Annotated in this window: 101 protein-coding genes (2 of these 101 cut by a window edge); 62 read left to right on the forward strand and 39 right to left on the reverse strand. The window is 68.0% G+C overall.

What is annotated here, in order from left to right; genetic code table 11:
- The 5 genes from ABE85_RS23670 to ABE85_RS23690 all read left to right on the forward strand — a co-directional run.
- On the forward strand, positions 1 to 274 hold the end of the coding sequence (locus ABE85_RS23670) for a TetR/AcrR family transcriptional regulator (protein ID WP_067280613.1). Its footprint begins 347 nt before the window's first position; only the last 274 of its 621 coding nucleotides appear in the window; its start codon lies off the left edge, out of view; the stop codon is at positions 272 to 274.
- Between the two features lie 381 nt (positions 275 to 655).
- A complete protein-coding gene (locus ABE85_RS23675) occupies positions 656 to 1,942 on the forward strand; it encodes a solute carrier family 23 protein (protein WP_067280617.1) in 1,287 nt (428 codons plus the stop codon).
- A 12-nt stretch (positions 1,943 to 1,954) separates the two neighbouring features.
- Positions 1,955 to 4,036 (forward strand): GGDEF domain-containing protein, encoded by a 2,082-nt coding sequence (locus ABE85_RS23680; RefSeq protein ID WP_157522832.1) that lies wholly within the window; start codon positions 1,955 to 1,957, stop codon positions 4,034 to 4,036.
- A complete protein-coding gene (locus tag ABE85_RS23685) occupies positions 4,033 to 6,084 on the forward strand; it encodes a GGDEF domain-containing protein (protein WP_067280625.1) in 2,052 nt (683 codons plus the stop codon). Before ABE85_RS23680 ends, ABE85_RS23685 begins: the two co-directional genes overlap by 4 nt.
- Before the next feature lie 45 nt (positions 6,085 to 6,129).
- On the forward strand, positions 6,130 to 7,122 hold the full coding sequence (locus tag ABE85_RS23690; RefSeq protein ID WP_082938897.1) for a tripartite tricarboxylate transporter substrate binding protein: 993 nt from the start codon (positions 6,130 to 6,132) through the stop codon (positions 7,120 to 7,122).
- Between the two features lie 123 nt (positions 7,123 to 7,245).
- Here the strand turns inward: ABE85_RS23690 and ABE85_RS23695 are convergent, their stop codons facing one another.
- A complete protein-coding gene (locus tag ABE85_RS23695) occupies positions 7,246 to 8,031 on the reverse strand; it encodes an exodeoxyribonuclease III (protein WP_067280627.1) in 786 nt (261 codons plus the stop codon).
- 350 nt (positions 8,032 to 8,381) lie between these two features.
- On the opposite strand from ABE85_RS23695, the gene ABE85_RS23700 reads away from it, so the two are divergent.
- Entirely contained in the window at positions 8,382 to 10,643 is a 2,262-nt protein-coding gene (locus ABE85_RS23700) for a TonB-dependent receptor (protein WP_067280630.1), read from the forward strand.
- A 98-nt stretch (positions 10,644 to 10,741) separates the two neighbouring features.
- On the opposite strand, the gene ABE85_RS23705 is transcribed toward ABE85_RS23700, so the two are convergent.
- Entirely contained in the window at positions 10,742 to 11,716 is a 975-nt protein-coding gene (locus ABE85_RS23705; RefSeq protein ID WP_067280633.1) for a hypothetical protein, read from the reverse strand.
- A 174-nt stretch (positions 11,717 to 11,890) separates the two neighbouring features.
- On the opposite strand from ABE85_RS23705, the gene pyrE reads away from it, so the two are divergent.
- Both pyrE and ABE85_RS23715 read left to right on the forward strand, forming a co-directional pair.
- Positions 11,891 to 12,592, forward strand: a complete 702-nt coding sequence (gene pyrE / locus ABE85_RS23710; protein ID WP_067280635.1) for an orotate phosphoribosyltransferase — start codon at positions 11,891 to 11,893, stop codon at positions 12,590 to 12,592.
- Positions 12,592 to 13,356, forward strand: coding sequence for a hypothetical protein (locus ABE85_RS23715; protein ID WP_157522835.1), 765 nt, complete (start codon positions 12,592 to 12,594; stop codon positions 13,354 to 13,356). Before pyrE ends, ABE85_RS23715 begins: the two co-directional genes overlap by 1 nt.
- A gap of 43 nt (positions 13,357 to 13,399) precedes the next feature.
- Here ABE85_RS23715 and gatB read toward each other — a convergent pair whose 3' ends face one another.
- The 3 genes from gatB to gatC are packed head-to-tail and all read right to left on the reverse strand — an operon-like array spanning position 13,400 to position 16,649.
- Positions 13,400 to 14,857, reverse strand: coding sequence for an Asp-tRNA(Asn)/Glu-tRNA(Gln) amidotransferase subunit GatB (gene gatB, locus ABE85_RS23720; RefSeq protein ID WP_067280637.1), 1,458 nt, complete (start codon positions 14,855 to 14,857; stop codon positions 13,400 to 13,402).
- 5 nt (positions 14,858 to 14,862) lie between these two features.
- Positions 14,863 to 16,353: an Asp-tRNA(Asn)/Glu-tRNA(Gln) amidotransferase subunit GatA gene (gatA, locus tag ABE85_RS23725; RefSeq protein WP_067280640.1), complete on the reverse strand. Its 1,491-nt coding sequence runs from the start codon at positions 16,351 to 16,353 to the stop codon at positions 14,863 to 14,865.
- Positions 16,350 to 16,649, reverse strand: coding sequence for an Asp-tRNA(Asn)/Glu-tRNA(Gln) amidotransferase subunit GatC (gatC, locus tag ABE85_RS23730; RefSeq protein WP_067280644.1), 300 nt, complete (start codon positions 16,647 to 16,649; stop codon positions 16,350 to 16,352). Before gatC ends, gatA begins: the two co-directional genes overlap by 4 nt.
- A 308-nt stretch (positions 16,650 to 16,957) precedes the next feature.
- Between gatC and ABE85_RS23735 the strand changes: the two genes are divergently transcribed.
- The 5 genes from ABE85_RS23735 to rodA are packed head-to-tail and all read left to right on the forward strand — an operon-like array spanning position 16,958 to position 22,825.
- A complete protein-coding gene (locus ABE85_RS23735; protein WP_067280645.1) occupies positions 16,958 to 18,001 on the forward strand; it encodes a rod shape-determining protein in 1,044 nt (347 codons plus the stop codon).
- Between the two features lie 55 nt (positions 18,002 to 18,056).
- Positions 18,057 to 19,034, forward strand: a complete 978-nt coding sequence (gene mreC, locus ABE85_RS23740) for a rod shape-determining protein MreC (RefSeq protein ID WP_067280651.1) — start codon at positions 18,057 to 18,059, stop codon at positions 19,032 to 19,034.
- Positions 19,031 to 19,552, forward strand: coding sequence for a rod shape-determining protein MreD (gene mreD / locus ABE85_RS23745; RefSeq protein ID WP_067280653.1), 522 nt, complete (start codon positions 19,031 to 19,033; stop codon positions 19,550 to 19,552). Before mreC ends, mreD begins: the two co-directional genes overlap by 4 nt.
- 22 nt (positions 19,553 to 19,574) lie before the next feature.
- Positions 19,575 to 21,674: a penicillin-binding protein 2 gene (gene mrdA, locus ABE85_RS23750; RefSeq protein WP_067283447.1), complete on the forward strand. Its 2,100-nt coding sequence runs from the start codon at positions 19,575 to 19,577 to the stop codon at positions 21,672 to 21,674.
- Positions 21,671 to 22,825, forward strand: a complete 1,155-nt coding sequence (gene rodA, locus ABE85_RS23755; RefSeq protein ID WP_067280655.1) for a rod shape-determining protein RodA — start codon at positions 21,671 to 21,673, stop codon at positions 22,823 to 22,825. Before mrdA ends, rodA begins: the two co-directional genes overlap by 4 nt.
- 28 nt (positions 22,826 to 22,853) lie before the next feature.
- On the opposite strand, the gene ABE85_RS23760 is transcribed toward rodA, so the two are convergent.
- Positions 22,854 to 24,359 (reverse strand): sensor histidine kinase, encoded by a 1,506-nt coding sequence (locus ABE85_RS23760; protein WP_067280658.1) that lies wholly within the window; start codon positions 24,357 to 24,359, stop codon positions 22,854 to 22,856.
- Between the two features lie 8 nt (positions 24,360 to 24,367).
- A complete protein-coding gene (locus ABE85_RS23765; RefSeq protein WP_067280662.1) occupies positions 24,368 to 25,039 on the reverse strand; it encodes a response regulator transcription factor in 672 nt (223 codons plus the stop codon).
- A 318-nt stretch (positions 25,040 to 25,357) separates the two neighbouring features.
- Here ABE85_RS23765 and recA point away from each other — a divergent pair, with 318 nt between their 5' ends.
- The 12 genes from recA to ABE85_RS23825 all read left to right on the forward strand — a co-directional run bounded on the left by recA (position 25,358) and on the right by ABE85_RS23825 (position 37,466).
- A complete protein-coding gene (gene recA / locus ABE85_RS23770) occupies positions 25,358 to 26,404 on the forward strand; it encodes a recombinase RecA (protein ID WP_067280666.1) in 1,047 nt (348 codons plus the stop codon).
- 15 nt (positions 26,405 to 26,419) lie between these two features.
- Positions 26,420 to 26,983, forward strand: coding sequence for a regulatory protein RecX (locus ABE85_RS23775; RefSeq protein ID WP_067280669.1), 564 nt, complete (start codon positions 26,420 to 26,422; stop codon positions 26,981 to 26,983).
- Positions 26,984 to 27,421: 438 nt separating this feature from the next.
- Positions 27,422 to 28,582 (forward strand): ADP-forming succinate--CoA ligase subunit beta, encoded by a 1,161-nt coding sequence (gene sucC / locus ABE85_RS23780; protein ID WP_067280673.1) that lies wholly within the window; start codon positions 27,422 to 27,424, stop codon positions 28,580 to 28,582.
- 27 nt (positions 28,583 to 28,609) lie between these two features.
- Positions 28,610 to 29,503, forward strand: coding sequence for a succinate--CoA ligase subunit alpha (gene sucD / locus ABE85_RS23785; RefSeq protein ID WP_067280677.1), 894 nt, complete (start codon positions 28,610 to 28,612; stop codon positions 29,501 to 29,503).
- A gap of 193 nt (positions 29,504 to 29,696) precedes the next feature.
- Positions 29,697 to 30,431, forward strand: coding sequence for a TerC family protein (locus ABE85_RS23790; RefSeq protein ID WP_067280680.1), 735 nt, complete (start codon positions 29,697 to 29,699; stop codon positions 30,429 to 30,431).
- A gap of 18 nt (positions 30,432 to 30,449) precedes the next feature.
- A complete protein-coding gene (locus ABE85_RS23795) occupies positions 30,450 to 31,520 on the forward strand; it encodes a serine/threonine-protein kinase (protein ID WP_067280682.1) in 1,071 nt (356 codons plus the stop codon).
- Positions 31,517 to 32,311, forward strand: a complete 795-nt coding sequence (locus ABE85_RS23800) for a Stp1/IreP family PP2C-type Ser/Thr phosphatase (protein ID WP_067280684.1) — start codon at positions 31,517 to 31,519, stop codon at positions 32,309 to 32,311. Before ABE85_RS23795 ends, ABE85_RS23800 begins: the two co-directional genes overlap by 4 nt.
- A gap of 40 nt (positions 32,312 to 32,351) precedes the next feature.
- Positions 32,352 to 33,008, forward strand: coding sequence for an FHA domain-containing protein (locus tag ABE85_RS23805; RefSeq protein WP_067280686.1), 657 nt, complete (start codon positions 32,352 to 32,354; stop codon positions 33,006 to 33,008).
- Between the two features lie 239 nt (positions 33,009 to 33,247).
- Positions 33,248 to 34,030: an MBL fold metallo-hydrolase gene (locus ABE85_RS23810; protein ID WP_067280688.1), complete on the forward strand. Its 783-nt coding sequence runs from the start codon at positions 33,248 to 33,250 to the stop codon at positions 34,028 to 34,030.
- Between the two features lie 286 nt (positions 34,031 to 34,316).
- Entirely contained in the window at positions 34,317 to 34,742 is a 426-nt protein-coding gene (locus ABE85_RS23815; RefSeq protein WP_067280689.1) for a pilin, read from the forward strand.
- 97 nt (positions 34,743 to 34,839) lie between these two features.
- Complete coding sequence (gene tfpZ / locus ABE85_RS23820) at positions 34,840 to 35,601, forward strand: TfpX/TfpZ family type IV pilin accessory protein (RefSeq protein ID WP_067280694.1); 762 nt, start codon at positions 34,840 to 34,842, stop codon at positions 35,599 to 35,601.
- A gap of 80 nt (positions 35,602 to 35,681) precedes the next feature.
- Complete coding sequence (locus tag ABE85_RS23825) at positions 35,682 to 37,466, forward strand: PglL family O-oligosaccharyltransferase (protein WP_082938898.1); 1,785 nt, start codon at positions 35,682 to 35,684, stop codon at positions 37,464 to 37,466.
- A 42-nt stretch (positions 37,467 to 37,508) separates the two neighbouring features.
- Here the strand turns inward: ABE85_RS23825 and moaC are convergent, their stop codons facing one another.
- Entirely contained in the window at positions 37,509 to 37,991 is a 483-nt protein-coding gene (moaC, locus tag ABE85_RS23830; RefSeq protein ID WP_067280696.1) for a cyclic pyranopterin monophosphate synthase MoaC, read from the reverse strand.
- 61 nt (positions 37,992 to 38,052) lie between these two features.
- Here moaC and ABE85_RS23835 point away from each other — a divergent pair, with 61 nt between their 5' ends.
- The gene (locus ABE85_RS23835) at positions 38,053 to 39,624 is read left to right on the forward strand and encodes a M48 family metalloprotease (protein WP_197507138.1); all 1,572 of its coding nucleotides are present in this window, start codon (positions 38,053 to 38,055) and stop codon (positions 39,622 to 39,624) included.
- A gap of 7 nt (positions 39,625 to 39,631) precedes the next feature.
- On the opposite strand, the gene ABE85_RS23840 is transcribed toward ABE85_RS23835, so the two are convergent.
- Complete coding sequence (locus ABE85_RS23840) at positions 39,632 to 39,988, reverse strand: phage holin family protein (RefSeq protein WP_067280698.1); 357 nt, start codon at positions 39,986 to 39,988, stop codon at positions 39,632 to 39,634.
- Positions 39,989 to 40,293: 305 nt separating this feature from the next.
- Between ABE85_RS23840 and ABE85_RS23845 the strand changes: the two genes are divergently transcribed.
- The 9 genes from ABE85_RS23845 (at position 40,294) to ABE85_RS23885 (ending at position 50,181) form a co-directional block, all read left to right on the forward strand.
- Complete coding sequence (locus tag ABE85_RS23845) at positions 40,294 to 41,283, forward strand: TerC family protein (protein WP_067280701.1); 990 nt, start codon at positions 40,294 to 40,296, stop codon at positions 41,281 to 41,283.
- Positions 41,284 to 41,638: 355 nt separating this feature from the next.
- Positions 41,639 to 44,023, forward strand: a complete 2,385-nt coding sequence (locus ABE85_RS23850; RefSeq protein WP_067280704.1) for a catecholate siderophore receptor Fiu — start codon at positions 41,639 to 41,641, stop codon at positions 44,021 to 44,023.
- 101 nt (positions 44,024 to 44,124) lie between these two features.
- Positions 44,125 to 44,805 carry a Fe2+-dependent dioxygenase gene (locus ABE85_RS23855; RefSeq protein WP_067280705.1) on the forward strand — a complete coding sequence of 227 codons (681 nt, stop codon included), beginning with the start codon at positions 44,125 to 44,127 and terminating at the stop codon, positions 44,803 to 44,805.
- Positions 44,802 to 45,452, forward strand: coding sequence for a PepSY-associated TM helix domain-containing protein (locus ABE85_RS23860; protein ID WP_067280708.1), 651 nt, complete (start codon positions 44,802 to 44,804; stop codon positions 45,450 to 45,452). Before ABE85_RS23855 ends, ABE85_RS23860 begins: the two co-directional genes overlap by 4 nt.
- Before the next feature lie 59 nt (positions 45,453 to 45,511).
- The gene (locus ABE85_RS23865; RefSeq protein ID WP_082938900.1) at positions 45,512 to 46,057 is read left to right on the forward strand and encodes a DUF2271 domain-containing protein; all 546 of its coding nucleotides are present in this window, start codon (positions 45,512 to 45,514) and stop codon (positions 46,055 to 46,057) included.
- A 44-nt stretch (positions 46,058 to 46,101) separates the two neighbouring features.
- Complete coding sequence (locus ABE85_RS23870) at positions 46,102 to 46,962, forward strand: DUF4198 domain-containing protein (protein WP_231993172.1); 861 nt, start codon at positions 46,102 to 46,104, stop codon at positions 46,960 to 46,962.
- Positions 46,959 to 48,044: an FAD:protein FMN transferase gene (locus ABE85_RS23875; RefSeq protein ID WP_231993173.1), complete on the forward strand. Its 1,086-nt coding sequence runs from the start codon at positions 46,959 to 46,961 to the stop codon at positions 48,042 to 48,044. Before ABE85_RS23870 ends, ABE85_RS23875 begins: the two co-directional genes overlap by 4 nt.
- Positions 48,045 to 48,051: 7 nt before the next feature.
- Positions 48,052 to 49,470 carry a sulfite reductase subunit alpha gene (locus ABE85_RS23880; RefSeq protein WP_067280710.1) on the forward strand — a complete coding sequence of 473 codons (1,419 nt, stop codon included), beginning with the start codon at positions 48,052 to 48,054 and terminating at the stop codon, positions 49,468 to 49,470.
- Between the two features lie 285 nt (positions 49,471 to 49,755).
- Positions 49,756 to 50,181: an SWIB/MDM2 domain-containing protein gene (locus ABE85_RS23885; protein WP_067280713.1), complete on the forward strand. Its 426-nt coding sequence runs from the start codon at positions 49,756 to 49,758 to the stop codon at positions 50,179 to 50,181.
- A 103-nt stretch (positions 50,182 to 50,284) separates the two neighbouring features.
- On the opposite strand, the gene ABE85_RS28160 is transcribed toward ABE85_RS23885, so the two are convergent.
- Positions 50,285 to 50,662, reverse strand: a complete 378-nt coding sequence (locus ABE85_RS28160; protein WP_067280716.1) for a response regulator — start codon at positions 50,660 to 50,662, stop codon at positions 50,285 to 50,287.
- 309 nt (positions 50,663 to 50,971) lie between these two features.
- Here ABE85_RS28160 and ABE85_RS23895 point away from each other — a divergent pair, with 309 nt between their 5' ends.
- Positions 50,972 to 51,760 carry an MHFG family PEP-CTERM protein gene (locus tag ABE85_RS23895; protein WP_067280719.1) on the forward strand — a complete coding sequence of 263 codons (789 nt, stop codon included), beginning with the start codon at positions 50,972 to 50,974 and terminating at the stop codon, positions 51,758 to 51,760.
- A gap of 10 nt (positions 51,761 to 51,770) precedes the next feature.
- Here the strand turns inward: ABE85_RS23895 and uvrA are convergent, their stop codons facing one another.
- On the reverse strand, positions 51,771 to 54,779 hold the full coding sequence (gene uvrA, locus ABE85_RS23900; protein WP_157522842.1) for an excinuclease ABC subunit UvrA: 3,009 nt from the start codon (positions 54,777 to 54,779) through the stop codon (positions 51,771 to 51,773).
- A 193-nt stretch (positions 54,780 to 54,972) separates the two neighbouring features.
- Here uvrA and ABE85_RS23905 point away from each other — a divergent pair, with 193 nt between their 5' ends.
- The 3 genes from ABE85_RS23905 (at position 54,973) to ABE85_RS23915 (ending at position 57,949) form a co-directional block, all read left to right on the forward strand.
- Positions 54,973 to 56,982, forward strand: a complete 2,010-nt coding sequence (locus ABE85_RS23905; protein ID WP_067280722.1) for a bifunctional diguanylate cyclase/phosphodiesterase — start codon at positions 54,973 to 54,975, stop codon at positions 56,980 to 56,982.
- Between the two features lie 155 nt (positions 56,983 to 57,137).
- The gene (locus ABE85_RS23910; RefSeq protein ID WP_067280725.1) at positions 57,138 to 57,320 is read left to right on the forward strand and encodes a hypothetical protein; all 183 of its coding nucleotides are present in this window, start codon (positions 57,138 to 57,140) and stop codon (positions 57,318 to 57,320) included.
- 326 nt (positions 57,321 to 57,646) lie between these two features.
- Entirely contained in the window at positions 57,647 to 57,949 is a 303-nt protein-coding gene (locus ABE85_RS23915) for a hypothetical protein (protein ID WP_067280727.1), read from the forward strand.
- 151 nt (positions 57,950 to 58,100) lie between these two features.
- Here ABE85_RS23915 and recQ read toward each other — a convergent pair whose 3' ends face one another.
- Positions 58,101 to 59,969 carry a DNA helicase RecQ gene (gene recQ, locus ABE85_RS23920; protein ID WP_067280729.1) on the reverse strand — a complete coding sequence of 623 codons (1,869 nt, stop codon included), beginning with the start codon at positions 59,967 to 59,969 and terminating at the stop codon, positions 58,101 to 58,103.
- A 114-nt stretch (positions 59,970 to 60,083) separates the two neighbouring features.
- On the opposite strand from recQ, the gene ABE85_RS23925 reads away from it, so the two are divergent.
- Entirely contained in the window at positions 60,084 to 61,052 is a 969-nt protein-coding gene (locus tag ABE85_RS23925) for a diguanylate cyclase (protein WP_067280730.1), read from the forward strand.
- 240 nt (positions 61,053 to 61,292) lie between these two features.
- On the forward strand, positions 61,293 to 61,844 hold the full coding sequence (locus tag ABE85_RS23930) for a single-stranded DNA-binding protein (protein ID WP_067280732.1): 552 nt from the start codon (positions 61,293 to 61,295) through the stop codon (positions 61,842 to 61,844).
- A gap of 106 nt (positions 61,845 to 61,950) precedes the next feature.
- Here the strand turns inward: ABE85_RS23930 and ABE85_RS23935 are convergent, their stop codons facing one another.
- From ABE85_RS23935 to ABE85_RS23975, 9 genes are all read right to left on the reverse strand, one after another.
- Positions 61,951 to 62,904, reverse strand: a complete 954-nt coding sequence (locus tag ABE85_RS23935) for a hypothetical protein (protein ID WP_157522845.1) — start codon at positions 62,902 to 62,904, stop codon at positions 61,951 to 61,953.
- Positions 62,905 to 63,492: 588 nt separating this feature from the next.
- Complete coding sequence (locus ABE85_RS23940; protein ID WP_067283463.1) at positions 63,493 to 63,966, reverse strand: RidA family protein; 474 nt, start codon at positions 63,964 to 63,966, stop codon at positions 63,493 to 63,495.
- Positions 63,967 to 64,006: 40 nt separating this feature from the next.
- Complete coding sequence (locus tag ABE85_RS23945) at positions 64,007 to 64,693, reverse strand: YoaK family protein (RefSeq protein ID WP_067280737.1); 687 nt, start codon at positions 64,691 to 64,693, stop codon at positions 64,007 to 64,009.
- A complete protein-coding gene (locus tag ABE85_RS23950; RefSeq protein ID WP_067280739.1) occupies positions 64,690 to 65,124 on the reverse strand; it encodes a DoxX family protein in 435 nt (144 codons plus the stop codon). Before ABE85_RS23950 ends, ABE85_RS23945 begins: the two co-directional genes overlap by 4 nt.
- 31 nt (positions 65,125 to 65,155) lie before the next feature.
- The gene (locus tag ABE85_RS23955) at positions 65,156 to 67,033 is read right to left on the reverse strand and encodes an amidohydrolase (protein WP_067280741.1); all 1,878 of its coding nucleotides are present in this window, start codon (positions 67,031 to 67,033) and stop codon (positions 65,156 to 65,158) included.
- Positions 67,026 to 67,313 (reverse strand): XapX domain-containing protein, encoded by a 288-nt coding sequence (locus ABE85_RS23960; RefSeq protein WP_067280743.1) that lies wholly within the window; start codon positions 67,311 to 67,313, stop codon positions 67,026 to 67,028. The genes ABE85_RS23955 and ABE85_RS23960 overlap by 8 nt, the downstream gene beginning before the upstream one ends.
- A 39-nt stretch (positions 67,314 to 67,352) precedes the next feature.
- Positions 67,353 to 68,006 (reverse strand): hydrolase, encoded by a 654-nt coding sequence (locus ABE85_RS23965; protein ID WP_197507140.1) that lies wholly within the window; start codon positions 68,004 to 68,006, stop codon positions 67,353 to 67,355.
- A 30-nt stretch (positions 68,007 to 68,036) separates the two neighbouring features.
- Positions 68,037 to 68,858 (reverse strand): alpha/beta fold hydrolase, encoded by an 822-nt coding sequence (locus ABE85_RS23970; protein WP_067280749.1) that lies wholly within the window; start codon positions 68,856 to 68,858, stop codon positions 68,037 to 68,039.
- Positions 68,859 to 69,030: 172 nt separating this feature from the next.
- Entirely contained in the window at positions 69,031 to 69,663 is a 633-nt protein-coding gene (locus ABE85_RS23975; protein WP_197507142.1) for a response regulator transcription factor, read from the reverse strand.
- A 219-nt stretch (positions 69,664 to 69,882) separates the two neighbouring features.
- On the opposite strand from ABE85_RS23975, the gene ABE85_RS23980 reads away from it, so the two are divergent.
- The 3 genes from ABE85_RS23980 (at position 69,883) to ABE85_RS23990 (ending at position 74,538) form a co-directional block, all read left to right on the forward strand.
- Positions 69,883 to 70,749, forward strand: a complete 867-nt coding sequence (locus ABE85_RS23980) for a response regulator transcription factor (RefSeq protein WP_067280754.1) — start codon at positions 69,883 to 69,885, stop codon at positions 70,747 to 70,749.
- Positions 70,750 to 70,756: 7 nt separating this feature from the next.
- On the forward strand, positions 70,757 to 73,999 hold the full coding sequence (locus ABE85_RS23985) for a sensor histidine kinase (RefSeq protein WP_157522848.1): 3,243 nt from the start codon (positions 70,757 to 70,759) through the stop codon (positions 73,997 to 73,999).
- A gap of 77 nt (positions 74,000 to 74,076) precedes the next feature.
- Positions 74,077 to 74,538, forward strand: coding sequence for a hypothetical protein (locus ABE85_RS23990; protein WP_067280759.1), 462 nt, complete (start codon positions 74,077 to 74,079; stop codon positions 74,536 to 74,538).
- Between the two features lie 237 nt (positions 74,539 to 74,775).
- Here the strand turns inward: ABE85_RS23990 and ABE85_RS23995 are convergent, their stop codons facing one another.
- The 3 genes from ABE85_RS23995 to mnmA form a co-directional block, all read right to left on the reverse strand.
- Positions 74,776 to 75,423 (reverse strand): response regulator transcription factor, encoded by a 648-nt coding sequence (locus tag ABE85_RS23995; RefSeq protein WP_067280760.1) that lies wholly within the window; start codon positions 75,421 to 75,423, stop codon positions 74,776 to 74,778.
- Between the two features lie 33 nt (positions 75,424 to 75,456).
- Positions 75,457 to 76,704 carry a sensor histidine kinase gene (locus ABE85_RS24000; RefSeq protein WP_067280762.1) on the reverse strand — a complete coding sequence of 416 codons (1,248 nt, stop codon included), beginning with the start codon at positions 76,702 to 76,704 and terminating at the stop codon, positions 75,457 to 75,459.
- 205 nt (positions 76,705 to 76,909) lie between these two features.
- Positions 76,910 to 78,025 carry a tRNA 2-thiouridine(34) synthase MnmA gene (mnmA, locus tag ABE85_RS24005; RefSeq protein WP_067280765.1) on the reverse strand — a complete coding sequence of 372 codons (1,116 nt, stop codon included), beginning with the start codon at positions 78,023 to 78,025 and terminating at the stop codon, positions 76,910 to 76,912.
- 210 nt (positions 78,026 to 78,235) lie between these two features.
- Between mnmA and ABE85_RS24010 the strand changes: the two genes are divergently transcribed.
- A complete protein-coding gene (locus ABE85_RS24010) occupies positions 78,236 to 79,114 on the forward strand; it encodes a response regulator (RefSeq protein ID WP_082938902.1) in 879 nt (292 codons plus the stop codon).
- A gap of 68 nt (positions 79,115 to 79,182) precedes the next feature.
- On the opposite strand, the gene ABE85_RS24015 is transcribed toward ABE85_RS24010, so the two are convergent.
- Both ABE85_RS24015 and ABE85_RS24020 read right to left on the reverse strand, forming a co-directional pair.
- Positions 79,183 to 79,677 carry an NUDIX hydrolase gene (locus ABE85_RS24015; RefSeq protein WP_067280770.1) on the reverse strand — a complete coding sequence of 165 codons (495 nt, stop codon included), beginning with the start codon at positions 79,675 to 79,677 and terminating at the stop codon, positions 79,183 to 79,185.
- A 135-nt stretch (positions 79,678 to 79,812) separates the two neighbouring features.
- Positions 79,813 to 80,334, reverse strand: coding sequence for a hypothetical protein (locus tag ABE85_RS24020; RefSeq protein ID WP_067280774.1), 522 nt, complete (start codon positions 80,332 to 80,334; stop codon positions 79,813 to 79,815).
- A 231-nt stretch (positions 80,335 to 80,565) separates the two neighbouring features.
- Here ABE85_RS24020 and ABE85_RS24025 point away from each other — a divergent pair, with 231 nt between their 5' ends.
- The 9 genes from ABE85_RS24025 to ABE85_RS24065 all read left to right on the forward strand — a co-directional run bounded on the left by ABE85_RS24025 (position 80,566) and on the right by ABE85_RS24065 (position 91,519).
- The gene (locus ABE85_RS24025) at positions 80,566 to 81,684 is read left to right on the forward strand and encodes a Re/Si-specific NAD(P)(+) transhydrogenase subunit alpha (protein ID WP_067280777.1); all 1,119 of its coding nucleotides are present in this window, start codon (positions 80,566 to 80,568) and stop codon (positions 81,682 to 81,684) included.
- A gap of 69 nt (positions 81,685 to 81,753) precedes the next feature.
- Positions 81,754 to 82,113, forward strand: a complete 360-nt coding sequence (locus ABE85_RS24030; RefSeq protein ID WP_067280782.1) for an NAD(P) transhydrogenase subunit alpha — start codon at positions 81,754 to 81,756, stop codon at positions 82,111 to 82,113.
- Positions 82,114 to 82,117: 4 nt separating this feature from the next.
- Positions 82,118 to 83,539 carry an NAD(P)(+) transhydrogenase (Re/Si-specific) subunit beta gene (locus ABE85_RS24035; RefSeq protein ID WP_067280785.1) on the forward strand — a complete coding sequence of 474 codons (1,422 nt, stop codon included), beginning with the start codon at positions 82,118 to 82,120 and terminating at the stop codon, positions 83,537 to 83,539.
- Positions 83,540 to 83,778: 239 nt separating this feature from the next.
- Entirely contained in the window at positions 83,779 to 85,488 is a 1,710-nt protein-coding gene (locus ABE85_RS24040) for an Ig-like domain-containing protein (protein WP_157522851.1), read from the forward strand.
- Positions 85,489 to 85,614: 126 nt separating this feature from the next.
- A complete protein-coding gene (locus ABE85_RS24045) occupies positions 85,615 to 87,714 on the forward strand; it encodes a sensor histidine kinase (protein ID WP_157522854.1) in 2,100 nt (699 codons plus the stop codon).
- Positions 87,715 to 87,851: 137 nt separating this feature from the next.
- Positions 87,852 to 89,525, forward strand: coding sequence for a long-chain-fatty-acid--CoA ligase (locus ABE85_RS24050; RefSeq protein WP_067280796.1), 1,674 nt, complete (start codon positions 87,852 to 87,854; stop codon positions 89,523 to 89,525).
- 87 nt (positions 89,526 to 89,612) lie between these two features.
- On the forward strand, positions 89,613 to 90,161 hold the full coding sequence (locus ABE85_RS24055; RefSeq protein ID WP_067280800.1) for a hypothetical protein: 549 nt from the start codon (positions 89,613 to 89,615) through the stop codon (positions 90,159 to 90,161).
- 53 nt (positions 90,162 to 90,214) lie between these two features.
- Positions 90,215 to 90,772: an NADPH-dependent FMN reductase gene (locus tag ABE85_RS24060; RefSeq protein ID WP_067280803.1), complete on the forward strand. Its 558-nt coding sequence runs from the start codon at positions 90,215 to 90,217 to the stop codon at positions 90,770 to 90,772.
- Positions 90,773 to 90,787: 15 nt separating this feature from the next.
- A complete protein-coding gene (locus tag ABE85_RS24065; RefSeq protein WP_067280806.1) occupies positions 90,788 to 91,519 on the forward strand; it encodes a 16S rRNA (uracil(1498)-N(3))-methyltransferase in 732 nt (243 codons plus the stop codon).
- A gap of 252 nt (positions 91,520 to 91,771) precedes the next feature.
- Here ABE85_RS24065 and ABE85_RS24070 read toward each other — a convergent pair whose 3' ends face one another.
- The 9 genes from ABE85_RS24070 to ABE85_RS24110 all read right to left on the reverse strand — a co-directional run bounded on the left by ABE85_RS24070 (position 91,772) and on the right by ABE85_RS24110 (position 100,687).
- A complete protein-coding gene (locus tag ABE85_RS24070; RefSeq protein ID WP_067280808.1) occupies positions 91,772 to 92,077 on the reverse strand; it encodes a type II toxin-antitoxin system RelE/ParE family toxin in 306 nt (101 codons plus the stop codon).
- Positions 92,074 to 92,358: a type II toxin-antitoxin system ParD family antitoxin gene (locus tag ABE85_RS24075; RefSeq protein ID WP_157522857.1), complete on the reverse strand. Its 285-nt coding sequence runs from the start codon at positions 92,356 to 92,358 to the stop codon at positions 92,074 to 92,076. The genes ABE85_RS24070 and ABE85_RS24075 overlap by 4 nt, the downstream gene beginning before the upstream one ends.
- Before the next feature lie 47 nt (positions 92,359 to 92,405).
- Complete coding sequence (locus tag ABE85_RS24080) at positions 92,406 to 93,692, reverse strand: class I SAM-dependent RNA methyltransferase (RefSeq protein ID WP_067280809.1); 1,287 nt, start codon at positions 93,690 to 93,692, stop codon at positions 92,406 to 92,408.
- A 234-nt stretch (positions 93,693 to 93,926) separates the two neighbouring features.
- Positions 93,927 to 95,450: an RNA polymerase factor sigma-54 gene (locus ABE85_RS24085; protein ID WP_067280812.1), complete on the reverse strand. Its 1,524-nt coding sequence runs from the start codon at positions 95,448 to 95,450 to the stop codon at positions 93,927 to 93,929.
- A 15-nt stretch (positions 95,451 to 95,465) separates the two neighbouring features.
- Complete coding sequence (gene lptB / locus ABE85_RS24090; protein WP_067280815.1) at positions 95,466 to 96,233, reverse strand: LPS export ABC transporter ATP-binding protein; 768 nt, start codon at positions 96,231 to 96,233, stop codon at positions 95,466 to 95,468.
- Positions 96,230 to 96,853 carry a lipopolysaccharide transport periplasmic protein LptA gene (gene lptA, locus ABE85_RS24095; RefSeq protein WP_067280818.1) on the reverse strand — a complete coding sequence of 208 codons (624 nt, stop codon included), beginning with the start codon at positions 96,851 to 96,853 and terminating at the stop codon, positions 96,230 to 96,232. Before lptA ends, lptB begins: the two co-directional genes overlap by 4 nt.
- A gap of 147 nt (positions 96,854 to 97,000) precedes the next feature.
- Complete coding sequence (locus tag ABE85_RS24100) at positions 97,001 to 98,695, reverse strand: ABC transporter ATP-binding protein (RefSeq protein WP_067280821.1); 1,695 nt, start codon at positions 98,693 to 98,695, stop codon at positions 97,001 to 97,003.
- A gap of 4 nt (positions 98,696 to 98,699) precedes the next feature.
- Positions 98,700 to 99,752: an ABC transporter permease gene (locus tag ABE85_RS24105; RefSeq protein WP_067280824.1), complete on the reverse strand. Its 1,053-nt coding sequence runs from the start codon at positions 99,750 to 99,752 to the stop codon at positions 98,700 to 98,702.
- The gene (locus ABE85_RS24110) at positions 99,749 to 100,687 is read right to left on the reverse strand and encodes an ABC transporter permease (RefSeq protein ID WP_067280828.1); all 939 of its coding nucleotides are present in this window, start codon (positions 100,685 to 100,687) and stop codon (positions 99,749 to 99,751) included. Before ABE85_RS24110 ends, ABE85_RS24105 begins: the two co-directional genes overlap by 4 nt.
- Positions 100,688 to 101,010: 323 nt before the next feature.
- Here ABE85_RS24110 and ABE85_RS24115 point away from each other — a divergent pair, with 323 nt between their 5' ends.
- From ABE85_RS24115 to ABE85_RS24130, 4 genes are all read left to right on the forward strand, one after another.
- A complete protein-coding gene (locus ABE85_RS24115) occupies positions 101,011 to 102,855 on the forward strand; it encodes an ABC transporter substrate-binding protein (RefSeq protein WP_067280831.1) in 1,845 nt (614 codons plus the stop codon).
- 24 nt (positions 102,856 to 102,879) lie between these two features.
- On the forward strand, positions 102,880 to 104,748 hold the full coding sequence (locus ABE85_RS24120; protein WP_067280834.1) for an ABC transporter substrate-binding protein: 1,869 nt from the start codon (positions 102,880 to 102,882) through the stop codon (positions 104,746 to 104,748).
- An 11-nt stretch (positions 104,749 to 104,759) separates the two neighbouring features.
- Positions 104,760 to 106,595 (forward strand): ABC transporter substrate-binding protein, encoded by a 1,836-nt coding sequence (locus ABE85_RS24125; protein ID WP_067280837.1) that lies wholly within the window; start codon positions 104,760 to 104,762, stop codon positions 106,593 to 106,595.
- Positions 106,596 to 106,741: 146 nt separating this feature from the next.
- The gene (locus tag ABE85_RS24130; RefSeq protein ID WP_067280839.1) at positions 106,742 to 108,775 is read left to right on the forward strand and encodes an acetoacetate--CoA ligase; all 2,034 of its coding nucleotides are present in this window, start codon (positions 106,742 to 106,744) and stop codon (positions 108,773 to 108,775) included.
- Between the two features lie 33 nt (positions 108,776 to 108,808).
- Here ABE85_RS24130 and ABE85_RS24135 read toward each other — a convergent pair whose 3' ends face one another.
- Together ABE85_RS24135 and ABE85_RS24140 are read right to left on the reverse strand one after the other, a co-directional pair.
- Positions 108,809 to 109,240: a hypothetical protein gene (locus ABE85_RS24135; protein WP_067280843.1), complete on the reverse strand. Its 432-nt coding sequence runs from the start codon at positions 109,238 to 109,240 to the stop codon at positions 108,809 to 108,811.
- 33 nt (positions 109,241 to 109,273) lie between these two features.
- Positions 109,274 to 109,738, reverse strand: a complete 465-nt coding sequence (locus tag ABE85_RS24140) for a hypothetical protein (RefSeq protein WP_157522860.1) — start codon at positions 109,736 to 109,738, stop codon at positions 109,274 to 109,276.
- Between the two features lie 234 nt (positions 109,739 to 109,972).
- Here ABE85_RS24140 and ABE85_RS24145 point away from each other — a divergent pair, with 234 nt between their 5' ends.
- Positions 109,973 to 110,326, forward strand: coding sequence for a hypothetical protein (locus ABE85_RS24145; protein ID WP_067280849.1), 354 nt, complete (start codon positions 109,973 to 109,975; stop codon positions 110,324 to 110,326).
- Positions 110,327 to 110,432: 106 nt separating this feature from the next.
- Positions 110,433 to 110,882, forward strand: coding sequence for a nuclear transport factor 2 family protein (locus tag ABE85_RS24150; RefSeq protein ID WP_067280853.1), 450 nt, complete (start codon positions 110,433 to 110,435; stop codon positions 110,880 to 110,882).
- A gap of 20 nt (positions 110,883 to 110,902) precedes the next feature.
- Here the strand turns inward: ABE85_RS24150 and ABE85_RS24155 are convergent, their stop codons facing one another.
- Positions 110,903 to 111,343, reverse strand: coding sequence for a hypothetical protein (locus ABE85_RS24155; protein ID WP_067280856.1), 441 nt, complete (start codon positions 111,341 to 111,343; stop codon positions 110,903 to 110,905).
- A 23-nt stretch (positions 111,344 to 111,366) separates the two neighbouring features.
- Positions 111,367 to 111,819 carry a hypothetical protein gene (locus tag ABE85_RS24160; RefSeq protein ID WP_067280860.1) on the reverse strand — a complete coding sequence of 151 codons (453 nt, stop codon included), beginning with the start codon at positions 111,817 to 111,819 and terminating at the stop codon, positions 111,367 to 111,369.
- A gap of 390 nt (positions 111,820 to 112,209) precedes the next feature.
- On the opposite strand from ABE85_RS24160, the gene ABE85_RS24165 reads away from it, so the two are divergent.
- Both ABE85_RS24165 and ABE85_RS24170 read left to right on the forward strand, forming a co-directional pair.
- Positions 112,210 to 112,842, forward strand: a complete 633-nt coding sequence (locus ABE85_RS24165; RefSeq protein WP_067280863.1) for a PEP-CTERM sorting domain-containing protein — start codon at positions 112,210 to 112,212, stop codon at positions 112,840 to 112,842.
- A gap of 10 nt (positions 112,843 to 112,852) precedes the next feature.
- Positions 112,853 to 112,930, forward strand: the 5' end (the start) of a protein-coding gene (locus ABE85_RS24170; protein WP_067280867.1) for a phosphocholine-specific phospholipase C. 2,115 nt of this gene lie beyond the right edge of the window; the window shows 78 of its 2,193 coding nt (coding positions 1-78); it begins with the start codon at positions 112,853 to 112,855; the stop codon falls past the right edge of the window.

A 112,930-nucleotide genomic window follows, 5' to 3' on the forward strand; every position in this document is an offset into this window, starting at 1 on the left:
CCGCGATGAAGCCATGCGCGACCATCTGCTGGACGGCGTCCGCCGCTGGCGCTCGACGCTGCGGCGCACGCTGGTCCAGGCGCAGGACGCGGGTCAGTTGCGCGCCGACGCCGACCTCGATCAGCTGATCTTCGAGCTCGACGGCCTGTTCACCGCGCTGGTCCGTGAGGTGCGCTTCCTGCGCACGCCGGACGCCGTCGATCGGGCCTGGACCAGCTATCGCCGCCTGATGGCGCCGGCGCTGGTCACGAGCGCCCCCGCTTCCCCCGCCTGAGGCCGTCGCCCATGAACCGCGCCGGCCTCATTGCTTCCACCAATTTCGCACGCTCGTGCGAAGTCGCTCGCGCTTCATGTCGCGGCATCTTTCCCTGACCTTCGAGGAGTCGACCATGACCATCCTGCTGATCCTCAGCCTTCTGTTCGGCGGCGCACTCTGGCGTGCCTGGGTCTCGTGGCGCCGGCTGCTGAAGCAGCTGCCGCGACGCAACCACGACATGGTGCTGTTCTGAGCCTGGGGCTGAGGCCGCCCCTCGCCCGCCTCACCGGTCCAGCCGTCTATCCGCTGCCGTGGCCCCACCCGGTCACGGGATAAGCCGGAGTGGCGATGCCATGAGCGCTCCTTACACTCGACGGCTTGTCCCATTGAGGTAAGTCCATGGCGTGGTTGATGCGCTGGCGGCCCGTGACCGTCGGCCCCGAGAAGGCGATTGCTCCCGATGAACGCCTGTCCTGGCCGCAGACCGCGGCGCTCGGCCTGCAACATGTGATCGCCATGTTCGGCGCCACCGTGCTGGCGCCGCTGCTGATGGGCTTCGATCCCAACGTCGCCGTGCTGATGAGCGGCGTGGGCACGCTGCTGTTCTTCTTCCTCACCGGCGGCCGCGTGCCGAGCTACCTGGGCTCGAGCTTCGCGTTCATCGGCGTGGTCATCGCCGCGACCGGCTATGCCGGCAGCGGTCCCAATCCCAACCTGCCGCTGGCGCTGGGCGGCATCATCGCCTGCGGCGTGCTGTACACCGTCATCGGCCTGCTGGTGTCGGCCACCGGCAGCGGCTGGGTCGAGAAGCTGATGCCCCCGGTCGTGACCGGCGCGGTGGTGGCGGTGATCGGGCTCAACCTCGCGTCGGTGCCGATCAAGAACATGGCGCCGACGCCCTTCGACGCCTGGATGCAGGCGGCGACCTTCGTCAGCGTCGCCGTGGTCGCGGTCTTCGCGCGCGGCATGCTGCAGCGCCTGCTGATCCTCGCCGGCCTGATCCAGGCCAGCCTGATCTATGCGCTGCTGACCAACGGATTCGGTCTGGGCGCGCCGATCGACCTGTCGAAGGTCGCGGCGGCGGCGTGGATCGGTCTGCCGCAGTTCCACGCGCCGGTGTTCGACGGCGCGGCGATGCTGATGATCGCGCCGGTCGCGCTCATCCTGGTCGCGGAGAACCTCGGCCACCTGAAGGCGGTCGGTGCGATGACAGGGCGCGACATGACGCCTTTCCTCGGTCGCGCCTTCATCGGCGACGGCCTCGCGACGATCGCCAGCGGCGCGGTCGGCGGAACCGGCGTCACGACCTACGCCGAGAACATCGGCGTCATGGCCGCGACCCGCATCTATTCGACGGCGGTCTTCGTGTTCGCGGCGCTGATGGCGCTGGCGCTGGGCTTCTCGCCGAAGTTCGGCGCGCTGATCCAGGCCATCCCGCTGGCGGTGATGGGCGGCGTCAGCATCGTCGTGTTCGGCCTGATCGCGATCGCGGGCGCCCGCATCTGGGTGGACCATCAGGTCGACTTCCGCGACCCGCGCAACCTGATGGTCGCCGCGATCACGCTGGTGATCGGCACGGGCGACTTCACGTTGAAGCTGGGTGCGTTTACCCTGGGTGGCATCGGAACTGCCACGTTCGGCGCGATCCTGCTGCATGCGCTGCTCCGGCGCGGCCGCACGGACTGACCCACGGCCTTCATGCCCTCCACGCCCTCGGAACCCCGCGCCGCGGCCCTGGCGCTCGCATTGAGCCTCGTGCTGCCGTTGCTGTCGGGTTGCGGTCCGGGTGACGGCGCCGGGTCGCGCGCGTCCGCAGCGTCAGCCGGCGCGGCGGTGCAGGACCGCGCGCTGCAGGCGGAACTCGAACAGCAGGAGCGCGTCGGCCAGGCCCATCCCCGAGAGCATGTGCGGGAACTGCAGGCCATCGAGGCGCGCGCCGCGGTGGGCAGCGCGGAGCGGCTGGAAGCGCTGAGCCAGCGCGCGGCCCTGCTCGCGCAGCTGCGCGACCGCAGCGGCCATGAGGCGGCGCTCGAGCAGCTCAAGGCCTGGCCCGAGGCCTCGCCCACGCGGAGTCAGATCCCGCTGGCGCTGATGCTGGCGCGCGCGCAGTGGCTGAAGGCGAACGGCGAGCTGGGCGCCGGCGTGCGACTGCTGGCCGGCCTGTCCGACATGGACGCCGCCACGGCCGACCGGCGCCTGATGTGGCGTGCCACCGAGCTGCGCGCCTACATCCAGGGCGACTACGGCGAGGTCGATGCGGCGGTCGAGAGCGGGCTGAAGGCGCTGGACCAGGCGCGCGCGATGGAGTCGCGATGGCGCGCGGCGGCCACCGAGGCGACCCTCGCCTTCAACTACTACCGCAGCCAGCAGATCGACCATGCCAAGCGCACCGCGCGCGAGGCCTTGCAGGCCGCGCAGCAGGATCCCGACCCGGTGCTGCTGTACCTGGTCCACACGATCCTGGGCATCGTGTACTCGCAGGACGAGGATCCGAAGTTCAGCCAGCAGGCCCGCGAGCAGGCGCTGCAGTACGCCCGCGAGGCCCAGGCCCAGGGCCTGCAGGCGCTGGCCCTGGGCAACCTGGCGGACTACGAGCTGCGCACCGGCAACTACGCGCGCGCGCTGGACCTCTCGACGCAAAGCCTGGCCCTCGCGCACGAGAGCGGCGACATCTCGACCGAGATCCTGGCCCGGCACAACACGGGCATCGCCAAGATCGGCCTGCGCAAGCTGGAAGAGGGCAAGCGCGACGTGCTGCAGGCCATCACGATGGACGCGCAGCGCGAGGCCGGCAGCTACACGGCGGAGTCCTGGCTGGAGCTGGGCATCTACCTGGAGAAGTTCGACGACCTGCCCGGCGCGGTCGCGGCCTTCCATCAATCGCGCAAGGAATTCGACGAGGTGCTGCGCGACGAGACCCGCAAGGCGGTGCTGGAAGCGCAGGCGCGCTTCGAGGACCAGCAGCGCCAGCGCGAGATCCGGCTGCTCAACCAGGACAACAGCCTCAAGGCCGAGCAGATCCGCACCCGCGACCTGCAGCTCAAGCTGTGGGCGGAGGTCGGCGGCTGCGTGCTGCTGTCCGGCGCGCTGCTGGCGCTGGCCTACCGGCGCATCCGCCGCACGAACGCGGCGCTGGCGCAGACCAACGAATCGCTGCGCGTGCAGAGCGAGCGCGACCCGCTGACGGGGCTCGCCAACCGGCGCCACTTCCAGCAGGCCATCGCCTTGCGCACCCGCGAGGGCGGACTGCGCGGCAGCCTGTTCCTGATCGACATCGACCACTTCAAGCGCATCAACGACCAATGGGGCCATGCGGCCGGCGACACCGTGCTGGTCGAGGTCGCCCGCCGCCTGAGCGGCGTGTTGCGCGAGCAGGACCTGGTCGTCCGCTGGGGCGGCGAGGAATTCCTCATCCTGGTGAACTCCGAGGCGACCGAGGACGCGCGCCAGCTCGGCCAGCGGCTGCTGGACCAGATGGGCGGGCAGCCGGTCGACCACGGGTCGCTGCGCATCCCGATCAGCGCGTCCATCGGCTTTGCCAGCTTCCCGATGGCGCCGCAAGACCTGACCCTGGAGTGGGAGCGCGCCATCGACCTCGTCGACACCGTGATGTACATGGCCAAGGCGCACGGTCGCAACAAGGCCTACGGCGTGGCGGCGATGCAGGCGCGCGACCGCGATCAGCTGCTCGCGCTGGCCGGGCGCATCGAGTCCGCCTGGCACCAGGGCCAGGTGCAGCTGGTGAGCCTGCTCGGGCCGACGCAGGAGCCGCGCGCATGAGGACCCGCGTGCGCGACTGCCTGCGGTCTGTCTGGACGGCCGCCCTGCTGGGCCTGGGCGCGACCCTGGCGCTCGCGGAGATCCCCGATCGCGCGCTGGATGCCCAGCTCGCGCAGCTGGACCGCTTCGGCTACAACGAGCCGGAGAAGGCGGCGCAGCAGTTGCGCGCGCTGCTCGCGGAGCCGTCGCATGCGCCGCATCGTCTCCACATCGAGTACACGCTGGGCCGCAACGCGGTCCAGGCCGGGCGTCCCGACGACGTGCGGCGCATCGCCCGCGAGCTGGAGGCGCGGCCGGGCGGGCGGCCGCTGTCGCGCATGCTGCTGGCCGAATTGCAGGATCGGCAGGGGCAGACCGGCCGCTCGGGCGAGATGGCGCAACTGGCGCTGGATGAGCTGGCGCCGGCCTGTCCGGCCGCAGGGACGCCGTCGACGCCGGCGATTCCGCCCGGCTGCGATGCGCGCGTGATGATCCAGGCCTTGAGGCTGATCGCCCGGGCGCAGGGGGCGCGCGGCGAGTACGCCTTCGCCGAGACCTCGTTGCGGCGGGCGCTGTCGCTGGCGCAGGCGATCCAGGACCACAGCGTGACCGGCACGATGATGGGATCGCTGGCCGTCAACAGCCAGGTGCGGGACGAGTCCCCGGCGGCCCAGCAGTGGCTGGCGCAGGCCTGGCAGCTCGCGCAAGGCGATGTCTCGGCGATGAGCCGCGCGAAGATGGTCGAGTCGATGGTCGCGTCCCGGCGCGGGGACCGGCCGGCCCAGCTGTCCGCGCTGGAAGATGCGCTGCGACTTGCCGAGCAGGCGGGCGGTCGGCGCGACGTGGCGCTGCTGCAGAACAACCTGCTCGACGCCTACATCCACACCGACCAGTCCGCCAAGGCGGTGCAGCTCGCGCGGCTGGCGCTGCCGGTCGTGCAGTTCTACAACGACCAGACGGTCGAGCGCACGCTGCGGCACAACCTGTCGGTGGCGCTGGTGCAGCAGCGCCAGTTCGAGCCGGCGCGGCGCGAGATCGCGCGCGTCCTCGAGATGGCGCAGGGCGACTTCGATCCCGTGCGCCGTGCGCTGCAGCTGCGGGAACTGGGCGAGGCCTACGCCAAGGTCGGCCAGGCCAAGGAAGCGCTGCGGCTCTATCACGAGGAGCGCGCGCTCAGCGCGGACACGGCGCGCCGCAACCGCGAGTCCTCGTTGCAGCAGCTGCGCCTGAAGTACGACAGCGAGGCCAAGCAGCGCGACCTGGAGCTGCTGCGCCGGGAGCAGACGCTCAAGGGCCGCGAGCTCGGCAACCGCCGGCTGGCGCAGTACGTCGGCGTCGGGCTGGCGGCGCTGCTGGGGCTGTCGCTGATCCTCATGGGCGTGATGCTGGCGCGGGTGCGCGAGGCCAACCGCAGGCTCAAGGTCAACCAGAGCCTGCTGCGCGCGGCGAGCGAGCGCGATCCGCTGACGGACCTGGCCAACCGCCGCCACTTCCTCGCGGTCATGGACCGCCATGCGAAGGACGTGTTCACCGGCGCGCTGCTGATGATCGACATCGATCACTTCAAGCACGTCAACGATCGCCACGGTCACGCCGCCGGCGACGCCGTGATCATCGAGGTCTCGCGGCGCATCGCGCAGGCGGTGCGGGCGGAGGACCTGGTGGTGCGCTGGGGCGGCGAGGAGTTCCTGGTCTTCGCGCGCAACGTCGCGCCGGACCAGCTGCAGCTGCTGGCCGAGCGCGTCCTGTTCATCGTCGGCGGGGAGCCGGTGCAGACGGCGGCGGGGCCGCTGCGGGTGACCTGCTCCATCGGCTTCGCGCATTTCCCGCTGCCGCCGGCGCAGCTCGCGCTGCACTGGGAGCAGGCCGTCAACTGGGCCGACATGGCGCTCTACACGGCCAAGTCGCAAGGCCGCAATCGCGCGCGCGGCATCGTCACGGTCGCGGCCGGCGACGCCCAGGCGCTGATCCAGATCGAGGCCGACTTCGACGCCGCCTGCAGCTCGGAGCGCGTGCAGCTCCAGACCATCCTGGGTCCGGAGTCACCCGAGGTGCCCGGGGCGGACTAGTCGCCCATACTGGGGCGGCCAAGATCACAACACCGGAGACGCCCCATGAGCCTGAACCGTCGCGCGCTGCTCGCGCTGTCGTCCACTGTCTGGCTGCCGGAACTCGTCCGCGCGCAATCGGCCTGGCCGTCGCGCCCGCTGCGCATCGTCGTGCCCTTCCCGCCGGCCGGCACCACCGACCTGATGGCGCGCGCCATGGCGCCGGAGCTGCAGAAGGCGCTCGGCCAGCCGGTCATCGTCGAGAACAAGCCCGGCGCGGGCGGCAACACCGGCTCGGCCGACGTCGCCCATGCGACCGACGGGCACTCGCTGCTGATGGGCACCGTGGGCACGCACGCGATCAACCAGTCGCTGTATCCGAAGATGCCCTTCGATCCGGTCAAGGACTTCGCGCCGATCACGCTGGTCGCGGCCGTGCCCAACGTGCTGGTGATGAATCCGGCGAACGCGCAGAAGTACGGCATCAACAGCGTGGCCGACCTGGCGCGAGTCGCCAAGGCCAATCCGGGCAAGCTCAACATGTGCTCCAGCGGCAACGGCACGTCGATCCACCTGGCGGGGGAGCTGTTCAAGAGCCTGACGGGCACCTACATGATCCATTTCCCCTACCGCGGTTCGGGCCCGGCGCTGCTGGACCTGATGGGCGGGAACATGGACCTGATGTTCGACAACCTGCCCTCGGCGCTGCCGCACATCAAGTCCGGCAAGCTCAAGGCGATCGCGGTGACCAGCGCGAAGCGCAGCGAAGCCTTGCCCGACCTGCCGACGATCGCCGAAAGCGGCGTGCCGGAGCTGAAAGGCTTCGAGGCCTCGTCGTGGTTCGGGCTGCTGGCGCCGATCACGCAGCCGGCGGATCAGGTCGCGCGCGTGCAGCGGGAAGTGGCGAAGGCCCTGGCCACGCCGACGCTCAAGGAGCGTCTGGCCGCGCAAGGCGCGGTCGCCGGCGGCGGCACGAGCGCCGAATTCGCAGCGCTCATCGCCCGCGAGACGACCAAGTGGGCCAAGGTCGTGAAGGTCTCCGGCGCAAAGGTCGACTGAGTCCATGCTCCGAAGCCGGCGCTGCCGGTGCCCCTCAGAGCGAATGCCGAGCGTGAGGAGGCGATTGAGCGGCGAGGGGCACCGGCAGCGCCGGCTGGCGCAGTCAGAGAACGAGTTCCGGACTCAGAACTTGAAGTCGTAGTCGATGGTGAGCGGCGCGTGGTCGCTGAAGCGCTGGTCCAGATAGATCGCTTCGCGCGTGGCCAGGTGGGCCATGCCGGGCGTGGCCAGGTGGTAGTCCAGGCGCCAGCCCACGTTCTTCGCCCAGGCCTGGCCGCGGTTGCTCCACCACGTGTATTGGTCGGGCTTGTCGTTGAGGACGCGGAAGACGTCGACGAGGCCGATGTCCTTCTCGAGCAGGCGCGTCATCCAGTCGCGCTCCTCGGGCAGGAAGCCGCTGTTCTTCTTGTTGCCCTTCCAGTTCTTCAGGTCGATCTCCTTGTGGGCGATGTTGACGTCGGCCACGAGGATGAACTCGCGCTCCGCGCGCAGGGCCATCAGGTAGGGGTACATCTCCGCCAGGAAGCGGAACTTCGCGGCCTGGCGCTCCTCGCCGCTGGAGCCGCTGGGGAAGTAGCAGCTGATCAGGCTGAGCTTGCGTCCCGGCTTGTCGAAGCGCTTCTCGATCCAGCGGCCTTCGTTGTCGAACTCGCTGCTGCCGAAGCCGACGATCACGTCGCTGGGGGTCTCCTTCGTGTAGAGACCGACGCCGGAGTAGCCCTTCTTCTGCGCGTAGTGGAAGTGGCCGGTGAGGGTGTCGTAGCCCGCGAACTGGGACTCGACCACGTCGGCCTGCGCCTTGAGTTCCTGGACGCCGACCACGTCGGCCTGCTGAGCCGGCAGCCAGTCGAAGACGCCCTTGGTGGCGGCCGAGCGGATGCCGTTGAGGTTGAGGGTGATGAAGCGCATGGGCGGTGGACGGGTGACCCTGGAAGAGGGCGGCAGTATCGCAAAGCCTCGTTCCGAAGTTGGCAGCAATGGGGGAGGGACCTCCCACCGTCGAGGGGGCCATGCACCACGTAGCGGCCGCTCCCTGCGCCGTCCACGCTCATTCGGGCGACACGCGAGCAGGTGCAGTATTTGGGCAACAGAAAACGCACCTCCGTGGTGCCTGGGGTGACGTCTTTATGACGAACTTGCTAGATTCGCGTCCACCGCGCCGACCCGCGCCCACATTTTTGCTGCCTGTGACCCCGGTTTACCCATCGGTGTCGCAGCCGGTACCCCCGGTTTCCCATCCTTCCCCGGAGTACTCCCCCATGAATCGATTCGCCACCCAGCGCGCTGCCGCCCCGGCCCTGCGCGAGGCCGCCGCGGCCGTGTCGCTGGCCTTGCTCGCCTGGCCCGCGCTGGCGCAGGACGCCCAGACCGATGCCGCCACCAAGGAAAAGGGCCAGCTGGAGACGGTGACCATCACCGCCGAGCGCCGGGTCGAGAACATCAAGGAAGTGCCGAACGCGGTCACCAAGATCTCCGGCGAGAAGCTGGACGTGCTGAACTCCGCCGGCCAGGACGTGCGCTTCCTGTCGGGCCGCGTGCCCAGCCTGAACATCGAATCGTCCTTCGGTCGCGCCTTCCCGCGTTTCTACATCCGCGGCTACGGCAACACCGACTTCCGCCTGAACGCCTCGCAGCCGGTCTCGCTGGTGTATGACGACGTGGTCCAGGAGAACCCGATCCTGAAGGGCTTCCCGGCCTTCGACCTGGCCGCCGTCGAAGTGGTGGCGGGCCCGCAGGGCACGCTCTACGGCCGCAACACGCCGGCCGGCGTCGTGAAGTTCGATTCGGTGAAGCCCTCGCAGCGCCAGGAAGGCTACCTGAACGTCTCCTACGGCACCTACGGCACGATGAACCTGGAAGGCGCCGCCAACGTGCCGCTGACCGGCGACTGGGCGGCCCGCATCTCCGCGCAGATCCAGCATCGCGACGACTGGGTCAAGAACCAGGTGCCCACCGGCAAGACCGGCGAGCTCGAGGGCTACGACGACCGCGCTCTGCGCCTGCAGGCGCTGTACCAGCCGCACAAGGATTTCAGCGCGCTGTTCAACTTCCACGGCCGCGATCTGAAGGGCAGCGCGCGCGTGTTCCGCTCGTCGATCATCAAGACCGGCACCAACGACCTGGTCGACGGCTTCGATCCCGAGAAGGCCTACACCGACGGCGTCAACGAGCAGACCCTGCACGCCACCGGCGGCAGCGCGCGTCTGCGCTGGGGCCTGGGCGCGATCAACCTGTACTCGATCACCGGCTACGAGTCGGTGCGCCCCTTCAGCCGCGGCGACGTGGACGGCGGCTTCCAGTACTTCGGTCCCAAGCCCTACACGCAGGAAGGCCAGGCGACCTTCCCGGCTGAATCGTCGAGCTCGATGGACGGCCATCGCCAGATCACGCAGGAGTTCCGCGTGGAATCCGCCGGCGCCGGCCCGCTGCGCTGGCAAGGCGGCCTGTACTTCTTCGACGAGCGCTACACCGCGCGCAGCACCGACTACACGACGGCGACCGGCGCCGCTGCCGGCTATGTGGACACCTATCAGAAGAACACCGCGTGGGCGGCCTTCGGCTCGGTGAACTACGCGGTCACGCAGGACTTCCAGCTGCGTGGCGGCCTGCGCTTCACGCACGACAAGAAGGACGTGAAGGTCTCCAGCGACTACACCGACCTGAACACCTCCACTGGTGTCACCGCCAACACCGGCGACTCGAAGTGGAACTGGGACGTGTCCGGCACCTACAAGGTCACCAAGGACACCAACCTGTATGCGCGCGTGGCCACCGGCTTCCGTGCCTCGTCGGTGCAGGGGGCATCGCGCTTCGCCGGCCAGTCGCAGGCCGCGCCGGAGAACGTCACGTCCTATGAAGTGGGCGTGAAGTCGGACTTCTGGGATCGTCGCGCGCGCCTGTCGGCCAGCGCCTTCACCTACACCGTGAAGGACCTGCAGCTGACCGCCGTCGGCGGCCAGAACAACGCCAACCGTCTGCTGAACGCCAAGAAGGCGGAAGGCAACGGCGTCGAGCTGAACCTGGAAGTCCTGCCGGTCGATCAGCTGCTGATCACCCTGGGCGGCAGCCTGAACAACACCAAGATCCGTGACAACACCCTGTCGCTGCCGGCTTGCGGCGGCGGTTGCACGATGACGGATCCGCTGGTGGCGGGCTCGACGACCAACTACAGCATCGACGGCAATCCGCTGCCGAACGCGCCCAAGTGGGTCGCCAACCTGACCGCGCGTTATTCGATCCCGACCGCGGCCGGCAACGAGTTCTACATCTACACCGACTGGGCCTACCGCTCGAAGGTCAACTTCTTCCTGTACGAGGCCAAGGAGTTCACCGGCAAGTCGCTGACCGAAGGCGGTCTGCGCGTGGGCTACATCTGGAGCAACGGCAAGTATGAAGTCGCCGGCTTCGCCCGCAACATCACGAACCAGATCCGTGTGACCGGCGCGATCGACTTCAACAACAACACCGGCTTCATCAACGACCCGCGCACCTACGGCGTCCAGTTCAAGGCGATCTTCTGATCGCGGACGGATCCTGAGGACCGACGAGGCCCGCTTTCGAGCGGGCCTTTTTCATGGTCGCGGCGCAGGCCCGGTGGGTGACTCCGGCCTGCCGTGGTTCAGGCGACGGGCAAGGCGCTCAACGCGCGGCTCAGCTCGTCGTGCAGCGCCCGCACCGGCGTGACCTCGGGGTGTTCCGCCGCCGAGCCGGACTCCGTGATGAAGCGACAGGCGGCGAAGTCCCGCGAGCGGAGGTCATACGCGTCGGACCACGCGCGGCGGTCCGCCAGTCGGGCCGGATTGATCGGCCAGGTGCCCGGGCGGGGCGTCATGTGACGGTCGATGCCCATGCGCCAGGGCTTGCCGGTCAGGCGCGCGCGGAAGCATCGCTGAGCAAGCGACATGCGCTGGTACAGCGGGTCCGCGCCCGCCGCGGTCATGGCCGCCTGGGCCAGCGGATCCGCCGGATCGAAGGGCTGGTGCGTGATCAGCAGCCGGAACCCCGCAGGCGTCTCGTACAGCCGGATGCGCCAGTCGGCGTGCGCGGCGATGAAGGCGTCGACGCGCTGCCGTGTCAGCAGCGCCGGCGTACGGTCGTAGCGCCGGTTCAACCGGTCGATCGAGGACCGGACGAATGCCGCCAGGACCAGCGACACCAGCAGCGCGCCCATGTGCCATCCGACGCCGCGGCCCCAGACAGCCAGTTGCAGGCCGACCACCACCGCCAGGAAGATGCCGCCCGACACCTTGGGCGGCAGCGCCGAGTCCGGCACGTCGACATCGATGAACAGCGTCGAGGGCGTGTTCAGGCAATGCGCGCCGTAGGCGTTGCGCGTGATGACGCTGTCGCCGTGGCGGGCGAGGATCTCCTCGCGGATCGGCAGGCCCGCTTCGCCATACGGCGTCTTGCGGTCGCGCGGCTCGACCTGCTCGCCGGCCTGTGCGCGGGCCATCGCCTCGGCGGCACGTTCGTCGGCGTGGCGTTGTGCATCGTCCTGGCTCAGGTCGGACCAGCCGAAACGCCGGATCGTCCGCTGCCTGTCGCCAGCCCGATGCCGCGCACGGCCCTCGGCCCAGAAGGTGGGCACCAGCATGTCGATTCCTCTCTCTTGATGACGGGTGTCGCGAAGGTGTGTCCAGGGGTGTTGCCGAGGGCGGACCATACCGGATTGCGGCGACACTCCGCAGACGGATCGCCGCTTGCCGCGTCACCCCGCGCCCTACAATTCCGGCCCAGTTTCACTGTCACGTTCCGACGTCGCGCCGCCATGACCACCGCCGCCTCCAGCAAGGTTTCAAGCCAGGATTCCCACGACGCCCTGGCCCAGGAATTCGTCGCCTTCGCCGTCGACACCGGCGTGCTGCGCTTCGGTGAGTTCAAGACCAAGGCGGGGCGTCTCAGCCCGTATTTCTTCAACGCCGGCCTGTTCGACGACGGCCTCAAGATCGGTCGGCTGGCGCAGTTCTACGCGCAGCGGTTGCTGGCTTCGGGCGTCGAGTTCGACATGATCTTCGGCCCCGCCTACAAGGGCATCACCCTGGCGGCGGCGGTCGCGATCGAGCTGGCGCGGCTGGGCCACAACAAGCCGTTCGCCTACAACCGCAAGGAGGCGAAGGACCATGGCGAGGGCGGCACGCTGGTCGGCGCCAAGGTGCAGGGTCGCGTGCTGATCATCGACGACGTCATCTCGGCCGGTACCTCGGTGCGCGAATCGATTGCGATGATCCAGGCCGCAGGCGCCACGCCCTGCGGCGTCACCATCGCGCTGGATCGCCAGGAGAAGGCGGCCGAGAACGGCCAGGATCTTCCCTGGTCGGCGGTACAGTACGTGCGTGACCAGTTGAAGCTGCCGGTCGTTGCCATCGCGGGGTTGTCCGATCTGCTCCGGTATCTGCAGACCACCAGCAGCACCGCCGTGTCCGCCCATGCGACGGCGGTCCATGCCTACAGAGATCGCTACGGAGTCTGATGAGCGCTTCCCTCTCACGCCGTCTGCTGTCCCGACCGATCGCGGGGTCGACGCTGTCCGGTCTGCTGTTGCTGACCGGCGGGCTGGGGGGCGCTGCCTGGGCGCAGACGAAGGCGCCGCCCCCGCCCAACATCTACACCTGCACGACGCCTGACGGTCGCCGGTTGACGTCGGATCGCCCGATCGCGGAATGCCAGTCACGTGAACAGCGCGTGCTGAACTCCGACGGCTCGGTCCGCAGGATGCAGCCCCCGGCGATGTCGCCCGAGGAGCAGGCGGTCGCCGAACAGCGCAAGCGCATGGAGGAAGTCCAGCGCGCCGCCCAGCAGGATGCGATCCGACGCGACCGCAACCTGCTGCAGCGTTATGCCGATCAGGCCGCCCATCAGCGCGCGCGCGAGGCGGCGCTCGACGATATCCGCGAAGCGATGCAGCAGTCCGAGAAGCGCCTGCAGGTGCTGGCGAACGAGCGCAAGCCGATGCTCGATGACGCCGAGTTCTACAAGGGCAAGCGGATGCCGATGAAGCTGCAGCACCAGCTCGACATGAACGACGCCTCCGCCGCCGCGCAGCGCGAGTCGATCGACAACCAGAAGGCCGAGATCGTGCGTGTCAACAAGCTCTACGACGAAGAGCTGGGACGGTTGAAGCGGCTGTGGGCCGGCGCTGCCCCGGGCTCGCTGGAAAAGGCGGCGACGCCCTCCGCGTCACAGCCCGCGCCGGCGAAGCCGCCGGTGCAAGCCTCGCCAGCCAGCGGGCGCTGACGCGCACCGCGGAGGCCGGTCCGGCCTCCGCCCCCTCGCCCGGTCAGGCGCCGAGCTTCTTCTTCAGCAACTCGTTGACGGTGGTCGGATTGGCCTTGCCCTTGGCCGCCTTCATCGCCTGGCCGACCAGCGCGTTGAACGCCTTCTCCTTGCCGGCGCGGAACTCCTCGACCGACTTGGCGTTGGCTGCGAGCACCTCGTCGAGGATGCGCTCGATCTCACCGGTGTCGTTGGACTGCTTCAGGTCCTTGGCGTCGATGATCGCGTCGACATCGGCGCCCTCGCCCGTCCACAGCACCTCGAACACCTGCTTGGCGGCGTTGTTGTTGATTGTGCCGTCCTGGATGCGCTTGATCAGCGCGCCCAGTTGCGCGGGCGTCACCGGCGCGCTGGCTATGCCGCGTTCCTCGCTGTTGAGCCGGCGCGAGACCTCGCCCATCACCCAGTTCGCGACCAGCTTGGGCGCACCGCACAGGTCCCGCGCGGCTTCGTAGAAGCGCGCCGTCGCCAGGCTCTGCGTCATCATCGTCGCGTCGTAGGCGGGCAGCCCGTCGGCCTGCTGGAAGCGCGCGGCCATCACGGTCGGCAGCTCGGGCATCTCGCCGCGCACGCGGTCGACCCACTCCGCGGAGATCATCAGCGGCGGCAGATCCGGATCCGGGAAATAGCGGTAATCGGCCGCGTCTTCCTTCGTGCGCATCGCGCGGGTCTCGCCCGTGTCCGGGTTGTAGAGCACCGTCGCCTGCTGGATCTTCAGACCGTCCTCGATCTGGTCGATCTGCCAGTTGACCTCGTAGTTCACCGCGTCCACCAGGTAGCGGAAGCTGTTGAGGTTCTTGATCTCGCGGCGCGTGCCGAATTCGGGATCGTTGGGCTTTCGCACGGACACGTTCACGTCGCAGCGGAACGAGCCCTCCTGCATGTTGCCGTCGCAGATGCCCAGCCACATCACCAGCGCGTGCAGCGTCTTGGCGTACTCGACGGCCTCGGCGCCGGAGCGCATCTCGGGCTCCGAGACGATCTCCAGCAGCGGCGTGCCGGCGCGGTTCAGGTCGATGCCGGACTGGCCGTGGTAATCCTCATGCAGGCTCTTGCCGGCGTCCTCCTCAAGGTGGGCGCGGGTGAGCCGAACGACCTTCTTCTCGTCGCCGACGAAGAACTCGATGTGGCCGCCCTGCACGACGGGGATCTCGTACTGGCTGATCTGGTAGCCCTTGGGCAGGTCCGGATAGAAGTAGTTCTTGCGCGCGAAGATCGACAGCGGCGCCACCTTCGCGCCGACGGACAGGCCGAAGCGGATGGCGCGCTCGACGGCACCGCGGTTCAGCACCGGCAGCGTGCCGGGCAGCGCCAGGTCCACCGCGCTGGCCTGCGTGTTGGGCGCCGCGCCGAAGGCGGTCGACGACCCGCTGAAGATCTTCGAGGCGGTCGAGAGTTGGACGTGGTTCTCCAGGCCGATGACGACCTCGTAGCCCCGCACCAGTTGACTGTTCTTGCTCATGACGTTCACACCCCCGCCGGATGCTGGCGGTGCCAGTCGGTGGCCTGCTGCAGCGCGTGCGCGGCGTGCAGCAGCGTGCCTTCCCTGAAGTAATTGCCCAGCAGCTGCAGGCCCACGGGCATGCCGCCTTCGCCGGTGCCCACCGGCACGCTCATGCCGGGCAGGCCGGCCAGCGAGCCGGGCAGCGTGAAGATGTCGGCGAGGTAGGCTTTCACCGGATCGTCCGCGCCCTCGCCCTGCTTCCACGCGACCGTCGGCGCCACCGGGCCGGCGATCAGGTCGCAGTGCTGGAAGGCCTGCTGGAAGTCGTCCGCGATCATGCGGCGCAGCTTCTGCGCCTGCAGGTAGTAGGCGTCGTAGTAGCCGTGCGAGAGCACGTAGCTGCCGATCATGATCCGGCGTTTGACCTCGGCGCCGAAACCCTCGGCGCGGGTCTTCTCGTACATGTCGTTCAGGTTGCCGTAGTCCTTGGCGCGGTGCCCGAACTTCACGCCGTCGAAGCGCGACAGGTTCGAGCTCGCCTCGGCCGGGGCGATGATGTAGTAGACCGGGATCGCCAGCTCGGTGCGCGGCAGCGACACGTCCACGAGGGTCGCGCCGAGCTTCTCCAGCTCCGCCAGACCCGCGCGCACGGCGCCGTCGACGTCGGCGGACAGCGCGGCCGGGAAGAACTCCTTGGGCAGGCCGATGCGCAGTCCCTTCAGCGGCTGTGCGGCGGTCGCGCCGTCACGGGCGGTCAGCATCTGCGCGCTGAAGTCCTGCGGCGGCTGCTGGACGCTGGTGGCGTCGCGTTCGTCGAAGCCGCTCATCGTCGACAGCAGCAGCGCGCAGTCCTCGGCCGAGCGGGCGAAGACGCCGGCCTGGTCCAGGCTCGACGCGAACGCGATCATCCCGTAGCGCGAGCACACGCCGTAGGTCGGCTTGATGCCGGTGATGCCGGAGAAGCTGGCCGGCTGACGGATCGAGCCGCCGGTGTCGGTGCCGGTCGTCGCGGGGACGAGGCCCGCGGCCACGGCGACCGCCGAACCGCCCGACGAGCCGCCCGGCACGCGCGTGCGGTCCCAGGGGTTCAGCGCCTTGAAGTAGGCGCTGTTCTCATTGGCGGAGCCCATCGCGAACTCGTCGCAGTTCAGCTTGCCGAGCGAGACGGTGCCGGCGGCGTTCAGGCGGTCGACGACGGTCGCGTCGAAGGGGCTCAGGTAGCCCTCGAGCATCTTCGAGCCGGCGGTGGTCGGCATGTCGCGGGTGACGAAGATGTCCTTGTGTGCGAGCGGCACACCGATCAGCGCGCCGGCCTCGCCTTGCGCCAGTCGCGCATCCGCGTCCCGGGCCCGGGCCAGCGCGTAGGCCTCGTCGATGTGCAGGAAGGCGCCGAGGTCCTTCGCCGCGGCAACACGCGCAAGCAGATGTTGCGTCAGTTCGGTGCTGGAGACCGTCTTGGCGCGCAAGGCGCGGCCGAGCTCGGCCACGCCGAGGTGGTGGAGGGGCGGGGTCATTCGATGACTTTCGGGACCAGGAACAGGCCGTCCTCGACGGCGGGGGCGCTGCGCTGGTTGAGCTCGCGCTGGTCGGCTTCGGTGATGCGGTCCTCGCGCAGGCGCAGGGCGACCTCCTGCACCGCCGACAGCGGCGTGTAGAGGGGGTCGACGCCGCTGGTGTCGACCGCGCTCATCTGCTCGACGATCGAGAAGAAGCCATTGAGCTGCGGCAGCAGCGCGGCCTGCTCGTCGCCGGAAAGTTCAAGCCGGGCCAGTTTGGCGATCCGGCTGACATCGTCGTGGGTGAGTGCCATGGGTATTGAAACGCTTACGGATGGCTTGCAGACGGGCCAAACCAGGGGGTGATCAGTTATTATCCCCGCTTATCTCCATGAGCCGAGGCTGCCAGCGCAGCCTCGTTCCTTATGGCAAGGAATCTCGCTCGCGCGGACGCCGCCGGTCCGCGCGGTATACCGACCCGAACCGCCCCGAATCGCAGCCGCCCGGACAGAACGCAGACGAACGCCGCTTGATGCCGTCGAATGCCGCCGATTGCGTGTAGTTCGACGATGACGGGCGGCTCCAGGTGCCGAAGCGTCTTGTCCAGGTCTTGCCTACACCCATGTTCGCCTCCCTGCGCCGCTATTTCTCCACCGACCTCGCCATCGACCTGGGCACCGCCAACACGCTGATCTACGTCCGCGGAAAAGGCGTGGTGCTGGACGAACCGTCCGTCGTCGCCATCCGCCATGAAGGCGGTCCCAACGGCAAGAAGACGATCCAGGCCGTCGGCCACGAAGCCAAGGCCATGCTGGGCAAGGTGCCCGGCAACATCGAGGCGATCCGCCCGATGAAGGACGGCGTGATCGCCGACTTCGTGGTGACGGAGCAGATGATCAAGCAGTTCATCAAGATGGTGCACGACACCAAGCTGCTGCGTCCGTCGCCCCGCATCATCATCTGCGTCCCCTGCGGCTCCACGCAGGTCGAGAAGCGCGCCATCCGGGACGCCGCGCTGGGCGCGGGCGCCTCGGAGGTCTACCTGATCGAGGAACCGATGGCCGCCGCGATCGGCGCGGGCCTGCCGGTGTCGGAAGCCTCGGGCTCGATGGTCATCGACATCGGCGGCGGCACGACCGAGGTCGGCGTGATCTCGCTGGGCGGCATGGTCTACAAGGGCTCGGTCCGCGTCGGCGGCGACAAGTTCGACGAGGCCATCATCAACTACATCCGCCGCAACTACGGCATGCTGATCGGCGAGCCGACGGCGGAGTCCATCAAGAAGAACATCGGCTCGGCCTTCCCCGGCTCCGAAGTCAAGGAGATGGAAGTCAAGGGCCGCAACCTCAGCGAAGGCGTGCCGCGCAGCTTCACGATCTCGTCCAACGAGATCCTGGAAGCGCTGACCGACCCGCTGAACCAGATCGTCTCGGCCGTGAAGAACGCGCTGGAGCAGACCCCGCCGGAGCTGGGCGCCGACATCGCCGAGCGCGGCATGATGCTGACCGGCGGCGGCGCGCTGCTGCGCGACCTGGACCGTCTGCTGGCCGAGGAAACCGGCCTGCCGGTGCTGGTCGCGGAAGATCCGCTGACCTGCGTGGTCCGCGGTTGCGGCATGGCCCTGGAGCGCATGGAACGCCTGGGTTCGATCTTCACGAACGAATAAGTGGATGCGGCCTCAGTCGGCCGCTTTGCGTTGAATCTCCTTCGCTGAGATCTCCATGCCTCTCGGCACCCTCGACCGCAATCCACCGCCGCTGTTCCGCGAAGGCCCGTCCGCGTTGACGAAGCTGGCCTTCTGCGCGGCACTGGCGGTCTTTCTCATGGTGGCGGACTCCCGCTTCCAGGTCACGGCGCCCGCCCGCGCGGGGCTGGCGCTCGCGCTGCATCCGCTGCAGCGCGCGCTGCTGGCGCCCGTCGATGCCTGGGAACAGGCCGGCGACTACGCCCGCGGCATGGAGAAAGCCACCGAGGCCGAGAACCAGGCCCGGCAGCAGCTCGCCTCGCAGGCGGTGATCCTGAGCCGTGCCGCGCAGCTGCAGGCCGAGAACACGCGCCTGCGCGCGCTGCTCGAGCTGCGCGAGGCGCTGCCGGTGAAGGGGCTTGCCGCCGAGGTGCTCTACGAGGCACCGGATCCTTTCTCGCGCCGGATCATCATCGATCGCGGCGGCCACGGCGGCGTGCGGCTGGGCGCGCCGGTGGTCAACGATGCCGGCGTGCTCGGGCAGGTGACGCGGGTCTATCCGCTGTCCGCTGAAGTGACCCTGCTGACCGACCGCGACGCCACCATCCCCGTGCTCAACACCCGCACCCAGCAGCGCGGCGTCGCCTACGGCGGCGAGCGCGGCGTGATGGAGCTGCGCTTCATCGCCGCGAACGCCGACATCAAGGCCGGCGACGCGCTCTCGACCTCGGGCCTGGACGGCCTGTATCCGCCGGGCCTGCCCGTGGCGAAGGTCGCCGAGGTCGAACGCCGCGGCGACACCAGCTTTGCGCGCGTCGGCCTGGCGCCTATCGCTCAGCCCGACAGCGCGCGTCACGTTCTGGTGCTGGAGCCGCTGGAAGGACAGGAGTCCGCACGCACCGAAGCCGCGCAGGAAGCCGCCAGCGCCGCGAATGCCGCTGCGGCTGAAGCCGCCAGCCGACCGCCGCGCAGTCGGGCGTCGGCCGCGTCCGCATCGAAGGGAGGCACCCGATGATCATGCCGCGTGGTGCGAGCCAGCTGCTGCTGCCCGCCAACCCCCTGTTCATCGCATTCAGTCTCATCGTCGGGCTGCTGATCGACATGGTGCCCGTCGGACGTCAGCCCTGGATGCCGGACGTGCTGGCGCTGGTGCTGGTGTTCTGGAACGTCCATCAGCCGCGGCGCGTCGGCGTCGGCTGGGCCTTCGTCTTCGGCCTGATGATCGATGTGCACCACGGCGCGCTGCTGGGCCAGCATGCGCTGGCCTACAGCCTGCTCGCCTTCGGCGCGGTGGCGCTGCACCGCCGGCTGCTGTGGTTCACGCTGGGCGCCCAGGCGCTGCACGTGCTGCCGCTGTTCGTGCTCGCGACCGCGATCGCCGTGATCGTCCGGCTGATCGTCGGCGGCATGTGGCCGGGCTGGAGCCTCGTGCTGGCGCCGCTGCTGCAGGCGGCGCTGTGGCCGATCGCCGCGGCGCTCCTGCTCGCGCCCCAGCGTCGCGCGCCGGACCCCGACGCGCACCGGCCGCTCTGAGCGTGCCGTGATCGGGCCCGCGATGACGGTCATCAAGAACCTCCAGGCGGAGCTGAGCCGTTTCCGGCTGCGGCTGTTCGCCGCCGCCGCGTTCGTGCTGTTCTGCTTCGGCCTGCTCGTCGCGCGCCTCGTCTACCTGCAGATCACGCAGCACGACACGCTGCTGGAGCGTGCCGAAACCAACCGCGTCTCCGTCGTCCCCATCGTGCCGAACCGCGGTCTGATCGTCGACCGCAACGGTGTGGTGCTCGCGAGCAACTACTCGGCCTACACGCTGGAGATCACGCCGTCCAAGGTGCCGGACCTCGAGCGGACGATCGACGCGTTGTCCGCGGTCATCGAGATCCAGCAGCGCGACCGTCGCCGGTTCAAGCGGCTGATGGAGGAAAGCAAGAACTTCGAATCGCTGCCGATCCGCACGAAGCTGACCGACACCGAGGTCGCGCGCTTCGCCGCGCAGCGCTTCCGCTTCCCCGGCGTGGACATCAAGGCGCGGCTGTTCCGGAGCTATCCACTGGGCGACGTCGGCGCGCATCTGCTGGGCTACATCGGACGCATCAACCAGGCCGAGAAGAAGTCGATGGACGACTGGTCCGAAGAGGACGTCGCCAATTACCGCGGCACCGAGTACATCGGCAAGCTCGGGCTGGAGCAGGCCTACGAGCGCGAGCTCCACGGCCAGACCGGATTCGAGGAGATGGAGACCAGCGCGGGCGGCCGTGCCGTCCGTCGGCTGCGCAACCGTCCGCCGACGCCGGGCAACACGCTGCACCTGTCGATCGACATCAAGCTGCAGGCGCTGGTGGAGCGGCTCTACGGCGACCGACGCGGCGCGCTCGTCGCGATGGATCCGCGCAACGGTGAGGTACTGGCCTTCGTCTCCAAGCCGAGCTTCGATCCCAACCTGTTCGTCGACGGCATCGACGCGGACAGCTGGCGCGATCTCAACGAGGACCTCGACAAGCCGTTGCTGAACCGCGCGTTGCGCGGGACCTATCCGCCGGGCTCGACCTTCAAGCCTTACATGGCCATGGCCGCGTTGAACACCGGCAAGCGCGCCGCCAACGTGGTGATCCAGGACAACCTGAACTTCAGCTTCGGCGGGCGCGTGTTCGGCAGCGCGACCGGCGACCGTGCAGGCCCGAAGGACATGCGACTGGCGATCGTCACGTCGTCGAACGTCTACTTCTATTCGCTGGCCAACGAGATGGGCGTGGACATGATCCACGACCAGCTGGAGCCCTTCGGTTTCGGCCGCAAGACCGAGATCGACCTGCAAGGCGAGGTCACCGGCCTGCTGCCCAGCACCGAGTGGAAGCGTCGGGCGTTCAAGCGTCCCGATCAGCAGAAGTGGTACGCGGGCGAGACGATCTCGCTGGGCATCGGCCAGGGCCAGAACAACTTCACCATGCTGCAGCTCGCGACGGCGATGTCGACGCTGTCCAGCGGCGGCGAGCGCTACCGGCCGCGGCTGGTGCGGGAGATCGAGGACGTCGTCAAGCACGTGCAGCGACGCGTCGCGAGCGATGCGCTGGCGCCGCTGGCGCTGCGCAAGGCGGACGTGGACGTGATCCGCAACGCGATGCATGACGTGACCCTGGAGGGGACGTCGCGCGGGGTGTTCGCGGGCGCCCAGTACCCGAGCGCCGGCAAGACTGGCACGGCCCAGGCGGTGGGTCTGCGCGCCGGCCAGACCTACAGCAGCATCAAGGCGGACGAGCGCAAGCGCGATCACTCGCTGTACATCTCGTTCGCGCCGTACCAGGCGCCGACGATCGCCGTGGCGCTGATCGTGGAGAACGCGGGCTTCGGCTCCGAATCGGCGGCGCCGATCGCGCGCCGCGTGTACGACTACGTGCTCACCGGCACCTACCCGAGCGAAGAGGACATCGCCAAGGTGCGGGTCGGCCAGGTCGGCGCGCCGATCGGCACGCCGAGGCGCGTCGCGGACATCGCGCTTCCGAATGCCGCGGCCAGCGCGCCGGAGGCGGCGGCCTCGGGGGCTTCCTCGCCCGCCTCAAGCCCGACGACGCCGGCTATCCCTTCGAACAAGCCCTCGGCGGCGACTGCGCCTCCCGCGCGGTCCGCCGCGTCGCGCCCCACCCCGGGAGCCTCACGATGAGCGCCGTCTTCAGCAAACCCAGCCTGCTGCAGCGGGTGAAGCCGCTGTTCCAGGGCTTCGACATCCCGCTGCTGCTCGCGATGGCCTGGCTCATGGGGCTGGGTCTGATGTGCATGTACTCGGCGGGCTATGACCACGGCACCCGCTTCGTCGATCACGCGCGCAACATGGTCCTGGCGATGGGTGTGCTGTTCGTGACCGCGCAGGTGCCGCCGCAGCGGCTGATGCAACTGGCGTTGCCGCTCTACGCCGTTGGCGTGACGCTGCTGGTGGCTGTGGCGCTGTTCGGCATCACGAAGAAGGGCGCGACGCGCTGGCTGTATGTCGGCACGCAGATCCAGCCGTCCGAGCTGTTGAAGATCGCCGTGCCGCTCATGCTTGCCTGGTGGTTCCAGAAGCGCGAAGGCCAGCTGCGGCTGCCGGACTTCATCGCTGCATTCATCCTGCTCGTCGTGCCGGTCGGGCTCATCGCGAAGCAGCCGGACCTCGGCACCTCGCTGCTGGTGCTGGGCGCGGGCCTGTACGTGATCTTCTTCGCCGGGCTGTCGTGGAAGCTGATCATCCCGGCGCTGGTGCTGGCTGGCGCGGGCATCACGGCGCTGGTCCTCAGCGAGGACCAGATCTGCCAGCCCGACGTGAAATGGGTCGTGCTGAAGGACTACCAGAAGGACCGCGTCTGCACCTTGCTGGATCCGACGAAGGACCCCTTGGGCAAGGGCTTCCACATCATCCAGGGCGAGATCGCGATCGGCTCGGGCGGCGTGACCGGCAAGGGCTTCATGAAGGGCACGCAGACGCACCTGGAGTTCATCCCGGAGCGGACGACGGACTTCATCTTCGCGGCCTATGGCGAGGAGTTCGGCCTCATCGGCGCGGCGGGGCTGCTGATCGGCTTCACCGCGCTGATCCTGCGCGGACTGGCGATCGCGCACGAGGCGCCGACCTTGTTCTCGCGACTGCTTGCGGGGGCGATCACGCTGAGCTTCTTCACCTACGTGTTCGTGAACATGGGAATGGTGACCGGCATCCTGCCCGTGGTGGGGGTGCCGCTGCCGTTCATCTCATACGGGGGGACGGCGATGGTGACGCTGGGCCTGTCGCTCGGGATGCTGATGTCGATCGCCAAGAGCCGGGGCGGGACGCAGCGTTGAGTGACGGCGTCCCCGGTGGCGCCGAGGCTCAGCTACTGACGTTCTGCAGCGGATGCGCGGCGAAGCGCACCGTGAACCGCGCGCCCGGCCCCGCGCCGTCAGGCTCGGCCTGCCGACGGGCCCGCGTGTCGTCGACCGTGATCTCGGCCTCGTGCTGCTGGACGATCTCGCGCACGATCGCCAGCCCCAGTCCCGAGCCATCGACGTTGGTGCCCAGCGCCCGGTAGAACGGCTGGAAGATCTGCTCGCGCTCCGACTCGGCGATGCCCGGCCCCGAGTCTTCGACCTGCAGGACGCAGACCTGGCCGAACGGGTCCTCGACGACGCGCACGGTGACCGTGCCGTCGCTCGGCGTGTAGAGCAGCGCGTTGTCGACGAGATTGCGGATCAGCTCGCGGATCAGCAGCGGATGCCCGTTGATGCGCAACCCGGCGTGGCTCGCCTCCGGTCCTTCGTAGCCGAGGTCCAGGCGCTTCTCCATCGCGCGTGGAACGAAGTCGCGCACGGTCTCGATCGCCAGCACGGCGAGGTTGACTTCGCTGCGACGCGCTGCGTGCTCCTGATCCTCGGCGCGGGCCATGGCCAGCAACTGGTTGACCATGTGCGCCGCGCGCTGGCTCGACACCGCGATCTGCTTCAGCGAGCGACGCAGCTCCGCTGGCGAGCTTCGACCCTCGTCGATCTCGCGCTGCGCCAACTCGGCCTGCGTGCGCAGCCCCGCGAGAGGCGTTTTGAGCTGGTGCGCGGCGTCGGCGAGGAAGTGCTTCTGAGATCGGATCGACTGGTCGAGTCGTTCCAGCAGATCGTTGATCGCCTGCACCAGCGGCGCCACTTCGTCGGGGATGCGTTGTTCGTCGATGGGGCTCAGGTCGGAACTGTCGCGCGAGCGGATGCGTCGCTGCAGGTCGTTCAGCGGCGCGATGCCGCGTGCCAGTGCGAGCCACACCAGCAGCACCGCCAGCGGCAGGATCACGAACTGCGGCAGGATGACGCCCTTGATGATCTCGTTGGTCAGCCGGGACCGCTTGCCGAGCGTCTCCGCGACCTGCACCAGCATCATCTTGTCGCTGCCCGCCATCCCCTCCGGCACCACCCACAGGTAGGACACGCGCACCGCCTCGTTGTTGATCTCGTCGAAGCGGCGGTTGACCTCCCAGGGGACGATGGGCGGCTCGACCTCGGGCACCGGCAGGAGCGCATCGCCGCTCAGCAATTCGCCGCGCAGGCCCAGCACCTGGTAGTAGACGGTGTCGGATTCGTCCGCGCGAAGCAAGGCGGCCGCCTCCGGCGCGAGCGCATAGCGCGACCGACCGCGGCGCGCGGCCGCGTCGCCGGGCGCCGGCTCGGTCACGACCTGCAGGCCGAGCGTGCGCGCCATCTCGTCGAGCTCGCGGTCGTAGGGCTTGTTGGCGATGCCCTGCGCCACCAGCCAGGTCAGCGCGACGCTGATCGGCCAGATCACCAGCAGCGGCGCGAGCATCCAGTCGAGGATCTCGCCGAACAGCGAGCGATGGCCGGAGGAATCAGCCGCCATGCGGCAGCTCAGCCAGGAATCTTCTCAAGGCAGTAGCCCAGGCCGCGCACGGTGGCGATGCGTATCGGGCCCTGTTCGATCTTCTTGCGCAACCGGTGGATGTAGACCTCGATCGCGTTGTTGCTGACCTCTTCGCCCCATTCGCACAGGCGTTCGACCAACTGGTCCTTGCTGACGAGGCGGCCGGCGCGTTGCAGCAGGACCTCCAGCAGCGACAGCTCGCGCGCCGAGAGTTCCACCATCTGCTCGTTGATGTAGGCCACACGCCCCGTCGCATCGAAGGTCAACGGGCCATGCCGGATCACGCTCGACGCGGTGCCCAGCCCACGGCGCGTCAGCGCACGCACGCGCGCCTCGAGCTCCTGCAGCGAAAACGGCTTGGCCATGTAGTCGTCGGCACCGAGGTCGAGGCCTTTGACGCGTTCCTCGATGCTGTCGGCCGCGGTCAGGATCAGCACGGGCACGGACGACCCTCGTGCGCGCAGCCGTCTGAGTACCTCCAGGCCGTGGAGCTTGGGCAAGCCCAGATCGAGGATCAGCAGGTCGAATTCGTGGGAGGCGAGCGCCGCATCCGCCTCGCTGCCGCTGCCGACCTGATCGACGGCGCAGCCCGACGCCCGCAACGAGCGCAGCAGGCCGTCGGCCAGGACCTGGTCGTCTTCGGCGATCAAGATGCGCATGTGTCGTCCCCTCTGGTTATGGAGACATTCTAGGGAGCGGCCTGCTGGTGTTCCCTAGGCGTTTCCGAGGCATCCGACCCGTGTGCTTCGGGGGTGCCGGGTCAGGTCGGCGACAGTTTCGCGTGGGGACCACTCCCACCCAGGAGGGAACGCGGTGGGAATTGCATGTGCTGGCTCATCCAGTGAGCGACCTGCTGCATAAGATGAGCTTCATCGATCGTCACCGGCACCGAGAAACGGGTCGGCGGCTTCGACAAAGCACTGTACAGATATACAGATTGCGCCAATAATCCGCCGCAGCCAACAGGAGAAGATTGCATGGACGCCCCCGTGAAGAACGCCAACACCGAAAAAGCCAAGGCCCTGCAGGCCGCCCTCGCCCAGATCGAAAAGCAGTTCGGCAAGGGCTCCATCATGCGGCTGGCCGAAGGCGAGAAGATCGAGGACATCCAGGTCGTCTCCACCGGCTCGCTGGGCCTGGACATCGCGCTAGGCGTCGGCGGTCTGCCGCGCGGACGCGTGGTCGAGATCTACGGCCCGGAATCCTCGGGCAAGACCACGCTGACCCTTCAGGTCATCGCCCAGATGCAGAAGTTGGACGGCGTGTGCGCCTTCATCGACGCTGAACACGCGCTGGACGTCCAGTACGCGCAGAAGCTCGGCGTCAACCTGCAAGAGCTGCTGATCAGCCAGCCCGACACCGGCGAACAGGCGCTGGAGATCGTGGACTCGCTGGTGCGCTCGGGGTCCGTCGACCTGATCGTCATCGACTCGGTCGCCGCGCTGACGCCGAAGGCGGAACTCGAAGGCGAGATGGGCGATTCGCTGCCCGGCCTGCAGGCCCGTCTGATGAGCCAGGCGCTGCGCAAGCTGACGGCCACCATCAAGAAGACCAACTGCACCGTCGTCTTCATCAACCAGATCCGGATGAAGATCGGCGTCATGTTCGGCAGCCCGGAGACGACCACCGGCGGCAATGCGCTGAAGTTCTACGCCTCGGTGCGCCTGGACATCCGTCGCATCGGCTCGATCAAGAAGGGTGAGGAAGTCATCGGCTCCGAGACCAAGGTCAAGGTCGTCAAGAACAAGGTCGCGCCTCCGTTCAAGACGGCGGAGTTCGACATCCTCTACGGTGAAGGCATCAGCCGCGAGGGCGAGATCATCGACATGGGCGTGGCCAACAAGATCGTCGAGAAGGCCGGCTCCTGGTACGCCTACAGCGGCGAGAAGATCGGCCAAGGCAAAGACAACGCACGCGAGTTCCTGCGCGAGAACGCGGACCTGGCGGTCGAGATCGAGAACAAGATCCGCGAATCCCTGGGCATTCCGCTGCTGGGCGCAACGCCCGGCGGTGCCGCCGAGTAAACGCGGGGCCTTCGCATGACCCCGTCCGACGGTCGGCGGGGACGAGCCTCGCAGCCGCTGTCGCTGAAGGCTCGCGCGATCGCGTTGCTCGCACAGCGTGAGCACAGCGCCATGGAGTTGCGGCGCAAGCTGCTGCGCATCGCGCGCGATCGGCAGGCCGAAGCCGCCGAGGCTTCGGGGGGATCAAGCGATGACTTCTCGGAGGAGGACGACTCGCAGAGCCCCAACGGCGAAGTTGACGCGGTGCTCGACTGGCTCAAGGCCAACGGGTATCTCGACGAGTCGAGATTCGTCGAGTCCCGGATCCATGTGCGCTCGCAGCGCTTCGGTCAAAAGCGCATCGAGCAGGAGCTCGCTCAACATGGGCTGTCGTTGGATGCCGAGCAGCGTTCCGTGCTCGCCGCCGGTGAACTGGATCGCGCCTGCGAAATGCTTCGACGCAAGTTCGGAGAAGGCCCGGCAGTCGATGCCGCTGCACTGGCCAAACGTCTGCGCTTTCTCATGGGACGGGGATTCGGCGGAGACCTCGCGCGCCGGGCGGTCCGGCGCGTTGCGGCGGGCAGCGATGTCGACGACTGAGTGGTCCGCCGGTCCGGCGGTCGGTCGTGCCGCCTGAAAGAGCGACAGAGCCTGAAACTCCACGAAACTTCGTGCGTCACGGGCACCTTGCGACGCCCTGACAGGCCTACGCCAGTGCGCGTCTCAACCGCGCCAAGGGCTTGATGCAACGCAGCATGCTACATTTTCGGCTTCGCAAAACAGCCCGCCGGCGTTCGTCCGCGGGCGTGTTTTCGCGTGTTTGCATCGGTTTTATGTCTTCCTCCGCCTCCCCCGAGCGCCATCCGCCGCAACCTCGTCGCTCCGTCGACGTGCGGTCCTATGGCCGCGACGACGGGCTTCCTGTCGCGGAGGCCAGGTTGAATCCGGCGTTGCAAACCTCCTCTCCACGCCGGCACCGCGGAGCGTCCGCGGCACTGGCTGCTTCTTCCTGATTCATCCATCAAGCGAGACCTCCCTATGAAGATTCACGAGTACCAGGGCAAGGAAATCCTGCGCCAGTTCGGCGTGCCGGTGCCGCGCGGTATTCCCGCGTTCACGGTGCAAGAGGCGGTCGAAGCCGCGCAGAAGCTGGGCGGCCCGGTCTGGGTGGTCAAGGCGCAGATCCACGCCGGCGGTCGCGGCAAGGGCGGCGGCGTCAAGCTGGGCAAGAGCCTGGACGACGTGAAGGCGCTGTCCGAGCAGATCCTGGGCATGCAGCTGGTCACGCACCAGACCGGCCCGGTCGGCCAGAAGGTCCGCCGCCTGTACATCGAAGAAGGCGCGGACATCAAGAACGAGCTGTACGTCTCGCTGGTGACCGACCGCGGCACGCAGAAGATCGCCTTCATCGCGTCGAGCGAAGGCGGCATGGACATCGAGGAAGTCGCCCACTCGACGCCCGAGAAGATCATCACCGAGTACATCGATCCGCTGACCGGCATCACGACCGAACAGTCGAAGAAGATCGCCGCGGCCATCGGCCTGAGCGGCGCTTCGGTGGACCAGGCCGTCGACCTGTTCGCCAAGCTGTACAAGTGCTACATGGACACGGACGCGTCGCTGGTTGAAATCAACCCGCTGAACTGCGATTCGAAGGGCAACCTGGTCGCCCTCGACGCCAAGTTCAACTTCGACGCCAACGCCCTGTTCCGCCACCCGGAAATCGTCGCGTACCGCGACCTGGACGAAGAAGACGCGGCTGAGATCGAAGCCTCGAAGTTCGACCTGGCCTACATCTCGCTGGACGGCAACATCGGCTGCCTGGTGAACGGCGCCGGTCTGGCCATGGCCACGATGGACACCATCAAGCTGTTCGGCGGCGAGCCGGCCAACTTCCTGGACGTCGGCGGCGGCGCCACGGCCGAGAAGGTCACCGAGGCCTTCAAGATCATGCTGAAGAACCCCGAGGTGAAGGGCATCCTCGTCAACATCTTCGGCGGCATCATGAAGTGCGACACCATCGCCGAAGGCGTGATCACGGCCTGCAAGGCCGTCAACCTGAGCGTGCCGCTGGTCGTCCGCATGAAGGGCACCAACGAGGAGCTGGGCAAGAAGATGCTGGCCGAGTCCGGCCTGCCCATCATCGCCGCCGACACCATGGCCGAAGCCGCGACCAAGATCGTCGCCGCCGTCAAGTAAGCCGAAGACCCAGCCAAGGAATACGACATGAGCATCTACATCAACAAGGACACCAAGGTCATCACCCAGGGCATCACGGGCAAGACCGGTCAGTTCCACACCCTGGGCTGCCAGGCCTACGCCAACGGCAAGAACGCGTTCGTTGCCGGCGTAAACCCGAAGAAGGCGGGCGAGAAGTTCTCGGACATCCCCATCTACGGCACCGTGAAGGAAGCCGCCGCCCAGACCGGCGCGACCGTGTCGGTGATCTACGTGCCGCCCGCAGGCGCTGCTGCCGCGATCTGGGAAGCCGTCGAGGCGGACCTGGACCTGGCGATCTGCATCACGGAAGGCATTCCCGTCCGTGACATGCTGGAAGTGCGCAACAAGATGAAGGCCAAGGAACTGGCTGGCGGCAAGAAGACGCTGCTGCTGGGCCCGAACTGCCCCGGCCTGATCACGCCCGACGAGATCAAGATCGGCATCATGCCCGGTCACATCCACCGCAAGGGCCGCATCGGCGTGGTCTCGCGCTCCGGCACGCTGACCTATGAAGCCGTGGCGCAACTGACCGAAATCGGCCTGGGCCAGTCCTCGGCCGTCGGCATCGGTGGTGACCCGATCAACGGTCTGAAGCACATCGACGTGATGCAGGCCTTCAATGACGATCCGGACACGGATGCCGTCATCATGATCGGCGAGATCGGCGGCCCGGACGAGGCGGAAGCCGCCCGTTGGTGCAAGGCCAACATGAAGAAGCCGGTGGTCGGCTTCATCGCAGGCGTGACCGCCCCTCCCGGGAAGCGCATGGGCCACGCCGGCGCGCTGATTTCCGGTGGTGCCGACACGGCCGATGCCAAGCTCGCCGTCATGGAAGAGTGCGGCTTCACCGTGACGCGCAATCCGTCCGAGATGGCCAAGCTGCTGAAAGGCCTGCTGTAAGTAGCAGGAAAAACCTGACGCCAGAAGCCGTTGCTGCGTAATTTCACGCACTGCGGCTCCGGGGGGCGGGCGCGGACAATCCAGCCGCACCCCTCGAACGAAGGAAGGGGCCCACGGGGCCCCTTCCTTCGTTTGCCCTTCCAACGCTTTAGACTGGGTCCTCGTTGCGCGAGGCCCGGCGCGGGTTCCCTACATGGACATGCTTACCAGCCCCGAGTTCTGGCTCGCCGTCGGCCAGATCATCCTGATCGACATCCTGCTGGGTGGCGACAATGCCGTCGTCATCGCGCTTGCCTGCCGCAAGCTGCCACCGAATCTGCGCACCAAGGGCATCCTCTGGGGGACTGCCGGTGCCATCGTGCTGCGCGTCGTCCTGATCTTCTTCGCACTGACGCTGCTCAAGCTGCCGTTCCTGAAACTGGTCGGTGGCGTGCTGCTGCTGTGGATCGGCATCAAGCTGCTGATCCCGGAGGCGGAGGACGGCCACGAGAAGATGGAAGCGAGCGACAAGCTCTGGGGCGCGGTGAAGACCGTCATCATTGCGGACTTCGTGATGAGCCTGGACAACGTCATCGCGATCGCCGGCGCCGCAGAAGGCGCGGGTGGCCAGCACCAGATGCCGCTGGTGATCTTCGGCCTGTTGGTGTCGATCCCCATCATCGTCTGGGGTAGCCAACTCGTGATCAAGCTGATGGACAAGTTCCCGATCGTGATCACGCTGGGCGCGATGCTGCTGGGGTGGATTGCCGGCACGATGCTGGTGACCGATCCGGCCCTCAACGCCTGGGTGCCCATGCAGGCGGGCAGCAAGCCCGGTACGACCGAGGTGCTGCCGCAGGTGTATTACGCCCTCGGCGTCGGTGGCGCGTTGTTCGTCCTGCTCGTCGGCAAGCTGCTAGCCGCACGCCGGCCGGCGCAAGCCTCCTGACGAGAGGCTCGCCATGTCATGAGCGCCTCCGGCTTCCTGAAGCGACTGCTGGGCCGGGGTGCGTCTGACGATGGAGGCAGGGGTGCGTCGGACACCCTGCCGACCACACAGCCGATGCCGCGCTCGGCGGGCGTGGCGCTGGACGATTACGAGATCGGCGAGGAAGTGGGCCGCGGAGCGATGGCTGTCGTTCATCGGGCCGTGGACCGCCGCAGCGGCCGCACTGTGGCCATCAAGCGTCTGGCGCTGCAACGCGAGTTCGCGCCGGAGGACCTGATCGACGTGCGCGACCGCTTCATGCGCGAAGCGAGTGCGGCGCGGCATCTGGATCATCCCGACATCCTGCGCGTGCTCGACGCCGGCGAGTGCGCCGGTGAAACCTGGATCGCGATGGAATACGTCGTCGGGCAGGATCTCAGCCACCACACACGGCCCGGCCAGTTGCTGCCCCTGCGCGAAGTGCTGCTGCTCACCGCGCGCTTGGCGCGGGCGCTTCAATACGCCCACGGCCATGGGGTTGTCCACCGCGATATCAAACCCGCCAACGTCATGCTGGAACGGGAATCGGGCAGCGTGAAAATCATGGATTTCGGCATCGCCCGCGTCGCCGATGGCAGCCGCACGCGGACCGGATTGGTCCTGGGCACGCCGTCCTACATGTCGCCGGAACAACTGGCCGGTCTGCAGGTGGATGGTCGCAGCGACCTCTACTCCTTGGGAGCGATGCTGTTCCAACTGTTGACCGGTCATCTGCCGCATCAGACCGAGTCGATGGCCACGCTGATGCACGAGATCATGAATCGACCCGCGGTGGACATCCGTCGTCTTCGTCCTGAGCTGCCGGAGTCCCTGGCCATGGTCGTGGCGCTGGCGCTGGAAAAGCGTCCCGAGTTGCGCTACCAACGCGGCGACACGCTGGCCCAGGATCTGGAGGCGGTGCTGGGCCAGATCCCAGTGGAACTCGCCAATAGCACGGGTGCCACACCCCCCCCACCGGCGGGACAGGCATTCGAGCAAACTTTGCGGCTACAGTCCCAGGGCGCAGTGCACAATCCCTTTCCCCCAGCCGATCCCGCCAGCAAGACATGACCCTGGAGTTCTTCAGCGCCACCGATACCGGTCGTGTGCGCGACAACAATGAAGACTCGGTCGCCCTGGAACCGGGCGTCGGGCTCGCGGTCCTCGCTGATGGCATGGGGGGGTATAACGCGGGGGAGGTCGCCAGCCAGATGCTGACGACGTTCATCAAGTCGGAGTTGGGTCGATGGCTCGCCGAAGCCGGGCAGCACGCGACAGACATTGATGTGCGGCGCGCCATGGATATCTGCGTGGACAACGCCAACCGCGCGATCTTCAATGCCGCCAACACCAATCCACGCTATGCGGGCATGGGGACGACGCTGGTCCTGGCGGTGTTCCGGGAACAGAGCCTGTTGCTGGGACACGTGGGCGATTCGCGGGCCTATCGCTATCGGGAAGGCCAGCTCGTGCAGCTGACGCGTGACCATTCGTTGCTGCAGGAACAGATCGATGCAGGTCTACTGACACCGGAAGAAGCCGTCTTCAGCAGCAACAAGAATCTGGTGACGCGGGCCGTTGGCGTCGAGGATACGGTGATGCTGGAGGTCCATCAGCACGAGCTGTTGCCCGGCGACCAGATCTTGTTGTGCAGCGATGGCCTCTCCGACATGGTCGATGACGCCAGCGTGGCGCAGGTGCTTCAAAGCCACAACGATCTGCCCGAAGCAGCGCAGGCGCTGGTGGACACGGCCAATGACCTTGGCGGCAAGGATAATATTGCGATCGTTCTGGTTCGCGCGGAAAGTCGCACCAAGCCATGGGCGTGGTGGCCATTCAGTCGCAACAATGGGCGCCGCTGAGGCGGCCCTCTACAAATAAAGACAGGACTCGAGGTCAAGCATGGGCAAGCTGGTGGTGTCGCTCGACGGTGTGGTGATCAAGGAAGTTCAGATCACCAAGGACAAGACCACGCTCGGCCGGCGGCCGTACAACGACATCGTGATCGACAACCTGGCGGTCAGCGGCGAACACGCCGTGCTCCAGATGGTCGGGGCGGATGTCTTCATCGAGGACTTGAACTCGACGAACGGCACGTACATCAACGGCAAGGCGATCAAGAAGCAGTTGCTCTCGCACAGCGACGTGATCGAGGTCGGCAAGTACAAGATCAAGTTCCTGATCGAGGACAACTCGGACTACGAGAAGACGATGATCCTGCGCCCCGGCACTGCGCCGAGCAGCGGTTTCGGTCTGCCTTCGTCGTTCGGCGGACTCGGCCCGGCGCCCGTGTCGACCGCGCCCGCGGCGATCAAGGTGCTGAACGGACCTGCGGCGGGCCGCGAAGTCTCGCTCACCAAGGTCGTGACGACCGTTGGCAAGCCGGGCGTGCAGGTGGCGTCAATCACGAAGAGACCGAGCGGTTATGTGTTCGCGCACGTCGAGGGTGGCGCCCGGCCGGTGGTGAATGGCGCGCCGTTGACGGCCGAGTCGGTCCCACTCAAGAACGGGGATGTGATCGAACTGGCTGGAACACAGATGCAGTTCGTGCAGGCGTGACCAACATCGCTTGATGCGAAGGGGCCTCTGAGGCCCTTTTTTCTTTCTGCTCGCTGAACAACTGGCGTGGTTTCGGCGCACCATCCTGTATCGAGATGATTCGTCGCTGTCAGGCGATCACCTACGCGCGTGCAGGTTTTCACGGCATCGGGGTGGGGTCGCGTAAGCGACGGCAATAAACCTTCGAATCGAGGATTCGGCGCTTAGCGCTGCGCGAGGGTCCCTCTACAGTCTTCCGCATGAAGATTCGCGTGCTCGGTTGCGCCGGCGCCCTGGCGGCCGGCTACAGGACCACTTCCTTTCTGCTCGACGACGATGTGCTCATCGACGCCGGCAGTGGCGTGGCCGAATTGACCGTGGACGCGATGGTCAAGGTGGACCATATCCTGGTCACGCATTCGCACCTGGACCATGTGCTGGCGATCGGCCTGCTGGCGGATACGGTCCAGCGTCGACGCGCGCAGGCCGGCCGTCCCCCGGTGAAGGTACACGCGCTGCCCGAAACGCTGCAGGCGCTTCGCGCGCACGTCTTCAACGGCGTGATCTGGCCCGATTTCACCCGTTTGCCGTCGGCAGAGCGGCCCGCCTTGACCTTCCATGAATTCGCGGTCGGCGACCGCCTCGATCTGGGGGCTGATCGTCACATCGAGGTCCTCAGCGCCGCACACACCGTTCCGGCCGTCGGATTCGCAGTCGATGGCGGTGCGGATGGCCACTGGGTCTTCACCGGCGACACCGGCCCGAATCCCGCGCTCTGGACGCGCCTGTCGGAAATCAAGGTCGCACACCTGATCATCGAGTGCGCCTTCGGCGACGATGAATGCGGGCTGGCGGGCATCAGCAAGCACTTGTGCCCGACGACGCTCCGCGAGGAGCTCGCGAAGCTCGGCGGCGCGATCGATGTTCACATCACCCACATCAAGCCGGGAGAGCGCGCGGCAGTGATGAACGCGGTCATGGGTTTGCGTATGACACACCGGATCTCGGCACTGGAGAACTTCCAGGAGTTCACACTGGCTTGACACCTTGTTGGCGATCGATCGCCATTCGCAGCCCGCGCCGGGACGCCGTCGCGGGCTGCGTCGCTTCTTGATCGCCGGATCTTCATGTCAGCGTGATCTGACAAACCTTGTCAGGGACGACGAAGGTGACAAATCTGGGCAGGTGGGCCGACAAAAAACGTCACTTGATGCTAGGCCAGGCGCCGCCAGGCCGTGATGTCATGCACAAATCAATGAGCCAAGGGGCTGGCACGAGCCCTGCGTAGAAGAGCTTCGTCTCTACCCCACTTCTCTCTCTGGAGTTTTTATGAAGCGCGTTCAACAAGGTTTCACCCTGATCGAACTGATGATCGTTGTGGCGATCATCGGTATCCTGGCTGCCGTGGCTCTGCCGGCTTATCGTGACTACATCATCAAGACCAAGGTCTCTGAAGTGATGGCCGCCGCGACTCAGCCGAAGGCTGCGATTCAAGAGTACTACACAGTCAAGAGCGGCTGGCCGACGACGGCGGACATCCCGACTGGCAACATCAAGAGCCAGTACGTGAAGAGCGTTGCCTATGACGACACCGCTCACACCGTGACGGCAGTCGCCACCGGTATCGACAAAGACAACATTGACGACAAGAAGATTGTCCTGACCGGCACCATTGCTGGCACTAACGAATCGATCGACTGGAAGTGCACCTCGCCGGACATCGACAAGAAGTACCTGGCTGCTTCCTGCAAGTAATCGATTCTTTCGAATCGATCATCAAATGGGGCCTAGGCCCCATTTGTCGTTTCTGAGCGTCAAAATTCAGCCGTCCCAACCCTCTGACACTCGATCAATGACGCCCACGCTCTGCGGACGCCTGAGGGCGTCTTCGCTCCACTTCATCTTTACCCTGATCGTGGCCGCCGCCGTTGCGGCGGCCGTGTTCCTGCTCTGGTATCCATGGCCCTATAGCGAAGTGTCCGGGGGCGTCGGCCTGTTCCTGTTGATTGTGGGTGTCGACGTGGTGCTGGGTCCGTTGATCACGCTGGTTGTCTTCGATCCCCGCAAATCTCGAGGCGAGCTGTGGCGGGACATGTCGGTGGTGGTCGTTTTGCAACTCGCGGGGCTGGTGTTTGGCGCGCACACCATGTTCATTGCACGACCCGTGGCGCTAGTGCTTGAAATCGATCGCTTTCGCGCGGTCATTGCCGCCAGCGTGGTTGAGCAAGAGCTCTCGAAGGCGCCCGAATCATTGCGCGTGCTGTCCATCAGCGGGCCGCGGCTGGTAAACACACGTGAGGTCAAGACTGAAGAGAAGATGGACGCCGTCTTCGCTGCCTTCGGCGGCGCTGATCTCGGCATGCGTCCGAGCTTCTGGCAGGAATGGGATGAGCGGGGTCGATCGCAGGCCTTGAAGGTAGGCAAGCCGCTCGCCGCTCTTCTGGCACGTCATCCTGAACAGGCAGAAGCCCTGCGCACTGCAATCTCCAGGACGGGCAAACCGACAGAGCAGCTGCTTTATATCCCGCTCATCGCGCGTCAGTACGACTGGTCTGTCCTGATCGACAAGTCCACGGGCGATCCGGTCGGTTTTGCGCCAGTCGATGGCTTCTGAGCCCTCTGTTTCATCGCGTGCCAGGTGTGGGACTCGGCGGGCGTTAGAGTTCCGCCCTGTCCCCACGATCCGGACCGTTCATGACGCTCGCCGCGACAGCGCCCGCCGCCGATTTCCCCGTTTCTTCCACCGCGCCGCATCTCCAGGTCCTGACGCTGCTCGGCTTGCTGATCGGTGCGACGCTCGCGCCTCTGATCGCCTACAACCAGACGCCTTCGGCGACGCTCTACAACCAGTTGGCGGCATTCGCCGGACTCGGGTTGCTCGTCGCAGGTTTGGCCTGGGGACGGTCGCTGTTGGCGGCTTGGCGCGTTGACGGCGTTTCCCTCGGGCTGCTCCTCATGACGGCGGTGGCTGTCGCCGCGCCGTTCACGCACGGCCTGCCGTGGTCGATGGCGCTGACCAGCGTCGCCATGCTGCTCGGCGCGCTGCTGGCAGTGCAGACGGGTCGAGCTGTGACACCCAGCCAGCGCGACGGCGTACTCACTCTCTTCTGCATCGCACTTGTAGGCGCGGGTCTGCTGAGTGTGGTGGTCAGCATCGTCCAGATGTTCTTCCCGTCACTGGCCGATGGCACCGTCATCGCCCGCTCTGGTCTCGTTGGTCGTGCGGTCGGCAATATGCGCCAGCCGAATCACCTTGCCAGCCTGCTGATGTGGGCCTGCGTGGCGTCGGTCTGGCTCGCTCAAGGTGGATGGCTCGCGCGGCGGTTGGGCAACTCGCTGCGCGGCACCATCGCGATGTACCTGCTCTTGTTCATGTTCGTGTTCTGCGTCCTGCTGAGCGCGTCCCGCACCGGGATGATCGGCATTGGCATGCTGGCGATCTGGGGGGCGATCGACGGGAGACTCTCGCGCCGCGTGCGCATTGCCTTGGGCTCGACGCTGATCATGTTCGTGATCGGCTGGGGCCTGCTCGAGTGGTACACCACCGTCAGCCACCACGCCTTCGGCGCGCAGTCGCGCGTATCCGAAGAAGGCGCCGGCTCCCCGTCCCGCATCGCGATCGTGAAGAACGCCATCGGCCTGCTGCAGCGTTACCCGCTCACCGGCTCCGGTTGGGGTGATTTCAACTTCGCCTGGACGATGACGCCCTTCCCGGATCGTCCGGTGGCCTTCTTCGATCACACGCACAACCTGGAGTTGCAGATCCTCGTCGAGATGGGACTGCCGCTGGGTCTGCTCACGCTGGGCCTGCTGGCCTGGGGTCTTTGGACCGGCTTGAAGCGGTCGATCAACGGGAGTGCAGCCACCCGCTGTGCAGGAATGCTGGTGGCGATGATCGGGCTGCATAGCCAGTTCGAGTACCCGCTTTGGTATGCCTATTTCCTGTTGCCCGCGGGCCTGGCGTACGGCCTGTGCATGGTTGAGGAAGCGTCGGGCACGGAGACCGGATCGGGCCAGCGCCGTCCTGCGCTCGCGGTGCTGGGCCTCTTGACGGCCGCACTGGTGCCGCTGGTCGTCGTGGACTACCTGCGCATCGTCCACATTTACGCACCTCCGGCGGGTGCCGTATCGCTCGACGATCGCATCGCTGCGGGCCAGCGCTCCCCGCTATTCGCGCTTCAGGCCGACTACGCCGAAGCGACGGTCCAGCCCCCCGGCGCGGTGGCGCTTGAAGCCTCGCGGCTGACCGGCCACCACCTCATCGACACCCGCCTGCTGATGGCCTGGGCGAAGTCGCTCAACGCAGTGGGCGAGACCGACAAGGCCCGCTACCTGGTGCAGCGGCTGCGTGAGTTCCGGAATGCGGCCAGCGAGGAATGGCTGAGCGAATGCGACGAAGTGGCAGCGCTGAACGCTGCGGCGAAGCCGTTCCAATGCGAGCCGCCGCAGCGGGAGTACAGCTTCCGCGAATTCCGCTGAGGTCGTCGCGGGCGGAGAAGGCCGCCCGGGCGAATGCGCCGTTCAGACCTCGGCGTGCCAGTCGCCCGACTTCCCGCCCTGCTTCTCCAGCACCCGGATCTGCTCCATCACCATGCCGCGATCCGCCGCCTTGCACATGTCGTAGACGGTGAGGAGTCCGACCTGCACGGCCGTCAGCGCCTCCATCTCCACACCGGTGCGTCCGAGCGTCTCCACCTGCGCCGTGCAGATCACCGCGTTCGATGGCTCGTCCAGTTCAAACTCGACCGCAACCCGCGTGATCGGCAGCGGGTGGCAGAGCGGAATCAAGTCCGAGGTCCGCTTCGCGGCCTGGATCGCGGCGATGCGCGCGACACCGAGCACATCGCCCTTCTTGGCGTTCCCATCGCGGATCAACACCAAGGTCTCTGCCCTCATCCGGATGCGACCTGCAGCTCGGGCCACGCGGTGCGTGACATCCTTGCCGGAGACGTCCACCATGTGGGCCTGTCCGTTGGCGTCAAAATGGGTCAGTGGCGAGCTCATGAGCGCGGCAACAATCGCGAAACCGAAGAGGCGTCATCATAGTTCCGGCCCTGGAGATCCCTTGAAGCGACCGAACCCCATTCCCTTCACGCGACGCTGCCTGGTGGCGCTGCTCAGCGCGACCTTGCTTGGCCAGGGCGCTTTCGCGCAGGTGAATCTGCCGGCCCTGGGCGACTCGGTATCCGCCGATGTGAGCATCAGCGCCGAGAAGAAGCTCGGCGACCAGGTCATGCGGCAGATCCGCCCGGATCCGGACTACCTCGACGATCCGCTCCTGCTCGAGTACGCGCAGAACACCTGGCAACCGCTGGTGGATGCCGCGCGGCGCCTCGGCAACATCAGCGACGACACCAGCGACCGCTTCGCCTGGGAACTCTTCCTGGTCCGCGACCGGTCGGTGAACGCGTTCGCGCTGCCGGGCGGCTACGTGGGCATCCATCTGGGCCTGATCGCGATGACCGGCGCGCGCGACGAGATGGCGTCGGTGATGGGCCACGAGCTGTCGCATGTCACGCAGCGCCACATCGCGCGCAGCATCGTCGGCGACGCCCGGACGAGTGCGTTGGCGACCGTCGGCCTGCTGCTGGGCATCCTCGCCGCCGCGAAGAGCCGCAGCATCGACGGTGCGCAGGCGGCGATCGTCACCAGTCAGGCGGCGGCGGTACAGGCTCAACTGAATTTCTCGCGCGACATGGAACGCGAGGCCGATCGCGTCGGCTTCCAGGTCATGACGCAGGCCGGCTATCAGCCGGCGGGCATGGCCAGCATGTTCGAGCGCATGGAACAGGCCTATCACCTGATGGATTCCGGCGCCTACCCCTACCTGCGCAGCCACCCGCTCACCAGCGAGCGGATCGGCGAAGCGCGCGCGCGGTTGGGCACCTCCGTCCAGACCAAGCTGGTGGGCACGCCGGAGCACGCGCTGATGGCCGCGCGTGCGCGGGTGCTCATGGACCAACGGACCGATCCGTGGCGCGTGCTCCAGGGCCTGGACGCCGGCTCGAGAGCTGGAGAAAAGAACATCGACCAACTGGCGGCACGCTACACGAGCGCGCTCGCGTCGATCAAGCTGCGCGACTTCTCCCGCGCGGAAACCACCTTGAAGACCGCCGACGCCTTGGCCGGACTGCTCGGCGCGGACCCCGGCGCGAAGCGCCTGCTCGTCTATGCGCATGCCGAGCTGGAGGTGGCCCGAGGCAAGCCGGAAGCCGGCTTCGCGGCACTGGAACCGTTGAAGAACGAACGCTCCCGGCCGATGCTGATGATCCGCGCCGACCTGGCCCAGGCGGACCCGCGGCCGGAGGTGAAGCGAGAGGCGGCCGAGGCGCTTCAGACCCATCTCGCGCTGCACGCGCAGGACGCGCTTGCCTGGCAGGAGAGCGGGACCTTGTGGCAGCAACTCGGCCAACCGTTGCGCTCCCTGCGGGCGCAGGGGGAGACGCGAGCGGCACTCGGCGACATCACCGGCGCGATCGACCGTCTGGCTTCCGCGGAACGCCAGGGCCGGGCCCGTTCGGCCGACCAGTTCGAGGCCTCGGTGATCGACTCACGCCTGCGCGACCTGCGCTACGAGCGTCGCCAGCTGCTGATGGAGATGTACCCGCGCGGCGTGCCGCCTGGCGCGGAGCCGTGATCGAGGCTTACTCGCTGTCCGGGAACAGGCGTTCGATCAGGACGTCGATCGCCATGCCGCACAGCGAGTAGATCAGCGAGCCGATCAAGGCGGCGCCGAAGCCTGCGACGGTGAAACCGTCCAGCACGCTGGCGGTCGCCCAGAACAGCAGCGCGTTGATGACGAAGAGGAACAGTCCCAGCGTCAACAGCGTGACCGGCAGCGTGAGCAGCACCAGCACCGGTCGCAGGATGGTGTTGAACAGGCCCAGCACGAAGGCCGCGATCAACGCGGTGACGAAGCCCTTCACCTGGACACCAGGGTAGAGGTGCGCCACCAGCAGCAGCGCGGCGGCAAGCAGCAGCCAGCGGGTCAGCGTTTTCATACGCTCAGCATACCGGCATCGATCATCAGAAAAATACGAACTTGAAATCGTCAGAGTGCAGGATAATACGAACCTTCCGAAGGGGGAGTAGCCGCGCGGCGAAGGCCGCGGCAGAAGCCCGTCAAGACGTTGCCGTGAAGGCAGCCGGGCCCTGCACCTGATGCCGGACTCGCAAGGTCGCCTCCGACCCCGAGCCGCATCAGCCTTGCAAGACCCTTCGGCCGCACCGTGCCGCCCCTGGCGGCGCGTTGTCGTTGAAACCGGGACGGCGCATGCTCGCCGTCCGATTCTTGCAAGGAGCTCGCATGAGCACGATCGTCCCCATGTGGTTGTGGGTGGTATTTGTCGGCATCGTCGTGGTGTCCCTGATCCTGGACTTCGTCGTCCTGCGCAAGCAGGGGGCGCACGACGTCGGCGTCAAGGAGGCGATCAACTGGTCGCTGGTGTGGGTGGCGCTGAGCGTCGCCTTCATGGGTCTGCTCTGGTGGGCCGTGCGCGACGGCACTGGCAGCACGGAACTCGCCAACACCAAGGCGCTGGAGTTCATCACCGGCTATCTCATCGAGAAGTCGCTGGCGGTCGACAACATCTTTGTCTTCCTGATGATCTTCACCTACTTCGCGGTGCCCTCGGCGTACCAGAAGCGGGTGCTCATGATGGGCATCATCGGCGCCATCGTGCTGCGCACGGTGATGATCCTGGTGGGCGGCTGGCTGATCGCGCAGTTCCACTGGATCCTCTACCTCTTCGGCGCCTTCCTGCTGGTCACCGGCATCAAGATGTGGTGGGCGTCCGGGAAGGAACCTGACCTCGAGGACAACCCCGCGCTGAAGCTGCTGCGCCGCGTCCTGCCGGTCAGCAAGAACTTCGACGGCGAACGCTTCTTCACGCTGGAGAACGGCAGGCGCATCGCCACGCCGATGCTGCTGGTGATCGCGCTGGTGGGCATGACCGATGTGATCTTCGCGGTGGACTCGATCCCGGCGATCTTCGCGATCACCAGCGATCCGTTCATCGTGCTGAGCTCCAACATCTTCGCGATCCTGGGCCTGCGCGCGATGTACTTCCTGCTGGCGGCGATGGCGTCCAAGTTCCATCTGCTCAGCTACGGCCTGGCGGTGGTGCTGGTGTTCATCGGCGCGAAGATGATGCTGATCGACGTGATCAAGATCCCCGTGCTGCTCTCGCTGGGCGTGGTGGTGGCGATCCTCGCGATCACCATGGTCTGGAGCCTGCGTACCGCGCCCAAGCTGCCGGAGCACCCTTCGGACGAGGCCCGGAAGGCGGCCGACTGACGCCGGACTGATCGGATCCGGGTGAAATCCCCGGTCCAGTCTTCACAAACCCTTGAAACCCGCGCGACGCGCCAGCGTCCCGCGGGTTTTTGCTTTACAGAACAGAAACAGCGGCGTCGCGCGTTCGCCACGCGGAACGGCCGCAGCACCTCAATTCTTTGACACAGTCAAATGAGAATGCTTAGCATTTGCGGCCTTTGAGTCCAAGACGGCCTCAATCACTCGCCACCGCCAGCCAGACGCGAACAGGGAGGGGCCCGCCACCGTGCGCCGTGATGCGTCGGGACGACGCCGCCAGCACGCGCAGCCAGCCGAGCCAGATTTCCTACAAGAACTTCCCTCGGAGCTCGATTCCATGTCCCGCTACATCAAGAGCCGCAAACATGCGGTGGCCCCGCTGGCCGCACTGGCCGCCTCCCTGACCTTCCCGCTGGCCCACGCCGCCGACGCCCCGGCGCCCGCAGACGCCTCGACCGCTTCCGCCGCCGCCTCGCCCTACCTGCCGCAGGTGAAGATCGAAGGCACGGCCCAGTCCGACTACAAGGCCGACAAGAGCGCGTCGTCGAAGATCACCCAGCCGCTGCTGGAAACGCCCAAGACGATCTCCGTGATCAAGAAGGAAGTGCTGCGTGAGCAAGGCGCCGTGTCGCTGATCGACGCGCTGCAGAACACCCCCGGCATCACGATGCAGCTGGGGGAGAACGGCAACACCTCCGCCGGTGACACCTTCCAGATGCGCGGCTTCTCGGCCAGCACCTCGACCTTCGTCGACGGCATCCGCGACCTGGGCGCGGTCACGCGCGACGTGTTCAACATCGAGCAGATCGAAGTCGTGAAGGGCCCGTCGGGCGCCGACACGGGCCGCGGCGCCTCCGCCGGCTACATCAACCTGATCAGCAAGCTGCCGCAGATCGAGAACTCGATCGACGGCGTGATCACGGTCGGCGACGCCAGCCGCAAGCGCGCCTCGATCGACGTGAACCAGAAGGTGATGGACAACACCGCCGTGCGCCTGAATGCCGTGTGGCAGGACAACGGCGTGCCGGGCCGCGACACCGTCGAACGCAAGACGCATGCGATCGCACCGGGGATCGCCTTCGGCCTGAACACGCCGACGCGCTTCTTCCTGTATTCGCAGCACGTGCGTCAGAACAACGTGCCGGACGGCGGCATCCCGGCGATCGGCTGGGAAGGCTTCACGGTCGCGAATCCGGCAGCCGGCGCGACGCCCGCCGCCATCGCGGGCCTGAACGCGCTGAAGACCGCCGCCAAGGTGGACTCGGAAAACTACTACGGCAGCCGCAACGACCGCGAGAAGGTCAAGGCCGACATGGTCACGGCCAAGCTGGAGATGGACATCGGCAACGGCCTGACGGTGCGCAACACCTCGCGCTACGGCCGCACGCACATGGACCGTGTGATCACCGGCATCGTCGGCATCACCAATGTGCCGGGCACGGGCGCCGCCGCCACTGTCGTGACCGCGGACCCGTCCACCTGGCAGATCGCCCGCTCCCGTCAGCGCGTGAACCAGACCAACGAGATCCTCGCCAACCAGACCAGCATCAACGCCGCGTTCAACACCGCCGGCATCAAGCATGACCTGGCCACCGGTGTGGAGCTGATGTACGAAAGCCAGGACAGCCTGGGCTACGGCACCACGGCGCAGTCGATCAATGGCGTGAACTACGCGGCCACCGTCAATCCGCCGGCCAACCTGTACCACCCGAACTCGAACGACGTCCTCGGCATCCCCTATGCCACCGGCGCGGACAGCGAGGGCAGCACGATCACCCAGGCGATCTATGCGCTGGACACGATCTCGGTGACCGACGCGCTCAAGCTCACGCTGGGCGTGCGCACCGAGCACTACAAGATCAAGACCACCACCGGTGCCGTGGTCCTGGCCCCGGGCGCCGCGACGGGTTCCAACATCAACACGATCAGCACCACGCGGCTGAACGCCGGCAAGTGGATCACCAGCTGGAACCTCGGCGCCGTGTACAAGCTGGCCGACAACGGCACGGTCTACGCCGCTGCCGCCAACTCGCTGACGCCTCCGGGCAGCGCGAACTTCACGCTGAGCGGCTCCGGCCAGGCCGGCACCGCCGCCGACGCGCAGGAGACGACGAACTACGAGCTGGGCACCAAGTGGGACCTGCTGAGCAAGCGCCTGAACCTGACGGCCGCGCTGTACCGCAGCGAGAACGACGGCCAGGTCAGCGTGGACGCGCTGACCAACGTCGCCACGCAAGGCGGCAAGACGCGAGTGCAGGGGATCGAGCTGGCCGCGGTCGGACAGCTGACCAACTTCTGGCAGGTGACCGCCGGCGTCCAGACCATGGACACCAAGCAGATCAACCAGCGCGCTGCCTCCACCGCCACCACCCCGACCCAGACGGTGACGGATGGCGTGCGCTGGTCGCCGAAGTGGTCCGCCACGCTGTGGACGTCCTACCAGTGGAACGACTGGACCGGCGCTGTCGGCGCACGCCACGTTTCGGAGCAGAAGCGCGTGGTCACCGTCGCCGCGGCGCCGTCGACCGGTCTGCCTGAACTGCCGGCCTACACCGTGATGGACGTGATGGGTGCGTACCGCGTCAACAAGAACGTCTCGCTGCAGCTGAACGTCACCAACGTGTTCGACAAGAAGTACATGAGCTCCTTGAACAACGGTGGCGGTCGTCTGGTGCTGGGCGCTCCGCGTGCCGCGACGCTCTCGGCCAACATCGGCTTCTGATCACGGCCTGACCGTTTGAGGTAGCGTACGGCCGGCCCGACCCTGTCCTGGCAGGGTCGGGCCGTCGTCCGTCCTGCCTCCTGAATTGATTCGATCCGGACATGCTTCTTCACATCCCCGAAGTGCTCAGCAAGCACGACGTGCGCGAGATGCGCAGGCTCCTGGACGCCGCCGACTGGACCGACGGTCGCGCGACCGTGGGCGAGCAGGGCGCGAAGGTCAAGCAGAACCGGCAGCTGCCGGTCGAGCATCCGGCCGCGCGCGAGATCGGCGCGCACATCCGCGATGTGCTCGCGCGGCATCCGCTGTTCATCTCGGCCGCGTTGCCGCTGCGCACGCTGTCGCCGCTGTTCAACCGCTACGAAGGCGGCGAGCATTACGGCTTCCACGTCGACGGCGCGATCATGCGCCAGCAGGGCACCGACCAGCCGCTGCGCAGCGACGTGTCCTCCACCCTCTTCCTGAGCGAGCCCGACGAGTACGACGGCGGCGAGCTCGAAGTCGTCGACACCTACGGCACGCACGAGGTGAAGCTGCCGGCGGGCGATCTCATCGTCTACGCGAGCACCAGCCTGCATCGCGTGACGCCGGTGACGCGCGGTGCGCGCGTCTGCTCGTTCTTCTGGACGCAGAGCCTGATCCGCCAGGACTGGCAGCGGGCGATGCTCTTCGAGCTCGACCAGACCATCCAGAAGCTGCGAGGCCGCCTCGGCGACGACGCGGAGACGACGGCGCTCACCGGCCACTATCACAACCTGCTGCGGCTCTGGGCCGAGACATGAACGGACCCAAGAGCGCGACCCCCTCCAGCCCCGCGAAACGCTCCGGCTGGCTGAAGCAGCTGCACCAGTGGCACTGGATCAGTTCCGCGATCTGCCTGATCGGCATGATCCTGTTCGCCGTCACCGGCATCACGCTGAACCATGCGGCCAACATCGAGTCCAAGCCGGCCATCGTCAGCAAGACCGTGCAGCTGCCGGGCGAACTCACCGCGCCGCTGAAGCCGAAGTCCGCGAACGAGCCCGACAGCAAGGCGCCCGTGCCCGCCCCGGTGCGCGCGTGGCTGGCCAGGGAACTGGGCCGCGCGATCGATGGCCGCGAGGCCGAGTGGAATCGCGACGAGATCTACCTCGCGCTGCCGCGTCCTGGCGGCGACGCCTGGGTCCGCATCGCGCGCGACGGTGGCGAGGTCGAGTTCGAGGACACCGACCGCGGCTGGATCTCCTACTTCAACGATCTGCACAAGGGTCGCCATGCGGGCGTGGCCTGGAGCTGGTTCATCGACATCTTCGCCGTCGCCTGCCTGCTGTTCTCGATCACCGGGCTTCTGATCCTCAAGTTCCATGCGGTCAGCCGACCCAGCACCTGGCCGCTCGTCGGCCTGGGTCTCGTGATTCCAGCGCTCCTGGCGCTGCTGCTGATCCATTGATTTCCTCTCCGCTCCGAGCCGCCGCCAGGATCCTCCCGACCTTCAACCGAGACTCGACCATGAATCGCTCCGCAAGTCGTACCCTCCTCCAGATCGGTGCCCTCGGCACGCTGGGAACCCTGGCCGTCGGCTCGTCCGCCTGGGCCGCCACGGTCCAGCTCAAGCTGGAAGTGCCGCGCCTGAACGTCGCCGAATACCACCGCCCCTACGTCGCCGTGTGGGTCGAGAAAGCCGGCGAATCCGGCCCGGCCGTCGCCCAGCTGGCGGTCTGGTACGACACCAAGAAGCAGAACAACGCCGGCACCAAGTGGCTCAAGGACATGCGCCAGTGGTGGCGTCAGGGCGGCCGCAACCTCACGGTGCCCGCCGACGGTGTCACCGCCGCCACGCGCGCGCCGGGCGAGCACGCGATCTCGCTGGACACGAGCGCCGCGCTCGCCGCGCTGCCCCCGGGCAAGTACGAAGTCGTCGTCGAATCGAGCCGCGAAGCCGGCGGTCGTGAAGTGCAGCGCCTGCCGCTGACCTGGCCGATCAAGGCGGCCGCGACGGAGAAGGCGCAAGGCGAGCACGAGCTCGGCGCGCTGGAACTGACGGTCAAGCCCTGATCGCGTTGCGACAGGCGCCACGACAAGACACGGAGGAACTGACCATGATGAAGACTTCGATCGCTTCGACGATCGCCACCCGCCTGGCGACACGCATCGCTCCCGTCGCGCTGGCCGTCGCCGCGCTGCTCCCGCTGACCGCGCACGCGCACATGACCTGGCTGCTGCCCAACAAGGCGGCCTTCGACGGCAAGGAGCCGGTGGCGTCGTTCGACGCGGCCGTCTCGGAAGACCTCTTCAACTTCGAGCGCGCGCTCAAGCTGGAGACGCTGCGCGTCACCGCGCCCGACGGCAAGACCGCGGAGGCCGAGAACCGCAGCACCGCCCGCCACCGCGAAAGCTTCGACGTGAAGCTGACGCAGGACGGCACCTGGCGCGTCAGCAACGTCAGCCAGTCGCTGATGGGCTCGTACAAGCAGGGCGGCGAGACCAAGCGCTTCCGCGGCACCAGGGAGTCCTTCGCGAAGGACGTGCCGGCCGACGCCGAGGTCACCGCGCTGACGGTGATGAGCAATCGCCAGCAGACCTTCGTCAGCAGGGAAGAAGCCGGCAAGGTCGATTTCAAGCCGGAGGGCGACGGCCTCGAATTGCTGCCGCTGGGCCCGGTCACCGACCTCAGCCACGGCGACAAGACGAAGTTCCGTCTGGTGCTGGACGGCAAGCCGGCCGCCGATGTGCAGCTCAAGCTGATCCGCGAAGGCAACCGCTACCGCTACAAGTTCGGCGAGGTCGAGTTGAAGACCGACGCGAAGGGCGAGTTCACCGTCGAGTGGACCGAGGCCGGCCGCTACTTCATCGGCGCGAGCACCGGCCCGGCACGCGGCCCGAACGCGCCCACCGGCACGCGTGAAGCGCCGGTGCAGCGCGCCAGCGTCAGCGCCACCTTCGAGGTGCTGCCGAAGTGAGCGTGACCAGCGGGACGATGGCGACGCGGGGCGCGGGCATCGCGCTCGAGCCGCGTGTCCTCGTTCCGCTGCAGATCGTCGGCGAGCCGCCGGCGCTCGGCCAGGCCGTGCATGCGATCGCCGGCGAAACGATGGGGACGACCTGGTCCGCGCGGTTCATCGGTCCGGCGGGGCTTCGTCTCGCCGCGATCGAAGCGGCGGTCGTCCACGCCTGTGACGAGGTCATCGCGCAGATGAGCAGCTGGGAGGCGGGCTCGGACCTCAGCCGGTTCAATCGCGCCGCGGCGGGCACGTCGTGCCCGTTGCCCGACGGCTTCGCCACCGTCGTCGATGCGGCGTTGCGCATCGCGGCCGAAAGCGATGGTGCCTACGATCCGACCGCCGGCGCGCTCGTCGCGCTGTGGGGCTTCGGACCTTCCGGCGAGACCGCGCTCGCGCTGCGCCACGACGCCCCCGGTTTCCGCGCGCCGTCATTCGAGGACTGCGATCGCGTGCACTGCGGGTGGGACTCGCTGCCGTGGGACGGCACGCGACGCGTGCTCACCCAACCCGGCGAGGCGACGCTGGACCTGTCGGCGATCGCCAAGGGCTTCGCGGTCGATCGCGTGTCCGCGGTTCTGACATCGCTCGGCCTGCCGGACCACCTCGTCGAGATCGGCGGTGAACTCCGCGGTGCCGGGCTCAAGCCCGAAGGCCAACCCTGGTGGGTCGATCTGGAGCCGCCGTCCGCCGATTGCGGTCTCGCGCCTGTGCGCATCGCGCTGCACGGTCTGTCGGTCGCGACCTCCGGCGACTACCGGAAGTTCTTCGACGAGGCCGACGGACCGCGGCGCTCCCACACCATCGATCCGCGCACGCGGCGTCCGATCGAGCACGGCCTCGCATCGGTCACCGTCGTGCACGACAGCGCGATGTGGGCCGACGGCTGGTCGACGGCGTTGATGGTGCTCGGTCCGGACGAGGGGCTCGCGCTGGCGGAGCGCCTCGGGCTGGCCGCGTTGCTCGTGCGGCGTCGCACGTCGGCCGAAGGCGGTGGTTTCGAAGAGCGCTTCTCCACGGCGATGCGCGCGTTGATGCTGTGATGCTCTGATGACTGCGATCCTGTCCCGACCCGCGGCGGCGCTGCTGCTGATCGCGCTCTACCTGCTGATGTGCGCCGCGGTCTGGTGGCGGCATCGCCGCCGGCTGCGGCAGGCGGCCGATGCCGCTGCGGCGCTGTTGCCCGCCGCCGATGCCGGTCCGCCGGTGCTGGTACTGCACGCGAGCCAGACCGGCCAGGCCGAGGAGATCGCCTGGCAGACCGCCAAGGCCTTGCATCTGGCCGGCATGCCGGTGCGCGTGGCCGCGCTCGGCGAGATCGACCGCGAGGCCTTGCGCGGCGCGCGGCACGCGCTGTTCATCGCCAGCACCTACGGCGAAGGCGATGCGCCGGACAGCGCCGCGCCGTTCGCGCGCGACCTGATGGCGGCGGACGGCGGCGGCCTGGATCTGTCGTCCCTCGAAGTCGGCGTGCTGGCGCTGGGCGATTCGACCTACACGCACTTCTGCGGCTTCGGTCGCGCGCTCGACGCCTGGTTGCAGGAGCTCGGTGCGCGGCCGATGTTCGACCGCATCGAGGCCGATCGTGCCGACGACCACGCGCTCGCGCAATGGCGCCAACGGCTCAGTCATTTCGCGGGTACCGCCGATCTCGCGGCGTGGGAAACGCCGGTCTTCACGTCGTGGCGTCTGCGCACCCGCCGGCATCTGAATCCTGGCAGCCAGGGCGGTCCGGTGTTCCATCTGGAACTGACACCGGCGGACGGTTCGCCGCTGCCGACGTGGGAAGCGGGCGATCTCGTGCAGGTGAGTGTCGCGACCGATGACGCCGATGGCGCCGACAACGATGCGAGGCGGCCGCGCGAGTACACGATCGCTTCGCTCCCCTCGGACGGAAGCGTCGAGCTGATGGTCCGCCTCACCACGCGCGAGGACGGCACGCCCGGACGCTCGTCGGGCTGGCTGACCGGACGGCTGCCGCTCGACGGCACCGTGGCGATGCGGCTGCGTCCGCATGCGAGCTTCCGCATCGGTGCGAACGCCCATCGTCCGCTGATCCTCGTCGGCAACGGCACCGGGCTCGCGGGACTGCGCGCGCATCTGAAGGCGCGGGCGTCTATCCGCAGGGACACGACGAGCGCGCCCGCGTGGCTGCTCTTCGGCGAACGCCAGTCGGCGCACGACGCGCACTACCGCGATGAGATCGAGGCCTGGCAGCGTGACGGCCTGATCGCGCAGGCGGACTGGGCCTTCTCGCGCGACCAGCCCGAGCGCGTCCACGTGCAGCACCTGCTCGCGCGACACGCGCAGCGGCTGCGCGAATGGGTCGCCGACGGCGCGGCGCTCTACGTCTGCGGCAGCCTGCAAGGGATGGCCGGCGCGGTCGATGCGGTGCTGCGCGAGACGCTCGGCGAGACCGGTGTCGACACCCTCATCCGCGAGGGTCGCTATCGCCGCGATGTCTATTGAGCGCGCCGGCATCGACGTGACCGCCGATGCGCGTGAGACGCGATGACCACGGGGAACCCCGTAGGTGAAGACCTGCGGCGCGCGTAGGACACGCGGAGATTGATGCGCGCCTGCGACAAACACGGGGCTCGACGTTGACTTCGAGGCCGTTTCCCCCCCGGTAAAGCCTTCTCAATGACAGAGGTGCGCAGTACCATTGCCCGCGCAGGGTGCCATCGAGTACCGAAGGCGTCAGACCTTCACCAGGGCCCGGCACATCAACAACCCTTGATGGAGAGAATCGAAATGGCAACTGCGAAGAAGGCTGCGCCCGCCAAGAAGGCGGCACCGGCCAAGAAGGCGGCTCCGGCGGCGAAGAAGGCCGCCGCACCGGCGAAGAAGGCGGCACCGGCGAAGAAGGCCGCGCCCGCGACGAAGGCGGCAGCCCCTGCGAAGAAGGCTGCTGCTCCCGCGAAGAAGCGCACCCCCAACGCCGCCTTCATGAAGGCCCTGACCCCCAGCGCCTCGCTGGCCGCGATCGTCGGCGACAAGCCGCTGCCGCGGACCGACGTGGTGAAGAAGGTCTGGGAATACATCAAGAAGCACAACCTGCAGGACCCGGCGCAGAAGCGCGTCATCAATGCCGACGCCAAGCTGAAGGAAATCTTCGGCAAGGCCAAGGCCGACATGTTCGAGATGACCCGACTGATCAACAGCCACCTGAAGGATTGAGCGGCAGGGGCCGAGAGGCCTCGCCGCATTTCGGACAAGGCCCGCCTCGCGCGGGCTTTTTTGCGCCCGCCCGCCGGCGGCGCTCAAGCCCGGTCAGGGCCGATCAGAGACGCTCGAGGGCCGCGCGCAGCTGGCGCACGTCGATGGGCTTGAGCCAGTAATCCAGGAAGCCCGCCGCGCGTGCGCGCTGACGCTGGTCGTCCATCACGTCGGCGGAGAGCGCGATGCAGCGCAGCTGAGCGAACTGCGGTTGCGCCCGGACCAGCGCCATCAGCTCCAGCCCGTTCATGTCGGGCAGGTTCATGTCCATCAGCACCAGCGAGGGCGTGACGCGCGACAGCGCGTCCATCGCCTGCGCGCCGGTCTCGGCGATGTCCAGGGTCCAGCCGGGCATCAGACGGAACACCTCTTCCATCAGCACGATGTTGATGCGGTCGTCCTCGACGTAGAGGACGTGACGGGCGGCGGTGGGGGACGACATGGCGATGGCGGGCAGGGGACACGGAACGATAACAGCGAATCTCCGCGACGGCAGCGTTGTCCATGCCGGCGGTGCTTTTACCCAGGGGTGTGCGAACTGTGAGACCGGTGTGACAAAAACCACGCGGGAGCACACCCCCGGCTGAGGGGGAAGGCCGGGAGCGACTGGGTCGGGCTCCCTACACTGCCGAGCAAGGCCTGTCACATCTGGTGATTCAAGCGCACTGATGGATACAGGTGGAACTGCCGGCAAGGCCTGACCCCGACGAGGTGTTCTCACGGAGGCGGCCGCCGAATAAAGAGACCAGTCATGTCGTTGGTGGCCGCATTCGCGTTGGCCGCGTCCACGGTGACGCTGCCGAACTGCTCCTGGGATCGCCCCGGGGTGAACCCGTTCATGGGGGATCTCGTCGCGGCCGTGGACCGGTACAAGGACATCCCGCCGGCCACGCGCGCCAAGCTGAAGGCCCGCATGACGGAGCGTCAGTACGACGAGATCGTCGACATCCATCGCGACAGCATCGTGGGCCGTTATGACTACGGCAGCGAGATCCGCGACATGCACTTCGGCGCCGGATCGGTGTGCAAGACCGTGACGCGCGGGAAGTGGACCGAGCAGACGCTGGAACGCGGACTCGTGTACTGCGAGGACGGCCAATGCATCCTGGTGCCGACGGTCTGCCGCAACGTGAGCCGCATCTCGCGCGGCAAGCTGAAGCCCGCCGCGGGGGGCGCGCAGACGGCGAAGAATGAAGAAGAACCGCTGATGTTCGAGCCGCCGGCAGCCGGTGCCGCGGACGGCGCGGGCGATCCGGGCAGCTTCGCGCGCACGGCAGCGCTGCCGCCGACGGCGACGTCCGATACCAGTCTGCTCGCGCCCACCACGCCGGGCAGCAGCAGCGGCGGTCTCAGCGGCGGCGCTGTGCCGCCCGCCACGGGGGGCCCCGGCATCATCACGCTGCCGCAGATCCCTCAGAACAGCGGCGGCAACGGCGGCACCCTGCCCATCGTGCCCGGTGTCCCGGAGCCGCAGACCTGGTTGCTGTTCGCGCTGGGACTGGGCGCGCTGGCGTTCGCCGCCAGGCGCCGCAAGGCCTGATCCTTCTTTCTCAGCCGCGCGCGAGCAGCGGCTTCAGATAACGGCCGGTGTGGCTCGCTTCGCAGGCGGCGACGTCTTCAGGCGTGCCCGCGACGAGCAGCAGTCCGCCGCCGGATCCGCCTTCGGGGCCCATGTCGATCAGCCAGTCCGCCGTCTTGATGACGTCGAGGTTGTGCTCAATGATCACGATGGTGTTGCCCGCGTCGCGCAGTTGATGCACGACCTTCAGCAGCAGCGCGATGTCCGCGAAGTGCAGACCCGTCGTCGGCTCGTCCAGGATGTAGAGCGTGCGACCGGTGTCGCGCTTGGACAGCTCCAGCGCCAGCTTGACCCGCTGCGCCTCGCCGCCCGACAAGGTCGTCGCGCTCTGCCCCAGCTTCACGTAGCCCAGGCCGACATCCATCAGCGTCTGCAGCTTGCGCGCCAGCGTGGGCACCGCGCTGAAGAACGGCAACGCGTCCTCCACCGTCAAACCCAGCACCTCCGAGATGTTCTTGCCCTTGTAGAGCACCTCCAGCGTCTCGCGGTTGTAGCGCTTGCCGAAGCAGGTGTCGCACGGGACGTAGACGTCGGGCAGGAAGTGCATCTCCACCTTCAGCACGCCGTCGCCCTGGCAGGCCTCGCAGCGGCCGCCGGCCACGTTGAAGCTGAAGCGGCCCGCGCCGTAGCCGCGCTCGCGCGCCGTGGGCATCTCGGCGAAGAGCTCGCGGATCGGCGTGAACAGGCCGGTGTAGGTCGCCGGGTTGGAGCGCGGCGTGCGGCCGATCGGCGACTGGTCGACGTTGATGACCTTGTCGAAGGCGTCCATGCCCTCGATCTCGTCGTGCTCGGCCGGCTCGGCATGGCTCTGATAAAGCTTGCGCGAGACGGCCGCGTACAGCGTGTCGTTGACCAGCGTGCTCTTGCCTGAACCGGACACGCCCGTCACGCAGGTCAGCAGCCCGACCGGGAACTCCGCGGTCACGCCCTTCAGGTTGTTGCCGCGTGCGTTGACGATCTTCAGCGTGCGCGGATCGGGGCTGTCGGACAGCGCGTGGCGCTTCTTCGGGACCTCGATGCGTTCGAGGCCGCTCAGGTAGCGGCCGGTGGACGACTCATGATTGGCCGCCACTTCCTCGGGCGTGCCCTGCGCCATGATCCGGCCGCCGTGGACGCCCGCGCCCGGACCGAGGTCCAGCACGTGGTCCGCGGCGCGGATCGCGTCCTCGTCGTGCTCGACGACGAGCACCGAGTTGCCCAGGTCGCGCAGCCGACGCAGCGTCGCGATCAGGCGGTCGTTGTCGCGCTGGTGCAGGCCGATGCTGGGCTCGTCCAGCACGTACATCACGCCCGTGAGCCCGGAGCCGATCTGCGACGCGAGCCGGATGCGCTGCGCCTCGCCGCCGGACAGCGTGTCGGCGCTGCGGTCCAGGCTCAGGTAGTTGAGGCCGACGTCGTTGAGGAAGTGCAGCCGCGAGGCGATCTCGCGGATCACCTTGTCCGCGATCTCGGCCTTCGCGCCCTTGAGCTTCAGACCCTCGAAGTAATGCAGCGCCTCGCGCAGCGTGGCGTGCTCGACTTCATAGATCGGCTTGCCGCGCTCGCCCTCGACGGCCTCGGCCGGCTGCAGCAGCACGTTGCGGGCTTCGCGCCGCAGCCGCGAGCCCTCGCACTGGGGGCAAGGCTTGGCACTCTGGTAGCGCGCGAGTTCCTCGCGCACCGCCGCCGAGTCGGTCTCGCGATACCGCCGCGTCAGGTTGGGCAGGATGCCTTCGAACGGATGCGCGCGCTTGACGCTGCGCTTCTTCCCGTTCGCGCCTTCGGCCTCATAGGTGAAGCTGATCTCGTCCTCGCCGGAGCCCTGCAGCAAGACCTGGCGCGCCTGTTCGGGGAGTTCCTCGAAGGGCAGCTCGATGTCGAAGCCGTAATGCCTGGCGACCGTCTCCAGCATCGAGAAGGTGTAGGCGTTGCGCCGATCCCAGCCCTTCACCGCGCCGCTGGCCAGGCTCAAGGTCGGGAAGGCGACGACGCGTTCCGGATCGAAGACGGTGACCTGGCCGAGGCCCTCGCACGACGGACAGGCGCCGACCGGCGAGTTGAACGAGAACAGCCGCGGCTCGAGCTCCGGCAGCGAGTAGCTGCAGATCGGGCACGCGAACTTGCTGGAGTAAATGGCTTCCGTGCCGCTGTCCATGTTGAGCACCAGCGCGCGGCCGTCGGCTAGACGCAGTGCGGCCTCGAAGCTTTCGGCCAGGCGCTGGCGCAGCGTGTCGGCGCTGTCGTGGCGCAGCTTGATGCGGTCGACGACGACGTCGATGTCGTGCTTCTCGGCCTTCTTCAGCGCGGGCAGTTCGGTGACTTCGACGGTCGCCCCGTCGACGCGGAAGCGCACGTAGCCTTGCGCCTGCAGGTCCTGGAAGAGCTCGACGAATTCGCCCTTGCGATCGCGCACGACCGGCGCCAGCACCATCAGGCGCGACTCGTCCGGCATCGCCAGCACGGCGTCGACCATCTGGCCGACGCTGGAGGCTTCCAGCGGCAGGTGGTGATCCGGGCAGAACGGCGTGCCGGCGCGTGCATAGAGCAGGCGCAGGTAGTCGTGGATCTCGGTGACCGTGCCCACCGTCGAGCGCGGGTTGTGGCTGGTGGCTTTCTGCTCGATCGAGATCGCCGGCGACAGGCCTTCGATGACGTCGACATCGGGCTTGTCCATCAACTGCAGGAACTGCCGCGCGTAGGCCGACAGGCTCTCGACGTAGCGGCGCTGGCCCTCGGCGTACAGCGTGTCGAAGGCGAGCGAGGACTTGCCCGAGCCCGACAGCCCGGTGATGACGACCAGCTGGTTGCGCGGCAGGTCGACGTCGATGTTCTTGAGGTTGTGGGTGCGGGCGCCCCGGACGCGGATCATCGGGATCTCGCCCACCGGCCGCATCGCCTGTCCCAGGTACCGGCCGGCGTCCGCCTGCAGTGCTGCGCCCGCCTTCGGCTCGGCGCCGGGCTCGGACGGGGCGGGGGCGAGGGGCGGGACTTTCGTGGACATGGGAGGCCGGGACACAGCTGGAGTCGAACTCGCCATGATAGGGCCAGGGCCGGTTCCGCGCCGGGCCTTGCTGACACCTGGTGGCAGCGGGAGGAATGCCTAAATCCTTCCCGGCGACCCCGTCTTTGCGGGGGGGGCGTCCACTTTTCGGGCGTGCAGAATCAGCGATCCCCCTCCAGCCCCACCCTCTTCGATGAAGCTCAAAGCGCCGTCGCTGTCGCTGCGCAGTGTGATCCTGCTTGCGGTGGTGATCGGAATCGCCGTACCGGCGCTGGCGCTGGTGGCGTTCAGCGACGCCTTCATCCGGCGCAGCCTGGAGCCGGTGCTGGAAGGCCAGCGCGCGGCCGTGCTGACGCTGGCCGCGAACGGCCTGGCCGAGCCGCTGTGGACGGTGGACAGCCCCGCGGTGCAGCGGGCGCTCGATCAACTGCTGTCGGACGTCAACGTCTGCGCGGTCGAGCTCAGCGAGGAACGCGCCGACACCCGCGACATCGTCCGCACCAAGTGCAGCCCCGGCTGGCCGACGGTCACGCTGGCCGCGACCATCCAGCGCGACGCGCAGGTGCTGGGCAGCCTGCGGGTGCAGTTCGACGACGCCGCGCAGGAACGCATGCTGGAAGAAGGCCGGCGGCAGACCGCGCTCATCGTCGCGTTCCAGGTGGCGGCGGGCGTCGTCATCGTGCTGATGGTGTTCTATCTGCGCCTGGTGCGGCCGATCGACCGCCTGAAGCGGCTGGCCAGCGCGATCGCCGAGCGCCAGCCGGTCCCGCGCCTGCGCTGGAACCGCAAGGACGAGCTGGGCCAGCTCGGCGTCCACCTGGACCAGATGGGCCAGCAGATCGCCGGCCTGCTGGCCGACATGGAAAGCAAGAACGCGCAGCTGCATCAGCTGGCGATGTACGACCACCTCACCGGGCTGCCCAACCGGACGCTGTTCCGGGAGGTGTTCCTGCATGAGGCCGCCGTGGCGCGCCGCGACCAGACGCACCTGGCGCTGTTGTTCGTCGACCTGGACCGCTTCAAGGCGATCAACGATTCGCTGGGTCACGCGGCCGGCGACCGCATGCTGCTGCAGGCCAGCGAACGCCTGCGCCAGGCGGTGCGGGAATCGGACCTGGCCTGCCGCGTCAGCGGCGACGAATTCCTGCTGCTGATGCGCGACTCCAGCGAGCACGTCGGCGTTGCCGCGCAGCGCCTGATCGAGGCGCTCAACGCGCCGCTGCAGCTCGAAGGCGGCGTGGCGAGCGTGTCGGCGAGCGTGGGCATCGCGCTGTTCCCGCGCGATGGCGACGACTTCGACACGCTGGTCCGGCACGCCGACCTGGCGATGTACCGCGCCAAGCAGATGGGCCGATCGCGCTACAGCTTCTTCCAGCAGGACATGGACGCGGCGGCGGTGGAGCGGATGGAGCTCGAGCGCGAACTGAAGCTGGCGCTCGAACGCGACGAGCTGCTGCTCCATTACCAGGCCGTCGTGGACGCCCGCACCGGGGAGTGGTCGGGGCTGGAGGCGCTCATGCGCTGGCAGCATCCGCAGCGCGGCCTGGTGATGCCGGGCCAGTTCATCGAGCTGGCGGAAGAGACGGGCCAGATCCTGGCGCTCGGCTGGAGCACGATCGAGCAGGCCTGCGCCCAGCTCGCGCGCTGGAAGGCGGCGGGACGGCATCCCGGGCCGATCTCGATCAACCTGTCGGCCCTGCAGTTCCGCGAACCGCGGCTGGCCGAGCGCATCGCCGAGTCCATGCGTCGCCACGCCGTCGCTCCCGGCGAACTGGCGATCGAGCTGACGGAGAGCTCGCTGCTGACCGACACGGACACCGTCCTGCAGACGCTGGCGCGCCTGTCGGAACTGGGGCTGAGCCTGTCGGTCGACGATTTCGGGACGGGGTATTCCTCGCTCGCCTATCTGAAGCTGCTGCGCCCGGCGCGGCTGAAGATCGACCGGGCCTTCGTCCGGGACCTGCCCAACAGCGCGGACGACCGCGCGCTGGTGCGGGCCATGATGGGCATGGCCGAGGCGCTGAGCATCGACGTCGTCGCCGAAGGCGTCGAAACGGAGGAGCAGCGCGACGCGTTGCTCGCGCTCGGCTGCTGGCAGCAGCAGGGCTACTTCTATTGCCGTCCGCAGCCCGCCGTGGCGCTCGCGGACCGGCTGGCCGTCTGGCCGCCCCAGGCTGGGGCGCTGCATCCCGCGCAGGTCTGAGACCACCCCCCTAACTTCCGTTCAGCCGGCTGACCGGCATTTCGGCGCGCGATTGCGGCAATTCGTCGCGTCCGGATGGTCTTGTCATTTCCGGCGGCGCACAGTCCACCCTCGTTGAACCTTCCAGACAGGAAAGACACCGCAGGGGACCCACCATGAACGACGCCGCCAAGACCTTCCTCACCGCCCTGGCCGCCGTGGCCAGCGCCGCCGTCATCGCCTTGTGGCTGGCGGACACGAACGAGGCCGCGCGTCTGTCCAACCCCCTGCCCCTGCACTGGGCCGAGCAGACCATGCCGGGACCTCAGGCCGAAGAGGCCAGCAAGCCGCGCGGATGACCGTGCGGCCTGCGCTCCGATAGACGCCACGCTTCCCCCCGGCATTTCGAAGCCCGCCTGACCCGCGGGCTTCTTTTTGTCCGCTTCCTTGTCCGTTCCGTGTGTCCGCAGTGTCCGATGTGTCCGCGGACACAGGACCCGTGATCGCTCAGAACATCGATGGAATCGAGCCTCTGAGCGATCGGCGATGCCGGACCAACCATTCGTCGCGATTTCTCGCAGTTCAATCCGCCACCGCGCGCATTCGTCGCTTGCGCCTCGCGGAGCGGGGCCGCAATGACGACACTGTCTTCACTGACACACGCAACCCCTCCAAGGAGATCGACATGAGCACCACCACTTTCAAGACCCGTTCCACCCGCAGCCCGCGCATCGGCATGACCGGCGCCGCGAGCTTCAAGGCCTTCGCCTTCGGCATCGGCGCCACGCTGGCGATCGCGTTCAGCCTGCTGCACGTGCAGGACCAGCGCGAGCAGCGCGCCGCCGTGATCACGCTCGATCCGGTGGTCATCACCGCCAAGCGCACCCAGCTGCCGACCGTCTACATCACCGGTCGCCGCGACACGTCCGCCGACGGCCAGCGCCTGGCTTCGGCCGCGCAGGTCGGTTGCACGACCCAGCTCTGCTGAGCTCCCGCGGTTGCGCTGTCAGAGCGGCGACCGCGGCAGATCAGCTGTAGCAGATCAGCTGTAGCGCTCGCCAACGAAAACGCCCGGCATTGCCGGGCGTTTTCCTTTGGGGTCGGTCCTCGCCCTCAGTCCTCGCCCTCAGTCCTCGCCCTCAGTCTTCGGCCAGAACGCGCAGCAGCGCCTCGCCGTACGCTTCGAGCTTCTTCGCGCCGATGCCGCTGATGCCCGACATCTCGTCGAGGGAGGTGGGCTGCACGCGCGCGAGTTCCGCGAGCGTGACGTTCTGGAAGATCACGTAGGCCGGCAGGCCGTGCTCGCGCGCCACCTCGGCGCGCCAGGCCTTGAGCGCGTCGAAGCGCACCTGCGCCGCCGCGTCCAGATCGGTCTCCGCCTCCGATCGCTTGGACGACGAGCTTCCCGCGCGGCTGGACTTGCTCCGCTTGGTCGGCGTGGCGGGTTGGCGCAGCAGCATCTGCACCTCGCCGCGCAGCACGGCCTTGGCCTCGCCGCCTAGCGACAGCGTGTTGTATTCGCCTTCCGTCACCGCGTAGCCGAGGGCGATCAGCTGGCGGATCACCGCGCGCCATTGCTGCTCGCTGAGCGACGCGCCGACGGCCCAGGTGCTCAGCTCGTTGTGCCGGTACTGCTTGACCTTGTCGGTCTCCTTGCCGCGCAGCACGTCGATCAGGTGGCCGGAGCCGAAGCTGAAGCCCGTCACCTGATGGAAGCGGTAGATGCACGAGAGCGCCATCCGCGCCGCTTCGGTCGCGTCCCAGGTCGCGGGCGGGTTCACGCAGTTGTCGCAGTTGCCGCAGGGCTGGCTCTCTTCGCCGAAGTAGGCCAGCAGCCGCACGCGCCGGCAGTCGATGGCCTCGGCCAGCGCGAGCAGCGCGTCGAGCTTGCCGCGCTGCACCTGCTTGAACTCGTCGGTGGACGGGCTCTCATCGATCATGCGGCGCTGCTGGACGACGTCGGCCAGGCCGTAGGCCATCCACGCCTGGGCCGGCGCGCCGTCGCGGCCGGCACGGCCGGTCTCCTGGTAGTAGCCCTCGATGTTCTTGGGCAGGTCCAGGTGGGCGACGAAGCGCACGTCGGGCTTGTCGATGCCCATGCCGAAGGCGATGGTGGCGACCATCACGATGCCGTCCTCGCGCAGGAAGCGGTCCTGGTGGCGGCGGCGCTGGTCCTGTTCCATGCCGGCGTGGTACGGCAGCGCGTTGATGCCCTTGGACTTCAGCCACTCCGCGGTCTCGTCGACCTTCTTGCGGCTCTGGCAGTAGACGACGCCGGCGGCGTCCTCATGCTCGTCCTGGATGAAGCGCAGCAGCTGTTCGCGCGGGCTGTCCTTCTCGACGATCAGGTAGCGGATGTTGGGCCGGTCGAACGAGGCGACGAAGACCTCCGCCTGCTCGAGCTGCAGCCGCTCGATGATGTCGGCGCGGGTGATGTCGTCGGCGGTGGCCGTCAGCGCGATGCGCGGGATGTTCGGGAAGCGCTCGTGGAGCAGGCTCAGCGAGAGGTACTCGCTGCGGAAGTCGTGCCCCCACTGGCTCACGCAGTGCGCCTCGTCGATCGCGAACAGCGCGAGCAGGCCGCGTTCGTACAGCGACTGCATCTGCGCGATGAAGCGCGGCGTGTTGACGCGTTCCGGCGCGGCGTAGAGCAGGGTCAGGCGGCCGGCGAGCATCTCGCGCTCGATGCGCTGGGTCTCTTCCAAGGTCTGCGTCGAGTTGAGGAAGGACGCGTTGACGCCCGCTTCCTCGAGGGCGCCGACCTGGTCGTGCATCAGGGCGATGAGCGGACTGACGACCACGGTGACGCCGTGGCCGGCGCGCTGGCGCGCGATCGCGGGGATCTGGTAGCAGAGCGACTTGCCGCCGCCGGTGGGCATGAGGACCAGCGCGTCACCGCCGGCGGTCACGTGGTCGACGATCGAGGCCTGCTGGCCGCGAAAGGCGCTGTAACCGAACACCTCTTGCAGGATGGCTAGCGGGACGGGATGATGGTTGGACGAACTCATGGAGCGCTCGATTGTCCCGTACATCCACGGGTCCGCCGTTCACCCGGTCCTGATCGGACGAGAACGCGACGCAGAGCGGCATCGAACCTCCACAGCACAGGCAGACACGTCGACATGATTGCTGCGCCGTTGCCCGATGACGAGAACGCCCGCCTGTCCACGCTGCGCGTGCTGCAGGTGCTGGACACGGATCCCGAGGAACGCTTCGACCGCTTGACGCGGATGGCCAGACGGCTGTTCCAGGTGCCGATCGCGCTGGTGAGCCTGGTGGACGCGGATCGCCAGTGGTTCAAGTCGGCGCAGGGCCTGGACGTGTCGGAGACGCCGCGCGACATCAGCTTCTGCGGCCACGCGATCATGTCGGACGACATCCTACTGATCCCCGACACGCATGCGGATCCGCGCTTCGCGGACAACCCGCTGGTGACCGGCGGGCCGATGATCCGCTTCTACGCGGGCTGCCCGGTGCGTGCGCCGAGCGGGCACCGGCTCGGCACGCTGTGCCTGATCGACCGCGCGCCGCGCGGCTTCGACACGGACGACCAGGCGACGTTGCGCGACATGGCCTTCATGGTCGAACAGCAGTTCGCGGCGATGTACATGGCCATGGTCGATGAACTGACCGGCCTGGCGAACCGGCGCGGCTTCGAGTCGCAGGCGGGTCATGTCCTCGCGCTGTGCCGGCGCAAACAGTGGCCGGCGACGATGCTGTACTTCGACCTCGACCACTTCAAGCACGTCAATGACCGCTACGGCCATGCGGAGGGCGACTGGGCGCTGAAGTCCTTCGCGGACATCCTGCGCTTCTGCCTGCGGTCGTCGGACGTGGTGGCGCGCACCGGCGGGGACGAGTTCGTGGCGCTGCTCAGCGGCACGGCGACCGAGCAGATGGCGCCGGCGCTGGAGCGCGTGCGGACGCAGGTCGGCGCGCTCAACCTGCGGGCGCAGCGGGGCTATGAACTGGCCTTCAGCGTGGGCGACGCGGCGATGTCCGGCGAGGCGCCGCTGGCGCTGGAGGAACTGATGCAGCAAGCGGATGCCGCGATGTATGCCAACAAGCAGTCGCGGCGGCGGATGAACTGAGCCGTGCCCCCCCGATCCGAGTCGTTCACCGACTTGGAGTCGGCATCAGATCGGCGTTTTCGAGCAATCGCCCCCGGCGGGAGCCAGCGGCATAATCCCACCCCTGAGCCGCGTTTCCGGCAGCCGATTCCGGCCTGGAGACGGACCCCACAGGCCTGTTCCGGGCCGTTCCGGGCGATAGGCGGCGCAAGAGCATCCTTTTCCGAACACCCCAACCATACGCAAGCGAAGGCAACCACCATGGCCTCGGTCAATAAAGTCATCATCCTCGGCAACCTGGGCCGTGATCCCGAACTGCGCTACACGCCGAGTGGCAGCGCGGTGTGCAACGTGAGCATCGCCACGACGCGCAACTGGAAGAGCCGCGAAGGCGGCGAGCGCCAGGAAGAGACCGAATGGCACCGTGTGGTGTTCTACGACCGCCTGGCGGAGATCGCCGGCGAGTACCTGAAGAAGGGCCGTCCGGTCTACGTCGAAGGCCGCCTGAAGACCCGCAAGTGGCAGGACAAGGAAGGCAAGGACAACTACACCACCGAGATCATCGCCGAGCAGATGCAACTGCTGGGCGGCCGTGACGGCGAAGAGGGCGGTGGTGGCGGTGGCGGCTACAGCCGCGAACAGCGCGGCGGCGGTCAAGGCGGTGGCCAGGGCGGCGGCGGCAGTGGTCGCGACAGCGGCGACTTCGACGCTCCGCGCGCGCCGGCGCCCCGCGCGGCAGCTCCTCGCGCCCCGGCCCCCGCGCCGAAGGCCGCGACCGGCTTCGACGACATGGATGACGATATTCCGTTCTGATAGCCCCGGCTCACGCCGAGCCGCTCTCTGAACGAACAAGGCCCGCTGGCATCACTGCCGCGGGCCTTTGTCATTGCCGTTCAATCGGTCGAGTGACTGCTGTCCTTCAGAAGAAGTAGCAATACGGCTGCACCCGCGTGTTCGGGCAGAAGACCTCGTCGATGTAGGTCCGGTTGTCCCACAACGCGAAGTTGTAGCCGTTGAAGTTCAGCGAGAACACCGGGTCGTTCGAGGTCGCGGTGTGCGCGTATCCGGTCGGGCCGTGGATGTAGTGCTTCGGGTCTCCGATCGTCATGGTCAGGTCGATGGACCAGAACGCGTTCGCGAGGTCCGACTTGAAGCTCGGCCACAGGTCCGACCCGTTCACGACGAACAGGTTGTTGGGCAGGGTGTCCAGACCCATCAGCTGCACCGGCGCCAGCTTGCTGACCTCGCCCAGGGCGTTGTACGCCGCGCGCAGCCCGTCGGCGATGGCCTGGTCGACGTAGTGGGTCACGATCGCGTCCACCACGATGTTGACGAACGGGATCCAGTCCAGGCTGGTATCGCAGGTGTAGGACGGCGTCACCGAGAAGTTCTCGACGTTGGCGAAGGTGAACACGCCGGTGTACGGATCGATCGTGCCGTTGACGCGTGTCGACGAGTTGATCGTGGCCTGGACCTGGCAGGTCACCGTGACGCCGAGCTTGGACTGCTGCACGCGGACCGAGCCGGTGGCCTGAAGCCCCCAGAAGGAAGCGACGCCGTTCTTCAGCTGCAGGTAGACCGGTCCGCTGACGGTGGACGCCGCGCTGTTGGCGACGGCACCGTTGACCGACTGGAGGGCCTCCTTGATCTTGGGCTGGATGGCCGACTTGATCTTGGACATCACCGAGGCCTGGGCATCGACGATGGGCCGGTAGACGCTGCCGGCCTGGGCCTGGTCGAAGCGCGTGTTGCGACCGTCGGGCAGGACCAGCGTGCCGCTGTAGACATTGGTGCTGGCGAAGGCGGACAGTGAGGTCAGGCTGCCGAGGGCCATCGCGGCGATGACGCCGAGTCGGGACAGAGTTCGATTCATGACAGAAGCTCCCTTTGTTGAGTGGCCCAGCGACGGCCCGTCGGACACGTGATCGAGGATCAGGTCAGGAGAGGGCGCTCCACCGTGACCGGACATGCGGCGGCCAGCGAGGGCATGGTCGCGTCGTTCCCGTCCTGGTGGAGCCCTCCCCTGGGCCTGTCCGCGTTGTTGTCTGGTGTCGGACAGCGACGACGCTTTGCGCGCCTGTCGCGGGACCATGCTATCGATGGCCTTCCTGACGCCTGTGCAGTGGAAACCCTGGCGGGGTCTCAGGCGTTCGCATTGAAGCAATTCGGCTCACGCGCGCTTGACGCGCTGGACCTTGGAGGCCTCTGCCACATCGGACGCCTTGCGGACTCCCTTGGAACCGGGACTTCCCGACCCGCACTGAAGGCACGCCTTCCGCCTGTCGCCAACGAAGATGACGGATGTCAGGTCGTCGAGGCGGCTGTAACGGGCGTGCACTTTCCATCCGTTCGTGCACGGGACAAACCTACGTCGGCGCGGCGTCTCCGCAAATGCCGATCAGCAACACGACGACGCGACGGGCGGGCGGCACCCTTCCACCTCTGGTTCTGGTTCTGGCTCTCAGGGCTGGACGGAGACCGTCAGATCCAGCTCCACGCTCGCGTTCTTCGGCAGCGCATAGACGCCGACCGAGGTCCGCACATGCGTGCCCGCAGGACCGAGCACCTGCACCAGCAACTCCGACGCGCCGTCAGCCACTTCGCTGAGCTGGGTGAAGTTCTCGGCGCACTGCGTGAAGACGTTCAGACGAAGGATCTGCTTCACCGCGTCCAGCGAGCCGAGCGAGCGCTGCAGCAGCACCAGCGCGCGCATCGCGCAGATCTTGGCGGCGTGCTGCGCGCGAGCAAGGTCCACCTCGGTGCCGACGCGGCCGGTCACCACGACGGTGTCCTTCACGCGCGGCACCTGGCCGCTCACGTAGACGGTGTTTCCGTCGCGCATCAGCGGCTGATAGTTGCCGCCGGCCTTGATCTCGCCGTCGAAGTCGTAGCCCAGTTGCTGGGCGGCTTGGGTGAGGGCCTGGTCTCTGCTCATGGTGTGCTCGTCGAAAGGGAGTTGCCCCATTCTGACGCGATCACGCCTTGTGATCCGACCTCACATCCATCACGACCAGGCCGACGAGCATCACCAGCGGTAATAGCAGCGACCAGAATTTCCACCCCGCATACGCGAACGCCCCGGACAGCGCGCCGATCGCGAACGCCACCACCGGCCAGATGAAGCGCTTCAGCCGGTCCCGCACCTCCGGGCCGGCCGCGCCGCGCAGCAGGTCGACGCTGTCGATCACCACCTGCGTGACGTTCCCCGTCATCACCGTCGTCGGCGTCAGCGCCGGCCACGCCAACCGCCCCGCCGCGTTCTGCACGCCCATCGCGGCCGTCATGAACAGCCCCGTCGCCATCGCCCATGGCGCATCCGGCGCGAGCGCCGCTCCCGCCGGCACGCTGCAGACGAGCGCCACCAGCAGCAGCACCGTCTGCATCACGAGCAGCGGCCGGCTGGCCACCGTCTTTGTCCGCTCGCAGCGCAGCGCCACCAGACGCGCGAGCGCCACCGCCGCGATGAAGGTCGGGAACACCAGCAGCTTCAGCAGCACGCTGTTGGCGCTCGCGCGGCTGAGCTCCGCGCCGATCAGCACGAAGTTGCCCGTCACGTGCGCCGTGAACAGCCCGAACAGCGCCACGAACCCCACCGTGTCCACATAGCCGCCGATGAAGCCCAGCGCGAGGCTCGCCAGCAGCAGCTTCTTCGCGCCGGTCATGCGGCCCCCTTGCGCTCGAGCACCGCGATCCTCGCCGCCATCGCCAGCGCGCAGATCAGTCCGAGGTGCTCGAAGAACGCGTTCTTCGCCATGAAGCGGGCTTGCCCGCTCAGGTCCCAGAAGTTGTTGGCGACCAGCATCGCCACCAGCGTCAGCACACCCAGCGCACCGGCCGCGAGCCACACCTGACGGTTGACGATCAGCAGCACCGAGCCGATCAGCTCGACCGCGATCGCCAGCACCGCCCACAGCGCCGCCGGTTGCAGACCGAAGTGCGCCTGTTCCGCGACCGCGCCGGAGAAGTCCAGCGCCTTGTCGATCCCGCCGATGAGATAGGCCGAGGCCAACCCCACCCGAAGCAGGCACCCGAAGGTGGGCCATTGCAGGATGCTCTCCACCCATCGGGGGGCAGCGGGGGATGAAGTTTTCATCGCTCGGAATTCACTCATTGGATGTCTCTGGTCAAACCGCCCAGCACGCGCAGCCCAACGCTCCCCAGAAGCCGCGAAGGTCCGATGCCGGAATCTCCGATGCCCAGGCATTCGCATGCGCGTGGCCGTGCACGCCGCACGCCGTGTCGCAGCACGCGACGCGTTGCATCGCCGCCTGCAGCGGCTTGCCTTCGGCACCCCAAGCGCCGTAGCCGCCGAAGCGCCGCACCGGCGACCAGTCCGGCATCGCCGGGGGCGGCGCGGAGTCGTCGAGCGCAGCGAACTCGCCCGCGCCCCACACGACTCTGCCGCCGACAATCGTCAGCAAGGCGCTCGTGTCGGCGATGTCCGATTCCGGACAACCGAAGAAGTCGCGGTCCGGCACGACCAGATCGGCGAGCTGGCCCGCCGCGATCTGACCCTTGTTGCCCTGCTCGTTCGAGAACCACGTGACGTTCTCGGTCCACATGCGCAGCGCCGTTTCGCGATCGAGGCAATTGCGCTGCGGCGTGATCTGCAATCCGCCGACGGTGCGCCCCGTCACCATCCACGACAGCGATACCCACGGGTTGTACGAGGCCACCCGCGTCGCGTCCGTCCCCGCCGACACCTTCATGCCCCGGCGCAGCATCTCCGCCACCGGCGGCGTCGCCTCGGCGGCGCGGGCGCCGTAGCGCTCGACGAAGTACTCGCCCTGGTAGGCCATGCGGTGCTGCACCGCCACGCCCCCGCCCAGCGCGGCGATCCGGTCCATCGAGCGCGTCGAGATCGTCTCCGCATGGTCGAAGAACCAGTTCAGCCCGTCGATCGGCGTGTCGCGATGGACCTTCTCGAAGACATCCAGCGAGCGCGAGATCGTCTCGTCGTAGGTCGCATGCATGCGCCACGGCCAGCGGTTCTGGACCAGGATGCGCACGACCTCCTCGAGCTCGCCTTCCATCTGGTCCGGCAGGTCCGGCCGCGGCTGGCGGAAGTCCTCGAAGTCGGCGGCGGAGAACACCAGCATCTCGCCCGCGCCGTTGTGGCGGAAGTAGTCGTCCCCCTGCTTGTAGGTGACCGACTGCGCCCAATGGAGGAAGTCCTCCTTCTCCTGTCCCGCCTTCTGGGTGAACAGGTTGTAGGCCAGCCGGATCGTCAGCTGTCCGGCGTCGGACAGCTTCTGGATGATCTGGTAGTCCTCGGGATAGTTCTGGAAACCGCCGCCCGCATCGATCGCGCCGGTGACGCCGAGGCGGTTGAGCTCGCGCATGAAGTGACGCGTGCTGTTGAGCTGGTACTCGGGCGGCAGCTTGGGTCCCTTGGCCAGCGTCGCGTAGAGGATCGAGGCGTTGGGCTTGGCCAGCAGCAGGCCCGTGGGATTGCCCGCGGCGTCGCGCAGGATCTGGCCGCCCGGCGGCTCCGGCGTCTCGCGCGTGTAGCCGACGGCCCGCAGCGCGGCGCCGTTCAGCAGCGCGCGGTCGTAGAGGTGCAGCAGGAAGACGGGCGTGTCCGGCGCGAGGGCGTTCAACTCGTCGATGGTGGGCAGCCGCTTCTCGGCGAACTGGTGCTCGGTGAAGCCGCCCACCACGCGCACCCACTGCGGCGCGGGCGTGATGTCGACCTGCGTCTTCAGCATCGCCATCGCGTCCGCGAGGCTGCGCACGCCGTCCCAGCGCAGCTCCATGTTGAAGTTCAAGCCACCGCGGATGATGTGCAGGTGGTTGTCTATCAGGCCCGGCAGCACGCCGCGGCCCTTCAGGTCGATGCGGCGTGTCGAGGGTCCGGCCAACGCCAGGATCTCCTGGTTGGCGCCGACGCCCGTGAAGCGGCCGTCCTTGATGGCGACCGCTTCAGCGCTGGGCCGCGTGCGGTCCAGCGTCGTGAAGCGCCCGTTGAACAGCACCAGATCGGGCGTGGTCGTCTCAGACATCGTGGGTCTCCGTGGTCTTCGTCTGCGCTGGCGACTTTGCCTTCTCGCAGCCCGGCATCTGCCCGAACATGTGCGGTCGCACCTTCTGTTCGATCCAGCTGGCCTGGTGCGTGTCGCGCTGCAGCCATTGGCGCACGAGCGGCGGGATCTGTTCGCCCGCGAGGATGCCCAGCAGACCCACCAGCGCGATCACCGGCGGCGCCGGCGATCGCACGTTGAGCACGCCATACAGCACCCCGACCAGCAACCCGACGGCGGCCGACAAGACATAGGTATTCATGAGGGCCACCTTTCTGCGGAACCGGGGTGACGAGGGCGATCAGCCCTCGTGGGCGTTGAACATCGACTTGGCGTAGTTGATGCCGATGCCGTACGAGCCGCCCACCTTGCGCGCAATGCCGGTGGTCAGGTCGTAGGTCTCGCCGCGCGCCCAGTCGCGCTGCAGTTCCAGCAGGTACTGCAGCGAGGTCATCGGCTGCGCGCCGGCCTGCACCATGCGCTCGACGGCGCGCTCATGCGCCTCGGCCGAGACGTCGCCGCAGGCGTCGGTGATCACGTAGACCTCGAAGCCCTGGTCGATCGCCGACAGCGCCGGACCCACGATGCACACGCTGGTCCACAGGCCCGCCAGCACGATGCGCGGCTTGCCGATGCGGTTGATCTCCTCGATCACCGCCGCGTCTTCCCAGGTGTTCATCGAGGTGCGGTCCAGCAGCTTCTGGCCGGGGAAGGGCGCGGTGATCTCCTCGAACATCGGGCCGGAGAAGCTCTTCTCCGCGACCGTGGTCAGGATGGTCGACACGCCGAAGCCGGCGGCCGCCTGCGCCACCAGCGACGCGTTGGTGCGCAGCTCGTTGGCGGAGATCGAGTGCGTGGCGAAGGCCATCTGCGACTGGAAGTCGATCAGGACCAGCGTGTGGTCCTTGGGGTTCAGCAACTTGGCGCCGGGGGCGGCCTTGGCGATGGGGGTCATGGAACTCTCCGTCAGGGAATGGGGGAACGATCAGGACTTGGCGAACGCCAGCAGGTCGGCGTTGAGCTGGTCCTTGGCGGTGACCGCCAGGCCGTGGCTGCCGCCCTTGTAGACCTTGAGCGTCGCCTTGGGCGCCAGCTTCACGGACAGCTCGGCGGAATGGCCGATCGGGACGATCTGATCGTCATCGCCGTGGATGATCAGCGTGGGCACATCGATCTTCTTCAGGTCCTCGGTGAAGTCGGTTTCCGAGAACTGCTTGATGCAGTCGAACTGCGACGACAGCGAGCCCTGCATGCCCTGCAGCCAGAAGCTGTCGCGCGCGCCCTGCGACACGACGGCGCCGGGCCGGTTGGCGCCGAAGAAGGGCGTCGTCAGGTCCTTGTAGAACTGCGAGCGGTCCTTGCGCACGCCGTCGCGGATGCCGTCGAAGACGTCCTTGGGCAGGCCGTTCGGATACGCGGCGGACTTCATCATCGTCGGCGGCACGGCGCCGACCAGCACGACCTTGGCCACGCGCTGGGTGCCGTGACGGCCGACGTAGCGGGTGACCTCGCCGCCGCCGGTCGAGTGGCCGACCAGGATGGCGTCCTTGACGTCCAGCTTGTCGAGCACCGCGGCCAGATCGTCGGCGTAGGTGTCCATGTCGTTGCCGTTCCAGCTCTGGCTGGAGCGGCCATGACCGCGGCGGTCATGCGCGATCACGCGGAAGCCGTTCTGGCCGAGGAACAGCATCTGGTCTTCCCAGGCATCGCTGCTCAGCGGCCAGCCGTGCGAGAAGACGACCGGTCGGCCGCTGCCCCAGTCCTTGTAGAAGATCTCGGTACCGTCCTGGGTGGTGACGTAGCTCATGGGGGCTCCTGGCAGGGTGTGGGAATCACCCATCGTAGGAACCCACCGCCCCGTGGACCAGCCGCCGATGGCGCATCGGTCGCTCCCCCGTAAGAGGCAGGCCGGTGTGACGCCCGCGTTGCGGCCGGGGCCGGAAGGACTACCTGCGCGTCACAGCCGCATCACAGGCGCATCACAGCCGCAGGAGCCCGCGCTTGAGCGCGAGCACGACGGCATGCGTGCGGTCGCGCGCGTCGAGCTTGGACAGGATGGTCTTGACCCGCGCCTTGATGGTGTCCTCGGACAGCGACAGCTTGCCGCCGATCTCGCGGTTGCTCATGCCCTGGGCGATGTGCTCGAGCACGTCGATCTCACGACCCGACAGTTGCTCCTGGCCGGCGTGGGCGGCGATCTCCTGCGCGACCTCGTTGGGGATCCAGCGGTTGCCGCGGTGCACGGCGCGGATCGCGTCCAGCAGCTCGGTGCGCAGCTGCGTCTTCAGCAGATAGCCGCTGGCGCCCAGCTTCAGCGCCTGCCAGGCCTGGCCGTCGGACTTGAAGGTGGTCAGCACGATCACCCGCGCGGCCGGACTCAGCGCGCGCAGCCGCGCCAGCGCCTCCAGCCCGTCCATGCCCGGCATCTGGATGTCCATCAGCGTGACGTCGGGCCGCAGCCGCTCGAAGGCCTGCAGGCCGTTCCAGCCGTTGTCGGCCTCGCCCACCGGCGTCATGTCGGGCTGCTCGCCCAGCACCGCGGCGATGCCCTCCCGCATCAGCGGGTGGTCGTCGACCGTCAGGACGCGGATGGGATCGGACGCGGGCACCATGGCGGCGATCATAGGGGCGACCCCTCCCGGACGTCCCTCTTCCAGGGGGCCGATACCCTTTCGGGTAAACGTTGTCGACTCGACCGGGGCTATCGCGGTGCAGCATCGCTTCCGATGATCGGCGCAGTCTTCAGGGAAGCGCTTTCAAGCGTCTCCCGGCGCCGGCCTTCACGGTCCGCCCCTGCCCCTCACCGCCATTCAACGCCCCGGGAGCCGTCCATGTCCCTGATCGAGCGCCTCCATGCCGTCCCGGACGCCGTCCTCGACGCGATCGTCCTCCACCGCAATCCGCTGCTGCGCGCCGGCATCGCCGCCGCGCTGTCGCCGTTCTTCCGCGCCCACGACGCCGGGGACGACGCCGGCCTGATCGCCGAGTCCGGCGTGCTGCCGACGCTCCCCGCCGGACCGTCCGGCCGCGTCGAGCCGATCCGTCTCGTCGTCGCCGACCACGACGGGGCGCTGCAGGCGCTGGCCGGCCTGCCGCGCCGGGGCGCTCATGGCGCGCCAGGCACGCACGGTGGACAGCCCGCTCTCGGTGGACATGGCGGACATGGCGGACATGGCAGTTCCTTCGGCGGTGCTCCGGGCCCCCATTGGCTGGTCGTCAGTCCCGTGGTCCATGGCGGCCGGGTCCGTCAGGCGATGTCCGCGGGCGTGCTCGGGTATGTGCACGCCGCCTGCGCGCTGGAGGAGTTGCGCGACGCCGCGCGCGCCGTCGCCGCCGGTCGGCGCTACCTCTGCCGCACGGCGGCCGGCGCCGTCGCCGAAGGCTGGCTCGGCGACGACCTCACCCCCCGCGAGCGCGACGTGCTGCGCATGCTGTGCCTCGGGCTGGACAACAAGTCCATCGGCCTGCGGCTGGGCGTCGCGGCCGGCACGGTCAAGACGCATGTGAAGACGCTGCTGCAGAAGCTAGGCGCGCGCAGCCGCACCCAGGCCGCCACCGAGGCGCTGCGCCGCGGACTGCTCGAGGACGAGCCGCTGATCGACGATCCCTTCCCGTCTCCGGTGCGTGCGGCGCCGCGAGGATCGGCGCCGGCGCCAGTGCCGACGCTCTACGCGCTCCGGCCGCTGCCCGCGGCGTGAGCGGCGCGTGATCCGACGCTGGCTCGGACTGATCTTCGCGGCGGCGTGCCTGCTAGTCGCTGGCGGCACGCCGGCCCGTGCGGCCGGGGACGGCCTGCCGGATTTCTCCCACCGCTCGTGGACCGTCCGCGACGGCGCGCCGCCGGACGTGTGGACGCTGGGCGGCGGACGCGAGGGCGTGCTCTGGCTCGGCACCGGCATGGGCCTGTACCGCTTCGACGGCCTGCGCTTCGAGCGCTACCGGCCGGGCGATCCGTCCCTGCCGGCGCTCAACATCAACGCGCTGCTGGTCGACGACGACAGGACGCTCTGGGTCGGCCTGTTCGACGGCGGCGTGGTGCAGCTGCGCGAGGGTCAGGTCGTGCGTCACGGCGCCGCCCAGGGGCTGCCGGACGGCCGCGTGCTGCGTCTGGCGCGGGCATCGGGCGCCCTGTGGGCGGCGGCGGGCAAGGGCCTCGCGCGCTTCGACGGCCAGCGCTGGCATCGTGTCGGCGAGGCGCAGGGCTATCCGGAGCCCGGCGCCGAGTACCTGTTCCGCGACCGGCAGGGCACCTTGTGGGTCAGCTCCGGCGAACGCCTCTATCGACTGGCCGCCGGCGCCGAACGGTTCGAGTACACCGGCGTGTCCACGGGCCGCTCCGCCGTGATGACACAGGACGGTCAGGACCGGCTGTGGCTCGCGGATGGGCGCGGCGGCGTGCGGCCGCTGGGATTGCCGGGCTCGTGGCGCTCCTGGGCGACGTTGCCGGAGACGGCCCCGGCGCCCGGACCGGTGCGGGCCGACGATCTCGCTGCCGCGCCGTTCTCTCCCAGCGTGGTGTCCTCGCGCGACGGCCAGCCGCTCACGCGGGTCAAGCAGATGCTGTTCGCCAGCGACGGCGGGCTGTGGGTGACGGTCAACGGGCGCGGCGTGTTCCGCACCGACGCCGCAGACACCGCGCGCCTGCTGGCGGGGGAGCAGCTCGACTGGTCCCGCGGGCAGTGGTTCACCGTCGCCGATGGACTGGGATCGTCGATCACCGTCCCGCTGCTGGAGAGCGACGACGGCGAGATCTGGGTCGGCACCAACGTCGGCGTGAGCAGCCTGCGCCAGCACCGCATCCAGCGCGTCACGCGGCTGGAGGACGCGGCCTCGACCGGCTTCAGCGTGCAGCCGGACGGCAGCGGCGTGCTGCTGTCGAGTTCCTCCGCGAGCTGGCGCGTCGACCCGCCCGGTGGCGCGGTACGCGAGAACGGCGTCGATCCCCGGCCCCTGTCGCGGCGTCCGGCCACGCAGGCCGTGCGGGCGACCGACGGTTCGCTCTGGCTGTGGGACGACGAGGCGCTCTGGCGCTCGCCACCAGGCGGGCGCTGGGCGCGTTGGGACCTGCCGCTGCCGGCCGGCACGCGGGCCGCCGCGCAGGCCATGGCCGCTGATCCGACCGGCGGCCTGTGGCTGTCATTGCGGGACATCGGCGTTTTCCATGCGACGCGCGCAGGCCTGGAACGCGTCAAGGACGGTGAGCTGAACGGTGTCCCGCCGGCCGCGCTGGCGGTCGATGCCGACGGCGCCGTCTGGTTCGGCCACGACGGCGTGCTCACGGGCATCGACGATCGCGGCCAGCGTCTGCGCTTCGGCCCCGCACAAGGCTTGCGCACGGGCCGCATCCTCACGGTGATCAACACCCGTCACGGCCTGGTCGTCGCCGGCGAGAACGGCGTCGCGCTCGGAGGCGGCGGTCGAGACGGTCGTTTCGCCACGATCACGCTGGACCGCGATCCCGCCTTCGGGCGGGTGTCCGGCATCGTCGAGTCCTTCGACGGGGATCTCTGGCTCAACGGCGCCCGCGGGCTCGTGCGGCTGGCCGCGGCGGACGTACCGTCGCTGTTCGTCGAATCGGCCCATCCGCTGAGTTACCAACTGCTGGACGCGGCCGACGGCTTGCCGGGCATCGCGCGGCAGGCTTCGGCGACGCCCACCGCGGTGCGCGATGCCCGCGGGCGTCTGTGGTTCGTGACCAACCTCGGCGTGGTCTGGCTGGATCCGGCGACGACGAAGCGCAGCGCGCGCGAGGTCGGCGTCGACGTGCAGGCGCTGATGGCCGGTGGACAGGACTATCCGGCCGCGCAGGGTCAGGAGTTGCCTCAGGGGACGACCGTGCTGACGCTGCGGTACGCCGCGCGCGTGCTGAGCAAGGCCGAACAGGTCCGCTACCGCTTCCGGCTGGTCGGCGTCGATGCCGACTGGCGCGACGCCGGCACCCTGCGGGAGGCGACCTACGCCAACCTCGGTCCCGGCGATTACCGCTTCGAAGTGCTCGCCTCGAATCCGGACGGCCTCTGGAGCCGCCAGCCGACGGTGCTGGCCTTCCGCATCGCACCGATGCTCCACCAGCATCCGGCCTTCCGGTGGGCCGTGGCGCTGGCGCTGATCGTGGCCGTCTGGGGTGGGTACCGGTTGCGGGTGAGATCGCTGCAGGCCCGGCTGCGGCTGCGTCTGGCCGATCGTCATCGCGAGCGGGAACGCATTGCGCGCGACCTGCACGACACCCTGCTGCAGGGCTTCCAGGGCTTGCTGCTGGGCCTGGACGCGAGCGTGCGGCGCGTCGCCGACGCGGCGCTGCGGCACAAGATGGAACGGGACCTGACGCGCGCCGAGGCGCTGCTCGCCGAAGGACGCGACCGCGTCGGGCAGCTCCGGCAGCGCATCGACGACGAGGACGCCGCCGAGCGCGAGGGCAACGGCGACGATGACGGAAGCGGAGGCGACGGAGGCAGGGACGGCGACGGTGGCGGCGCGGGCGACGATGGCCGGAGCCATGACCGATGGATCGCCCGGCTGGCGCGCGCCGGACAGGATCTGATCCGTCCGCCGGGCCAGTTCCGGATGCGGGTGAGCGGGACGCCGCGCGCCTTGCCGGCGGCGATGGAAGACGAGCTGCTGCTGATCGCGCGCGAAGGCCTGACCAACGCCGACCGCCATGCGCGCGCGACGGAGGTGACGCTGGAACTCGACTACCGGGCCGAGGCGGTGACGCTGACGGTGCGCGACAACGGCATCGGGCTGGCGCCGGACTGGGCGTCGCGCCAGATGCGCGGCGGGCGATACGGCATGTGCGGGATGCGCGAGCGGGCGCGATTGATGGACGCCGGCTTCGCGGTGCGCAGCGTGCCGGGCGCCGGCACCGAGCTGGTGCTGCGCGTGGCTGACGCGCGACAGGGCGGTTGGCGGGAGCGCTGGCGGCAGGCGCGCGCGCCGGTCTCCCCGTGAAGTCCCGGAGGGCCAGGGCAAAACCCGCTCCCTAGAATCCGCGCCGTCGGAGTTCGACGCTTTACGGGGGAAGAGAGATGAAGAAGTTCGCCGCGCTGTCCGCGCTTTGCCTGTCCTTGACTGCCGCGCTGCCGGCCTTCGCCGATCCGGCGCCGGTGCCCGACACCGCGCAGGCGCAATCGCTGCGCGACGCCGTCCGCGCCGACCGCAAGGGCGTCGTGCTGAAGGCGCTGGCCCTGGACGAGGCGCAGACCAAGAAATTCGTGCCGATCTACGAGGCCTACGAGCGCGAGCTCGCCACGCTGAACCGCCAGTTCACCCGCATGTCGGTGGAGTACGTGCAGATCGGCGAGAAGCCCAACAACGCGCAGTCGAAGTACTTCTCGCGCGGCTACCTCGGCTACGTCGACGCGGAGCAGAAGCTCTACAAGAAGTACCACCCGCGCGTGGTCAAGGCGATCGGTGAAGTGGGCGCCGCCCGCTTCCTGTCCGTGGAGCGCCGCATCCGCGCCCTGCAGGACTACGACCTCTGGATCTAAGCTCGACCTGAGCTCGCATTGAGCTGATGCTGAGCTCGCAATGGGCTCGCAATGGGCTCGCAATGGGCTCGCATCGGTCATCGGTCTCTCGACTCCCTCTCCCGCTTGCGGGAGAGGGCAGGGGTGAGGGCCAGCAGCCTCACGCATGAACCGGACGGCTGACTGCCGAGTCCGCTGGCCCTCACCCCCACCCTCTCCCGCAAGCGGGAGAGGGAGCAAGAAGGGGCAAGGCGGATCTCAGATCCAGCCGAGGTCGATGGCGCGCAGGACCGCCTGCGTGCGGTCCCGGACGCCCATCTTCGCGAACACCGCGGAGCAGTGGTTCTTGATCACGCCCTCGCTGTTGCCCAGCAGCGCGGCGATCTCGGTGTTGCTGCGGCCGCTGGCCACCAGACGCAGCACCTGAAGTTCCTTCGGGCTGAGCGTCTCGGGCTCCGGCGTCGCCGCGAAGGCACGCTCGACCGGCGCGCGTTCCATACGCTCGGTCAGCAGCGGCCGCAGCGCGGTCGATCCGCCCACCACGTCGCGCAGCGCCTGCACCAGCGTGTCCGGGCTGATCGCCTTCAGCAGGAAGCCTCGCGCCCCGGCCCGCACGGCCTCGTCGAACGCCGCCGTGTCGTCGAAGGTCGTCAGCAGCACCACCGGGATCTTCAACGCCCGCGCCGCCAGCGCGCGGATCAGCCCGATCCCGTCCAGCCGCGGCATGCGCATGTCCGACAGGATCACGTCGGGCTGCTCGCGCGCCAGCAGCTCCAGCGCCTCCGCGCCGTCCGACGCCTCGCCGATCAGGCGGATGTCGTCGTGCAGCGCCAGCAGGCCCTTGAGGCCCTCGCGCACCAGTTGCTGGTCTTCCACCAGCAGCAGCTTGATCGTGTTCTCGCTCATGTCGTCTCCTTCCCTGGATGGCGCCGGCCCGCTTCAGGCACGCCGAGGGCAATTCAATTCGATCAGGAATCCGGGGTGATGCCGCAGCACCTGCATCGTCCCGCCCAACTCGGCCATGCGCTCCTGCATGCCCTTGAGGCCGTTGCCCTCGCGCAGCTTGCGCGTGCCCCGGCCATTGTCGTCAACCCGCACCCGCACCTGGGAAGCGGCTTCCACCGCCTCCAGCGTCACCCGCACGTGCGTGGCGCCGGCATGGCGCACGGCGTTCGTCACCGCTTCCTGCACGCAGCGCAGCAGCGCATGCGCGCAGCGCGGCGTCAGGTCTTGCGCGACCGGGTCCAGCGCCAGCTCGATCTGCGTGCTGGCGATGCCGTCCGCCAGCGTGCGCAGCGCCGCCTCGAGGTTGATGCGCTGGCTCTCCCGCTCGCGCGAGACCGCGGCGCGGACCTCCGCCAGCAGCCCCGCCGCGCCCAGCTTGGCCTTCTCCACCGCCTGCGCCGCGCCCGGCTCGTCGTGGCGCTTGAGCAGCGCCTCGCTGAGCTGCAGGTGCAGGTTGAGCGCGGTCAGGTGGTGCCCCATCACGTCGTGCAGCTCGCGCGCCATGTGCAGGCGCTCGGCGTAGCGCAGCTGCTCGATCTGCAGGCGCTCGCCGGATTCCTTCTCCGCCAGCATCGCCTGGAACCAGCGCCGGCGCTCGCCTTCCGCGGCGGCCAGCCGACCCAGGCCGAAAGCCATCCCGTGCAGCGCCACCATCGACATCGACAGCCCCACGCTGTTCAGCCACCACGGCATGTCGGGCTGGATCTGTTCCAGCCGTTGCGCCTCGCTGGGCAGCAGCCAGTACAGCGCGACGTTGATGACGACCTGCGCCAGCGCGAAGTTGAAGGCGCGACGCACGTTGAGCAGCAGCGCCGCCAGCACGGTGACCAGGAAGGGGAGCCCCGGCGTCACCAGCAGCGCCAGGAAGTTGAGCAGCACCACCCGCGACAGCGCGTTGCGCGGCGGCAGGTCCAGGTGTTGCTGGCGCGCCAGGCGCCAGAAGTGCCACGCGAACACCATGACCAGCGCCAGGCAGGTGAGCACGAAGGGCGCGTCGTGCGTGGTGCCGCCGGTGCGGCGGTAGAGGCTGGCCAGGACCCCGTCGTAGGGCTCCGTCTGGTTGCCCATCAGGCCCCAGATGGCCGAGCCCAGCTCCAGCAGGCAGATCGCCAGGGCGGCCACGCGCAGCACGAAGGCGGGCTGGGCGATGCGGGCGAGCAGACGATCGAGGGGGCGATCCAAGGGGGCGATCCAGACAAGGCCGACACGGCGACAGGATGCCAGCGTGCCACAGGCGACGTCCGGCAGGGAAGCTGCGCATTGTCAGGGGACACCCGCGGGGCGCCGGCGCCCATGCGACGAGTGCCCCGAATCGCTGGATGAATTGCGGGCGGTCGGTCCGGCCGGACACGTGGCCAGACGCAGGGCCGGGTGCGCGGCCGGACGCCTACGCGATCGCCTCCGCGATCACCCCGCCGCCCAGGCAGACCTCGCCGTCGTAGAGCACGGCGCTCTGGCCCGGCGTCACCGCCCATTGCGCCTGCGGGAAGTCCAGCCGGATGCTGCCTTCCCCCGGCTCACCCGGCGTCATCGCGCAGGCGGCGTCGGCCTGCCGGTAGCGCGTCTTGGCGCCGAAGCCGCCGAAGGCCGGCGCCTCGTCCGTCCAGCTCAGGTCCTGCGCGACCAGGCCGCGGCTCTGCAGCAGCGGGTGGTCGTGGCCCTGGACGACGACCAGCGTGTTGGTCTCCAGGTCCTTGCGGGCGACGAACCACGGCGCGTGCTCGCCGCCGCCGCGCGGCGCGCCCTTCTCCTTGATGCCGCCTATGCCCAGGCCCTGGCGCTGGCCCAGCGTGTAGAACGACAGGCCGACGTGCTCGCCCACCTTGCGGCCGCGGTCGTCCTTGATCGGACCGGGCTTCTGGGAGAGGTAGCGGTTGAGGAACTCGCGGAACGGGCGCTCGCCGATGAAGCAGATGCCGGTCGAGTCCTTCTTCTTCGCGTTGGGCAGGCCGATCTCCTCGGCGATGCGGCGGACCTCGGTCTTGGGCAGGTCGCCGACCGGGAACATCGTCTTCTGCAGTTGCGCCTGGTTGAGCCGGTGCAGGAAGTAGCTCTGGTCCTTCAGCGGATCCAGCCCCTTGAGCAGCTGCACGCGGCCGTCGACCTCGCGCACCCGGGCGTAGTGGCCGGTGGCGATCTTCTCCGCGCCCAGGCGCATCGCGTGATCGAGGAAGGCCTTGAACTTGATCTCGGCGTTGCACAGCACGTCCGGGTTGGGCGTGCGGCCGGCCTGGTACTCGCGCAGGAACTCGGCGAAGACGCGGTCCTTGTACTCGGCGGCGAAGTTGACGTGCTCGATCTCGATGCCGATGACGTCCGCCACGGCGGCCGCATCGACGAAGTCGATGTTGGAGGAGCAGTACTCGCTGTCGTCGTCGTCTTCCCAGTTCTTCATGAAGATGCCGACGACCTCGTGCCCGGCCTGCTTCAGCAGCCAGGCCGTCACGGCGGAATCAACGCCGCCGGACAGGCCGACGACGACGCGTTGCTTCTTGGGAGTCATGGGGCGGCATTGTCCCAAAGGTCGGCATCACCCGTCCCGCGCGGGGTCGGCCGAGCGCCAGAAGGGCCCGTCGGCCCGCCGTCAATCCCCCCGGATGTGTGTCAGGGATGGCTGACAAGGGATTGCGCCTATCCCGACAGGCGCTCGCGGCAACGCCGACTCCACCGCCGCCCGACGCGGGAAGAAACTGGATGAAACAGGGAGCAGACCATGAACGTAGTCCTCGTCGACGGATCCATCACGGCACGGGCGCAATGGCGGGCATTGCTCGCGCGGGAGCGCGGCATCCACGTGGCGGGGGAGGCCGGGTGCGAGCAGTCCGCCATCGAAGCCATCGTGCAGCTGCAGCCGGACGTGGTGCTGATGGACCTGGCGCTGCAGCCGGGCAGCGGGCTGCGGGTGCTGAGGGCGATCCGGCAACTGGGCATCGGCGCGCGCATCATCGTGGTCACGAACAGCTATTACGAGGAGATGCGGCGCGCCTGCGCGGAGCACGGCCTCTCGGGCTTCTTCGACAAAGGCACGCAGACCGACGAGGCGCTGGCGATGCTGCGCGGCTGGCGCGCACCGATGCCGGCCGACGAGGACGAACGCCAGGCCGCCGTGGACGGGCTGGACCTGCCCTCGCGGGTGCACGTCGCCTTCGACGAACTGGCCGACCTCGCCTGCGACATCAGCGGCGGCGCGATGGCGGCCGTGAGCCTGGTCGACGGCGATCAGCTGCGCTTCATCGGCGCCTCGGGCTTCACCCTGCGTCTGATGCCGCGCGCACGCGGCTTCTGCGCGCACGTGATGCATCACGGCGGGCTGCAGGAAGTGCCCGACACCTGGCACGACGCGCGCTTCGTCGACCATCCGCTGGTGCAGGGCGCGCCTTACGTGCGCTTCTATGCGTCGGTGCCGCTGTCGCTGTCGACCGGCGAAGTGGTCGGCAGCCTGTGCGTGATGGACCGGCTGCCGCGGCGCCTGCGCGAGCGTCAGCGCGAATCGCTGACCACGCTGGCGCGCTGCGCCGTCAACGAGCTGGAAGCCTGCCGTCGCGCGCCGCGCCACAGCGCGCAGGCGATGAGCGCGGCCATGACGCTCTGAACGCGCGGCGAGGATCGCCGCCGTGCAGCGCGACGGGCCCTTCGGGGCCCCTCGTCATGGCTGGCCGCTCATTGCGGCCAGGCCCTGGGCGCGTAGAGCGACGGATGGCCGCTCACCGCCTCGATCGGCAGGCGCCGGCCGGCGGCGTGATCCTCGATGCACTGCAGGATCAGCGGGCTGCGGTGGCGGTCCTGGCTGGCGCGGATCTCGTCCAGCGTCAGCCACAGCGTGCGCTGGATGGGCTCGTCGAACGGACGGCCCGGGATCTGCTCGCCCACCCGGCCGGTGAAGGCCAGCCGGACGTAGGTGACGTCGTCCTTTCGGTCGGGACGCAGGAAGCGCGACATGTAGACGCCGAGGAAGGCGTCCGGCGTGAACGGCCGGGCGGTTTCCTCGAGGACTTCGCGGATGACGGCGTCGATCGCGGACTCCGCCTGCTCCAGATGGCCGGCGGGGTTGTTCAGCAGCAGGCCGTCGCGGGTGAGTTCCTCGACCAGCAGGTAGCGGCCCTCCTGTTCGATCACGGCGGCGACGGTGACGCTGGGCTTGAATCGTTCGGTCATTGGTCCTTCCTGGGAGGGCGGCGCGAGCCGCGGCGCCAATGCCGGGAGCGGCCACCTCGGTGGGTGCGGGCCGCATTGTGAACGCCGAAAATGAAAAACCTCGGCATGCCGGGGTCTTGTCATCGGGACAGGGGATCAGCGACGACCGCGGTCGTGGTCGTCCCGGTCGCGGTCGGGACCGCGTCCGTGGTCGCGGTCATGGTCGGGTCCCCGGCCATGGTCCCGGTCCGGCCCACGATCAGGACCCCGGCCGTGGCCGTGATCGTGGTCGTCACGCCAGTCGCGGCGGCCGTCCGGACGCCAGCGGTACTCGGTGTGCTCGCGGCGGTACTGCGGCGCGTAGACGTCGCGGTACCAGGTCTCGCGGACGAAATACACCGGGCGGCCGCAGGCGTTGTAGCGTCCGCAGTAACGCGCCCAGTTCTTCTGGTGGCCCGGGGGCACCATCAGGTAGACCGCGGGTTCCGGCGCGGGGACGCGCTGGACCAGCACCGGCCGTTCGTACACGACCTGCGGCCGGACGTTGCCGATGTCGATCTGCCCGTAGAAGCCCGGCTCGCCGATGCTCACGGACACGCCCACGTCGGCTGCCCGGGAAGCCATCGGCACCAGGGCCGCGATCGCCAACGCACTGCTGAAAACCATCTTCTTGATCATGGGGTGACTCCTTTCGGGGGTCATTGAACGCCTCCATTTAACGCCGCTTTCACCCCTTCGGACGACCGCTGTTCACTACTCGAAACAGCATTGCGGGGACGTTGCGTTCGGGTTGCCTTCGGGTTGCGGACCTGCACCGCCCTGGTGAAAACCCCTGTCGCGGGCGAGCCTCGCCCAGGGCGGTCCCCCGTTAAGCTCGCCCGGACCCTGAATCGGACGGAGGACCTCCAGATGCTGATCGGTGTGCCGCTGGAAACTGCGGCGGGAGAGACGCGCGTCGCCGCGACGCCGGAAACCGTCAAGAAGCTCGTCGCGCAGGGCCATGTGCTGCGCGTGGAGCAAGGCGCGGGCCTGAACGCCAGCGCCACCGACGAGGCCTACGCCGCCGCGGGCGCGGAGATCGTCGGCCGGGAGGCCGCCTTCGGCGCCGACCTGGTGCTCAAGGTCCGGTCGCCGGATCCCGGCGAACTCCCGCTGTTCAAGCCCGGCGCGGTGCTGGTCGGCATGCTGAATCCGTTCGACCGCGACGGCCTCGAACGCCTGGCCGGGGCCCGCCTCACCGCCTTCGCGCTGGAGGCCGCGCCGCGGACCTCCCGCGCGCAGAGCATGGATGTGCTGTCCAGCCAGGCCAACATCGCCGGCTACAAGGCCGTGATGCTGGGCGCGTTCCACTACCAGCGCCTGTTCCCGATGCTGATGACCGCCGCCGGCACGATCAAGGCCGCGCGAGTCGTCGTGCTCGGGGTCGGTGTCGCCGGCCTGCAGGCGATCGCGACGGCCAAGCGGCTGGGCGCGGTGATCGAGGCGTCGGACGTGCGGCCCGCCGTCAAGGAACAGGTCGAGTCGCTGGGCGCCAAGTTCATCGACGTGCCCTACGAGACCGACGAGGAACGCGAGGCCGCCGTCGGTGTCGGCGGCTACGCGCGCCCGATGCCGACGAGCTGGCTGCAGCGCCAGCAGGTCGAGGTCGCCAAGCGCGTGGCGCAGGCCGACGTCGTCATCACCACCGCGCTGATCCCCGGCCGCCCCGCGCCGGTGCTGGTCACCGAGGAGATGGTCCGCGCGATGAAGCCCGGCTCCGTGATCGTCGACATCGCCGCGCCCGCCGGCGGCAACTGCCCGCTCACCGAGCCCGGCCGGACGGTCCGCAAGCACGGCGTCACGCTGGTCGGCGAGACCAACCTGCCGGCGCTGGTCGCGGCGGACTCGTCCTCGCTCTACGCGCGCAACCTGCTGGACTTCCTCAAGCTGGTGCTGACGAAGGAGGGCGGCTTCGCGCTGCCGGCCGACGACGACATCGTGACCGCCTGCCTCGTCGCGCACGAGGGCCAGGTGTTGCGCAAGGCCTGACCCCCGGATCCTCGATCCCCCGTTTCCCTGTTCCCCTGTTCCCCTGTTCCCCTGGAAGGAGCTCTCCGCATGGACGCCGTCTCCCCCACCCTGATCAACCTGACGATCTTCGTGCTGGCCATCTACGTCGGCTACCACGTCGTCTGGACCGTCACGCCCGCGCTGCACACGCCGCTGATGGCCGTGACGAACGCGATCTCCGCCATCGTCATCGTCGGCGCGATGCTCGCGGCCGCGCTCACCGAGACCACGCTCGGCAAGGGCCTGGGCACCTTCGCCGTCGCGCTCGCGGCGGTCAACGTCTTCGGCGGTTTCCTCGTCACGCGGCGGATGCTGGAGATGTTCAAGAAGAAGGAGCGCAAGGTCCCCGCCGAGGGCAAGGGCACGGGCAAGGGCGACGGGGCCGGCAACAACGCGACGAAGGGCTGATGCCATGTCGATGAACCTGGTCACCCTGCTGTACCTGATCGCGAGCGTCTGCTTCATCCAGGCGTTGAAGGGGCTGTCGCATCCGACGACCTCCATCCGCGGCAACCTCTTCGGCATGGTCGGCATGACCATCGCCGTGCTCACGACCGGCGCGCTCATCCTCAAGCTCGCCGGCGGACAGACGCTGGGCCTGGGCTACGTGCTCGGCGGCCTGGTCATCGGCGGCGGCATCGGCGCGGTCATGGCGCAGCGCGTCGAGATGACCAAGATGCCGGAGCTGGTCGCCTTCATGCACAGCATGATCGGCCTGGCCGCCGTGTGCATCGCCGGCGCCGCGGTCGTGGAGCCGCACGCCTTCGCCATCGCGCCGCGCGGCGAGCCCATCCCCGGCGGCAACCGCATCGAGCTCGCGCTCGGCTGCTTCATCGGCGCGGTGACCTTCTCGGGCTCGGTGATCGCCTTCGGCAAGCTCAGCGGCAAGTACAAGTTCCGGCTGTTCCAGGGCGCGCCCGTGACCTTCCCCGGCCAGCACTGGCTGAACGCGATCCTCGGCCTGGCCGCCGCGTTCTTCCTCTTCGGCTTCTGGCATTCGCAGAGTTCGACGGACTTCATCCTCGTCGCGCTGCTGGGCTTCGCGCTCGGCGTGCTGCTGATCATCCCGATCGGCGGCGCCGACATGCCGGTGGTCGTGTCCATGCTCAACAGCTACTCGGGCTGGGCGGCGGCGGGCATCGGCTTCTCGCTCAACAACAGCATGCTGATCATCGCGGGATCGCTGGTGGGCAGCTCGGGCGCGATCCTGAGCTACATCATGTGCAAGGCGATGAACCGCTCGTTCTTCAACGTGATCCTGGGCGGCTTCGGCGCGGAGGCCGGCGCGGCCGCCGTGACCACGCAGCAGCGCAACGTCAAGAGCGGCAGCGCGGACGACGCCGCCTTCATCCTCGGCAACGCGGAGAGCGTGATCATCGTCCCCGGCTACGGCCTGGCGGTGGCCCGCGCGCAGCACGCGGTGAAGGAGCTGGCGCAGAAGCTGATCGACAAGGGCGTGACCGTCCGCTACGCGATCCACCCGGTCGCCGGCCGCATGCCGGGCCACATGAACGTGCTGCTCGCCGAGGCCGAGGTGCCCTACGACCAGGTGCACGAGATGGAGGACATCAACGCCGAGTTCGGGCAGACCGACGTCGCGATCATCCTCGGCGCGAACGACGTGGTGAACCCGGCGGCGCTGCAGAAGGGCAGTCCGATCTTCGGCATGCCCATCCTCGAGGCGTACAAGGCGCGAACCATCATCGTCAACAAGCGGTCGATGGCGGCGGGCTACGCGGGCCTGGACAACGAGCTGTTCTACATGGACAAGACCATGATGGTCTTCGGTGATGCAAAGAAGGTTGTCGAAGACATGCTGAAGGCTGTCGAATAGCCTATTTGCTGGGCGGACCGCGCGCGTTCGCGGTCATCTTCCAGCTTTATCGGTAGATGGCCTACCGACTTGGGTGGAAGCGGTCGTCATCGACAGCAAATCAAGGCTGATGCGGACCGCGGCTGACACGAAGAGACTGGGCGATCCTTCTCTTTGCTGTGTCCAAGATGTCCGCCAACCCAATCCTGTTGTCTGGCGCGCCTGCGCCGCTCCCTTCGAATGGCATTCCTCTGGCAGAGGTGCACAAACGACCTGCCCGCCCTGACGAGGATGAACGTGGGGACCAGGCGGCTGCCGCCGAGTCCGGCAGCGCCCCACCGGAGACGCCCGCGGCCAGCCCATCGGACATCGCGGCCAGTCCGGGTGTCGCGGCGAACCCGGACGTTGCCGCAGCAACGGAAGCCAGCGCCGGTCCGGCCGGGGAACTCCCCGCCGCCGCCTCCGCCAGTGACGAGCCTCACCGCGACCACGCGTCCGCGATGCTGGCCGCGGGTCTCGGTCTGCTCGGCATCGGCGGCGCGGCGGGTCTGGCGGGCGCGTCTTCCGCGCCTTCCCTGGCCGCCTCGAAGCCCATCGGCGTGATCGATCCGCCGAACACCGATCATCCCAAGTCGGATCCCCTCGTGCCGGAACAGAAGCCGGACCCGGGCGCATCGAAGCCGGGTGCGGATCAGCCCTCGGCGGACCACCCGCCGCCGGACCAGTCCCACACGGGGCAGCCTCAACAGCAGGACCCGGGACCCACGAACGCCGGCCCGTCGAACCCCGACCCCGCGCAGCCCACGGGCACCGATCATCAGCCGCCCGCGCAGCCTGGCGGCACGGATCAACCCCCGCCTGTCCATGTGCCGGTCGCGCCGACGCTGGCGCTCGCCTCCGACACCGGGGTCAGCGCCCAGGACCACATCACCTCCTCGGGCTCGGTGAACGTCTCGGGCCTGGAGGCGGGAGCGACGATCGAGATCAGCCTGGACGGGGGCAAGACCTGGACCCCGCACGGCGGCGACGCGCAGTTGCCGGAGGCGCTGTTCGGCGCCGACGGGGCGAAGCATCTGCAGGTCAGGCAGGTCGACGCGCAGGGCCATGAGGGCGCCGTCGCCGATCTGTCGTTCCAGCTCGACCGGACGGCGCCGGACGCCCCGCACTGGGCGATGCCGGCCGGCAAGCCGGCCTTGGGCGCGGCGGATGTCGTGGCGGTCCAGGGGATCGAGGACGGCGCCCTGCTGGCGTACCGGATCGATGGCAGGGAATGGGCACCCCTGGACAGCCATCAACTCCCGGCCACGGTGTTCAACAGCGATGGTGCGCACGCTTTGGCGTTGCGGCAGACCGACCTGGCGGGCAACGTCGGCCAGGCCGCCGAGATCCCGGTGGCCGTCGATCTGACGCCGCCGCGGATCTCGCCCGACGCGATCGCCATCGGCACCGAATACCCGGGGAACTGGCGCAACGCCTCGCGCTCGACCAACGCCGACTTCTCCCTCGACTACCGGGTCAATGGGGGCGAATGGAAATCCCCGGGAAGCCTCGACCTGTCGCAGGAGGGCCATTACCGGCTGGAGGTGCGCGACACCGACGCGGCGGGCAATCAGAGCACCCTGGCCCGCGAACTGACCATCGACAACACGCCGCCGGCCAAACTCAGCCTCGAACTGACCAACGACAACGGCAGCAGCCGCACCGACAAGATCTCCGGCGACCTGAACCTGAAGGTCGTCGGCCTCGAGCCGGGCGCCACCTGGACCTTCAGCAACGGCATCAGCCACATCGCCAACGTCGGCAGCGGCGACAGCATTCCGATGTCCGCGCTGGGCCTCGATCCGTCGGGCGGGCAGCAGTTGTCGCGGGTGGGCGTGGAGCAGCGGGATGAAGCGGGCAATCTCGGGCCGCACACCGTCGTGGACTTCATCTACGACCCCTCCCTGGGCACCGGCGTTTTCCACGTGTGACGCTCGCTCCCGGGCCCGCGCCCCCTAGGTCCGAGGTGTCGCTCAGACCTTCGATGACCTAGCATCTGCCGCGGCCGGCCCCTTGGGGAGCCGGCCGTTCCCGTTCATGTGCTGCGTGGGGGCGACTTGGCGGTTTTCACCCGATCGATGGAGGCCCGTCCGGCAACGGCGACGGTGTCCATCCAGCGGCTCGCGCTGCTGGTGGCGCTGCCGCTGCTGCTGCTGGTCGCCGTCCATCTGTTCTCCCAGCAGTACGGCACGGCGACGCCTGCCCAGGTGCTGCGCCTGAGCGAGGCGCGGCTGCTCCAGGGCGATGCCCGCGATCCTGCGCAGGTGCCCGGCGCGTTGCCGGGCGCGCGCCTGCCAGCCGCCCCGGACTCGCCCGGACCCGCCGCGTCCGCCCTCGCGTCCCGGCCGATGAATCCGACGGCCACCCCGACGCCGCTGCCGTCGACCATGCCCAGCACGCCCACCGTGCCCCTCGCGCCGGGCCACGTGGTCGCGCTCCCCGTCCAGATCCACGACACCGACGCGCCGGGGCCGCTCTGGTTCGCGCTCGATTTCCGGCTGGACCGGCCCGCCGAGGCGCCGTACTGGCTGGTGATCCAGCATCGGCCCGCGGCGACGGTCTTCCTGGACGGCCAGCTCATCGCGACCTCCAGTCCCGGCAGCGGTTATGCGGCGGAGGACGAGGACGACCTCGCGCAGCGCGGCCTGCTGCTCGCGGGCCGCCGCCTGCAGGTCAGCATCCCGCCGGCTATGCTGCCGGCCGGCGAGCATCGGCTCAGCCTGCGACTGGCGCGTCCGGGCTTCGAAGGCGCGGGACTGTCCGCGCCGCTGCTGGGCCCGTCCACGCAGATCCGCGCGCTGCAGGAGGGGCGCCGCTTCTGGCAGGTGATCCGCGTCACGACGGCGCTGGCCGGCCTCGTGATCGGCGCCTTCATGCTGATGGTCTGGCTCGCGCTGCGCCAGGAATGGCTGTACGGCGTCACCGGCCTGTTCTGCCTGTGCACCGCGCTGCTGCTGTCGCCCTACCTGCTCAACGGGGCGCTGTTCCCCGCGCCATGGTGGCGGGTGACGCTGGACCTGGCCGACGTGCTGTCGAAGGCGGGGCTGCTGTTCCTGGTCGCGCGACTCTCGGGGAGCGGCGCGCGCTGGTCGGAGAAGATGGCCGTCGCCTACCTGGTGCTGGGCACCGTGATCGACGGCGCCGCCGCCTTCCTGGGCTGGAGCTGGACCGATTTCCATCACCCCTGGCCGTGGTGGGCGCTCGGCAGCCGCGCGGTCGTGCTAGGCGCCGCCGCCGTGCTGGCCGCCCGCGCCGCGCTGGCGTCCGAGCGCGGCGCCCATCTGGTCGGCGCCTGTGCGGTGGCCTTGTCGGCCTGGGTCTGGCTCTATGTGAGCTGGTTCGCGCTGGTGCTGTCCAGACAGATGAGCGTGGTCGACATCAACGTCGTCGGGCACGCCGTGCTGATCGCGATCGCCGGCGTGGCGCTGCAGCGGCGCTTCGTCGGTTCGCTGCGCGACGAGGCGATGGCGCGCATCCGGCTCGAACAGGCGCTCGATGCGCGCACGCGCGAGCTGCAGGATCGCTGGGAGGACCTGCAGGACAGCGAGCGTCAGCGCACCGCCGCGCAGGAACGCGAGCGCCTGCTGCAGGAGATGCACGACGGCCTGGGCTCGCAGCTCGTGACCGCGCGGTTGTGCGCGGAGCGCGGCGTGAGTTCGCAGTCGCTGGTCGGCCTGCTCGACGAGTGCATCCGCGAGATGCGCCTGACCGTCGACGCGCTCGCCGTCACGGACGGGGACCTCACGCTGCTGCTCGCCAACCTGCGGCACCGGATGGCGCCGCGGCTGCAGGACGCCGGCCTCGAGCTCGACTGGCAACTGACCGACATCCCGCTGCTGCCGACCCTGCGCGGCACCGGCGGCCGCGAGTTGATCCGCATCGTGCAGGAGGCGCTCAGCAACGTCATCCACCATGCCGGTGCCACGCGGGTCCGCTTCTCGACGCGCGTGGACGAGGCGCGGGGGCAGGTCTTGCTGTCCATCGTCGACAACGGGCGCGGCATGGCGCCCGACCTGCGCCAGGGCAACGGCCTGCGCGGCATGCGCCGCCGCGCCGAGCGGATCTCGGCCGACATCGACTGGCGCGCGCCGGAAGAGGCGCCGGTCGAGGGCGGCACCGAACTGCTGCTGTGGTTGCCGCTGCGCATCGCGCCCTGACACGTTCCCGGCGCGTTCCCTCTGCGCTTCCGATGCGTTCTGGAGTCATCTCTCCACTTTGTGCGGTCTATCGAATCCCCTGATGGGGCGCCGATGGCGATCGGCGAGAATCCGCGCCGTACCTTGGAGACAGAACAATGGAGAAGAACTGGCTGAAGCACTATCCGGCGGGAGTGCCTGCCGAGATCGATGCGGACGTCTATCCCTCGCTCGTCGAGCTGATGGAAGCGGCGTTCAAGCAGTTCCCGGAACGCCCCGCGTACAAGATGCTGGGCAAGTCGATCAGCTTCGCGCAGATCGACGAGGCCTCGCGCGCGTTCGCCGCGTACCTGCAGGGCCTGGGTCTGGAGAAGGGCGATCGCGTCGCGATCATGATGCCCAACATGCCGCAATATCCGGTGGCCGTCGCGGCGGTGCTGCGCGCCGGCTTCGTCGTGGTCAACGTCAATCCGCTGTACACGCCGCGCGAGCTGGAGCACCAGCTCAAGGACGCCGGCGCGAAGGCGATCGTCATCGTCGAGAACTTCGCCGCCACGCTGCAGCAGGTGCTCGCGAACGTGCCGACCAAGCACATCGTCCTGGCGGCGATGGGCGACATGCTCGGCTTCGCCAAGGGCATGGTCGTCAACTACGTCGTGCGCAAGGTCAAGAAGCTGGTGCCGCCGTTCGAGCTGCCCTCGGCGGTGCGCTTCAACGACGCGGTCGCCAAGGGCCGCGGACAGGCCTACAAGCGTCCGACGGTCGGTCCCAACGACATCGCGGTGCTGCAGTACACCGGCGGCACGACCGGCGTCTCCAAGGGCGCGGTGCTGCTGCATCGCAACCTGGTGGCCAACACGCTGCAGTGCGAGGCCTGGTACCAGCCCGCGCTGAAGAAGAAGCCCGCCGATGAGCAGCTGATGAGCGTCTGCGCGCTGCCGCTGTATCACATCTTCGGTTTCACGACCAACCTGATGCTGTCGATGCGCGTGGGCGGCTGCAACGTGCTGATCCCCAATCCGCGCGACCTGCCCGCGGTGTTCAAGGAACTCAGCCGCCACAAGATCCACAGCCTGCCGGCGGTCAACACGCTCTTCATGGCGATGGCCAACCACGCGCAGTTCAACACCGTGGACTGGAGCGGCCTGGTGATCTCGGTCGGAGGCGGCATGGCCGTGCAGCAGGCGACGGCGCGGCTGTGGCTGGAGAAGACCGGCTGCCCGATCGTCGAAGGCTACGGCCTGTCGGAGACCTCGCCGGTCGCGTGCTGCAACCCGACGGACAGCACGGCCTACACCGGCTCGATCGGTCTGCCGCTGTCCGGCACCGAGGTGACGCTGCTCGACGACGACGGCAACGAAGTGCCGTCCGGCAGCGCCGGCGAGATCGCGATCCGCGGCCCGCAGGTGATGGCGGGCTACTGGCAGCGGCCGGACGAGACCGCCAAGGTCATGACGTCCGACGGTTACTTCCGCACCGGCGACATCGGCACGGTGGACGAGCGCGGCTTCTTCCGGATCGTCGACCGCAAGAAGGACATGATCCTGGTCAGCGGTTTCAACGTCTATCCGAACGAGATCGAGGACGTGCTGACCCAGATGCCGGGCGTGGCCGAATGCGCCGCGGTCGGCGTGCCCGACGAGAAGGCCGGCGAGGCGGTGAAGGTCGTGATCGTGCGCCGCAACCCGGCGCTGACCGAAGCCGACGTGAAGGCCTTCTGCGAGGCCAACCTCACCGGCTACAAGCGCCCCCGGATCATCGAGTTCCGGACCGAACTGCCAAAAACGCCAGTGGGCAAGGTGCTGCGTCGTGAATTGCGCGACAAGAAGTAGCAGTCGGTAGCAGTTTTAGGGATTGCACTTGGGCGAAACCCGCCCTTGACACCCTAAAGTTCGCCCTCCTGAGGAGGAGGCAAGGCCGTGCTCGAAGAACGCTACGAAAAAACAGAGGCCGGGAGGGCGGAAATCAAGTCGCGCGCGCTGGTGCAAGCGCGGGTGGCCCGCAACCTGCTGCTGGTGATCGACGCCAGCAAGACCGGCGGCGATTGGGTGGGGGTGGTGCAAGGCGCCGCGGCCACCGATCTCGAACTGCTGGTGCAGCATCAACTCGTCAAGGTGACCGCCGGCGCGCCGCTGTCGCGGCCCATGGGGCCGTCGTCGATCGCGACCCCGATGGGATCGGGTGCGCCGTCGTCGCGCATGAGCGGGGCCTCGGCCTCGCGGCCCGCGCCGTCGCGGCTGGCGGGCGCGCCGACCTCGTCGCTGCCCTACCAGGAGCTGTACACGGCGCTGAGCACCTTCGCCAAGCAGCAGGGGCTGCTGAAGGGCTACAAGATCGCGCTGGAAGTCGAGCAGTGTGCCGACATGGGTCAGCTGACGACGCTGGCGCTGGACATCATCGACCGCGTGCGCGCGGCCAAGGGCGACGCCGCGGCGCACGAACTGCGTGCGACACTGGGCTTCAACTGAACCGGACCGCCTGACCTCCTGGAGGCGGTCCTTCCATTGTTGGGAGCCCCTCCATGTCCACGTCCTACCGTGTTGCGGTGCTGGTCGGCAGCCTGCGCAAGGCGTCGTTCAACCGCAAGCTGGCCCTCGCGCTGGCCAACATCGCCCCTGCTGAGCTGAAGCTCGAGATCGTCGAGATCGGCGCGCTGCCCTTCTACAACGAGGACGACGCGGCCGAGCCGCCGGCGGCGTGGGTCGAATTCCGCAATGCGGTGAAGTCCGCCGACGCGGTGCTCTTCGTGAGCCCCGAATACAACCGCTCCATCCCCGGCGCGCTGAAGAATGCGCTGGACGTGGGATCGCGGCCGTACGGCCAGAGCGCCTTCGACGGCAAGCCGGCGGCGGTGTTCACCTTGTCGCCGGGCGCGCTGGGCGGCTTCGGCGCGAACCACCATCTGCGCCAGGTGCTGGCCTGCCTGAACACGCCGCTGCTGCCGTCGCCGGAGGTCTACCTTGGCGGCGCGGCCGACATGTTCAAGGACGACGGCAGCTTCGCGAAGCCGGAGACGGAAGCCTTCCTGCGCAAGGTCCTGACGACCTTCGCGGCCTGGGTGGGCAAGCACAAGGGGTGAACGTTGGCGGCGAGGTTGTTTGTCGAGCAGCCGCTGGGTGCGGCGGGGCTCGACGCTGAATTGGCGCTGCCCTCCGGGGCGGCGCGCCATGTGCAGGTGCTGCGGCTGCAGCCGGGGGACGAGGTCACCTTGTTCGACGGCAGCGGGGACGAGTGGACCGCGGCGGTCACGGCGATGGGGCGCAGCGAGGTCCGCGTCGCGCTGAAGTCGCGTCAGGCGGTCGATCGCGAGCTCAAGCGTGCGGTGACGCTGGCTGTCGTGATGCCGGCCAACGACCGGATGGACGGCATCGTGGAGAAGGCCTGCGAGCTCGGCGCAGTGGCGATCCAACCGCTGATGAGCGAGCGCTCCGTGCTGCGCCTCAACGGCGAGCGCGCGGACAAGAAGCGCGCGCACTGGCAAGGCGTCGCGATCGCGGCCGCCGAGCAGTGTGGACGCGCCAAGCCCTTGCAGGTTGCGCCGGTGAAGACGCTGGCGGCGTGGCTCTCGGAGCTTCCCGCCGATGCCGACGAGCAGCGCTGGCTGCTGAGCCCGGTGGCCGCGCAGCCCTTGTCGGCACTGACGTCGTCATCGACCGATGCGCAGCGCATCACGGTCCTCAGCGGCCCCGAAGGCGGCCTCAGCGAGGCCGAGGAACAGTCCGCCCGCTCACGCGGATTCAGCGCTGCGAAGCTCGGTCCGAGGATCTTGCGCGCTGACACCGCTCCGCTCGCAGTGCTCGGCTGGCTGGCTCTCAGCGAGGCCTGAGGGCCTGTTCGGGCCGCCTGCGAATTCGGCCAGAAGCTCGTCGAAGAACTCGTTGGCGGGGCGACCAAGCCCGTTCTTTGAGTCTTCGATGCCCTTATCGAGCATGGCTTTGAAGGCCTCCAACTCGGCCTGCTGTTGAAGCAGGCCATCGAGTCGCTGCCCCTTGAACGCGTCTGGGTAGACGCCCGGACAGACGAGCGGAGTTTCCCAATCTTTCGGGTTTGGCACGAGGTTCTCCCTTCTTCGAAGCAATCACTCCCATGCAGCGAGGAACGCAACGTTGTCCCTCGATGTATGGAGGACGTAGAGCACGTCTACGGTGTTCTCCTCTTCGAACACGCGATAGATGATTTGATAGTTGCCGTGGATCCGACGGCGGAGTCCTGAGCGGGCATAGCGGGCAATCACCGGGAATGAATCGCCCATTTGGGCCAGCCCCTCGATCTTGTCGAGCAGCTCGCGGACGAAGCTACTAGCCCGTCGCTGATTCCTCGCGGCGATGTACTTGCGTATCGACAGGAGATCCGACTGCGCCTCCACGTGGAGGCACACCTTCATGCTTTGAAGTCGCCTTCGGGATCGAGGCCGGCGAGGATGGTCTTGCGAGCGTCCTCGAAGGGGATGTACTGATCGCGTGGTGACGCCAGCCGACGCGCGAGCTCATCATCCAGCGCGCGCAACTTCGCTTCCCGCCAACCCTTCAGTTCCTCACTCTCGCGCAGCACCTGCGTGCGCGACGAATACTTTCCGCTCTCAATCAGATTCAGCACGATGGCCTCCAATTCGGGTCCCAGATCTGCGTGAATCATCTCGGTCATTCCCTCGAAAAGAAATCGCATCGACGGGGGAGGCCGATCCCCACCAAGGGGGCCCACCTTAGTCGGAGTTACTCGTCGGAGTCAGTGTTGCCGGCGTTCTGCTTGCGAGCCGATCCTGCGACGAGATCGAACTTGAAGAGCCGGCACTCGATCGGTCCGTTCCACATCGGGATGCGGCGCGATTCCTTGAGTCGCATCTTGCTCGGCAGCTTCATTTCCGGGCACAGCAGCCACGCGGTCCATCCCGCCGGATGCTGCGTGTACGCGCGCTTCCAATGCGCGGAGAGACGCGGGAAGAAGTCGTCGCCCGCATCGCGCTCTTCGGACAGCGCGCCGCCGTCCATGCGCTGCGTGCCGGCCTTGCCGCGGACCTCGATCCGCTCGCCGTAAGGCGGGTTCAGCATGAGCGTGCCGGGCATGTCGTCGGGCAGCGCTGGCGCCGGACGCTCAAGCGCGTCACCGCCGTTGAACTGGATGTACTGCGCCACGCCGGCGCGCTCGGCATTGCGCCGCGCGAAGTCGACCATCCGGAACGACACATCGCTCGCGAAGATCGGCACTGCCGATGGACGCTCAGCAGCGCGTGCCTCTTCCTTGATCGTGCGCCATACCGGCAGCAACGACTGGAACGGCTTCAGCTTCTCGAACGCGAATCGCCGCTGGATGCCCGGCGCGATGTTGCAGGCGATGGTCGCCGCTTCGACCAGGATCGTGCCCGAGCCGCAGCACGGATCGTGCAGCGCGCCGCCGGCTTCGCGCGTGCCCTTCCAGCCCGCCGCAGCGAGCATCGCCGCAGCCAGTGTCTCCTTCAGCGGCGCATCGCCCTTGTCCTCGCGCCAGCCGCGCTTGAACAGCGACTCGCCCGAACTGTCGACGTAGACCGTCGCCAGGTCTTCGGTCAGATGCAGCTGCAGCGGCAGATCGGGCCAACGCGTGTCGACGCTGGGCCGCTCGCCGGTCGCGTCGCGCAGGATGTCGCAGACGGCGTCCTTCACCCGCAGCGTCGCGAAATTCAGGCTGTGCAGCGGCGAGCGCTGCGCGGTCGTATCGACGCGCAGCGTCTGCTGCGGCGTGATCCAGCGCGTCCAGTCGACGGTGCGCGCGATCGCGTAGATGTCGTCCTCGTGGCGGTACTGCTCGCGCGCGACCTCGATCAGCACGCGCTGCGTGAGCCGGCTGTGCAGGTTCAGCCGCATCACCGCCGCGAGCGTGCCGTACAGGCCCACGCCGCCGCGGAAGGCCTTCGGGCCTTGCAGGCACTCGTCCGGGCCGAGGATGTCGCGCACCTCCGCCTCCAGCCAGTCTTCGACGCCGGCGGCGCAGGGCAGGAACAGGTGATAGGCGGAGTCGGACATCGTGCGTGCAGCGTGAAGCGGACGCCGCGGCGCCCGGGAGGATCAAGCAGCAGATTGTCCCACCGTCGGCCTGGCTGATCGAAGCGCTGCTGGCCCTCACCCCCACCCTCTCCCGCAAGCGGGAGAGGGAGTGAGAATGCACCGAGCCATTCGAAGCAGAAGCACTGGGGTGGCTCCCTCTCCCGCTTGCGGGAGAGGGCAGGGGTGAGGGCCAGCGGCGGTGGAAGTACGGCGTCAGCGCGACTTGCGCAGATTCGCCGGCGCGAGCTTGAGCGCCTCGCGGTACTTCGCGACGGTGCGTCGGGCGACGGTGATGCCCTGCTCGCCGAGCATCGTCGAGAGCTGGCTGTCCGACAGCGGGCTCGTCGTGTTCTCCGCCGCGATGAACTGCTTGATCAGCGCGCGGACCGCCGTGCTCGACGCATTCCCGCCGGCCTCGGTCGACAGGCTGGACCCGAAGAAGTACTTCAGCTCGAACGTCCCCCACGGCGTCGCCATGTACTTGGCGGTCGTGACGCGCGAGATCGTCGATTCATGCAAGCCCAGCTCGTCGGCGATCTCGCGCAGCACGAGCGGCTTCATCGCCAGTTCGCCATGCGTGAAGAAGCCGCGCTGGCGCTCCACGATCGCCTCGCTCACACGCTGGATCGTGTCGAAGCGCTGCTGGATGTTCTTGATGAACCAGCGCGCCTCCTGCAGCTGCCCGCCCAGCGGCGAGTTGCTGACGCCGCCGCGCGTCGCGCGCAACGCCTGCGCATACAGATCGTTGATGCGCAGCTTGGGCAGCACATCCGGATTGATGGAGACGCGGAAGTTGCGGCCCGCCTTCTGCACGATCACATCGGGGATGACGGGCCGGTTCTCGCTGCGCGCATAACGTCGGCCGGGCTTGGGCTCCAACCCGGCGATCAGCGATTGCGCGTCGCGCAGCAGCTCTTCATCGGCGCCGGTCAGCGACATCAGCCGACGCCAGTCGCGCTTGGCGAGCAGGTCCAGATGCCGACGGCAGATCACGATCGCGAGCGCCTGCTCGGGCGAGCGCGGCAGCGTGCGCAGCTGCAGCTCCAGACACTCGCCGAGATCGCGCGCGCCGACCCCGGCCGGCTCCATCGACTGCAGCCACTTGAGCGCGACCTTGAAGCGGTCGAGCAGATCCTCGCGCTGCTCCAGATCGGCGTCCTCGCCGAGGATCGCGGCGATGATCTCCTCGAGCGGATCCTCGAGATACCCGTCCTCGTTGAGCGATTCGATCAGCGCCAGCAGCGCCGCGCGGTCGACCGCGCTCAGGTTCATCCCCGGGATCTGCCCACGCAGCACGTCCTGCAGCGACTCATCGGGCGATTCGGTATCCGGCCGCTCGTCGTCGTCCCCGGAGGAGGACGACGCGCTCCCCGGCGTCTCGCGGATGCCGTCGAAGTCATCGCGCTCGGTGCCGTTCTCCCAGTCGTCGCGCTCGGTGGTGCCGAACTCCTCGGCCCGCATCTCTTCACCCGCGGGCGTGTCCCCGGCGGGCGCGTCCGACTCGGTCTGCGCGACGCGCTCCTCGCGTTCCTCACGCTCGGTCATGCGCTCCTGCGTCGCGGTCGGCAGCGGCGCGTCGAATTCCTCGTCGGTCTCCAGCAGCGGGTTGCTCGCGAGCATCTGCTCCACCTCCTGGTGGAGCTCCAGCGTCGACAACTGCAACAGACGGATGGACTGCTGCAGCTGAGGCGTCAGCGCAAGATGCTGGGACAGGCGTACCTGTAGCGTCGGCCTCATGTCGACTCCCGGCCCTTACATCTTGAAGTGTTCGCCGAGGTAGACCCTGCGCACGTCCTGATGCTCGACGATGTGCTGGGGCGTGCCTTCGGCGAGCACCGCCCCTTCGCTGATGATGTAGGCGCGGTCGCAGATGCCCAGCGTCTCGCGCACGTTGTGGTCGGTGATCAGCACGCCGATGCCGCGCTGCTTCAGGAAACGGATGATCCGCTGGATCTCCAGCACCGCGATCGGGTCGACGCCGGCGAAGGGCTCGTCCAGCAGGATGAAGCGCGGCTGCGTGGCCAGCGCGCGGGCGATCTCGACGCGACGGCGCTCACCGCCGGACAGCGCCGGCGCGGGCGTGTCGCGCAGCTTCTCGATCGACAGCTCGTTGAGCAGCTTGTCCAACTCCGCGTCGATGCGCGCCGAGGGCCAGGCCTTGCCCTTGTCGTCGAGCTGCAGCTCCAGCACGGCGCGGATGTTCTCCTCGACGTTGAGCTTGCGGAAAATCGAGGCCTCCTGCGGCAGGTAGCTCAGCCCCATGCGCGCGCGCTGGTGGATGGGCATGGTCTGCACGGGCTGGCCGTCGATCTGGATCTCGCCGGCATCGGCGCGGACCAGGCCCACGATCATGTAGAAGCTCGTCGTCTTGCCGGCACCGTTCGGGCCGAGCAGACCGATCACTTCCCCGCTGTGCAGGTCGAGGTGGACATCCTTCACCACCTTCCTGACGCCGTAAGACTTCTGCAGCCCCCAGGCCTGGAGGCGGCTCCGGGAGGGATTCGTGCGGGCTTCCGTCATTGCTGGGGGGACTGGCGAGGAGCGAGGTTGATGCTGGGGCGCAAGGGCAGCGGCGCGCTGCTGGCCGGCGGCGGTTCGCTGGCACTGTTGCGCGGCATCAGCACGACGCGGCCGCGGCCGCTCGGATGCGGGGAACCGGCGCCGGTCTCGACGATCAGCCGCTCGGTGCGGTTGTCGTAGTTCAGCGTGGCGCCGGACAGCGCCTGCTTCAACTGGTCGCCCTGCATCACCCGCGCCTCGGCGTTGCCGACCAGGCGGATGGTCTCGGTGCGGGTGTCGTACTCGATCTGGTCGGCGCGGCCTTCGATGCGCTCGCCGGGGGTGTCACGATCCTGGCGGAAGTGCACCTGCTTGGCGGACGTCCCGTTGGCGTAGGCCTGGTAGTAGCCGTCGCTGGTCTCCTGCACGTCCATGCGGTCGGCGCGCAGCTCCATCGAGCCCTTGGTCATGATCACGTTGCCGTTGAACTCGGACCGCTGCTTGACCTTGTCGATCGCGCCTTCACGGTCGAAGACCAGATTCAGCGGCCTGCCACGGTCGTCCTTGGCGGCCTGCGACAAAGGCGCGGCCAGGGCCAGCGCGAGCGCGGTCGACAACAGCAGAGGGTGGCGAAGCGACATGGGGGGATCCTGACGGCACAAAACTTGCTGGCCATTCTAGCCATCGCTGGGAGAACGAGCAGGCGCTCTTCCCGCGTGAGCGAGGGGCCTAGTCTTCGCGCTTGTGGAAAGTTCGGTTTTGGTGCATCGGGCCCCCGCCCGGTCGCCTCAGGCAACGCTCGCTGTGGGCTCCTTACCCTGGTACCCACGGGGAACGGCGCCCAGCAGCCGCTTCGTGTACTCCTGCTTCGGAGCCGCGAGCAGCGCTCGCGCATCCGCCTGCTCGACGACGTCGCCGTGCTGCATGACCAGTACTTCGTCGGAGATGAACTTCACCACCGCCAGGTCATGGCTGATGAAGATGTAGCTCAGGCCGAATTCGTCCTGCAGGTCTTTCAACAGGTTCAGCACCTGGGCCTGCACCGAGACGTCCAGCGCCGACACCGCTTCGTCGAGCACCAGGACTTCCGGCTGCAGCGTCAGGCAGCGCGCGATCGCGATGCGCTGGCGCTGGCCGCCGGAGAACTCGTGCGGGTACTTGTGCAGCGCCGACTCGTCGAGGCCGACCTTCTTCAGCAGCGCGCTGGCCGTGGCCACGCGCTCGTCGTGACTGTTGCCGATGCCGTGGATCTCCATCGGCTCCAGCAGGGTCTGCGAGATCGTGAAGCGCGGGTTCAGCGAGGCATACGGATTCTGGAAGACGACCTGGATCCGGCGGCGCATCTTCTGCCAGTCCGGTCCGTTCATCTTCAGCAGGTCCTGGCCCTCGAAGAGCACCTGCCCGCCGGTGGGCTCGTGCAGCCGCAGCAGCGTGAGGCCCATCGTCGTCTTGCCGGAGCCGGACTCGCCCACCACGCCCAGCGTGTGGCCCTTGCGCAGCTGGAAGTCGACGCCCTTGACGGCCTTGAACTCGGTCTTGCTGAAGAGGCCGGACTTGAAGAAGAAGCTCTTCTTCAGTCCCTTGACCTCGAGGATCACCGGCGCGTCCGGATCCTTCGCCTTGCCGGTGCCTTCGGACACGGAGCGGCCGGCGATGTGGTCGTCGATGACCATCAGTCGTGCGGGGTTCTCGGTCAGCGACGGCCGGCAGGCCAGCAGCGCCTTCGTGTAGGAGTCCTTCGGGTGGTGGAAGATGTCCGCCACCGGCGCCTTCTCGCGGATCTCGCCATGACGCATGACGACGACCTGGTCGGCGATCTCGCCCACCACGCCGAGGTCGTGCGAGATGAACAGCATGCTCATCTTGTGCGACTCCTTGAGGCGCGCGAGCAGCTCCATCACCTGGCGCTGGATGGTCACGTCGAGCGCCGTCGTCGGCTCGTCGGCGATCAGCAGCTTGGGGCTGCAGGCCAGCGCCACCGCGATCATCACGCGCTGCTGCTGGCCGCCGGACATCTCGTGCGGATAGCTCTTCAGGCGGCGCTTCGGGTCGGGGATGCCGACCTCGTTGAGCAGCTCCTCGGCGCGCACCAGCGCCTGGCGCCGGCTCATGCCCAGGTGCTTGATCAGCGGCTCCATGATCTGGTCCGCGACCGGGAACACCGGGTTCAGCGAGCTCATCGGATCCTGGAACACGCAGGCGATCTCGCGCCCGCGCACCGACTGCAGTTCGCGCAGCGAGGTCTTCAGCAGGTCGCGGCCCTGGAACAGGATCGCGCCGGTGCGCTCGGCGTTGTCGGGCAGCAGGTTGAGGATGGACATGGCCGTCACGCTCTTGCCCGAACCGGACTCGCCCACCAGCGCCACGGTGCCGTTCTCCGGGATGTCGAAGCTGACGCCCTTGACGGCCAGCTGGCGCTGCATGACGCCGTCGACCTTGCCCATGCGGAAGGCGACCTTGAGGTCTTGAATGCTCAACAGCATGGCGTTACTCCAGACCGCGCAGTTTGGGATCGAGCGCGTCGCGCAGCGCATCCGTAAAGAGGGCGAAGGCCGTGACGAACACCGCCATGAAGCCGGTCACCGCGGCCAGCTGCCACCAGTAGCCCAGGATCAGCTCGCTCTGCGCCTCGGCCAGCATCGTGCCCCAGGAGACCTGGTCCACGCTGACGCCCAGGCCCAGGTAGGACAGGATGACCTCGCTCTTGATGAAGCCCACCACGTGCAGCGAGAGCTGCACCAGCGCGACGTGCGAGACGTTGGGCAGGATGTGCTTGAACATGCGCGAGCTCTTGCTCGCGCCGATGGCCTCGGCGCTGCGGACGTATTCGCGCACGGAGTGCTTCATGAACTCGGCGCGCACGAGCCGGTAGATGCCGGTCCAGCCTGCGAGGCCCAGGATCATCACCACCGGCAGCACGCCGCGGCCGAAGACCACCGCGAAGGCGAAGATCAGCAGGATGTTGGGCATCGCCGTGAAGACGTTGTAGACCCACTCCAGGACGTCGCCGACCTTGCCGCCGTAGAAGCCCGACAGCGCGCCCAGCACGGTGCCGATGAGCGTGGCCACCAGCGCGGCCAGCACGCCGACCATGATGGAGATCTCCGCGCCCTTGATGGCCTTGGCCAGCACGTCGCGGCCCAGTCGGTCGCCGCCGAAGGGCAGCGTCTCGGCGCGCGGCGCCTCGTCGGTCTTGTACTGCTTGGCCTTCTCGGTCCACTCGGCGTACTTGGGCGCGAGCGGGTCGATGTCGCTCAGGTCGACGTTCGGCCCCTTCGGTTGCGCGATGGCGCCGGCGCTCTCGGCCGGCGCGGGACCGACGAAGGTCGGCGGCGCGTTGGGCACGCCGGTCTCCTTCTGCCAGTCGCGGGCCACCAGGCCCAGGCCGGCGGCCAGCACCAGCAGCAGCGACAAGGCGACGACGACCATCGCGAACATGCCGAGCTTGTCGGACTTCAGGCGGCGCCACGAGGCGTACCAGACGCCGCGCGAGCGCTGGGGCTTCACGGCCGCGGTGGGGGTGGGCAGCACTGCGCTCATTTGAGGACCACCCGCGGATCGACGAGCTTGTAGAGAAGGTCGGTGACCAGGTTGACCACCATGGTCAGCGCCGCGATGTAGATCGCGAAGGCCTGGATGACCGGATAGTCGTTGCGGTTCACCGCGAGCAGGATCTCGCGGCCCAGGCCCGGGATGGAGAAGAAGACCTCCAGCAGGAAGGAGCCGACGAACACGCCGGGCAGCGCCACGGAGATGTTGGTCATGATGGGGATCATCGCGTTGCGCAGCACGTGCTTGAGCAGGATGGTCTTCTCGGTCATGCCCTTGGCGCGCGCGGTGCGCACGTACTCGTGGCCGATCTCGTCGAGGAAGAAGGTGCGGTACAGCCGCGTGTACGGCGACAGCGCGACCGCCACCGCGACCAGCACCGGCAGCGGCGCGTAGGTCGTGAGGTTGGTCCACAACGAGTCGCTCCAGCCCTGCACCGGGAACCAGCCCAGCCGGAAGGCGAAGAAGTACTGCGCGACGATCACGTAGACCAGCAGCGAGATGGACACCGCGACCGTCGTGAGGATCATCACCGCGCGGTCCGTCAGGCTGCCGCGCATGTAGGCCACGGCCAGCGCGAACGGGATCGCGAGGATGACTTCCAGCACGAGGATGGGCAGCATCACCGTCAGCGTGGCGGGCATGCGCGTGGCGAAGAGGTTGGCCACGGACTCGTTGGTCGCCCAGCTCTTGCCCCAGTCGAAGGTGACGATCTGCTGCAGGAAGATCAGCAGCTGTTCCCACACCGGCTTGTTCAGCCCGAGCTGGTCGCGGATGGCCTCGATCTGGTCCTGGCTGGCGTTCAGGCCGCCCAGCACTTCGGCGGGATCACCGCCGAACCATTTGAAGAGGAAGAACACCAGCAGCACGACACCCAGCAAGGTGGGGATCATTTGCCACAGGCGCCTGATGAGATAGGCCGCCATACGCGCGGAACTCCAAGCAAGCGCCGCCTGGCCCGTCATCGAACCCGGCGACCGAAAAGACAAACCCCGGACGCTTGTGACGGCCGGGGCCTGCGGATCGAAAAATCACGCGCGAGTCTACGTGAGCCCTTGCAGGCGACGCACCGGCATTTGCCCTGAATCCATCGAAGAAAACTGATGACGGCCCCTCGTGGAAGCAGCGGTGTCCATCCGCAATGCGCCCCTGCCTGGACATGCCTTCAGGCTCTCGGGGTTGTTGGCATGGCGGGCGCGGACATCGCCCACTAGACTGACGCGCTTTCGGATTCGAGGACGGCATCTTGATGCGACGCGGCTTGGCCAGGACGGGGTTCCTGGCGCTCTTACTTTCGGCATCCCTCACCGCGATCACCGATCGCGCCGAGGCCGCCGACGATTCCACGCCGGCCGCTCCCAAGGTGCTGCGCTACGCGATCCGCGTGGCGGAGACCGGCTTCGACCCGGCGCAGGTCACCGACCTGTATTCGCGCAACATCACCGCGGGCATCTTCGACGCGCCGCTGCGCTACAGCTATCTGGGCCGCCCCTACCGCCTCGAGCCCGCGGTCACCGACGGCATGCCCGAGGTCAGCGACGACGCGCGCCGCTTCGTGTTCAGGCTCAAGCGCGGCGTGCTGTTCAGCGACGATCCGGCGTTCAAGGGCAAGCCGCGCGAACTCGTCGCCGACGACCTGATCTACACGATCAAGCGCCACTACGACCCGCGCGTGAAGAGCGGCCATCTGTACCGCTTCGAAGGCGCGAAGATCCTCGGCCTGTCCGAGGTGCGCGCCGAGGCGCTGAAGAACAAGACGCCGTTCGACTACGACCGCCCCGTCGACGGCCTGCGCGCGCTGGACCGCTACACGGTCGAGATGCGCGTGGCCAACAGCGATCCGCGCATGCTGCTGCACTTCGCCGACCCGATGGTGGGCATCGTGGCGCGCGAGGTGGTCGAGTTCTACGGCGACCGGATCATGGAGCACCCGGTGGGCACCGGCGCGTGGAAGCTGGGCGAGTGGCGCCGTTCGTCGCGCATCGTGCTGGAGAAGAATCCCACGTATCGCGACGAGCGCTATCACGAGGACGTCGCCAGCGCGAAGCCCGAGCTGGCCGATGCGGTGCGTCGCCTGCAGGGACGCAAGCTGCCGCTGATCGACCGCGTCGAGATCGCCGTGATCGAGGAAAGCCAGCCGCGCTGGCTGTCCTTCCTGCGCAAGGAATTCGATCTGCTGGACGACCTGCCGGCGGAGTTCGCGCCGGTCGGCATGCCGCAGAACAAGCTCGCGCCCAACCTGGTGAAGGACGGCGTGAAGGCCGTGCGCTACGAGCGCGCGGACGTCGCGATCTCCTTCTTCAACATGGAAGATCCGGTCGTCGGCGGCTACACGCCGGAGAAGATCGCGCTGCGTCGCGCGATCGCGCTCGGCGTGGACCTGGACCAGGAGATCCGCCTGCCGCGCCGCGGCCAGGCGATCCCGGCGCAGGGGATCATCTCGCCGGGCGTGACCGGCTACGACAAGGGCTTCAAGTCCGAGATGAGCCAGTTCGACCGCGCGCGCGCCAAGGCGCTGCTGGACGTCTACGGTTATGTCGACAAGGACGGCGACGGCTGGCGCGACCTGCCCGACGGCAGTCCGCTGGTGCTGGAGTACGCGACGCAGCCCGACGGCCAGAACCGCCAGCTGGCCGAGCTCTGGCAGAAGAACATGGATGCGATCAACGTGCGCATCCGCTTCAAGATCGCGAAGTGGCCTGAGAACCTGAAGTCCGCCAACGCCGGCAAGCTGCAGATGTGGGGCATGGGCTGGAGCGCGGACGTGCCCGACGGCGAGAACTTCCTCGGCCTGGGCTACGTCGGCAGCAAGGGCCAGTCCAACAAGGCCCGCTTCGACCTGCCGGAGTACAACGCGCTGTACCGCCAGCAGCACGGCATGCCCGACGGCGCCGAGCGCCTGGCCGTGATGGACAAGGCCCAGCGCCTGCTGATCGCGTACATGCCCTACAAGGTGCACGTGCACCGCATCTTCACGGACATGACGCAGCCCTGGGTGATCGGCTACGACAAGAACCTCTACCAGCGCGACTTCTATACCTTCGTCGACATCGACACCGACGCGTTGGCCAAGGCCCACGTGAAGAAGCCCTGAAGCCCTGACGATCCACTGCCGCCCATGACGACGATCCGCGCTCGACGTTTCCCTTCGATCCTGCGCGGGGCGCTCCTCGCATCCGCGCTGGCGCTGGCCGGCCTGAACGCCGGACATGCGGCGGAGGGGGCGAGCGCGCCGGCCTCCGCCCCGGCGCCCAAGGTGCTCCGCTACGCCTTCCGCGTGGCGGAGACCGGCTTCGATCCCGCGAAGATCTCCGACATCTACTCGCGCACGATCACGCCCCACATGTTCGAGGGGCTCTACACCTACGACCAGCTCGCACGACCCGCGCGCATGAAGCCGTTGACCGCGGCGGCGATGCCGGAGACCTCCGACGACTACAAGGTCTGGACGGTGAAGCTGCGTCCGGGCATCCGCTTCGCCGACGACCCGGCGTTCAAGGGCAAGCCGCGCGAGCTGACCGCCGAGGACTACGTCTACTCGATCAAGCGTTTCGCCGATCCGGCGGTGGCGTCGCCGGCGTGGAGCGAGGTCGAGGAACTCCAGCTGATCGGCCTCAACGAGTACCACGAGCAGGTCCGCAAGTCCGGCAGGCACTTCGACTACGACAGGCCCATCGAGGGCCTGCGCGCGCTGGACCGCTACACGCTGCAGTTCAAGTCGAACGCGACGCGGCCGCGCCTGATGGAGGTCTTCGCGCAGGGCGACCTGTACGGCGCCGTCGCGCGCGAGGTGATCGAGGCCTATCCCGGCGACTCGATGGCGCATCCGGTGGGCACGGGACCGTTCGTGCTGAAGCACTGGCGGCGCAGCTCGCTGATGGTGCTGGAGCGCAACCCCGTCTACCGCGAGCGCTTCTACGACCAGGAAGTGGATCCCGCGCCCGACGACGCCGAAGGCCAGGCCTTGAAGGCGCGCTTCAAGGGCCGGCGCCTGCCCATGATCGATCGCGTCGAGATCGGCGTCATCGAGGAGAACCAGCCGCGCTGGCTGTCCTTCCTGAACGGCGAGTACGACCTCATCGAGCGCACGCCGGAGGACTTCATCACCCAGGCCATGCCCAACGGGAAGATCGCGCCCAACCTCGAGAAGCAGGGCAAGCACGCGTACCGGACGGTGGCGTCGGACGTGCTGTTCACCGTGTTCAACATGGAAGACCCGGTGGTCGGCGGCTACACGCCGGACAGGATCGCGCTGCGCCGCGCGGTGTCGCTGGCGATGGACGTGCAGCGCGAACTGAGCCTGGTGCGGCGCGGCCAGGCCGTGCAGGCCCAGTCGCTCTACATGCCGGGCACGACGGGCTATGACGCGGCCTTCAAGAGCGACATGAGCACCTACGATCCGGCGCGCGCGAAGGCGCTGCTGGATCTCTACGGCTACGTCGACAAGGACGGCGATGGCTGGCGCGACAAGCCCGACGGCAGCCCGCTGGTGCTGGAGAGCCTGACCACGCCGGAGCAGTTCCAGCGCCAGATCGACGAGATCGTTCAGAAGAACCTCAACGCGGTGGGGCTGCGCATCGTCTTCAAGCCGGCGAAGTGGCCCGAGAACCTCAAGTCGCTGCGGGCGGGCAAGTACCAGATCTGGTCGCTGGCGACCTCGGCGTCCAAGCCCGACGGGCAGGACTCGCTGGCGCGCATGTACAGCGGGCAGATCGGCGCGCAGAACTACGCGCGCTTCAGGCTGCCGGCCGTCGACAAGCTCTACGACGAAGCCTCGCACCTGCCCGACGGGCCGGAGCGCCTGAAGATCTTCGACGAGACCAAGCGCTACGCGGCCGCCTACATGCCCTACAAGTACCGCGGGCACCGCTTCATCACGGACATCGCGCAGCCGCAGCTGAGCGGCTATCGCCGTCCGCAGTTCTGGCTGAACTGGTGGGAATACGTGGACATCGATCCCGACGCCGCCGCGAAGTTCAAGCACTAGGTCCGACACCGATGCGCGTCCGCCTCCTCGCTTCCCTTGCCGCGCTGGTCGTCAGCGCGGTCACCGTCGCGGCGCCGCCGCCTCGGACCGCGAAGGTCCCGGAGCCCGCCGCCGCGCAGCCCGAGAAGGTGCTGCGCTACGCCTTCCTCGTCGCGGAGACCGGCTTCGATCCGGCGCAGTTGAGCGACCTCTACTCGCGCATCGTCACGGCCCACATCTTCGAGTCGCTCTACAACTACGACTACCTCGCGCGGCCGTTCAAGCTCAAGCCCAACACGGCGGCGGAGATGCCGCAGGTTTCCGAGGACTTCCGCACCTGGACGATCAGGATCCGTCCGGGCACCTACTTCGCGGACGATCCGGCGTTCAAGGGCAAGCGGCGAGAACTGACGGCCGAGGACTACGTCTACAGCCTCAAGCGCTTCTACGACCCGGCGACGAAGGGGCCGCTGTACTCGAGCTTCAAGCAGGAGGGCATCCTCGGCCTGGAGGAGCTGCGCGTCGCGGCGCTGAAGACGAAGAAGCCCTTCGACTACGACAAGCCCGTGGAGGGCGTGCGCGCGCTGGACCGCTACACGCTGCAGTTCAAGCTGGCGGAGCCGCGGCCGCGCTTCATCTACAACCTCGCGGGCGGCGACACCTACGGCGCGGTGGCGCGCGAGGTCATCGAGGCCTACGCGGGCAAGACGATGGAGCATCCGGTCGGCACGGGGCCGTTCATGCTGGAGCGCTGGCGGCGCGGGTCGCTGATCCGGCTGGTGAAGAACCCCAACTACCGCGACGTCTTCTACGACGCGCAGCCCAACCCCGGCGACACCGAGGGCGAGCAGATGCTGGCGCGCTTCAAGGGCCGCAAGCTGCCGATGGTGGACGCCGTGGAGGTCAGCATCATCGAGGCGGGTCAGCCGCGCTGGCTGTCCTACCTGAACCGCGAGTTCGACCTGCTGTTCCTGCTGCCCGAGGAGTACGCGGACATCGCGATCCCGCACGGCAAGCTCGCGCCCAACCTCGACAGCCAGGGGATGAAGCTGTACCGCGTGCTGGCGAGCGACCGCACGATGTACTACTTCAACATGGAGGACGCGACGGTCGGTGGCTACACGCCGGACAAGGTCGCGCTGCGCCGCGCGATCGGGCTGGCGACCGATGTGCCGACCGAGATCGCCACCACGCGCCGCCATCAGGCGGTGCCCGCGCAGTCGGTGGTCGCGCCGGCGACCTGGGGCTACCAGGACGAGTTCAAGAGCGAGAACAGCGACTTCGACCTGGCGCGCGCGAAGGCGTTGCTCGACACCTACGGCTATGTCGACAAGGACGGCGACGGCTGGCGCGACAAGCCCGACGGCAGCCCGCTGGTGCTGGAGGTGGCGTCGACGCCGGACTCCCGCTCCAAGCCCTATGACGAGCTGTGGAAGCGCGACATGGACAAGCTGGGCGTGCAGATGAAGATCCGCATGGCGCAGTGGCCGGAGAACCTGAAATCGGCGCGCGCGGGGCAGCTGATGATCTGGCAGCTGGGTTTCAACAGCTCGACACCGGATGCGCAGCTGGGGCTGGAGCTGCTGTACGGACCGGCGGCGGGCGGGCAGAACCTGGGGCGCTTCAAGATGGAGCGCTACGACGAGATCTATCGCCGCATGATGGTGCTGCCCGACGGTCCGGAACGCGCCGAACTGCTGCGCGAGGCGCAGAAGCTGCTGACGGCCTACATGCCGCAGAAGTTCCGCGTGCACCGCATCGTCACGGACATCGCGCAACCGTGGCTGGTCGGCTACCGGCGGCCGTTCTTCAACCAGATCTTCTGGCCGTACGTCGACATCGAGACGGACAAGCTGCCGAAGCGCTGAGTGCCTCTTGCTCCCTCTCCCGCTTGCGGGAGAGGGTGGGGGTGAGGGCCAGCGGCCGTCGCAGTGCGGAAGACCGCGCCGGTCACGCGCGTGACGGCGAGCGTGAGGGAACTGGGCTACCGTCAGGACTCGACAAGGAGTCCCGCATGCCCCCGACGCCGCAGATCGATCACTACCGCCGTTTCCTGCACGAGCAGCGGGGCCTGGTCTTCGACGACTACGCGTCGCTGTGGGGCTGGTCGGTGACGGAGCTGGACGCGTTCTGGCGCAGCATCTGGGACCACTTCGACCTGCGCTCGGACACGCCGTTCGAGGCGGCGCTCTGCGAGGAGCGCATGCCCGGCGGCGTCTGGTTCAAAGGCGCGACCTTGAACGTCGCGGCGCAGGCGTTGCGGCATGTCGATGCCGCCGAGGCAGCGGGCCATCCCGCGATCGTGCATGCGAACGAGGTGATGCTCGCGCGCGGTGAACTCGGCGAGATGCGATGGTCCGAGCTGCAACGCCAAGTCGGCGCCCTCGCCGCCTCGATGCATGACCTCGGCGTGCGACGCGGCGATCGCGTCGCCGCCTACCTGCCCAACGTGCCGGCGACGGCGGTGGCCTTCCTCGCCGTGGCGAGCCTGGGCGCGGTGTGGTCGGTGTGCTCGCCGGACATGGGGCCGGTGGCGGTGCTGGACCGCTTCCGCCAGATCGAACCCAAGCTGCTCATCGCCGCCGACGGCGTGCGTTACGCGGGGCAGGACATCGACCGGATGGCCATGCTCGGCCCACTGCTCGACGAGTTGCCGACGGTGACGGACGTGGTGGTGATCGGCAATCTGGATCCCGCGGTGGATCCCTCGCCGCTGGCGACATCCGCCGCGACGAAACGCGGTGCCCACCGCTGGGACACGCTGATCGCCAACCCGCGCTCGCACGCGCCGGAGGCGGTGCCCTTCGACCATCCTTTGTGGATCGTCTATTCAAGCGGCACGACGGGCCTGCCGAAGCCCATCGTGCACGGTCACGGCGGCGTGCTGCTGGAGATGCTCAAAGGCTCCATCCACAACAACATCGGCGCAAGCGCGGAGACGGGCGACCGCTTCCACTGGTACAGCTCGACGGGCTGGATCATGTGGAACTGCCAGGTCGGCGCGCTGATGGGCGGCACGACGATCTGCCTGTTCGACGGCAGTCCCGCAGGACCCAAGGACGCGCCGGACTGGAGCACGCTGTGGCGCTTCGTGGCGCTGTCGGGTGCGACCTTCTTCGGCGCCGGTGCCGCGTTTTACGCGAGCTGCCTGAAGGCCGGCGTCGAGCCGCTGAAGCACGGCGACCTGAGCCGCCTGCGCGCGATCGGCAGCACGGGCAGTCCGCTGGCGGACGAGAGCTATGACTGGATCTGGGCGAACTGCCCCAAGCCCGACGGCCAGCCGATCTGGATCTGCATCATCAGCGGTGGCACGGACTTCGCCGGTGCGTTCCTGACGGGCCTGGTCACCGAGCCGCTGGTGCGCGGTCAGATGCAGGTGCGCAGCCTGGGCGCGGCGGTGCATGCGTTTTCGGAGGTGGACGTGGACGGGCAGGGAAGAGCGCTGATCGACGAGGTCGGCGAGCTCGTCTGCACGCGGCCGATGCCGTCGATGCCGCTGTACTTCTGGGGCGACCAGGACCACGAACGCTACCTGTCGAGCTATTTCGACATGTACCGCGGGCCGAATGGCGAAGGCATCTGGCGCCATGGCGACTGGCTGCGCGTCACGCACTCGGGCGGCGGGATCATCTACGGTCGCTCGGACGCGACGATCAACCGCCACGGGATCCGGATGGGCACATCGGAGCTGTACCGCGCTGTGGAGACGCATCCGGAGGTGCTGGACAGCCTGGTCGTGGACCTGGAGTACCTTGGCCGGCCAAGCTGCCTGCTGTTGTTCGTGCAGCTCCGCGACGGCCTGCCGTTGGACGAGGCGCTGCAACTGCGCTTGAAGACCTCGATCAAGAAGGCGCTGTCGGCGCGGCATGTGCCAGACGAGATCCATCAGGTCGAAGCGATCCCGCGCACGCTGTCTGGCAAGAAGATGGAGCTGCCGATTAAGAAGCTGCTGCTCGGCGCAGCGGCAGAACAGGTCATGAAGCGCGATGCGATGGCGAATGCGGATGCGGTGGCCTGGTATCAGCGGTTTGCAGAAGGGCGAACGTGACCAGCGAAGTTCGATGGCGCATGTGACGACCGGTCACGACTCCGTGCGGTTCGAGGCGACGACGAATCCTTCGCCGCGATCATGGCGATCACATCGCTCGATCACTTCGGCCGCTAGCCTCAGTTGCTCTGACAACATTCGGCTTGGCAGCATCCGCTTCACTTTGTAGTCTGCCAAGACCCGATGCTCTCGCTGAATGTCCAGGCGCTCGCCGATGTGTCGAGAGCATTCTGCGGCGGTCTCGTCACACCTTTCGTGAGGATGCCGGAGGCGGGCTATCAAGGCTTCGTGGCTGCCGCGCAGGCCTTGATCTTCGCCGGCGAGCGGAAGCTTCTGCTCCCAGTCAAAACACCGGTGGTAGGCGGCGTAGTAGGCGCGGCTGATGGCTGCCCTGCGTTTGACCTCCGTCGGGCTCTCCGCTAGCTCACGGGCAAGTTGCAGTAGCTCTTTGCTGTTGATCGGCATGGTGGGACTTGCTCCACTGGACGGTTCCGGGAGTCAGCGGTGTGGCCCCCGCTCCCTGAGATTGATGTGGAGCGGCAGATCGAGCAGATCCTGACTGGCCAACATCGAGTGGAAGCGCTCATTCCATGTATTGGCATCCTCCTGATCCAGATCGAGGTGAATCAGGTAGGAAATCGACGCGACGTTTTTGAAACGCATGACATGGAGCCAGGGGTTCCCGCACAGGCGCAACTCGTGCAGTTGAACGAAACGGGCGGCGGCAGTGAGCTTGGAAAGAACCTCCCCCGGCGACACCTGACGGACGTCGAGGATGCTTTGAATGTCCTGTGTCGCCTGGTTCCAGTCCCGCTCCTCGTGGTCCGCTTCGAGGCCTGACGGAGAAGCCTTGCCGAATATAGACGGCGGGTGTCGCAACGCGTCAACCAGCCTCTGTATCGTGCAGAGGGGCCTGCATTTCGCAGTGTGTTGGAAACCTTGCGGGACCAGATCCATTGCCATCTTCGTACTCCGTAACCTCGGGTTTCATCACCCGACTGCACGCAGTTTCGGCAAGCGAAGGTTTCGTGTCTTTCCTCCAAAGTGCGGACTTGATGGGGGAACTGATTCAGGGAGGTCAGTCCCCCCGTTCATACTGATTGCGGCTATTGGCAGGACGCTTCTCCCGAGGCCGGCTGTGACCCACCTGCGGTGGCCGCTACAGTCGATCTCCTCCGACTTCGACACTGATACGCCGTGACCCTGAAACGCACCTTGATCGCCCTGGCCTTGCTGTCGCTGCTCAGCGGCTGTGTGTCGGGGTACAGCGGGCTCCATCACGTCCGGCTGGGGATGATCGAGATCCCGTTGACCTTCGCCTCCATGGTGGTGGTCTATGCCTGGTACCGGCGCGACTCCATCCAGCGGCGCTTCTTCGGCGGCACGCTGATGGGTGGCGGCATCCTGGCCGCCACCTTGCTGGTGGTGCCGATCTACCTGTACTGCAGCCGGCCAGAAGGCGAACGTGTGCGGCCGATCGTGACCTTCCTGGGCTTGATGCTGTTATCCATGGTGATCTCCACGATCGGTGCGCTCCCGTTCATGCAATGACGCCTGGTGGGTGATCCTGGGACGTGTCGAAACGGGCGGGCTTCGATCGTCGCAAGGGAGGAGGGACGTTTGCCCTTCGCCTTCAACCTTCCACCGGGAGAGATGCATGACGACACGAGCGAATGACACGGCCGTAGGCCAGCAGGTGCTGGCGCTGCTGGGGGCGTACCAGGCCGCCGCTGCGGCCAAGGATGTGGACGCGCTGCTGGCGCTGTACGCGCCGGATGCGCAGATCTATGACTGCTGGGACCAATGGTCCTACGATGGCGAAGCGCAATGGCGCGGTGCGGTCGAGCGCTGGTTCAAGATGGCGGGCGAGGGCGCGAACCGCGTGGTCTTCGACGATCCCCACGTGCACGCCAGCGGCGACATGGCTGCCCTGCACGCCTTCGTTCGTTATGAACTCGTGGTCCATGGCGAAACGAAGTTCACGATGGACAACCGCATCAGCTGGACGTTGCTGCGCCTGGACGGCGTCTGGAAGATCGTCCATGAGCACACGTCCACGCCCTTGGCCGGCGAGGACATGAAGGGCGTGATCAAGCGCGATGCCTAGCGCAGCTTGACCACACGGCGTCAGCGACGATGCTTTCGCCGGGTCACCTTCCCCCGCGAAGGACACATGGCGTGGCAGTCATCGAGGAGCGTCTTGGCCAAGGCCAACTGAGCTTCCACGAGCTGGTGCGGAATGAAGAGCTTGATGTCGTAGTCGGCACGACCTCGGCGTTTCCGCAATTGGTCCAGGCGCTTTCCGATCGAGATGGACAGGCTGATCTGCTTCGGGCTGCATCGCCGGTCGGGATTTCGGAGCCTGCGGATCAAGGAGGCATGAACGCCAAGTGCGTTCCTGTCGATGTCATTGATCCCGCTCGTCCTGGGAAGTTGCTTCTCCCATTCAATGCATTGATGGTAGGAGGCGTAGTACGCGCGGCTGATAGAGGCCCGCTGTGACGCTTCATCGGCGCAAGTGGCCAAGTGCCGGGCAAGCTCGAAGAGATCGTCGCTGTTGATGGCCATGAGACCCCCGTTGAAGTGCTCGTTCAGCGCGGTCCAGCGCTGGCGAACTGCAGACGGAACCCCTCGAGGTCGATGCCACGAGAGTCCAGGAGATCATCGAATCGGTCCTCCCACGTGACGAGATGCCGATAGCCGAGCGACGTGTGGATCCGGTAGCAGACCCAGAATCCCTCTTCATCCCGCTGTGTGCACACCCAGGGATATCCATCGAGACGGATCTCGTGATGACGCATGAACTCGCCCGCCAGCCGCAACATGGCGAGAACATCGGTTGCAGAGACGTCGTATTGGTCGAGCGCGTTCTTCAATGCAGCGCCGATTGCGTCCCAATCGGCCATCTCGCACCGGGCAAAGACGTCAGGGTCAGCGGCGCTTCCGAAGACGGCATGCGGATGACGTAGCGCCGCCATCAGCTCTTCGACGGCGTCATGGTCAGTGGAGGACTCATCGCAAGTCTTTCGAATATCTACGGGCATGGCGTTCTTCCATCAAGACGGGTCAAAACGACCCGAAGGCATGCAGTGTCGACAGGCGGTGACGCCGCGTCTCTCCTCCAAACTGCGGTATCGATGGGGGAACTGATTGAGGGAGGTCATTCCCTCTGCCGATACTGATCAAAGCCATTGCGCTTCAGCGTTACATGACGCCTTCGCGTCGCTCCCGCGACGCGCCCCCGCTTCCAGGGACGACGGCCCCGTGGGCAAGTTCCGGGCCCGTCGCTGACACCGACCGTTCACCGGTCTGTCACCCCGCCCTCTGAACATCCGCCCCGTCCCACCGTGACCGCCGCGTCAAGACCTGACCCCTCGGGCAGATCGACGCGCGGCCGCGGCGCTTCCCGTCCGCCCGACCTCCCTGGAGCTCCCATGCGCAAGCCCTTCGCCCGCTCACTGTCCACGCTCGTCACCCGCGCCTGCCTGCCGCTGGTGCTGGCCGTCGCCGCGCCGTTCGCGTCCGCCACCGTCGTCACCTTCGATGACCTGGGCGACGACGGCCTCGTCCCCGCGAACTACGCCGGCCTCGACTGGTCCGCCAGTTCCTGGTTCCAGTACGGCGGCGAGCAGGCCCCGTACACGCCGCATTCCGGCGACCGCCGCGCCACGCTCGGCTTCGACGGCAGCAGCGCCACCAGCGCCATCGGCTTCCTCACGCCGAGCACCTTCCAGGGCGCCTGGTTCGCCGGCTTCGACGGCGTCAACGTCGGCATCGACCTGTACTTCGCCGGCTCGCTCGTCGCGTCGACCTCGCTGCTCACCCTGAGCGACAGCCCCGCGTTCCTGGGCAGCGGCTACGCCGGCCTCGTCGACCGGCTCGTGTTCCGCAGCAACGATCCGGCCTTCTTCGTCATGGACGACCTGACCTTCGCCGCCGTGCCGGAACCGGCCTCGGGCGCGCTCGCGCTGGGCGGCCTCGCCGTCGCCGCGCTGGTGATCCGCCGCCGCAAGGCCGCGGGACACGTGAACGCCAACACCACCGCCACCGACACCACCACCGCCTGAGGAGCCCGCCATGACGCAGCAGCAAACGCCCCGCCGCCAGTTCCTCCGCGCCGTCGCCGGCGCCGCCGGTGCCACCGCCGCGATGACC

Source organism: Mitsuaria sp. 7, from assembly GCF_001653795.1.
Lineage (GTDB): Bacteria > Pseudomonadota > Gammaproteobacteria > Burkholderiales > Burkholderiaceae_C > Roseateles.

What these genes read in the sequence shown, in the direction of transcription:
- ABE85_RS23675 (WP_067280617.1), top strand. Translation starts at nt 656, where the DNA reads ATGGCGTGGTTGATGCGCTGGCGGCCCGTGACCGTCGGCCCCGAGAAG.
- ABE85_RS23680 (WP_157522832.1), top strand. Translation starts at nt 1,955, where the DNA reads ATGCCCTCCACGCCCTCGGAACCCCGCGCCGCGGCCCTGGCGCTCGCA.
- ABE85_RS23685 (WP_067280625.1), top strand. Translation starts at nt 4,033, where the DNA reads ATGAGGACCCGCGTGCGCGACTGCCTGCGGTCTGTCTGGACGGCCGCC.
- ABE85_RS23690 (WP_082938897.1), top strand. Translation starts at nt 6,130, where the DNA reads ATGAGCCTGAACCGTCGCGCGCTGCTCGCGCTGTCGTCCACTGTCTGG.
- ABE85_RS23695 (WP_067280627.1), bottom strand. Translation starts at nt 8,031, where the DNA reads ATGCGCTTCATCACCCTCAACCTCAACGGCATCCGCTCGGCCGCCACC.
- ABE85_RS23700 (WP_067280630.1), top strand. Translation starts at nt 8,382, where the DNA reads ATGAATCGATTCGCCACCCAGCGCGCTGCCGCCCCGGCCCTGCGCGAG.
- ABE85_RS23705 (WP_067280633.1), bottom strand. Translation starts at nt 11,716, where the DNA reads ATGCTGGTGCCCACCTTCTGGGCCGAGGGCCGTGCGCGGCATCGGGCT.
- pyrE (WP_067280635.1), top strand. Translation starts at nt 11,891, where the DNA reads ATGACCACCGCCGCCTCCAGCAAGGTTTCAAGCCAGGATTCCCACGAC.
- ABE85_RS23715 (WP_157522835.1), top strand. Translation starts at nt 12,592, where the DNA reads ATGAGCGCTTCCCTCTCACGCCGTCTGCTGTCCCGACCGATCGCGGGG.
- gatB (WP_067280637.1), bottom strand. Translation starts at nt 14,857, where the DNA reads ATGAGCAAGAACAGTCAACTGGTGCGGGGCTACGAGGTCGTCATCGGC.
- gatA (WP_067280640.1), bottom strand. Translation starts at nt 16,353, where the DNA reads ATGACCCCGCCCCTCCACCACCTCGGCGTGGCCGAGCTCGGCCGCGCC.
- gatC (WP_067280644.1), bottom strand. Translation starts at nt 16,649, where the DNA reads ATGGCACTCACCCACGACGATGTCAGCCGGATCGCCAAACTGGCCCGG.
- ABE85_RS23735 (WP_067280645.1), top strand. Translation starts at nt 16,958, where the DNA reads ATGTTCGCCTCCCTGCGCCGCTATTTCTCCACCGACCTCGCCATCGAC.
- mreC (WP_067280651.1), top strand. Translation starts at nt 18,057, where the DNA reads ATGCCTCTCGGCACCCTCGACCGCAATCCACCGCCGCTGTTCCGCGAA.
- mreD (WP_067280653.1), top strand. Translation starts at nt 19,031, where the DNA reads ATGATCATGCCGCGTGGTGCGAGCCAGCTGCTGCTGCCCGCCAACCCC.
- mrdA (WP_067283447.1), top strand. Translation starts at nt 19,575, where the DNA reads ATGACGGTCATCAAGAACCTCCAGGCGGAGCTGAGCCGTTTCCGGCTG.
- rodA (WP_067280655.1), top strand. Translation starts at nt 21,671, where the DNA reads ATGAGCGCCGTCTTCAGCAAACCCAGCCTGCTGCAGCGGGTGAAGCCG.
- ABE85_RS23760 (WP_067280658.1), bottom strand. Translation starts at nt 24,359, where the DNA reads ATGGCGGCTGATTCCTCCGGCCATCGCTCGCTGTTCGGCGAGATCCTC.
- ABE85_RS23765 (WP_067280662.1), bottom strand. Translation starts at nt 25,039, where the DNA reads ATGCGCATCTTGATCGCCGAAGACGACCAGGTCCTGGCCGACGGCCTG.
- recA (WP_067280666.1), top strand. Translation starts at nt 25,358, where the DNA reads ATGGACGCCCCCGTGAAGAACGCCAACACCGAAAAAGCCAAGGCCCTG.
- ABE85_RS23775 (WP_067280669.1), top strand. Translation starts at nt 26,420, where the DNA reads ATGACCCCGTCCGACGGTCGGCGGGGACGAGCCTCGCAGCCGCTGTCG.
- sucC (WP_067280673.1), top strand. Translation starts at nt 27,422, where the DNA reads ATGAAGATTCACGAGTACCAGGGCAAGGAAATCCTGCGCCAGTTCGGC.
- sucD (WP_067280677.1), top strand. Translation starts at nt 28,610, where the DNA reads ATGAGCATCTACATCAACAAGGACACCAAGGTCATCACCCAGGGCATC.
- ABE85_RS23790 (WP_067280680.1), top strand. Translation starts at nt 29,697, where the DNA reads ATGGACATGCTTACCAGCCCCGAGTTCTGGCTCGCCGTCGGCCAGATC.
- ABE85_RS23795 (WP_067280682.1), top strand. Translation starts at nt 30,450, where the DNA reads ATGAGCGCCTCCGGCTTCCTGAAGCGACTGCTGGGCCGGGGTGCGTCT.
- ABE85_RS23800 (WP_067280684.1), top strand. Translation starts at nt 31,517, where the DNA reads ATGACCCTGGAGTTCTTCAGCGCCACCGATACCGGTCGTGTGCGCGAC.
- ABE85_RS23805 (WP_067280686.1), top strand. Translation starts at nt 32,352, where the DNA reads ATGGGCAAGCTGGTGGTGTCGCTCGACGGTGTGGTGATCAAGGAAGTT.
- ABE85_RS23810 (WP_067280688.1), top strand. Translation starts at nt 33,248, where the DNA reads ATGAAGATTCGCGTGCTCGGTTGCGCCGGCGCCCTGGCGGCCGGCTAC.
- ABE85_RS23815 (WP_067280689.1), top strand. Translation starts at nt 34,317, where the DNA reads ATGAAGCGCGTTCAACAAGGTTTCACCCTGATCGAACTGATGATCGTT.
- tfpZ (WP_067280694.1), top strand. Translation starts at nt 34,840, where the DNA reads ATGACGCCCACGCTCTGCGGACGCCTGAGGGCGTCTTCGCTCCACTTC.
- ABE85_RS23825 (WP_082938898.1), top strand. Translation starts at nt 35,682, where the DNA reads ATGACGCTCGCCGCGACAGCGCCCGCCGCCGATTTCCCCGTTTCTTCC.
- moaC (WP_067280696.1), bottom strand. Translation starts at nt 37,991, where the DNA reads ATGAGCTCGCCACTGACCCATTTTGACGCCAACGGACAGGCCCACATG.
- ABE85_RS23840 (WP_067280698.1), bottom strand. Translation starts at nt 39,988, where the DNA reads ATGAAAACGCTGACCCGCTGGCTGCTGCTTGCCGCCGCGCTGCTGCTG.
- ABE85_RS23845 (WP_067280701.1), top strand. Translation starts at nt 40,294, where the DNA reads ATGAGCACGATCGTCCCCATGTGGTTGTGGGTGGTATTTGTCGGCATC.
- ABE85_RS23850 (WP_067280704.1), top strand. Translation starts at nt 41,639, where the DNA reads ATGTCCCGCTACATCAAGAGCCGCAAACATGCGGTGGCCCCGCTGGCC.
- ABE85_RS23855 (WP_067280705.1), top strand. Translation starts at nt 44,125, where the DNA reads ATGCTTCTTCACATCCCCGAAGTGCTCAGCAAGCACGACGTGCGCGAG.
- ABE85_RS23860 (WP_067280708.1), top strand. Translation starts at nt 44,802, where the DNA reads ATGAACGGACCCAAGAGCGCGACCCCCTCCAGCCCCGCGAAACGCTCC.
- ABE85_RS23865 (WP_082938900.1), top strand. Translation starts at nt 45,512, where the DNA reads ATGAATCGCTCCGCAAGTCGTACCCTCCTCCAGATCGGTGCCCTCGGC.
- ABE85_RS23870 (WP_231993172.1), top strand. Translation starts at nt 46,102, where the DNA reads ATGATGAAGACTTCGATCGCTTCGACGATCGCCACCCGCCTGGCGACA.
- ABE85_RS23880 (WP_067280710.1), top strand. Translation starts at nt 48,052, where the DNA reads ATGACTGCGATCCTGTCCCGACCCGCGGCGGCGCTGCTGCTGATCGCG.
- ABE85_RS23885 (WP_067280713.1), top strand. Translation starts at nt 49,756, where the DNA reads ATGGCAACTGCGAAGAAGGCTGCGCCCGCCAAGAAGGCGGCACCGGCC.
- ABE85_RS28160 (WP_067280716.1), bottom strand. Translation starts at nt 50,662, where the DNA reads ATGTCGTCCCCCACCGCCGCCCGTCACGTCCTCTACGTCGAGGACGAC.
- ABE85_RS23895 (WP_067280719.1), top strand. Translation starts at nt 50,972, where the DNA reads ATGTCGTTGGTGGCCGCATTCGCGTTGGCCGCGTCCACGGTGACGCTG.
- uvrA (WP_157522842.1), bottom strand. Translation starts at nt 54,779, where the DNA reads ATGTCCACGAAAGTCCCGCCCCTCGCCCCCGCCCCGTCCGAGCCCGGC.
- ABE85_RS23905 (WP_067280722.1), top strand. Translation starts at nt 54,973, where the DNA reads ATGAAGCTCAAAGCGCCGTCGCTGTCGCTGCGCAGTGTGATCCTGCTT.
- ABE85_RS23910 (WP_067280725.1), top strand. Translation starts at nt 57,138, where the DNA reads ATGAACGACGCCGCCAAGACCTTCCTCACCGCCCTGGCCGCCGTGGCC.
- ABE85_RS23915 (WP_067280727.1), top strand. Translation starts at nt 57,647, where the DNA reads ATGAGCACCACCACTTTCAAGACCCGTTCCACCCGCAGCCCGCGCATC.
- recQ (WP_067280729.1), bottom strand. Translation starts at nt 59,969, where the DNA reads ATGAGTTCGTCCAACCATCATCCCGTCCCGCTAGCCATCCTGCAAGAG.
- ABE85_RS23925 (WP_067280730.1), top strand. Translation starts at nt 60,084, where the DNA reads ATGATTGCTGCGCCGTTGCCCGATGACGAGAACGCCCGCCTGTCCACG.
- ABE85_RS23930 (WP_067280732.1), top strand. Translation starts at nt 61,293, where the DNA reads ATGGCCTCGGTCAATAAAGTCATCATCCTCGGCAACCTGGGCCGTGAT.
- ABE85_RS23935 (WP_157522845.1), bottom strand. Translation starts at nt 62,904, where the DNA reads ATGAATCGAACTCTGTCCCGACTCGGCGTCATCGCCGCGATGGCCCTC.
- ABE85_RS23940 (WP_067283463.1), bottom strand. Translation starts at nt 63,966, where the DNA reads ATGAGCAGAGACCAGGCCCTCACCCAAGCCGCCCAGCAACTGGGCTAC.
- ABE85_RS23945 (WP_067280737.1), bottom strand. Translation starts at nt 64,693, where the DNA reads ATGACCGGCGCGAAGAAGCTGCTGCTGGCGAGCCTCGCGCTGGGCTTC.
- ABE85_RS23950 (WP_067280739.1), bottom strand. Translation starts at nt 65,124, where the DNA reads ATGAAAACTTCATCCCCCGCTGCCCCCCGATGGGTGGAGAGCATCCTG.
- ABE85_RS23955 (WP_067280741.1), bottom strand. Translation starts at nt 67,033, where the DNA reads ATGTCTGAGACGACCACGCCCGATCTGGTGCTGTTCAACGGGCGCTTC.
- ABE85_RS23960 (WP_067280743.1), bottom strand. Translation starts at nt 67,313, where the DNA reads ATGAATACCTATGTCTTGTCGGCCGCCGTCGGGTTGCTGGTCGGGGTG.
- ABE85_RS23965 (WP_197507140.1), bottom strand. Translation starts at nt 68,006, where the DNA reads ATGACCCCCATCGCCAAGGCCGCCCCCGGCGCCAAGTTGCTGAACCCC.
- ABE85_RS23970 (WP_067280749.1), bottom strand. Translation starts at nt 68,858, where the DNA reads ATGAGCTACGTCACCACCCAGGACGGTACCGAGATCTTCTACAAGGAC.
- ABE85_RS23975 (WP_197507142.1), bottom strand. Translation starts at nt 69,663, where the DNA reads ATGGTGCCCGCGTCCGATCCCATCCGCGTCCTGACGGTCGACGACCAC.
- ABE85_RS23980 (WP_067280754.1), top strand. Translation starts at nt 69,883, where the DNA reads ATGTCCCTGATCGAGCGCCTCCATGCCGTCCCGGACGCCGTCCTCGAC.
- ABE85_RS23990 (WP_067280759.1), top strand. Translation starts at nt 74,077, where the DNA reads ATGAAGAAGTTCGCCGCGCTGTCCGCGCTTTGCCTGTCCTTGACTGCC.
- ABE85_RS23995 (WP_067280760.1), bottom strand. Translation starts at nt 75,423, where the DNA reads ATGAGCGAGAACACGATCAAGCTGCTGCTGGTGGAAGACCAGCAACTG.
- mnmA (WP_067280765.1), bottom strand. Translation starts at nt 78,025, where the DNA reads ATGACTCCCAAGAAGCAACGCGTCGTCGTCGGCCTGTCCGGCGGCGTT.
- ABE85_RS24010 (WP_082938902.1), top strand. Translation starts at nt 78,236, where the DNA reads ATGAACGTAGTCCTCGTCGACGGATCCATCACGGCACGGGCGCAATGG.
- ABE85_RS24015 (WP_067280770.1), bottom strand. Translation starts at nt 79,677, where the DNA reads ATGACCGAACGATTCAAGCCCAGCGTCACCGTCGCCGCCGTGATCGAA.
- ABE85_RS24020 (WP_067280774.1), bottom strand. Translation starts at nt 80,334, where the DNA reads ATGATCAAGAAGATGGTTTTCAGCAGTGCGTTGGCGATCGCGGCCCTG.
- ABE85_RS24025 (WP_067280777.1), top strand. Translation starts at nt 80,566, where the DNA reads ATGCTGATCGGTGTGCCGCTGGAAACTGCGGCGGGAGAGACGCGCGTC.
- ABE85_RS24030 (WP_067280782.1), top strand. Translation starts at nt 81,754, where the DNA reads ATGGACGCCGTCTCCCCCACCCTGATCAACCTGACGATCTTCGTGCTG.
- ABE85_RS24035 (WP_067280785.1), top strand. Translation starts at nt 82,118, where the DNA reads ATGTCGATGAACCTGGTCACCCTGCTGTACCTGATCGCGAGCGTCTGC.
- ABE85_RS24050 (WP_067280796.1), top strand. Translation starts at nt 87,852, where the DNA reads ATGGAGAAGAACTGGCTGAAGCACTATCCGGCGGGAGTGCCTGCCGAG.
- ABE85_RS24060 (WP_067280803.1), top strand. Translation starts at nt 90,215, where the DNA reads ATGTCCACGTCCTACCGTGTTGCGGTGCTGGTCGGCAGCCTGCGCAAG.
- ABE85_RS24070 (WP_067280808.1), bottom strand. Translation starts at nt 92,077, where the DNA reads ATGAAGGTGTGCCTCCACGTGGAGGCGCAGTCGGATCTCCTGTCGATA.
- ABE85_RS24075 (WP_157522857.1), bottom strand. Translation starts at nt 92,358, where the DNA reads ATGCGATTTCTTTTCGAGGGAATGACCGAGATGATTCACGCAGATCTG.
- ABE85_RS24080 (WP_067280809.1), bottom strand. Translation starts at nt 93,692, where the DNA reads ATGTCCGACTCCGCCTATCACCTGTTCCTGCCCTGCGCCGCCGGCGTC.
- ABE85_RS24085 (WP_067280812.1), bottom strand. Translation starts at nt 95,450, where the DNA reads ATGAGGCCGACGCTACAGGTACGCCTGTCCCAGCATCTTGCGCTGACG.
- lptB (WP_067280815.1), bottom strand. Translation starts at nt 96,233, where the DNA reads ATGACGGAAGCCCGCACGAATCCCTCCCGGAGCCGCCTCCAGGCCTGG.
- lptA (WP_067280818.1), bottom strand. Translation starts at nt 96,853, where the DNA reads ATGTCGCTTCGCCACCCTCTGCTGTTGTCGACCGCGCTCGCGCTGGCC.
- ABE85_RS24100 (WP_067280821.1), bottom strand. Translation starts at nt 98,695, where the DNA reads ATGCTGTTGAGCATTCAAGACCTCAAGGTCGCCTTCCGCATGGGCAAG.
- ABE85_RS24105 (WP_067280824.1), bottom strand. Translation starts at nt 99,752, where the DNA reads ATGAGCGCAGTGCTGCCCACCCCCACCGCGGCCGTGAAGCCCCAGCGC.
- ABE85_RS24110 (WP_067280828.1), bottom strand. Translation starts at nt 100,687, where the DNA reads ATGGCGGCCTATCTCATCAGGCGCCTGTGGCAAATGATCCCCACCTTG.
- ABE85_RS24115 (WP_067280831.1), top strand. Translation starts at nt 101,011, where the DNA reads ATGCGACGCGGCTTGGCCAGGACGGGGTTCCTGGCGCTCTTACTTTCG.
- ABE85_RS24120 (WP_067280834.1), top strand. Translation starts at nt 102,880, where the DNA reads ATGACGACGATCCGCGCTCGACGTTTCCCTTCGATCCTGCGCGGGGCG.
- ABE85_RS24125 (WP_067280837.1), top strand. Translation starts at nt 104,760, where the DNA reads ATGCGCGTCCGCCTCCTCGCTTCCCTTGCCGCGCTGGTCGTCAGCGCG.
- ABE85_RS24130 (WP_067280839.1), top strand. Translation starts at nt 106,742, where the DNA reads ATGCCCCCGACGCCGCAGATCGATCACTACCGCCGTTTCCTGCACGAG.
- ABE85_RS24135 (WP_067280843.1), bottom strand. Translation starts at nt 109,240, where the DNA reads ATGCCGATCAACAGCAAAGAGCTACTGCAACTTGCCCGTGAGCTAGCG.
- ABE85_RS24140 (WP_157522860.1), bottom strand. Translation starts at nt 109,738, where the DNA reads ATGGCAATGGATCTGGTCCCGCAAGGTTTCCAACACACTGCGAAATGC.
- ABE85_RS24150 (WP_067280853.1), top strand. Translation starts at nt 110,433, where the DNA reads ATGACGACACGAGCGAATGACACGGCCGTAGGCCAGCAGGTGCTGGCG.
- ABE85_RS24155 (WP_067280856.1), bottom strand. Translation starts at nt 111,343, where the DNA reads ATGGCCATCAACAGCGACGATCTCTTCGAGCTTGCCCGGCACTTGGCC.
- ABE85_RS24160 (WP_067280860.1), bottom strand. Translation starts at nt 111,819, where the DNA reads ATGCCCGTAGATATTCGAAAGACTTGCGATGAGTCCTCCACTGACCAT.
- ABE85_RS24165 (WP_067280863.1), top strand. Translation starts at nt 112,210, where the DNA reads ATGCGCAAGCCCTTCGCCCGCTCACTGTCCACGCTCGTCACCCGCGCC.